The sequence below is a fragment of the Rugamonas rivuli genome, from assembly GCF_009380165.1.
Classification (GTDB): Bacteria; Pseudomonadota; Gammaproteobacteria; order Burkholderiales; family Burkholderiaceae_D; genus Rugamonas; species Rugamonas rivuli.
This window is the reverse complement of record NZ_WHUF01000005.1, coordinates 424,853-538,408: the sequence shown is the minus strand read 5'-3', so window position 1 is coordinate 538,408 and position 113,556 is coordinate 424,853. Positions and strand designations below refer to the sequence as shown.

The 113,556-nt window shown below is 63.4% G+C and carries 108 protein-coding genes and 2 tRNA genes (2 of these 110 only partly in view); 73 read left to right on the top strand and 37 right to left on the bottom strand.

Features of this window, described 5'->3' with window-relative positions:
• The 15 genes from GEV01_RS21170 to GEV01_RS21100 form a co-directional block, all read left to right on the top strand.
• Positions 1-191 carry the final stretch of an RNA methyltransferase gene (locus GEV01_RS21170; RefSeq protein ID WP_152807497.1) on the top strand. The gene continues 598 nt to the left of window position 1, outside the view, so only the last 191 of its 789 coding nucleotides appear in the window; the start codon falls outside the window, past its left edge; the stop codon is at positions 189-191.
• Between the two features lie 74 nt (positions 192-265).
• Positions 266-2,917 (top strand): M1 family metallopeptidase, encoded by a 2,652-nt coding sequence (locus GEV01_RS21165; RefSeq protein WP_152807496.1) that lies wholly within the window; start codon positions 266-268, stop codon positions 2,915-2,917.
• Positions 2,918-3,002: 85 nt separating this feature from the next.
• Positions 3,003-3,527, top strand: a complete 525-nt coding sequence (locus tag GEV01_RS21160; RefSeq protein ID WP_152807495.1) for a twin-arginine translocation signal domain-containing protein — start codon at positions 3,003-3,005, stop codon at positions 3,525-3,527.
• On the top strand, positions 3,524-5,185 hold the full coding sequence (locus GEV01_RS21155) for a GMC family oxidoreductase (RefSeq protein ID WP_152807494.1): 1,662 nt from the start codon (positions 3,524-3,526) through the stop codon (positions 5,183-5,185). The genes GEV01_RS21160 and GEV01_RS21155 overlap by 4 nt, the downstream gene beginning before the upstream one ends.
• Positions 5,186-5,212: 27 nt before the next feature.
• Positions 5,213-6,157 (top strand): lipase family alpha/beta hydrolase, encoded by a 945-nt coding sequence (locus GEV01_RS21150; protein ID WP_152807493.1) that lies wholly within the window; start codon positions 5,213-5,215, stop codon positions 6,155-6,157.
• Positions 6,158-6,227: 70 nt separating this feature from the next.
• Complete coding sequence (locus GEV01_RS21145; protein WP_152807492.1) at positions 6,228-7,712, top strand: PAS domain-containing sensor histidine kinase; 1,485 nt, start codon at positions 6,228-6,230, stop codon at positions 7,710-7,712.
• Between the two features lie 16 nt (positions 7,713-7,728).
• Positions 7,729-11,385 (top strand): EAL domain-containing protein, encoded by a 3,657-nt coding sequence (locus tag GEV01_RS21140; RefSeq protein WP_328595581.1) that lies wholly within the window; start codon positions 7,729-7,731, stop codon positions 11,383-11,385.
• A 2-nt stretch (positions 11,386-11,387) separates the two neighbouring features.
• Positions 11,388-12,611 (top strand): hypothetical protein, encoded by a 1,224-nt coding sequence (locus GEV01_RS21135; protein WP_152807491.1) that lies wholly within the window; start codon positions 11,388-11,390, stop codon positions 12,609-12,611.
• A gap of 81 nt (positions 12,612-12,692) precedes the next feature.
• Positions 12,693-14,573, top strand: a complete 1,881-nt coding sequence (locus GEV01_RS21130) for an alpha/beta hydrolase family protein (RefSeq protein ID WP_152807490.1) — start codon at positions 12,693-12,695, stop codon at positions 14,571-14,573.
• Positions 14,574-14,648: 75 nt separating this feature from the next.
• A complete protein-coding gene (locus tag GEV01_RS21125; protein WP_152807489.1) occupies positions 14,649-15,287 on the top strand; it encodes a DOPA 4,5-dioxygenase family protein in 639 nt (212 codons plus the stop codon).
• A gap of 69 nt (positions 15,288-15,356) precedes the next feature.
• A complete protein-coding gene (locus GEV01_RS21120) occupies positions 15,357-15,767 on the top strand; it encodes a phasin family protein (protein WP_152807488.1) in 411 nt (136 codons plus the stop codon).
• A 132-nt stretch (positions 15,768-15,899) separates the two neighbouring features.
• Positions 15,900-16,565, top strand: a complete 666-nt coding sequence (locus GEV01_RS21115) for a TetR/AcrR family transcriptional regulator (protein ID WP_008446927.1) — start codon at positions 15,900-15,902, stop codon at positions 16,563-16,565.
• Positions 16,566-16,581: 16 nt separating this feature from the next.
• Positions 16,582-17,364 (top strand): hypothetical protein, encoded by a 783-nt coding sequence (locus GEV01_RS21110; RefSeq protein WP_152807487.1) that lies wholly within the window; start codon positions 16,582-16,584, stop codon positions 17,362-17,364.
• A complete protein-coding gene (locus tag GEV01_RS21105) occupies positions 17,364-17,900 on the top strand; it encodes an LOG family protein (RefSeq protein WP_328595580.1) in 537 nt (178 codons plus the stop codon). The genes GEV01_RS21110 and GEV01_RS21105 overlap by 1 nt, the downstream gene beginning before the upstream one ends.
• 2 nt (positions 17,901-17,902) lie before the next feature.
• Positions 17,903-18,697, top strand: a complete 795-nt coding sequence (locus tag GEV01_RS21100) for a substrate-binding periplasmic protein (RefSeq protein ID WP_152807486.1) — start codon at positions 17,903-17,905, stop codon at positions 18,695-18,697.
• A gap of 1 nt (position 18,698) precedes the next feature.
• Here the strand turns inward: GEV01_RS21100 and GEV01_RS21095 are convergent, their stop codons facing one another.
• The gene (locus tag GEV01_RS21095; protein WP_152807485.1) at positions 18,699-19,208 is read right to left on the bottom strand and encodes a YgjP-like metallopeptidase domain-containing protein; all 510 of its coding nucleotides are present in this window, start codon (positions 19,206-19,208) and stop codon (positions 18,699-18,701) included.
• Between the two features lie 78 nt (positions 19,209-19,286).
• Here GEV01_RS21095 and GEV01_RS21090 point away from each other — a divergent pair, with 78 nt between their 5' ends.
• Positions 19,287-19,637, top strand: a complete 351-nt coding sequence (locus GEV01_RS21090) for a VOC family protein (protein ID WP_008446934.1) — start codon at positions 19,287-19,289, stop codon at positions 19,635-19,637.
• 20 nt (positions 19,638-19,657) lie between these two features.
• Here GEV01_RS21090 and GEV01_RS21085 read toward each other — a convergent pair whose 3' ends face one another.
• The 3 genes from GEV01_RS21085 to GEV01_RS21075 all read right to left on the bottom strand — a co-directional run bounded on the left by GEV01_RS21085 (position 19,658) and on the right by GEV01_RS21075 (position 21,256).
• Positions 19,658-19,957, bottom strand: a complete 300-nt coding sequence (locus tag GEV01_RS21085) for a hypothetical protein (protein ID WP_152807484.1) — start codon at positions 19,955-19,957, stop codon at positions 19,658-19,660.
• 30 nt (positions 19,958-19,987) lie between these two features.
• Positions 19,988-20,368 (bottom strand): cupin domain-containing protein, encoded by a 381-nt coding sequence (locus tag GEV01_RS21080; RefSeq protein WP_152807483.1) that lies wholly within the window; start codon positions 20,366-20,368, stop codon positions 19,988-19,990.
• Positions 20,369-20,446: 78 nt separating this feature from the next.
• Complete coding sequence (locus GEV01_RS21075) at positions 20,447-21,256, bottom strand: helix-turn-helix transcriptional regulator (RefSeq protein ID WP_152807482.1); 810 nt, start codon at positions 21,254-21,256, stop codon at positions 20,447-20,449.
• Positions 21,257-21,385: 129 nt separating this feature from the next.
• Here GEV01_RS21075 and modA point away from each other — a divergent pair, with 129 nt between their 5' ends.
• The 4 genes from modA to GEV01_RS21055 are packed head-to-tail and all read left to right on the top strand — an operon-like array spanning position 21,386 to position 24,331.
• Positions 21,386-22,135 (top strand): molybdate ABC transporter substrate-binding protein, encoded by a 750-nt coding sequence (gene modA / locus GEV01_RS21070; protein ID WP_152807481.1) that lies wholly within the window; start codon positions 21,386-21,388, stop codon positions 22,133-22,135.
• A gap of 3 nt (positions 22,136-22,138) precedes the next feature.
• Positions 22,139-22,825: a molybdate ABC transporter permease subunit gene (modB, locus tag GEV01_RS21065; protein WP_328595579.1), complete on the top strand. Its 687-nt coding sequence runs from the start codon at positions 22,139-22,141 to the stop codon at positions 22,823-22,825.
• 2 nt (positions 22,826-22,827) lie between these two features.
• Positions 22,828-23,529 carry an ATP-binding cassette domain-containing protein gene (locus GEV01_RS21060; RefSeq protein WP_152807480.1) on the top strand — a complete coding sequence of 234 codons (702 nt, stop codon included), beginning with the start codon at positions 22,828-22,830 and terminating at the stop codon, positions 23,527-23,529.
• Positions 23,519-24,331 carry a TOBE domain-containing protein gene (locus GEV01_RS21055; protein WP_152807479.1) on the top strand — a complete coding sequence of 271 codons (813 nt, stop codon included), beginning with the start codon at positions 23,519-23,521 and terminating at the stop codon, positions 24,329-24,331. Before GEV01_RS21060 ends, GEV01_RS21055 begins: the two co-directional genes overlap by 11 nt.
• On the opposite strand, the gene GEV01_RS21050 is transcribed toward GEV01_RS21055, so the two are convergent.
• Positions 24,332-25,129 carry a helix-turn-helix domain-containing protein gene (locus tag GEV01_RS21050; RefSeq protein WP_152807478.1) on the bottom strand — a complete coding sequence of 266 codons (798 nt, stop codon included), beginning with the start codon at positions 25,127-25,129 and terminating at the stop codon, positions 24,332-24,334.
• Positions 25,130-25,227: 98 nt separating this feature from the next.
• Here GEV01_RS21050 and GEV01_RS21045 point away from each other — a divergent pair, with 98 nt between their 5' ends.
• On the top strand, positions 25,228-26,052 hold the full coding sequence (locus tag GEV01_RS21045) for an inositol monophosphatase family protein (protein WP_152807477.1): 825 nt from the start codon (positions 25,228-25,230) through the stop codon (positions 26,050-26,052).
• Between the two features lie 32 nt (positions 26,053-26,084).
• Here the strand turns inward: GEV01_RS21045 and GEV01_RS21040 are convergent, their stop codons facing one another.
• From GEV01_RS21040 to GEV01_RS21030, 3 genes are all read right to left on the bottom strand, one after another.
• The gene (locus GEV01_RS21040; protein ID WP_152807476.1) at positions 26,085-26,441 is read right to left on the bottom strand and encodes a KGG domain-containing protein; all 357 of its coding nucleotides are present in this window, start codon (positions 26,439-26,441) and stop codon (positions 26,085-26,087) included.
• A 122-nt stretch (positions 26,442-26,563) separates the two neighbouring features.
• Positions 26,564-27,007, bottom strand: a complete 444-nt coding sequence (gene phaP, locus GEV01_RS21035; RefSeq protein WP_152807475.1) for a phasin family protein — start codon at positions 27,005-27,007, stop codon at positions 26,564-26,566.
• A 106-nt stretch (positions 27,008-27,113) separates the two neighbouring features.
• Entirely contained in the window at positions 27,114-28,142 is a 1,029-nt protein-coding gene (locus tag GEV01_RS21030; protein WP_152807474.1) for an NADP-dependent oxidoreductase, read from the bottom strand.
• Between the two features lie 124 nt (positions 28,143-28,266).
• Between GEV01_RS21030 and purU the strand changes: the two genes are divergently transcribed.
• Genes purU through GEV01_RS21010 form a run of 4 tightly spaced genes read left to right on the top strand, consistent with a single transcriptional unit; the run spans position 28,267 to position 30,659 of the window.
• The gene (purU, locus tag GEV01_RS21025; RefSeq protein ID WP_008446961.1) at positions 28,267-29,136 is read left to right on the top strand and encodes a formyltetrahydrofolate deformylase; all 870 of its coding nucleotides are present in this window, start codon (positions 28,267-28,269) and stop codon (positions 29,134-29,136) included.
• A 25-nt stretch (positions 29,137-29,161) separates the two neighbouring features.
• Positions 29,162-29,704 carry a YaeQ family protein gene (locus tag GEV01_RS21020; protein ID WP_008446962.1) on the top strand — a complete coding sequence of 181 codons (543 nt, stop codon included), beginning with the start codon at positions 29,162-29,164 and terminating at the stop codon, positions 29,702-29,704.
• Between the two features lie 23 nt (positions 29,705-29,727).
• Positions 29,728-30,168 (top strand): copper chaperone PCu(A)C, encoded by a 441-nt coding sequence (locus GEV01_RS21015; RefSeq protein ID WP_152807473.1) that lies wholly within the window; start codon positions 29,728-29,730, stop codon positions 30,166-30,168.
• Positions 30,168-30,659, top strand: coding sequence for a YcnI family copper-binding membrane protein (locus GEV01_RS21010; protein WP_152807472.1), 492 nt, complete (start codon positions 30,168-30,170; stop codon positions 30,657-30,659). The genes GEV01_RS21015 and GEV01_RS21010 overlap by 1 nt, the downstream gene beginning before the upstream one ends.
• Positions 30,660-30,674: 15 nt before the next feature.
• On the opposite strand, the gene GEV01_RS21005 is transcribed toward GEV01_RS21010, so the two are convergent.
• The gene (locus GEV01_RS21005) at positions 30,675-31,970 is read right to left on the bottom strand and encodes a Xaa-Pro dipeptidase (protein WP_152807471.1); all 1,296 of its coding nucleotides are present in this window, start codon (positions 31,968-31,970) and stop codon (positions 30,675-30,677) included.
• Between the two features lie 105 nt (positions 31,971-32,075).
• On the opposite strand from GEV01_RS21005, the gene GEV01_RS21000 reads away from it, so the two are divergent.
• The gene (locus GEV01_RS21000) at positions 32,076-33,074 is read left to right on the top strand and encodes an Rpn family recombination-promoting nuclease/putative transposase (RefSeq protein ID WP_152807470.1); all 999 of its coding nucleotides are present in this window, start codon (positions 32,076-32,078) and stop codon (positions 33,072-33,074) included.
• On the opposite strand, the gene GEV01_RS20995 is transcribed toward GEV01_RS21000, so the two are convergent.
• Positions 33,046-33,825 (bottom strand): head GIN domain-containing protein, encoded by a 780-nt coding sequence (locus GEV01_RS20995; RefSeq protein WP_235914468.1) that lies wholly within the window; start codon positions 33,823-33,825, stop codon positions 33,046-33,048. The two genes, GEV01_RS21000 and GEV01_RS20995, sit on opposite strands and share 29 nt — an antisense overlap.
• Positions 33,826-34,045: 220 nt before the next feature.
• Here GEV01_RS20995 and GEV01_RS20990 point away from each other — a divergent pair, with 220 nt between their 5' ends.
• The 3 genes from GEV01_RS20990 to GEV01_RS20980 all read left to right on the top strand — a co-directional run bounded on the left by GEV01_RS20990 (position 34,046) and on the right by GEV01_RS20980 (position 36,606).
• Positions 34,046-34,690: an SAM-dependent methyltransferase gene (locus GEV01_RS20990; RefSeq protein WP_152807468.1), complete on the top strand. Its 645-nt coding sequence runs from the start codon at positions 34,046-34,048 to the stop codon at positions 34,688-34,690.
• Positions 34,691-34,766: 76 nt separating this feature from the next.
• Complete coding sequence (locus GEV01_RS20985; RefSeq protein ID WP_152807467.1) at positions 34,767-35,888, top strand: type IV pilus twitching motility protein PilT; 1,122 nt, start codon at positions 34,767-34,769, stop codon at positions 35,886-35,888.
• 4 nt (positions 35,889-35,892) lie between these two features.
• Entirely contained in the window at positions 35,893-36,606 is a 714-nt protein-coding gene (locus tag GEV01_RS20980) for a YjjG family noncanonical pyrimidine nucleotidase (protein WP_152807466.1), read from the top strand.
• On the opposite strand, the gene arr is transcribed toward GEV01_RS20980, so the two are convergent.
• From arr to GEV01_RS20955, 5 genes are read right to left on the bottom strand one after another with little or no spacing between them, the layout of a single operon-like run.
• The gene (gene arr, locus GEV01_RS20975; protein WP_152807465.1) at positions 36,572-36,961 is read right to left on the bottom strand and encodes an NAD(+)--rifampin ADP-ribosyltransferase; all 390 of its coding nucleotides are present in this window, start codon (positions 36,959-36,961) and stop codon (positions 36,572-36,574) included. The genes GEV01_RS20980 and arr overlap by 35 nt on opposite strands.
• Positions 36,962-36,971: 10 nt before the next feature.
• Entirely contained in the window at positions 36,972-38,246 is a 1,275-nt protein-coding gene (locus tag GEV01_RS20970) for a c-type cytochrome (protein WP_152807464.1), read from the bottom strand.
• A 10-nt stretch (positions 38,247-38,256) separates the two neighbouring features.
• Positions 38,257-38,979 (bottom strand): c-type cytochrome, encoded by a 723-nt coding sequence (locus GEV01_RS20965; RefSeq protein ID WP_152807463.1) that lies wholly within the window; start codon positions 38,977-38,979, stop codon positions 38,257-38,259.
• Between the two features lie 49 nt (positions 38,980-39,028).
• Entirely contained in the window at positions 39,029-39,691 is a 663-nt protein-coding gene (locus tag GEV01_RS20960) for a 3'-5' exonuclease (RefSeq protein WP_152807462.1), read from the bottom strand.
• A 1-nt stretch (position 39,692) separates the two neighbouring features.
• Positions 39,693-40,172, bottom strand: coding sequence for a ProQ/FINO family protein (locus tag GEV01_RS20955; RefSeq protein ID WP_152807461.1), 480 nt, complete (start codon positions 40,170-40,172; stop codon positions 39,693-39,695).
• A gap of 472 nt (positions 40,173-40,644) precedes the next feature.
• On the opposite strand from GEV01_RS20955, the gene rpoD reads away from it, so the two are divergent.
• A complete protein-coding gene (rpoD, locus tag GEV01_RS20950; protein WP_152807460.1) occupies positions 40,645-43,137 on the top strand; it encodes an RNA polymerase sigma factor RpoD in 2,493 nt (830 codons plus the stop codon).
• 74 nt (positions 43,138-43,211) lie between these two features.
• On the opposite strand, the gene GEV01_RS20945 is transcribed toward rpoD, so the two are convergent.
• Positions 43,212-43,901 carry a hypothetical protein gene (locus tag GEV01_RS20945; protein WP_152807459.1) on the bottom strand — a complete coding sequence of 230 codons (690 nt, stop codon included), beginning with the start codon at positions 43,899-43,901 and terminating at the stop codon, positions 43,212-43,214.
• A gap of 178 nt (positions 43,902-44,079) precedes the next feature.
• On the opposite strand from GEV01_RS20945, the gene GEV01_RS20940 reads away from it, so the two are divergent.
• From GEV01_RS20940 to GEV01_RS20930, 3 genes are all read left to right on the top strand, one after another.
• Positions 44,080-44,562 (top strand): hypothetical protein, encoded by a 483-nt coding sequence (locus GEV01_RS20940; RefSeq protein ID WP_152807458.1) that lies wholly within the window; start codon positions 44,080-44,082, stop codon positions 44,560-44,562.
• A 68-nt stretch (positions 44,563-44,630) separates the two neighbouring features.
• The gene (locus GEV01_RS20935; RefSeq protein ID WP_152807457.1) at positions 44,631-45,047 is read left to right on the top strand and encodes a hypothetical protein; all 417 of its coding nucleotides are present in this window, start codon (positions 44,631-44,633) and stop codon (positions 45,045-45,047) included.
• Between the two features lie 108 nt (positions 45,048-45,155).
• Positions 45,156-45,389 (top strand): hypothetical protein, encoded by a 234-nt coding sequence (locus GEV01_RS20930; protein WP_152807456.1) that lies wholly within the window; start codon positions 45,156-45,158, stop codon positions 45,387-45,389.
• Here GEV01_RS20930 and GEV01_RS20925 read toward each other — a convergent pair.
• The 5 genes from GEV01_RS20925 to ppc form a co-directional block, all read right to left on the bottom strand.
• Positions 45,379-46,158, bottom strand: coding sequence for a 3-hydroxybutyrate dehydrogenase (locus GEV01_RS20925; protein ID WP_152807455.1), 780 nt, complete (start codon positions 46,156-46,158; stop codon positions 45,379-45,381). The genes GEV01_RS20930 and GEV01_RS20925 overlap by 11 nt on opposite strands.
• 63 nt (positions 46,159-46,221) lie before the next feature.
• Entirely contained in the window at positions 46,222-49,185 is a 2,964-nt protein-coding gene (locus GEV01_RS20920) for a sensor histidine kinase (RefSeq protein WP_235914467.1), read from the bottom strand.
• Between the two features lie 38 nt (positions 49,186-49,223).
• Complete coding sequence (locus tag GEV01_RS20915) at positions 49,224-50,345, bottom strand: PAS domain-containing sensor histidine kinase (RefSeq protein ID WP_152807453.1); 1,122 nt, start codon at positions 50,343-50,345, stop codon at positions 49,224-49,226.
• Between the two features lie 133 nt (positions 50,346-50,478).
• Positions 50,479-51,645 (bottom strand): hypothetical protein, encoded by a 1,167-nt coding sequence (locus tag GEV01_RS20910; protein WP_152807452.1) that lies wholly within the window; start codon positions 51,643-51,645, stop codon positions 50,479-50,481.
• A gap of 186 nt (positions 51,646-51,831) precedes the next feature.
• Entirely contained in the window at positions 51,832-54,648 is a 2,817-nt protein-coding gene (ppc, locus tag GEV01_RS20905) for a phosphoenolpyruvate carboxylase (RefSeq protein ID WP_152807451.1), read from the bottom strand.
• A gap of 149 nt (positions 54,649-54,797) precedes the next feature.
• Between ppc and hemC the strand changes: the two genes are divergently transcribed.
• Genes hemC through GEV01_RS20885 form a run of 4 tightly spaced genes read left to right on the top strand, consistent with a single transcriptional unit; the run spans position 54,798 to position 58,982 of the window.
• Positions 54,798-55,829 carry a hydroxymethylbilane synthase gene (gene hemC / locus GEV01_RS20900; RefSeq protein ID WP_268878366.1) on the top strand — a complete coding sequence of 344 codons (1,032 nt, stop codon included), beginning with the start codon at positions 54,798-54,800 and terminating at the stop codon, positions 55,827-55,829.
• A 7-nt stretch (positions 55,830-55,836) separates the two neighbouring features.
• The gene (locus tag GEV01_RS20895; protein WP_152807449.1) at positions 55,837-56,640 is read left to right on the top strand and encodes a uroporphyrinogen-III synthase; all 804 of its coding nucleotides are present in this window, start codon (positions 55,837-55,839) and stop codon (positions 56,638-56,640) included.
• Positions 56,637-57,782 carry a uroporphyrinogen-III C-methyltransferase gene (locus GEV01_RS20890; protein WP_152807448.1) on the top strand — a complete coding sequence of 382 codons (1,146 nt, stop codon included), beginning with the start codon at positions 56,637-56,639 and terminating at the stop codon, positions 57,780-57,782. The genes GEV01_RS20895 and GEV01_RS20890 overlap by 4 nt, the downstream gene beginning before the upstream one ends.
• 3 nt (positions 57,783-57,785) lie before the next feature.
• The gene (locus GEV01_RS20885) at positions 57,786-58,982 is read left to right on the top strand and encodes a heme biosynthesis protein HemY (protein WP_152807447.1); all 1,197 of its coding nucleotides are present in this window, start codon (positions 57,786-57,788) and stop codon (positions 58,980-58,982) included.
• Between the two features lie 56 nt (positions 58,983-59,038).
• On the opposite strand, the gene GEV01_RS20880 is transcribed toward GEV01_RS20885, so the two are convergent.
• Positions 59,039-59,308: a hypothetical protein gene (locus tag GEV01_RS20880; protein WP_152807446.1), complete on the bottom strand. Its 270-nt coding sequence runs from the start codon at positions 59,306-59,308 to the stop codon at positions 59,039-59,041.
• Positions 59,295-60,086, bottom strand: a complete 792-nt coding sequence (locus GEV01_RS20875) for a DUF899 domain-containing protein (RefSeq protein ID WP_152807445.1) — start codon at positions 60,084-60,086, stop codon at positions 59,295-59,297. Before GEV01_RS20875 ends, GEV01_RS20880 begins: the two co-directional genes overlap by 14 nt.
• A 195-nt stretch (positions 60,087-60,281) precedes the next feature.
• Between GEV01_RS20875 and ppa the strand changes: the two genes are divergently transcribed.
• Positions 60,282-60,824, top strand: coding sequence for an inorganic diphosphatase (gene ppa, locus GEV01_RS20870; RefSeq protein ID WP_008447002.1), 543 nt, complete (start codon positions 60,282-60,284; stop codon positions 60,822-60,824).
• Positions 60,825-60,874: 50 nt separating this feature from the next.
• Here the strand turns inward: ppa and GEV01_RS20865 are convergent, their stop codons facing one another.
• The gene (locus GEV01_RS20865) at positions 60,875-61,465 is read right to left on the bottom strand and encodes a Crp/Fnr family transcriptional regulator (RefSeq protein WP_152807444.1); all 591 of its coding nucleotides are present in this window, start codon (positions 61,463-61,465) and stop codon (positions 60,875-60,877) included.
• 307 nt (positions 61,466-61,772) lie between these two features.
• Between GEV01_RS20865 and GEV01_RS20860 the strand changes: the two genes are divergently transcribed.
• Positions 61,773-62,381 (top strand): FxDxF family PEP-CTERM protein, encoded by a 609-nt coding sequence (locus GEV01_RS20860; protein ID WP_235914466.1) that lies wholly within the window; start codon positions 61,773-61,775, stop codon positions 62,379-62,381.
• 9 nt (positions 62,382-62,390) lie between these two features.
• On the opposite strand, the gene GEV01_RS20855 is transcribed toward GEV01_RS20860, so the two are convergent.
• A complete protein-coding gene (locus GEV01_RS20855) occupies positions 62,391-63,524 on the bottom strand; it encodes a GNAT family N-acetyltransferase (protein WP_328595578.1) in 1,134 nt (377 codons plus the stop codon).
• Positions 63,525-63,651: 127 nt separating this feature from the next.
• On the opposite strand from GEV01_RS20855, the gene GEV01_RS20850 reads away from it, so the two are divergent.
• From GEV01_RS20850 to GEV01_RS20830, 5 genes are all read left to right on the top strand, one after another.
• Positions 63,652-65,715, top strand: coding sequence for an NAD(+) synthase (locus tag GEV01_RS20850; RefSeq protein ID WP_152807442.1), 2,064 nt, complete (start codon positions 63,652-63,654; stop codon positions 65,713-65,715).
• A 111-nt stretch (positions 65,716-65,826) separates the two neighbouring features.
• The gene (locus tag GEV01_RS20845; protein ID WP_008447011.1) at positions 65,827-66,165 is read left to right on the top strand and encodes a P-II family nitrogen regulator; all 339 of its coding nucleotides are present in this window, start codon (positions 65,827-65,829) and stop codon (positions 66,163-66,165) included.
• Positions 66,166-66,302: 137 nt separating this feature from the next.
• Positions 66,303-67,718 carry an aryl-sulfate sulfotransferase gene (locus GEV01_RS20840; RefSeq protein WP_152807441.1) on the top strand — a complete coding sequence of 472 codons (1,416 nt, stop codon included), beginning with the start codon at positions 66,303-66,305 and terminating at the stop codon, positions 67,716-67,718.
• Between the two features lie 125 nt (positions 67,719-67,843).
• Positions 67,844-70,219, top strand: a complete 2,376-nt coding sequence (locus GEV01_RS20835) for a TonB-dependent receptor (protein ID WP_152807440.1) — start codon at positions 67,844-67,846, stop codon at positions 70,217-70,219.
• A gap of 13 nt (positions 70,220-70,232) precedes the next feature.
• Positions 70,233-71,648: a sulfatase family protein gene (locus GEV01_RS20830; protein ID WP_235914464.1), complete on the top strand. Its 1,416-nt coding sequence runs from the start codon at positions 70,233-70,235 to the stop codon at positions 71,646-71,648.
• Here the strand turns inward: GEV01_RS20830 and GEV01_RS20825 are convergent.
• The 5 genes from GEV01_RS20825 to trxB all read right to left on the bottom strand — a co-directional run bounded on the left by GEV01_RS20825 (position 71,638) and on the right by trxB (position 76,649).
• Positions 71,638-72,087, bottom strand: a complete 450-nt coding sequence (locus tag GEV01_RS20825) for a GNAT family N-acetyltransferase (protein ID WP_152807439.1) — start codon at positions 72,085-72,087, stop codon at positions 71,638-71,640. The genes GEV01_RS20830 and GEV01_RS20825 overlap by 11 nt on opposite strands.
• 30 nt (positions 72,088-72,117) lie before the next feature.
• The gene (locus GEV01_RS20820; protein WP_152807438.1) at positions 72,118-74,304 is read right to left on the bottom strand and encodes a formylglycine-generating enzyme family protein; all 2,187 of its coding nucleotides are present in this window, start codon (positions 74,302-74,304) and stop codon (positions 72,118-72,120) included.
• The gene (locus tag GEV01_RS20815) at positions 74,304-74,942 is read right to left on the bottom strand and encodes a trimeric intracellular cation channel family protein (protein ID WP_152807437.1); all 639 of its coding nucleotides are present in this window, start codon (positions 74,940-74,942) and stop codon (positions 74,304-74,306) included. Before GEV01_RS20815 ends, GEV01_RS20820 begins: the two co-directional genes overlap by 1 nt.
• Before the next feature lie 81 nt (positions 74,943-75,023).
• Positions 75,024-75,692 (bottom strand): Smr/MutS family protein, encoded by a 669-nt coding sequence (locus tag GEV01_RS20810; protein WP_328595577.1) that lies wholly within the window; start codon positions 75,690-75,692, stop codon positions 75,024-75,026.
• Positions 75,693-75,695: 3 nt separating this feature from the next.
• A complete protein-coding gene (gene trxB, locus GEV01_RS20805) occupies positions 75,696-76,649 on the bottom strand; it encodes a thioredoxin-disulfide reductase (RefSeq protein ID WP_152807436.1) in 954 nt (317 codons plus the stop codon).
• A gap of 184 nt (positions 76,650-76,833) precedes the next feature.
• On the opposite strand from trxB, the gene GEV01_RS20800 reads away from it, so the two are divergent.
• The 5 genes from GEV01_RS20800 to GEV01_RS20780 all read left to right on the top strand — a co-directional run bounded on the left by GEV01_RS20800 (position 76,834) and on the right by GEV01_RS20780 (position 83,817).
• Complete coding sequence (locus GEV01_RS20800; protein WP_152807435.1) at positions 76,834-79,191, top strand: DNA translocase FtsK; 2,358 nt, start codon at positions 76,834-76,836, stop codon at positions 79,189-79,191.
• A 15-nt stretch (positions 79,192-79,206) separates the two neighbouring features.
• Complete coding sequence (gene lolA / locus GEV01_RS20795) at positions 79,207-79,839, top strand: outer membrane lipoprotein chaperone LolA (protein ID WP_152807434.1); 633 nt, start codon at positions 79,207-79,209, stop codon at positions 79,837-79,839.
• Positions 79,840-79,913: 74 nt separating this feature from the next.
• Positions 79,914-81,218, top strand: a complete 1,305-nt coding sequence (locus tag GEV01_RS20790) for a replication-associated recombination protein A (RefSeq protein WP_328595576.1) — start codon at positions 79,914-79,916, stop codon at positions 81,216-81,218.
• A gap of 156 nt (positions 81,219-81,374) precedes the next feature.
• Entirely contained in the window at positions 81,375-82,943 is a 1,569-nt protein-coding gene (locus tag GEV01_RS20785; protein WP_328595575.1) for a diguanylate cyclase domain-containing protein, read from the top strand.
• A gap of 40 nt (positions 82,944-82,983) precedes the next feature.
• On the top strand, positions 82,984-83,817 hold the full coding sequence (locus GEV01_RS20780) for an alpha/beta fold hydrolase (protein ID WP_152807432.1): 834 nt from the start codon (positions 82,984-82,986) through the stop codon (positions 83,815-83,817).
• A gap of 12 nt (positions 83,818-83,829) precedes the next feature.
• On the opposite strand, the gene GEV01_RS20775 is transcribed toward GEV01_RS20780, so the two are convergent.
• Positions 83,830-84,249, bottom strand: a complete 420-nt coding sequence (locus GEV01_RS20775; RefSeq protein WP_152807431.1) for a hypothetical protein — start codon at positions 84,247-84,249, stop codon at positions 83,830-83,832.
• Between the two features lie 86 nt (positions 84,250-84,335).
• The gene (locus GEV01_RS20770) at positions 84,336-84,659 is read right to left on the bottom strand and encodes a DUF2917 domain-containing protein (protein WP_152807430.1); all 324 of its coding nucleotides are present in this window, start codon (positions 84,657-84,659) and stop codon (positions 84,336-84,338) included.
• A 177-nt stretch (positions 84,660-84,836) separates the two neighbouring features.
• Between GEV01_RS20770 and GEV01_RS20765 the strand changes: the two genes are divergently transcribed.
• The 6 genes from GEV01_RS20765 (at position 84,837) to GEV01_RS20740 (ending at position 88,698) form a co-directional block, all read left to right on the top strand.
• Positions 84,837-86,288: an aminotransferase-like domain-containing protein gene (locus tag GEV01_RS20765; RefSeq protein WP_152807429.1), complete on the top strand. Its 1,452-nt coding sequence runs from the start codon at positions 84,837-84,839 to the stop codon at positions 86,286-86,288.
• Positions 86,289-86,453: 165 nt separating this feature from the next.
• Positions 86,454-86,651, top strand: a complete 198-nt coding sequence (locus tag GEV01_RS20760) for a hypothetical protein (protein ID WP_116989644.1) — start codon at positions 86,454-86,456, stop codon at positions 86,649-86,651.
• Between the two features lie 90 nt (positions 86,652-86,741).
• Complete coding sequence (gene serS / locus GEV01_RS20755) at positions 86,742-88,031, top strand: serine--tRNA ligase (protein WP_152807428.1); 1,290 nt, start codon at positions 86,742-86,744, stop codon at positions 88,029-88,031.
• Between the two features lie 66 nt (positions 88,032-88,097).
• Positions 88,098-88,187, top strand: a tRNA-Ser gene (locus GEV01_RS20750).
• 31 nt (positions 88,188-88,218) lie between these two features.
• Positions 88,219-88,308 (top strand) — tRNA-Ser (locus GEV01_RS20745).
• Between the two features lie 111 nt (positions 88,309-88,419).
• Positions 88,420-88,698 carry a PAAR domain-containing protein gene (locus GEV01_RS20740; protein WP_235914460.1) on the top strand — a complete coding sequence of 93 codons (279 nt, stop codon included), beginning with the start codon at positions 88,420-88,422 and terminating at the stop codon, positions 88,696-88,698.
• Here the strand turns inward: GEV01_RS20740 and GEV01_RS20735 are convergent.
• Complete coding sequence (locus GEV01_RS20735; RefSeq protein WP_152807427.1) at positions 88,695-89,204, bottom strand: UPF0149 family protein; 510 nt, start codon at positions 89,202-89,204, stop codon at positions 88,695-88,697. The genes GEV01_RS20740 and GEV01_RS20735 overlap by 4 nt on opposite strands.
• Positions 89,205-89,324: 120 nt before the next feature.
• Between GEV01_RS20735 and GEV01_RS20730 the strand changes: the two genes are divergently transcribed.
• Positions 89,325-89,837: a hypothetical protein gene (locus GEV01_RS20730; RefSeq protein WP_152807426.1), complete on the top strand. Its 513-nt coding sequence runs from the start codon at positions 89,325-89,327 to the stop codon at positions 89,835-89,837.
• 1 nt (position 89,838) lies between these two features.
• On the opposite strand, the gene GEV01_RS30825 is transcribed toward GEV01_RS20730, so the two are convergent.
• Positions 89,839-89,988, bottom strand: coding sequence for a hypothetical protein (locus GEV01_RS30825; protein WP_008447065.1), 150 nt, complete (start codon positions 89,986-89,988; stop codon positions 89,839-89,841).
• Positions 89,989-90,106: 118 nt separating this feature from the next.
• On the opposite strand from GEV01_RS30825, the gene GEV01_RS20725 reads away from it, so the two are divergent.
• The 9 genes from GEV01_RS20725 (at position 90,107) to GEV01_RS20695 (ending at position 100,045) form a co-directional block, all read left to right on the top strand.
• Positions 90,107-90,835: an SIMPL domain-containing protein gene (locus tag GEV01_RS20725; protein ID WP_152807425.1), complete on the top strand. Its 729-nt coding sequence runs from the start codon at positions 90,107-90,109 to the stop codon at positions 90,833-90,835.
• A 16-nt stretch (positions 90,836-90,851) separates the two neighbouring features.
• On the top strand, positions 90,852-91,352 hold the full coding sequence (locus GEV01_RS20720) for a hypothetical protein (RefSeq protein ID WP_152807424.1): 501 nt from the start codon (positions 90,852-90,854) through the stop codon (positions 91,350-91,352).
• Positions 91,353-91,710: 358 nt separating this feature from the next.
• Positions 91,711-92,652, top strand: a complete 942-nt coding sequence (locus tag GEV01_RS20715) for a hypothetical protein (RefSeq protein WP_152807423.1) — start codon at positions 91,711-91,713, stop codon at positions 92,650-92,652.
• A gap of 122 nt (positions 92,653-92,774) precedes the next feature.
• A complete protein-coding gene (locus tag GEV01_RS20710) occupies positions 92,775-93,653 on the top strand; it encodes a DUF6602 domain-containing protein (protein WP_152807422.1) in 879 nt (292 codons plus the stop codon).
• A 265-nt stretch (positions 93,654-93,918) separates the two neighbouring features.
• Positions 93,919-94,062 carry a hypothetical protein gene (locus tag GEV01_RS30820; RefSeq protein ID WP_175023162.1) on the top strand — a complete coding sequence of 48 codons (144 nt, stop codon included), beginning with the start codon at positions 93,919-93,921 and terminating at the stop codon, positions 94,060-94,062.
• Between the two features lie 139 nt (positions 94,063-94,201).
• Positions 94,202-94,339 carry a hypothetical protein gene (locus tag GEV01_RS30815; protein WP_008447073.1) on the top strand — a complete coding sequence of 46 codons (138 nt, stop codon included), beginning with the start codon at positions 94,202-94,204 and terminating at the stop codon, positions 94,337-94,339.
• A 141-nt stretch (positions 94,340-94,480) separates the two neighbouring features.
• On the top strand, positions 94,481-94,846 hold the full coding sequence (locus tag GEV01_RS20705; protein WP_008447075.1) for a hypothetical protein: 366 nt from the start codon (positions 94,481-94,483) through the stop codon (positions 94,844-94,846).
• Positions 94,847-94,929: 83 nt separating this feature from the next.
• Positions 94,930-98,379, top strand: a complete 3,450-nt coding sequence (locus GEV01_RS20700) for a response regulator (protein ID WP_152807421.1) — start codon at positions 94,930-94,932, stop codon at positions 98,377-98,379.
• 103 nt (positions 98,380-98,482) lie between these two features.
• Positions 98,483-100,045 (top strand): T6SS phospholipase effector Tle1-like catalytic domain-containing protein, encoded by a 1,563-nt coding sequence (locus tag GEV01_RS20695; protein ID WP_152807420.1) that lies wholly within the window; start codon positions 98,483-98,485, stop codon positions 100,043-100,045.
• Between the two features lie 316 nt (positions 100,046-100,361).
• On the opposite strand, the gene GEV01_RS20690 is transcribed toward GEV01_RS20695, so the two are convergent.
• Positions 100,362-101,762, bottom strand: coding sequence for a M16 family metallopeptidase (locus tag GEV01_RS20690; RefSeq protein ID WP_070269578.1), 1,401 nt, complete (start codon positions 101,760-101,762; stop codon positions 100,362-100,364).
• A 4-nt stretch (positions 101,763-101,766) separates the two neighbouring features.
• Positions 101,767-103,080, bottom strand: coding sequence for a M16 family metallopeptidase (locus tag GEV01_RS20685; RefSeq protein WP_152807419.1), 1,314 nt, complete (start codon positions 103,078-103,080; stop codon positions 101,767-101,769).
• Positions 103,081-103,196: 116 nt separating this feature from the next.
• Here GEV01_RS20685 and GEV01_RS20680 point away from each other — a divergent pair, with 116 nt between their 5' ends.
• From GEV01_RS20680 to GEV01_RS20650, 7 genes are all read left to right on the top strand, one after another.
• Positions 103,197-103,676, top strand: a complete 480-nt coding sequence (locus tag GEV01_RS20680; RefSeq protein WP_373994897.1) for an acyl-CoA thioesterase — start codon at positions 103,197-103,199, stop codon at positions 103,674-103,676.
• A gap of 9 nt (positions 103,677-103,685) precedes the next feature.
• On the top strand, positions 103,686-103,964 hold the full coding sequence (locus GEV01_RS20675) for a KTSC domain-containing protein (protein ID WP_008447084.1): 279 nt from the start codon (positions 103,686-103,688) through the stop codon (positions 103,962-103,964).
• 14 nt (positions 103,965-103,978) lie between these two features.
• Positions 103,979-104,479 carry an SET domain-containing protein gene (locus GEV01_RS20670; RefSeq protein WP_008447086.1) on the top strand — a complete coding sequence of 167 codons (501 nt, stop codon included), beginning with the start codon at positions 103,979-103,981 and terminating at the stop codon, positions 104,477-104,479.
• 11 nt (positions 104,480-104,490) lie between these two features.
• On the top strand, positions 104,491-104,979 hold the full coding sequence (locus GEV01_RS20665; RefSeq protein ID WP_152807418.1) for an MgtC/SapB family protein: 489 nt from the start codon (positions 104,491-104,493) through the stop codon (positions 104,977-104,979).
• Positions 104,980-105,068: 89 nt separating this feature from the next.
• The gene (locus GEV01_RS20660; protein WP_328595574.1) at positions 105,069-107,873 is read left to right on the top strand and encodes a type VI secretion system Vgr family protein; all 2,805 of its coding nucleotides are present in this window, start codon (positions 105,069-105,071) and stop codon (positions 107,871-107,873) included.
• 66 nt (positions 107,874-107,939) lie between these two features.
• Positions 107,940-108,857 (top strand): 3D domain-containing protein, encoded by a 918-nt coding sequence (locus GEV01_RS20655; RefSeq protein ID WP_175023159.1) that lies wholly within the window; start codon positions 107,940-107,942, stop codon positions 108,855-108,857.
• 2 nt (positions 108,858-108,859) lie between these two features.
• Positions 108,860-109,336: a hypothetical protein gene (locus tag GEV01_RS20650; RefSeq protein ID WP_152807416.1), complete on the top strand. Its 477-nt coding sequence runs from the start codon at positions 108,860-108,862 to the stop codon at positions 109,334-109,336.
• A gap of 5 nt (positions 109,337-109,341) precedes the next feature.
• On the opposite strand, the gene GEV01_RS20645 is transcribed toward GEV01_RS20650, so the two are convergent.
• Positions 109,342-112,191 (bottom strand): bifunctional diguanylate cyclase/phosphodiesterase, encoded by a 2,850-nt coding sequence (locus GEV01_RS20645; RefSeq protein ID WP_152807415.1) that lies wholly within the window; start codon positions 112,189-112,191, stop codon positions 109,342-109,344.
• Positions 112,192-112,377: 186 nt separating this feature from the next.
• Between GEV01_RS20645 and GEV01_RS20640 the strand changes: the two genes are divergently transcribed.
• Positions 112,378-113,556, top strand: the 5' portion of a protein-coding gene (locus GEV01_RS20640) for a flavin monoamine oxidase family protein (protein WP_175023157.1). Its footprint extends 408 nt past the window's final position; the window shows 1,179 of its 1,587 coding nt (coding positions 1-1,179); it begins with the start codon at positions 112,378-112,380; its stop codon lies beyond the right edge, outside the window.

The window sequence follows — 113,556 nt, the reverse complement described above, 5'->3', positions numbered from 1 at the left end:
CGGCGCAGATCGAGGGCATGTACCAGCACCTGGAACAGTCGCTGGTGGAGATCGGCTTCCTCGACGCCGGCAATCCGCGCAAGCTGATGCCGCGCCTCAAGCGCATGTTCGCCCGCGCCCAGCTGGAGCAGGAGGAAGTCAACATCCTGCGCGGCATCGCCCGCCACATGGTGGGCAAGCGCAAGGGTTGAAAGCCGCAGCGATGGTGTTATAGTTTTACGATTGTCGATTCGACATCGGAAACTCACTCTTACAGGAGCTCGATATGCACTCTCGCGGCGCGCTGTGCCTGGCTTTGGCCTTGGCTTTCCCCTTCACGACGGCCCTGGCGCAGAGCGCGCCGCCGCCGCGCTTCGAGTTCGCCAAGGCGCCGGGGCGGCTGCCGAAGAACGTGGTGCCGCTGGAGTACACCATCGCGCTCACGCCCAACGCCGCCGAGCGCACCGTGGCCGGCACCGCCAGCATCGCGCTGGTGTTCAAGACCGCCAGCGCCACCATCCAGTTCAATTCGCTGAACCAGAAACTGAGCAAAGTCCTGTTGGACGGCAAGCCGGTGAAGGCCGTGGTGTCCGACGACAAGGCGCAGCTGACCACGGTCACGCTGGCCAAGCCGGCCGCGGCGGGCCCGCACACGCTCAGTTTCAGCTACGTCGGCAAGATCGAAAAAGAACCGCGCGGCCTGTTCCTCCAGGAGTATGTGACGCCGGCCGGCGTCAAGGACGCGATGCTGACCACGCAGTTCGAAGCCACCGACGCGCGCCGCATGTTCCCCTGCTGGGACGAGCCGGCCTTCCGCGCCGTGTTCAAGCTCAGCGTGACGGTGCCGGTCAAGTGGGCCGTCTACTCCAACATGCCGGAGGCGAGCCGCAGCGTGCAGGGCGAGCTGGCCACCACCCGCTTCGCGCCGACGCCGAAGATGCCGTCCTACCTGGTCGAATTCACCGGCGGCAACCTGGCCCACATCAGCGCCGAAAGCGACGGCACCATCTTCCGCGTGGCCGCGGTCCAGGGCCAGGAGCAGGGCGGCAAGCAGGCGCTGGCCAACGCCCAGCAGATCCTGGCCGACTACAACGATTACTTCGGCGTGCGCTATCCGCTGCCCAAGCTCGATTCGATCGCCATCCCCGGCGGCTTCGGCGGCGCCATGGAAAACTGGGGCGCGATCACCTACAACGACCAGGCCTTGCTGATCACGCCGTCCAGCACCATGGTCAACCGCCAGCGCGTCTACAGCATCCAGGCGCACGAGATGGCGCACCAGTGGTTCGGCGACCTGGTGACGATGGGCTGGTGGGACGAACTGTGGCTCAACGAAAGCTTCGCCTCGTGGATGGCGGCCAAGCAGACCGACTTGCGCAACCCGAGCTGGCGCTGGTGGGAGTCCCAGGACGAGAGCAAGGAAGGCGCGATGAACGCCGACTCGCGCGCCACCTCGCACGCCATCGTCCAGCATGTCACCAACGAGCTGGAGGCGACCAACGCCTTCGACCCGGCCATCACGTACAGCAAGGGGCAGGCGGTGCTGCGCATGCTGGAGGCCTACATGGGCCCTGACACTTTCCGCAACGGCATCCGCGGCTACATGAAGGCGAACGCCTATTCCAACACCTTCGGCGGCGACCTGTGGAAGGCGCTGGACGCGGCCGGCGCCGGCAATGTCAGCGACATCGCCACCGCCTGGACGTCGCAGCCGGGCTTCCCGCTGGTGTCGGTGATCGCCAGCTGCGACATCTTCGGCAGCCGCACCATCAACCTGATGCAGCAGCGCTTCCTGCTGCAGGGACTGGGCAGCGGCACCGGCCGCTGGCCCGTGCCGCTGCAGGTGCGCAGCGGCACCGGCGCGGCGCGGCCGGTGCTGTTCGACGGCGACCAGCAAAGCATGGCGGCCGGCCGCTGCGACGAAGCGCTCAGCGTCAACGCCGGCGCGCTCGGCTACTTCCGCGTCGCCTACGACGGCTTCACGCTGACGCAGAACACCGCGTCCTTCGGCACGCTGCCGGAAGCCGACCGCATCGCGCTGCTGGACGACCAGTGGGCGCTGGTGCGCGCCGGCGCCCAGCCGCTGGGCACCTGGCTGGCGCTGGCCTCGGCGATGGGCGCCACGCCCAACCAGCGCGCGTGGGAGCAGATCACCGGCGCGCTGGACACGATAGAAACCGCCGAACGCGGCACGCCGGGCCACGCCGCCTTCGCCGCCTATGCGCGCGCGCTGGTCAAGCCGCTGTCGGCGCAGCTGGGCTGGGAGGCGCGGCCGGACGAAGCGCCCGGCATGCAGAAGCTGCGCCGCGCGCTGCTGGCCGACCTGGGCAAGTGGGGCGACCAGGAGGTGGTCGCCGGCGCCCGCCGGCGCTTCGCCGCGTTCGTCGCCGACCGCAAGGCCGTCGCCGCCGACGACCAGGCGATGGTGCTGCAGACCGTGGCCGCCAACGCCACGGCGGCCGATTTCGAGCAGCTGCACGCGGTCGCCAAATCGGCGCGGAATGAAACCGAGATGCGGCGCTTCTACACGGCGCTGATGCGGGTGCGCGATCCGGCGCTGGCCCAACAGGCGGCCGCGATCGCCCTGTCCGACGAGATCCCGAAGCAGGCCGACATGGTGCGCATGACCTTGGTGGGCGTGCTGGCCGACGAGCATCCGCAGCTGGCCTGGTCGGTCTTCGCGCAGAACACCGAGCGCCTGATGGCCCCGCACCAGCCTTTCGCGCCGATGATACTGGCGCAGTACAGCCCGGAGATGTTCTGGCGCGCGCTGCCGCTCGACGAGCTGGAGACCTGGATCAAGGGCCGGGTGCCGGCCGACCTGCTGCCCAACCTGGGGCGCGGCATGGAGGCGGCGCGCTTCAAGCTGGCCGAGAAGGCGATGCTGGTGCAGTCCACCGACGCCTACCTGGGCAGCAAGGTGGCGCGCGCCGACTAGACGGCGTCCTCTATTTTTTGCGATCGGGGTTTTCCGTCCGTTCACGTACACTAGTTGGATTAAAAAAATACAGACGGACGGAGACATGACTACCCGCAGATCTTTCCTGAAGATCGGCGCAGCCGCTGCGATCACGCTCGCAGCCGGCGGCGCCATCTATCGCCTGGCGCATCCGCCGGCGCTCCCAAATCCCTTCACGCTGGACGGCGAGGCCAAGGCCGTGCTGGCCGCCATCGTGCCGGCGATGCTGGGCCCGGTGCTGCCGGCCGAGCCGGCCGCGCGCGCGGCGGCCGTGGGCGACGCCATGGCGCGCACGCTGGCCGCCATCCACGGCCTGCCGCTGTCCACGCAAAAGGAAGTGCAGGATCTGTTCGGCCTGCTGGCGCTGGGACCGGCGCGGCGCCTGCTGGCCGGCGTCTCCGGCAGCTGGGCGCAGGCCGCGCCGGAGGAGATCGCCGCCTTCCTGCAAAGCTGGCGCCACCACCGCCTCGCCATGCTGCAGACCGCCTATCTGGCGCTGCATGACCTGATCCTCGGCCCGTGGTATGCGGAGCCGTCCTCGTGGGCCGCCATCGGCTATCCCGGCCCGCTGAAGGAGCTGCTGAAATGAACCAGCCGAACACCAACATTCCCATCCTTCCCTCCAAGGGCGTGATCCCCGACCCGGTGCGGGCCGGGCTGGCCGCCGGCTGGCGCGTCACCGACTGCGCGCGGCTGGAGGCCGACCTGACGCTGGAGGCCGACGTCATCATCGTCGGCAGCGGCGCCGGCGGCGGCGTCACGGCCGAGATCCTGGCGCTGTCCGGCCTGCGCGTGCTGATCGTCGAGGAGGGCGCGCTGCGCTCGTCGTCGGACTTCAACATGAAGGAGGCCGAGGCCTATCCGCAGCTGTACCAGGAATCGGCGGCGCGCAAGACGCGCGACAAGGGCATCAACATCCTGCAGGGCCGCACCGTCGGCGGCACCACCACCGTCAACTGGACCAGCAGCTTCCGCACGCCGGACATCACGCTGGACTATTGGACTAAACAATATGGTTTAAAGGATTACACGCCGGCCGCGCTGGCGCCGTGGTTCGAGCTGATGGAGCAGCGCCTCAATATCTCCGACTGGGCGGCGGCGCCCAACGAAAACAACGACGTGCTGCGCCGCGGCGCCGCCAAGCTGGGCATCCCGACCGCGCTGATACGGCGCAACGTCAACGGTTGCTGGAACCTGGGCTACTGCGGCATGGGTTGCCCGACCAACGCCAAGCAGTCGATGCTGGTGACGACCATCCCGGGCGCGCTGGGGCAGGGCGCGACGCTGCTGACGCGCGCCCGCGCAGAGCGCTTCGTCATCCACGGCGACAAGGTGGCGCAGCTGGACTGCGTGGCGCTGGACGCGGCCGGCATGCTGCCGACCGGCCGCCGCATCACGCTGAAGGCGCGGCACTACGTGGTGGCGGGCGGCGCCATCAATTCGCCGGCGCTGCTGATGCGCTCGGGAGCGCCCGATCCGCACGGCCTGCTGGGCAAGCGCACCTTTTTGCATCCGGTGGTGATTTCGGCCGGCACCTTCGCCCAGCGCGTGGACGGTTACGCCGGCGCACCGCAGACGGTGTATTCCGACCACTTCCTGCACGACCAGCCGATCGACGGCCCCATGGGCTACAAGCTGGAGGTGCCGCCGCTGCATCCGCTGCTGCTGGCCACCACCACCGGCGGCTTCGGCGCCCAGCACGCGGGCGACATGGCGCAGTTCCCGCACAAGCAGGCCATCCTGGCGCTGCTGCGCGACGGCTTCCACGCCGAGGCCGCCGGCGGCAGCGTGGCGCTGGACGCCCACGGCGCCCCGGTGCTGGACTACCCGCTGACCGATTTCATCTGGGACGGCGCGCGCCGCGCCATGCTGACGATGGCCGAGATCCAGTTCGCCGCCGGCGCCCAGGACGTGTCGCCGGTGCACGAGTCGGGGCCGCGCTACACCAGCTGGGCGCAGGCCAGGGCCGGCATCGCGGCGCTGCCGCTGAAGGTGCTGGCGACGCGCGTGGTGTCGGCCCACGTGATGGGCGGCTGCACCATGTCGGACGACCCGCGCCAGGGCGTGGCCGGCGCCGACGGCCGCTACCACGGCCTGGCCAACCTGTCGGTGTACGACGGCTCGCTGTTCCCGACCTCGATCGGCGCCAATCCCCAGCTGTCGATCTTCGGCATCGTGGCGCGGCTGGCCAGCGGCCTGGCGCAGCAGCTGACCGGCAAGCCGGCGGCGAGGCCGGTCCGCACCTGATTGTCGCGGCGAGGGTATGATGGCGGCATGATCAAACGCTGGATTATCCTCTTGCTGCTGGTGCAAGCCGGCGCCGTGCTGGCGCTGGCGGCCGGCTTGCATCATGCGTGGCGGCCCGACTGGGTGGCGCCGCTGAACCCGCCGTTGACGGCGCTGGCCTACGTGGCCGCCGGCCTGGCCGCCGTGCTGCTGCTGCGGGCGGCGATCTCCGCCAACAACTTTTTGCTCAGCTCGCGCGCGGGCAAGGGCGCGGCCACGCCGGCCGCGCATGCGCTCAACCCGGCGCGCGCCGCCAGCCTGTTCCTGCACGAATTCCGCGCCTCGCTGCTGGCCTCCTCCTACGACATGCTCAAGCCGCTCGGCCTGCAATTGCAGCCGCAGGCGCGCGGCCTGCCGGTGCTGCTGATCCACGGCTACGCCTGCAACAGCGGCTACTGGCGGCCGCTGAGCGCGCGGCTGGCGCGGGCCGGCATCAGCCACTACGGCATCGACCTGGAGCCGCCCGGCGCCTCGATCGACGCCTACGCGCCGCAGGTGCAGGCGGCGGTCGAACGCCTGTGCGCCGCCACCGGCAGCGCGCAAGTGATCATCGTCGGCCACAGCATGGGCGGGCTGGTGGCGCGCGCCTGGCTGCGCCGTTATGGCGCCGCCGCCGTGGCGCGCATCGTCACGCTGGGCACGCCGCACCACGGCACGGCGCTGGCGCTGTTCGGCCCCGGCGGCAACGCCGCGCAGATGCGCCACAACAGCGCGTGGCTGGCGGAGTTGGCCGCATCTGAGGCAAATTTGCAACGTGGCCTGATCAGCTCCATCTATTCCGTTCACGACAATATCGTCGCGCCGCAGGACTCGGGCGCGCTGCCCGGCGCCCGCAATCTCGTCTTCGGCGCCATAGGCCACGTGGCGCTCGGCCGCCACCCCGACATCCTGGGCTGCACCATGAATGAAATCGCTGCCGCCGCCGGGCTGTGATTTTCTGTGAGTATTGGCGTGGCCCATTGCTGTATGTTTATCATGTGTAACGGGAAGAAAAGGCGACGCGATGGTAACGGACTTCGGCACCCTCATCCTGAATGAAACACCCGACGCTGTCGTGCTGACATCGCTGGACGGGGAGGTCGTATGCTGGAGCAACGGCGCGCAGGCGGTGTTCGGCTACAGCAGCGAGGAGGCATTGGGCCGCCGGCTGGCCGAGCTGATCGTCCCGCCCGGCATGGCCGACCAGGAGCAGACCGTCTTGCGGCAGACGCTGCAGGACGGCACCGCCAATTATGAATCGATGCGCCACGCCAAGGACGGCGCGCTGGTGTACATCGACAGCTCGTCCAAGCTGGTGCACGACGACGACGGCCGGCCCGCTTATATTTTGTGGAGTAAAAAAGACGTCACCGCGCTCAAGGTGCTGCGCGACGCCAAGCTGGTCGAGGCGCGCTTCGACGGCTTGCTGGAGTCGCTGCCGGACGCCATCATCATGGCCAACGCCAGCGGCCGCATCGTGCTGGCCAACACCCAGGCCGAAGCCTTGTTCGGCTATCCGCGCGGCGCCCTGCGCGGCATTCCGCTGGAGCAGTTGATGCCGCCGCGCTTCCGCGCGCGCCACGTGCAGCACCGCAACGGCTTCCAGCACCAGCCGGTGGTGCGGCCCATGGGCGGCGGCCGCGAGCTGTACGGCCTGCGCAGCGACGGCATGGAATTCCCCGTCGAAATCAGCCTGAGCCCGATCGAAACGCTGGAAGGCACGCTGGTCATGAGTGCAATCCGCGACACCAGCGAACGCAGGCGGATCGAGCGTTCGCTGCAGGAGAAAAACGCCGAACTGGCGCGCGCCAGCGCCGCCAAGGACCGCTTCCTGACCGGCATGTCGCACGAATTGCGCACGCCGTTGAACGCGATCATCGGTTTTACGGGTACTATGTTGATGAAGTTGCCTGGGCCAATAAATGGTGAACAGGAAAAACAATTGCGGACCGTGCAAAGCAGCGCGCGCCATCTGCTGTCGATGATCAACGACATGCTGGATTTGACCCGGATCGAAACGGGCAAGCTGGAACTGGACCTGATGCCCTTGCAATGCCGTCAGCTTATCGACGAGGTATTGTTGCTGTTTAAACCACAGGCCCGCCACAAGGGGCTGGAACTGGAATTCGTCAGCGCGCCGCAAGACCTGACCGTGGTCGCCGACCGCCGCGCGCTGCAACAGATACTGATGAATTTGCTGCACAACGCGATCAAGTTCACCGACCATGGCAAGGTGATGGTCCAGCTGGACACCGGCACCGTCAGCGAGCGCTCGTGCGTGACGATCAGCATCAGCGATACCGGCAGCGGCATCGATGAGGAAGCGCAGGGCACGCTGTTCCAGGCTTTTGCGCAGCTGGAGGCCGGCAAGATGCGGCAGGACGAGGGGACCGGGCTGGGCTTGCACCTGAGCCAGCGGCTGGCGGAAATGCTGCGTGGTGAGATTTTGTTTGACAGCGAGTCGGGCGTCGGGAGCGTGTTCACCCTGGCGCTGCCGCTGGAACGCTGAAGAAGGGGAGCTCAACGTGTCGGCACGTATCCTGATCATAGAAGACAACGCCACCAACATGGAGTTGATGGTGTATTTATTGCGCGCCTTCGGTTATGTGCCACTGTCCGCCTGCGACGGCGAGGCCGGCGTCCAGGCGGCACGGCGGGAATTGCCGGACCTGATCATCTGCGACGTCCACCTGCCCAAGCTGGACGGCTACGGCGTGGTGGCCGCGCTCAAGGCCGACCCCGCGGTGCGCCACATCCCGACGCTGGCGGTGACGGCGCTGGCCATGATGGGCGACCGCGAAAAACTGCTGGAGGCCGGCTTCGACGGCTACATCGGCAAGCCGGTCGAGCCCGACACCTTCGTGGCGCAGATCGAGTCTTTTCTCAGCGGGGCGGTGTCGACCCCGCCTAAAAACGACATTGCGACGATACTGATCGTGGACGATCACGTATTGAACCGCGAATTCCTGATGACCTTGCTGGGCTACGGCGGCCACCGCCTGCTGGAGGCGGCCAACGGCGCCGAAGGCTTGACCATGGTGCAGGCCGAGAAGCCGGACCTGGTGATCTCCGACATCCTGATGCCGAACATGGACGGCTACGAATTCGTCACCCGCCTGCACGGCAACCCGGAGACGGCCGACGTGCCGGTGATCTTCTACACCGCCACCTACCGCGAGCGCGAGGCGATGGCGGTGGCGCAATCGTGCGGCGTGCGCTGGGTGCTGCCGAAGCCCTCCGATCCCGAAGTCATCCTGCGCACCGTGCACGAGGCGCTGGGCCTGGCCGGCGTGGCCGAGGACAGCACGCTGCCGTCGTTCGCGCCGGAGCCGCCGCAAGAAGGGCGCTTCCACAACATCGACGACAAGGTGGCCGAATACCTGGGCGAGCTGGAATCGAGCAGCCAGCTGCTGTCGCGCTTTGCCCAGGACACCGACGAGGCGGCGCCGGAAAACCTGACCCGCATGACGCAGCGGCTCACCAGTTCGCTGTCCAGCCTGCAGGCGGTGAGCCTGCGGCTGACCGCGCTGATCGAGCTGGGCATCGAGCTGGGCGCCGAGCGCGACCCCGGCGCGCTGATCGAGATCGGCTGCCGCGTGGCGCAGAACATCTGCGTTTCCAAGTATGCGTGCATCGGCGTGCTGGAGCCGGGCGCGGCCGAGCTGAATTACTTCGCCAGCTGCGGCGCCGGCGTGCCGGCGCGGCAGATCGCGCTGGCGCCGCGCGCCGGCGTGCTGCGGGGCCTGCTCGAACAGCGCCAGCCTTGCCGCATCAACGACTTGAACGGCGATCCGGCCGGCATCGGCCTGCCGGCCAGCCATCCGCCGGTGCATTCCTTCCTCGGCGTGCCGATCGCCTCGCGCGAGCGCATCCACGGCTGGCTCTACCTGGTCGACAAGCTGGGCGCCGACGGCTTTTCCGAAGTCGACGAGCGCGTCGCCGCCACGGTGGCGGCGCAGATCTCGGTGGCCTACGAAAACCTGCTGCTGTACGATGAAATCAAGCGCCACCACGCCCAGCTGACGCTGGACATGAACGCCCGCATCCGCCTCGACGAAGACTTGCGCCGCTTCCGCCTGGCGATGGACGCCACCGCCGACGCCATCTTCCTGGTCGACCGCGCCGGCATGTGCTTCGTCGACGTCAACGTCACCGCCTGCCGCATGCTGGGCTACGAGCGCGAGGACTTCCTCAAGGTCGGCCCCAACAAGTCCATCGAGGGCGACCTGAACCGGCTGGAAGAACTGTACGACAAGCTGCTGGCCGGCGACCAGAGCGGCGCCATGACCGAGCTGCTGCTGTACCGCAAGGATGGCTCGCCGCTGTCGGTGGAAGTGCAGCGGCGCACGCTGCGCTCCGGCCCCAGCTGGATCCTGGTGGCGGTGGCGCGCGACATCACCGAACGCAAGGAAGCCGAGCAGCGCCTGCTCAAGCTGGCCCACTTCGACACGCTGACCGGCCTGCCCAACCGCAGCCAGTTCTACGATTCGCTGAGCCACTCGCTGCGCCAGGCCAACGATCACAAGTGGTCGCTGGCGGTGCTGTTCCTCGACGTCGACCGCTTCAAGAACGTCAACGACACGCTGGGCCACACCATCGGCGACGAGCTGCTGCGGCAGTTCTCCAGCCGGCTGGTCGACTGCCTGCGGGTGCGCGACACCATCGGCCGCTTCGGCGGCGACGAGTTCGCCGCCATCCTGATGCTGCCCGAGGGCGCGCAGAACGCCATCGCCGTGGTCGACAAGATCCGCGAATCGATGCGCCGGCCGTTCGACCTCAAGGGCCACGAGGTGACGGTGACGGCCAGCATCGGCATCGCCGTCTACCCGGACGACGGCAACGACCCCGACACGCTGATCCAGTACGCCGACACCGCCATGTACCGCGCCAAGGAGGCGGGGCGCGACGCCTTCCGCTTCTTCACCTCGGAGATGAACGCGCAATCGCTGGCGCGGCTGGACCTGGAGAACGCGCTGCGCCGCGCCATCGACAACGGCGAGTTCGTGCTGCATTTCCAGCCCAAGGTGCACATCGGCAGCGGCCGCATCAGCGGCGCCGAGGCGCTGATACGCTGGAAGCGGCCGGGCCACGGCATGGTGTCGCCGGCGCTGTTCATTCCCATCCTGGAAGAGACCGGGCTGATCGTCCGGGTCGGCAACTGGGTGCTGCAAGAGGCTTGCCGCAAGATCGCCGAATGGGGCAAGTCGGGCGTGGGCGCGGTGCACCTGTCGGTCAACGTCTCGGGCATCCAGTTCTTCGTCGGCGGGCTGGAGGAAGAGGTGCTCAAGGCCATCAAGGAGCACGACATCGCGCCCGAGCTGCTGGAGCTGGAGCTGACCGAGAGTTCGCTGATGTCCAACGCCGAAGAGACCATCACCGTGCTGCAGCACCTGAAGGCGCTGGGCATCCAGATCTCGATCGACGATTTCGGCACCGGCTACTCGTCGCTGGCCTACCTGAAGCGCTTCCCGATCGACAAGCTGAAGATCGACATCGCCTTCGTGCGCGAAGTGACCAGCAACCCGGACGACGCCGCCATCGTGCTGGCCATCATCAACATGGCGCACAGCATGAAGCTGGAAGTGATCGCCGAGGGCGTGGAGAAGGATGCGCAACTGGCTTACCTGCGCCGCCACGGCTGCGACGAGATGCAGGGCTATTACTTCAGCCGTCCGCTGCCTGAAGAGGACTTCGAAGCCATGCTGCGCGAAGGCCGCTACTTGCAGGCGCCGGCCGACGAGAACGTGGTCGAACAGCAGACCTTGCTGATCGTCGACGACGACGCCTTCATGCTCGACGTGCTGACCGATTTCCTGTCGCAGGACGGCTACCGCATCCTGACCGCGCAGACGGCGGCCGAGGGTTTCGACGTGCTGGCGCAGAACCGGGTGCAGGTGATCCTGTGCGACCAGTGCATGCCGCTGATGAGCGGCACCGAGTTCATGGAGCGCGTCAAGAACCTGGCGCCGGACACCTTCCGCATCATGCTGTCGGCCTACGCCGACCTGACGCCCATCATGGCCGCCATCAACCACGGCGCCATCGACCGCTTCTACACCAAGCCGTGGAAGGGCGCGGTGCTGCGCGAGAATATCCGCGAAGGCTTCCGCCTGCACGCGCAGGTGCACGGCGGGCCGGTGCCGGCGCCGCTGGCGGTGGTCGAAAACGTCATCGAGGAGTGAGTTTGGGTATTTTCGACTTTTTTGCATCGACACCCACGCCCGAAAAATTCTCCCGGCTGGCCCTGCGGGCATTTGCCGACGGCGGCCATCCGGGGCCGCTCAGCTACGACGCCGACGAGTTCCGGCTGGTCGGCGGCAGCGGCGGCGCCGAGATCTACAACCTGCACAATGCCTACCGCGACTACTGCGCGGCATCGCGCAAGCAGCGGCCCGAAGTGCTGGCCCATTACATCCGCAGCATGCAGGCGCCGGCCTTGCCGGCCACCTTCGCCGAGGCGCGCAGCGGCCTGCGGCCGGTGCTGCGCGGGCGCGCGATCGTCGAATACATGCGGCTGACGCAGGCGGCCCAGGGCACGGGCAAGCCTTACCAGGACGGTTCGGTGCCGTTCAGCGCGGACAGCGTGCTGATGCTGGCCTACGACAGCCCGCACTCGATCCAGACGCTGTCGCAGTCGGCGCTGACGGACTGGGGCGTGTCCTTCGACGCCGCGCTGGCCGCCGCGCTCGACAACCTGCGCGACATCAGCGTCGCCAACTTCGTGCAGGTCGCGCCCGGCGTGCAGATGGCGGCCTGGGACGACTCGTATGAAGCCTCGCGCATCCTGCTGGCCGACCTGTTCTTCCGGCTCAATGTCGGCGGCGATCCGGTGGTCATGATGCCGACGCGTAACCGGCTGCTGGTGGCCTCGTCCCACAACAGCGCGGCGCAGCTGGCGATGCTGGCGCTGGCGCGCGGCTATGCCAGCGACGAGGGCCGCGTCATTTCCGCGCTGATGTACCGCTTCGAGCAGGGCAAGGCGGTGGCCTACCTGCCGCCGGATGCGGAGGTGCTGGCCCAGCTGGAGCAGCTGAAGAAAATCTACCTGGCCGACGACTACGCCTCGCAAAAGCAGTTGCTGGACAAGGCCTACGAGCGCGAGCAGGTCGACATCTTCGTCGCCACCTGCCAGCTGGTGCAGAAGACCGACACCGGGCGGCTGATCAGTTACGGCGTCTGGACCGAGGGCGTGGACACGCTGCTGCCGGAGGTGGACCTAGTGGCACTGGTGCGGCCGGACGACGACAGCGAAAGCGGCGTCGGCGCTCCCAAGCTGGTGGCCTGGGACGACCTGCGCGCCAGCATCGCCGAGCTGGCGCGCAGCGAGGAGGGCTATCCGGCCCGCTACCGCCTGCGCAGCTTCCCCAGCCGGCAGCAGGTCGACGCGCTGGCGGCGCGCGAGTTCTGACTGCTGCTCTCGAATAAAATTAATTGCCCTGAATACTTTTTCTGCCACAATGCTGGATTGATAACATTGTGCGAGGCGCGGATGAAGGAGTTGTGGGCGGTCATATTGGCATTGGTGCTCATCCCGGGCGATGCATCGGGCGAGCCGTTGACCATCGACCAGGCCGTCAATCCCCTGGGCACGCAGGCGCTGACCCTGTCGCCCGATGGCAAGCACATCGTCGGCATCGGCTACAACGGCACCAACACCAGCCTGATCCTCTACGACACCGAGACCTTGACGCCGCGCCTGCTGTCCGAAGGCAAGCGCGTCATGGAGGGCTATTGGATCTTCCACAAAGCGCCGCGCGCCGTGAGCTGGGTCGACAACGAGGTGCTCGCGGTGGACTACGGCATCGAAGCCGAGTCCATCCAGTTGGACGGCAAGAAGGTCGCCGACCTCGGCGAAGCCGTCATCGGCAATGCCGAGCGCGGCAACGCGCTGTCGCCGAACCTGCTGGTGTACACCGACCAGGAGGATGGCGACGTCGGACTGGTCAACGCCCGCACCGGCGCCATGAAGAAATTCAGCTACCCTCGCGGCAAGGCCATCAAGTGGGCCTTCGACAAGCGCGGCGAACTGCGGGCTGTCACGCTGGTGAACTCGGCCTTCTGGAAGGATGTCTCCAAGGTCTCCAACTGGTACAAGCGTTCGGCCGGCGCCGAGTGGGAAAAGCTGGCCGAGTTTGCCGTCACCGACGATTACTGGATGCCGATGTATGTGCCGGACGAAGCCGACACGCTGGTGGTGTCGTCGCGTTCCGGCCGCGACACCTATGCCATTTATGCCTACGACACGAAGAACCGCGCGCTCGGCGAGCTGATGGCGGGCCATCCGACACAGGACATCCTCGACGTCAACGGCATCGACCAGACGTCGTTCGAGCAGGTGACGACGCGCGGCATGATGCCGCAGCAAGTCTGGTTCAATCCGGCCTGGCATGCGGTGCAGTTGGCCATCGACAAGGCGCTGCCGCAGCGCTACAACCAGATCACCGGCAACCCCAAGGGCATGGTGCTGGTGCATTCGAGCAGCGATATCGATCCGGGTTCATGGTATCTGGTGGACATGGCGACCGGGATGATGCGCCTGGTCGCCGTCGCCAAGCCCAAGCTGGCCGGCGCCGACATGCGGCCGATGGAAACCCTGACCTACGCCGCTGCGGACGGCTTGAACATTCCGGCCTTCCTGACCCGGCCCGCAGGCAAGAAGGGCGCCGTGCCGCTGGTGGTGCTGATCCACGGCGGCCCCACGGCCCGCGACTACTGGGGATGGAACGCTGAGGTGCAAATCCTGGCGGCGCATGGCTATGCGGTGTTCCAGCCGCAGTTCCGCGGCTCCAGCGGTTTTGGCCGGCGCTTCCAGGAAGCGGGATTCGGACAATGGGGCCTGGCCATGCAGGACGATATCAGCGCCGGCGTCGAGTATCTGATCAAGCAGGGTATCGCCGACCCCAAGCGCATCTGCATCGCCGGCGCCAGCTATGGCGGCTACGCGGCGCTGTGGGGGCTGGTGAAGACGCCGGACCTGTATCAATGCGGCGTCAGCTTCGCCGGCGTCTCCGATATCGAGTTCATGTTTCATGACAGCTCGGACCGCACCGGCAGCAAGGTGATGCGGGAGATGATGCTGGCGCATATCGGCGATGCGCGATCGAACAAGGTGCGCTTCGACGACGTCTCGCCGCTCAAGCATGCCGACCGCATCAAGGCGCCGGTCTTGATCATGCATGGCGAGGACGATGTCAGGGTGCCGATTGCGCACGGCCAAAAGATGAAGAAGGCATTGGAGGCGCAGCAGAAAAAAGTGCAGTGGCTGGCTTTCGAGGAAGAGGGACACGGCCTCCACTATGTGCGCAACGAGGTCATCTACTACAACACCTTGCTGGAGTTCCTCGACAAATACATCGGGCCTTCAAACTAAAACGCATAAGCTAGCGCGAAACGATACCTTCCGCCGCCGCTTTCCCCTTACGCTGAGGCGCAAAGGAGAAACTGCATGAGCGAATTGCATCCACACGAAGACCAGCACTGGGCCGATTTGTTGTCGCCGCGCCGGCGCAGCGTGCTGCGCGGCGGCGGCCTGATGGCGGCGTTTGCCGCTTCCGGCGTGGCCGGCAGCGCGCTGGCGGCCGACGGCAAGAGCCCCTGGGGCTACGACACCTGGAAGGAAGCCACCACGCGTCCCGCCAGCGTGCGGCCGGGCGAGCAGGTGCTGCCGACCAAGCCGCGGCCCTACACCGACATCAAGAGCTACCACGCCCACATCTATTTTGACGAGGACAACTTCCACAAGGCGGCGCTGCTGCACAAGTGGGCGGCGGAGCGCTTCGTCATCGAACTGGGCAACTGGAACCTGGCGCCGCGCGGCCCGCATGTGACGCCGTCGTTCTACTTCGGTTTCAGCAACGAGCAGCTGCATGTGATCGTGCCGTGGCTGCAGTTGAACAGCCTGGGCCTGACCATCCTGATCCATCCGAACACCGATGACCCGCGCGCCGACCACCTGTACTACACGCTGTGGGTCAACCGCTCGCAGCCGGTCAATGCCTATGCCATGCAGAAGCCCGGCCCCGGCGAGCCGGCGGTCGAACAGATCTTCCCCAACACCAGGCCGACCGTGAAATTGGAGACCTAGCATTAGAAAACGTTCTCTAGTTTTGCCAACTACAATAAAATATTGGCAAAGCAATCTAGGGATAGTCACATGGCAAAGAAGTTGAAGCAGAACGGCGATCAGCAAACCGCCGAGGTGGTGCGCATGTCGTCGCAGGAGATCTGGCAGGCCGGCCTGAGCGCCTTCGCCAAGGCGCAGGAAGAGGAGGGCAAGTTCTTTTCGATGCAGTTGTTCGAGGAGCGCGTGCTGCGCGCGCTGAGCTCGATCGGCGTACCCACCGCCGAGGAAGTCGCGGCGCTGAACCGGCGCATCGACGAGCTGACCGGGCAGGTGGCTGCGCTGACCGGCAAGCCGGCGGCCGTCAAAAAACCGGCCGTGGCGAAGGCAGCGGCCAAGCCTGCGGCCAAAAAGCCGGCCGCCGCCAAGGCCAAGGCCAAGCCCGCAGCCAAGCCGGCCGCCAAGCCTGCAACCCGCGCGCGGGCCAAAACCGCCGCGAAATAGCCGCAGTTGGGCCCGCTTAGCCGCATCTTGCGGCATCTGGCCGGCATGTGCGCGTAAAAGCACGCACGGATGTTTCTAAGATCGACTCATCGGTGTTATGCTTGCAGGAGAATAAACAGAGGTTTCCTTGCTATGCTACAAAAAGCACCCCGCCGTACCCGCGAACGCATACTCGAACTGTCGCTGCGCTTGTTTAACGAATTCGGCGAACCCAATATCACCACCACGGTGATCGCCGAAGAGATGAATATCTCGCCGGGGAATCTGTACTACCATTTCCGTAACAAGGACGACATCGTCAACTCGATCTTCGTCCAGTTCGAAGCCGAGATCGAGCGCATCCTGACCGTGCCCAACGGCCGCCGCTCCAACATCGAGGACGTGTGGCTGTACCTGCACCTGATGTTCGAACTGATCTGGCGCTACCGCTTCTTCTACCGCGACCTGAACGACCTGCTGTCGCGCAACCGCAAGCTGGAGCTGCACTTCAAGCAAATCCTGGCGCACAAGATCAAGGTGGCCAAGCAGTTGTGCGAAGACTTGCGCAGCGAAAAATCGCTGGAAGCCTCCGACACCGCCATCGACGCCATGGCCACGAATATGGTGGTGGTGGCGACGTATTGGCTGTCCTACGAATACGTGCGCAATCCCCGCAAGTACAGCGAGCAGCAGTCCATGGCCGATGCGCTGGCGCGCGGCTGCTACCAGGTGCTGTCGCAGATCGGCCCGTATCTGCGCAACGAAACCAGTTTGCTGTTCCAGAAACTGTCCGAAGAATATCTGAAGAAGCTCAAGTAAGCTGACGGAGACTGCAATGGCGTGGAACCCCTTCCCGTATCCTGATCCCGCGTATCAGTACACGGCAGCCAGCCTGGAGGCCGCCTGGCCGCTGCTGCACAGCGGCGACCGGGAACCGTTCCCCACCAACCCGCTGCTGGTGCAGGCGTGGATCGCCTTCCATGCCGGCGAGTTCGAGCGGGCCGCGCGGCTGGGCCTGGATGTGGGCGTGAACGGCTACTCGGTGGCGCACAAGGCCATCTGCATCTACGCCCATTACCTGGAACGCAGTCCGCAGAAAAAGCTGGCCACCTTCGAATGCGTGGCCGAGCGCTGCGAGCGGCAGCAGCTGGAGCAGCCGAACAATCCATCCGGCTACTACTGGCACGCCTACGCGCTGGGCCAGTATTCGCAGGGCATTTCGGTGGTCAAGGCGCTGGCGCAGGGCCTGGGCGCCAAGGTGCGCAACAGCCTCGATACGGCGATCCGCCTGGCGCCGCAGCGCGCCGACGCGCATATCGCGCTGGGCGTCTACCACGCCGAGATCCTCGACAAGGTAGGCGCCATGATCGGCAACCTGACCTACGGCGTGAAAAAAGAAGAATGTTATAAACAGTTTGAAACCGCGCTGGCGCTGACGCCGGATTCGGCGATTGCCCGCGTCCGTTATGCGCGCGCGATGATGATGTTGGAAGGTAAGAAGAAGCAGGCCGTCGCCATCGGCCTGTGCGAAGCGGCCGCCCGCTGCACCATCCACGACGCGACCGAGCGCCTGGATACGGATGCGGCGAAACGAGAATTGGAAGAGGAAAAACAGTAGTGAAAGCGATTTGCGTATATTGCGGCGCCAATGCCGGCGTCAGCCCTGTGTATGCCGAGGCGGCCCGCGCCTTGGGCCGCGCCCTGGTGGAAAGTAATCTGTCGCTGGTCTACGGCGGCGGCAATGTGGGCCTGATGGGCACCATCGCCGATGAAGTGCTGCGCCTGGGCGGCGATGTGACGGGCGTGATCCCGACCGCGCTGGTCGAGCGCGAAGTGGGCCACACCGGCCTGACGCGCCAGTTCATCGTCAAGGACATGCATGAGCGCAAGGCCATGATGGCCAGCCTGGCCGACGGCTTTATCGCCATGCCGGGCGGCATGGGCACGCTGGAAGAATTGTTCGAGATGCTGACGTGGTCGCAGCTGGGCATCCACGCCAAGCCTATCGGCCTGCTGAACGTGGACGGCTTCTATGACGGCCTGAACGGCTTCATCCAGCACGCCAGCGCGCAGGGCTTCATCCGTCCGCAGCACGCGGCGCTGATGATGTCCGCATCCGAACCGCAGGCGCTGTTGCAACTATTGAAGGCCTAGGCATGACGGGCGGGACGTCATCCCGCCGCATGCTGCTCGCCGTGCTGGCGGCCGCCTTTGTGGCGCAGCCGGCAGCGGCGGCGGACGCCATCACCGTGGTGGCTCCGGACTTCTGGTGTCCGTTCAGCTGCAAGGCCGGTACGGCGCAGGAAGGATTCACCATCGACATCCTGCGGGCCATCTTCAAGCCGCTGGGCCGGCCGGTCCGCTACGAAAATCTCAACTATGCCCGCGCCCTGGTGGCCGTGCGCGCGGGCCGCTACAGCGCCACGTCGCCCACCTACAAGGACGAGGCCCCGGATTTCATTTTCCCGTCCACGCCCATCTCGCGCAACCGCTACTGCTTCTACACGGCGCCGGACAGCCGCTGGCAGTACAAGCACGCCGCCTCGCTGGCCGGGCAGCGCGTGGGCATCGTCCAGGGCTACACCTACGGCAAGGAGATCGACCAGGCCGTCGCGCAAGGGTTGGCGGCGTTCGAAGTCAATTACGGTGAGGATCTGGGCTACCGGCTGGCGCGCAAGCTGATGCTGGGCCGGCTGGACAGTTTTATTGAAGATGAAAACCTGGTCAGCTACATCATGGCCAAACATGCCGATGTGCGGCTGCGGCAGGCGGGCTGCGCGCCGGTGAGCTATTCGTATTTCGCCTTGTCGCCGGCGCTGGCGGAATCGAAAACGCTGGCCAGGGAATTCGACGAGGGCATCGCCCGGCTGCACGAGTCCGGGCAGCTGGAGCGCATCCTCAAGCCCTACGGCCTGCGTGACTGGGTGGGGCAGTACCGCAAGGGACCGTGAATCAGCTCCACAGCTTGGTGCCGCTGCTGTCCAGATGCGTCAGGTACAGGCGCAGGTCGAACTCGTACTGGTGGTAGTTCGGCTCCATGTAGGTGCACAGCTTGTAGAAGGCCTTGTCGTGCTGCTTTTCCTTCACGTGGGCCAGCTCGTGGACCGCGATCATGGTGAGGAATTCCTGCGGCACTTCCTTGAACATCGTGGCCACGCGGATCTCGTGCTTGGCCTTGAGCTTGCCGCCCTGCACGCGCGAGATCGAGGTGTGCAAGCCCAGCGCGTGGTTGATCACGTGGATCTTGCTGTCGTACTCGACCTTGTTGATCGGTTCGGCGTTGCGCAAATGTTCATTTTTCAAATCTTGCACGTACTGGTAAAGTGCCTTGTCGGTACGCACGTCGTGCGCCTTGCTGTAGCGCTTGAGCAGCACTTCACCCAGGCGGTTCTGGGACAGGAGTTGCGATACTTGCTGCTGGGTTTGCTCGGAATAGGCGCTGAGGTACTTCAGGGAGGACATGTTGGGCACGGCTGGAAAGAATCGAGGCGTGAATGTACCACACCCGGCCGTCCCGCTCATCGTTGAAAGGAGATGCACATGCAGGTAACACGTATCGTCACCAATATCGCCACGGCCGACACCGAGGCGGCCAAGGCCTTTTATAGCGGCGTGCTGGGGCTGTCGGTGGTCATGGACCACGGCTGGATCGTCACGCTGGCGGGGGCGGGGGAGATGGTGCCGCAGATCAGTTTTGCGTCCGAAGGCGGATCGGGTACGCCGGTGCCGGACCTGTCGATCGAGGTGGATGACCTCGATGAGGTGCATCGGCGCCTGGTCGCCGCGCGCGTGCCGCTGGAATACGGCCCGGCCAGCGAACCCTGGGGCGTGCGGCGGCTATTCGTGCGCGATCCGTTCGGCAGGCTGCTCAATATTCTGATGCACGACTAGCCTGGCCGGCGCTGCGGGATTCAGAGGTCGAAAAAACTCATGGTGGTCGACAGTGTCAGCAGCATGCCGGCCGCGAGCAGCAGCGCGCGCGGGGTGGTGGACATATGCTTCCACTGAAAGCCTAGCGCAGGCGTGCGCAGTGCGGTGGTGTTGCTGCCGATATGGGCAAATAGCGTCGCCATCGCCAGGATGCCAACGCGCTGATGCATGAAGGTCTGGCTGGCGCTGAATGCGGCGCAGAAAAACACGGCGGCGGTCATCAGCAACAAGATGCGGGAAAACTTCTGCCCCGTCTGCAGGGTGGCTTTTGATTGAATCATTGGTTGAAGCAGTGGTCATCTGTAATCTTGCTAGGATAGCATGCTGTCGCCAAGTTGCTCGGTGATCGAGCGGGTTTTCGCGGTCATCGTGGTACCGGTGTGCAGCGTGGCTTTTTTCTCGATCAGCATGATCAGGCATTCCTGCTCCGCGACCGGGTTGTGGCGCGCGCCCCTCGGCACGACGTAGGCCTGGCCTTCTTCCAGCTCCACCGCGCCGTCTTCCATTTCGATGCGCAGCCGGCCCTTCAGGATGAAGAACAGTTCGTCTTCGGCGTCATGGCTGTGCCAGGCCAGCGAGCCCAGTACTTTGGCGACTTTGATGTAGCTGTCATCCAGTTCGGCGATCACGCGTGGCGACCAGTGCTCGGACAGCGCGGCGGCGCTGGCGGCGGGAGATACGGGAAGATTCATGATGGCTCCGGTGTAGGGGGAGTCGTCATTCTGGACAATTCCGCGCGGGCAGTCTTGAACGTTTGTGCGTTGCGATTGTCACTGGCGCCGGTTCAGGCGCAGCCAGCGGCCAGGCGCGATGCCGTAGGCGGCGACAAAATGGCGGGTCAGGTGCGGCTGGTCGGCAAAGCCGGCGTGGACGGCGCTGTCGGCCAGCGGCAGGCCGTTCAGCATCAATTGGCGCGCCAGCTCCAGGCGGCGCAGCGTCACGTAGCGGTGCGGACTGGTGCCGAAGTAGCGGCGGAAGTCGCGTGACAGGCTCCAGCGGTCGCGGCCGCCGGCCTGCGCCAGCTGCTCCAGCGTCAGCGGCGACAGCAGCGCGTCGTGGATGTATTCGCGGGCGCGCTGGGCGGCGAGGAAGTCGCCGCCCGGCAGGTCCGGCTGGCCCGCCACCTGGCGCAGCGCGGTGGCGATGTCGACCAGCGCGTCGTCGCGCTCCAGCGAGCTGGGCGGGGCGTCGAAGTTCGACAGCAGCCCGCGCGCCGCCCTGACCAGCCTGCCGTCGGCCGACACGCCGCCATCGACAAACGGCAGCGGCGCACCGCCCAGCACCTGTTGCAGCAAGGCCGGCGCCAGATAGGCGATGCGGTAGTGGAAGCCGGCGTCGGTGCCGGCCTGGCCGTCGTGGACTTCGTCCGGATGCAGCACCAGGGCCTGCCCGGAAAGGCTGTGCCGCATCGACGAGCGGTAGCGGAACGATTGCACGCCCGCCATGGTCAGGCCGATGGCGTAGCTGTCGTGGCGGTGCGGCCCGTAGGCGGCACCCTGGAAGAAGGCTTCGACCAGGTCTACGCCCTCGGCCTGGAGGCCGCGCCGCAGCCAGTCCGTGGCGGGGCGGGAGTTGCCCATGTTGATTCCTTTCATATGCCCTGTGCTGAAGACAATGTATATCACGTATATCCGGATGCATAGCGCCGGAATCCGCCTTGCGCTATATAATCGGGTTTATTGCGTGTTCATTACTTAAAGGGAATAACGATGCGTGGATTGAAACTTGGCGTGGTGGCGGTACTGGCAGCGATGGGCGCGACGGCGTCGGCGGCGGAGATCACGGTGTCGGCCGCGGCCAGCCTGACCAATGCGTTCAAGGAAATCGGCGCCGCCTACGAAAAGGAGCACGCCGGCGACAAGGTGCAGTTCAACTTCGCCGCCTCCGATCCACTGGTGCAGCAGATCGCCAAGGGCGCTCCGGTCGATGTATTCGCCTCCGCCGACCAGGATGCGATGGACAAGGCCGACAGCCTGAAGCTGCTGGCCGCCGGCAGCCGCAAGAACTTCGCCAGCAACAGCCTGGTGCTGATTACGCCGGTCGCCGCCACCTTGCCGATCAAGGGCATCGCCGATTTGCAGCAGGCCGCCGTCACCCGCGTGACGATGGGTAATCCGGCCAGCGTGCCGGTGGGCCGCTACACCAAGCACGCGCTGGAGCAGGCCAAGCTGTGGGCCGCCGTCGAACCGAAAGCCATCTACGGCACCTCGGTGCGCCAGAGCCTGGACTACGTGGCGCGCGGCGAAGTCGATGCCGGTTTCGTCTACGCCACCGATGCCGCTGTGATGAAGGACAAGGTCAAGGTCATCGCCACCGTGCCGACCGAAACCCCGGTCAGCTACCCGATCGCCGTGATCGCGGCCGGCCCGCAAGCGGCCGCCGGCCGCCAGTTCGCCGACTACGTGTTGTCGAGCACCGGCCAGGCGATCCTGGCCAAGTACGGTTTCGGCCGCCCGTAAGCGGTGGACGGTTTTCTCGCCGAACCGGCATGGATCGCGCTGCGGCTGTCGCTGAAGGTGGCGTGCTGGGCGACCTTGCTGGATCTGGTGTTCGGCGTGGCGCTGGGCTATCTGCTGGCGCGCAAGCGCTTTCCGGGGCGCGAGCTGCTGGACGCGCTGCTGACCTTGCCGATGGTGATGCCGCCCACCGTGCTCGGCTACTACCTGCTGGTGGTGATCGGCCGTCATGGTCCGCTCGGCGCGTGGTTGCAGCAGATGTTCGGCATCAATTTGATTTTCACCTGGCAGGCGGCGGTGATCGCGGCGGCCGTGGTGGCGTTTCCGCTGGTGCTCAAGGGCGCGCGGGCGGCGTTTGAAACTGTCGACACGCAGCTGGAGCAGGCCGCCAAGGTGCTGGGCATTTCGCCGTTCGGCGTGTTCCTGCGCGTGACGCTGCCGCTGGCCTGGCGCGGCGTGCTGGGCGGCACCTTGCTGGCGTTCGCCCGTTCGATGGGCGAGTTCGGCGCGACGCTGATGGTGGCCGGCAGCATCCCCGGCAAGACGCAGACGCTGTCGATCGCCGTGTACGAAGCCGTGCAGGCGGGGCAGGACGATACCGCCAACCTGCTGGTGCTGATTACTTCCGTGGTCTGCATCGTCGTGCTGGTCGCGGCGAACAAGCTCACGCCCAACCGCAATCCGCAGGCCTGACCATGCAAATACAGATCGACATCACCAAGACCCTGCGCTCCGGCTCGCGGACCTTTGCATTGCGCGCGCGGCTGGCGTCGGCCAGCCAGCGCATCGTCGTCTACGGTTCGTCCGGCGCCGGCAAGAGCATGCTGCTGAAGGCGGTGGCCGGCCTGATGACGCCGGACCACGGCCGCATCGAAGTGGCGGGCCGCTGCCTGTACGACAGTGTCGACGGCATCGACCTGGCGCCGCAGCGGCGCAAGCTGGCCTATCTGTTCCAGGACTATGCGCTGTTTCCCCATTTGAATGTGCGGCAGAACATCGCCTTCGGCTTGCAGCGCGGCTGGCGCAATCCGCTGGCGCGGGTGGATGGCGAGGTGGTGCGCTACTGGCTGCAGGCGTTCGAGCTGGAGCATGTGGCGCAGCAGTTGCCGCATCAATTGTCCGGCGGCCAGCGGCAGCGGGTGGCGCTGGCGCGCGCGCTGGCGCCGGAACCGGCGGCGCTGCTGCTGGACGAACCCTTCGCCGCGCTGGACCCGGCCCTGCGCCAGCGCATGCGGGCCGAGCTGGACACGCTGCAGCGCCGGCTCGGCATCCCGATGATACTGATCACCCACGATCCCGACGACGTGAGCGCCTTCGGCGACCATGTGCTGCGCATGGAAAATGGTAGCATGGCCGACATCGAAAATCTGGAGCTTGTGGAACGCAATGAAGCCTGAAGAAAACGCCATGGAGTTGCAGGGCAATGTATGGCTGACCGTCGGCGGTCAGAAGCTGGGCGGGCAGGACCGCATGGCGCTGCTGGCGGCCATCGCCGAGCACGGTTCGATCACGGCGGCGGCCAAGGCCGTCGGCCTGAGCTACAAGGGCGCGTGGGACGCCATCGAGGCGATGAACAACCTGGCCGGCGAGCCGCTGCTGGAGCGCCTGGCAGGCGGCAAGGGCGGCGGCGGCACGCGCCTGACCGCGCGCGGCGCGCAGCTGGTGGAAAATTTCCGCAAGATCGATGAGGAGCACCGCAAGTTCGTGGCGCACCTGAGCAGCCAGTCGCACGCGCTGGCCGACGATTTTCTGTTGATACAAAGGATGAAGATGAAGACCAGCGCGCGCAACCAGTTCAGCGGCAAGGTCGTGGACTTGAAAGAGGGCGCGGTGAACGATGAGGTGACGCTGGAAATCGTCGGCGGCCAGCACATCGTCGCCACCATCACGCGCGACAGCTGCGACAGCCTGAGCCTGGTCGTCGGTGCCGAGGCGTTCGCGCTGGTCAAGGCGTCCTCGGTGATCGTGGTGACGGAGCTGGGCAATGCCCGGCTGTCGGCGCGCAATCAGCTGACCGGCAAGATCACGCGGGTGCAGGAGGGCGCCGTCAATACCGAGGTCAGCATCGAGCTGCCGGGCGGCGGCACGATCGCCGCCATCATCACCCGCGAAAGCGGCGTCAAGCTGGAGCTGGCGGTGGGCATGCAGGCCACCGCGATTTTCAAGGCGTCCAGCGTGATCCTCGGCACGCCGGCCTGATCAGGCGTCCTGCTGGGCGAAGCGCGCCGGCGTGGTGCCCAGGATGCGGCGGAACAGCGCGATGAAGCTGCTGACGCTGTCATAGCCCAGGCTCAGCGCCACCGTCGTCACCGAGGCGCCGCCGTTCAGCAATTCCATTCCCTTTTGCAGCCGCGCCACCTGGCGCCACTCCACCAGCGACATGCCGGTCTGGCTGCGGAAGTGGCGCGTCAGGCTGCGGCGCGACCAGCCCAGCTTGCCGGCCCAGTCGTCGAGGTCGGTTTCGTCGGCGGGGTTTTCCGCGATCTCCATCGCCATCGCCTGCAGCCTTGGATGGCTGGGCATGATCAGGTGCAGCGGCTCTTCCTCGGCCATGCGCATCTCGTCGAGAAACACCGTCATCAGGCGCCGCCCCGCGGCGTCGGCCGGCATGCCGCCGGGCCAGGACGCCATGCGCTCCAGCAGCGACACCGCCAGCGGCGACATAGCCATCACCCGCGACTGCGCCGGCAACTCCGCGCACAGCGACGGCACGAGGTGGACGGTGTAGCCGGCCAGCCCGGGCTTGATCGAGTTGCCGTGGGCGCTGGCGCCGTGCGGCATATTCGGCGGTATCCAGCCCAGCCGGCCGCGCGGCAGCACCTGGCGCACGTCGCCCGCCTCGATCACGATCAGGCCCTGCATCGGGATGTACATCTGGCCTTCCGGATGATGGTGGACGTTCTTGATGCTGCTGGCGTTGCCGTCGGCGTGCTGCGCCGATACCAGGATGGGCATCTCGTCCGTCAGCCGCCTGTCGCCGTAGTAGTTGTTGCCCATAGTTTTGGCCCGATTGCGATATCACTTGTCTGCCGCCAGTTAGTGAGCTTGTCAAATTACTGGCAATCTATGGCTTTAGTTTATAACAAGGAATCGGCATGACTGCAATCGATACGGAAGAAGTCCTGGCGCTGCTGCGCGAGGCCGGCGCCGATCTGTGCGAGACCTTTTGGCATGGCGAACCGGTGATCGAGGCGGACGAGATGGTGGATGCATTCCGCCGCATCGACGGCGCCGCCAACGCCGGCCTGAAGCGTGCGCTGGCGCGGCTGTACCCGGCCATAGGCTGGATGGAGGATGAACTGGGCGGCACCGAGGCGGAAGACGCCGAGACCGCTGCCATGGCCGAGCGCGGCGAGTACTGGATCTGCGACGCCATCGACGGCGCCGTGCAGTTCCTGCGCGCGATACCGAATTGGTCGATGTCGCTGACGCTGATGCGCGAAGGCGTGCCGGCCTTCACCGCCATTTTCGACGCCGTGCATGACGAGATGTTCCATGCCGCATGGGGTAAGGGCGCATTCCGCAATGGCGAACGCATCCGCGTCAACGGCCGAACCGCTCACTACCAGGGCATGTTCGCCACCAGCCAGCCGCCGTTTGCCGGCCGCGACCCGCGCGCCGTACGCCAGGCCGGCGTCGCCCTGAGCGCCATGCTGCCGGACGTGGTGGCTGTGCGCAACCTGAGCGCGACCTCGCTGCAACTGGCCTATGTGGCGTGCGGCCGCATCGACGGATTCTGGGAATTCGGCGACGACGGCTTCAATTGCATAGGCGGCGCGCTGCTGGTGCGCGAGGCGGGCGGACTGGCGACGCAGATCGACGGCAAGTCCTACCAGCTGGGCTCGCCCCACATCGCCGCCGCGTCGCCCGGCGCGCATGCCTCCATGCTGCTGCGCTTGCAGGAAGCGCTGGAGGCATAGGCGGCGGGCTACGGCCGATGGCCGCCGGGCGTTCAGCGTTCGACGGTTTTGCCGCCTTGCTGGCTGCCTCCCTTGGCCGTTTGTTCGGACACGGCGGCGCGCGCGGCGGCGTTCTTCTCGGCATGGGCGCGGGCCGCGGACTGCCGGCTTTCCCCGCCTTTGCGGCCGATCTGCGCCATGTGTTCGCGGTCGCGGCTGACCGCCTCGCCGCCTTTCTGGCCGGCGCGGCGCGCTTCTTCCGAATCGAATTCGTGGGCCGTGCCTTTTTGATGCGCGGCTTGTCCGCCCTTGCTGGCAATGGCGCGTTGGGTTGCCTCGTCCATGGCCGCGAAGCCGCGTTTGGCCGTGCCCTTGGGCTTGGCTTGATCGTTACCTGAATTACTGGACATAAAACCTCCTCATGAGTGTTATGAAATTCCGTCAGGGTTCCCAGGGCAGCCCGCCGTGAAGCCGGCTGCTCTGTGTGGTTAGAGGTGCAAGGTTGACGGAAGTTCCACGAACGTCGAGTCGGTCAATGGCGCATCTGGCTGGCCATCTGGTACTTGGACATGTGCTCGGCGGCGCGCGCAGTCTGTTCGGAGGCGGTATGCATGAATTCCTCCGCCATGTCGGTGGCGGCGCGGCGCACCGCCGGCATGTGGGTGGCGGCCGTTTGCGCCATGCTGGAGTTGGCGCGGCTGAACAGCTCGGCCAGGTGCTGCTGGTAGTTTTGTAGCGCGCCGGCGCCCGGCGTCAGCTGCGCGCTGAAGGCCGAGCCCAGTTGCGAGGCGTCCTTGCTGGCCATCAGCCGCTGGGTGTTGTTGCCGATCTCGGTGATGAGGTCGCGCCCCAGTTGCATGTTCAGCTCGCTCAAGCCTTGCAGGGTTTCGAGTGCGCGCTGGGTCAGGTCGGTGGTCAGCGTAATCAGGATGTCGATGTGCGATTGGATCGCGGGGGTGATGAGTGGGGGGAGCATGGGTCTTCCTCGTCGGGATTCTTCAATGAAAAACGCCGGGCTTGCGGCCCGGCGGTGTGTGCAGCAGAAGAATAGACGCGGCGTGTGCCGGAAAGTTCCCTTGAATTTATTCGGCGGCCACCTGCAGCACCAGCTTGCCGAAGTTCTTCCCTTCGAACAGCATGTTCAAGGCTTGCGGGAAATGCTCCAGGCCTTGCACGATGTCTTCCTTGCTCTTGACCTTGCCTTCCTTCATCCACTGGCCCAGCGCGGCGACGCCCAGGTGGTAGCGGTCGGCGTAGTCGAACACGACGATGCCTTCCATGCGCGCGCGGTTGACCAGCAGCGCCAGGTAGTTGGCCGGGCCCTTGACCGGCGTGGTGTTGTTGTACTGCGAGATGGCGCCGCAGATGACGATGCGCGCCTTCATGTTGATGCGGGTGAGCACGGTGTCGAGGATGTCGCCGCCGACGTTGTCGAAGTAGACGTCGACGCCGTTCGGGCAGTGTTCCTTCAGGCCGTCCTTGACCGAGCCGCCCTTGTAGTCGATGCAGGCGTCGAAGCCGAGCTGGTTGACCACGAAGTCGCACTTGTCCTTGCCGCCGGCGATGCCGACCACGCGGCAGCCCAGCTGCTTGGCCACCTGGCCGACGGTCTGGCCGACCGCGCCGGCCGCGCCGGACACCACCACGGTGTCGCCGGCTTTCGGCTGGCCCGATTCGATCAGGCCGAAGTAGGCCGTCATGCCGGGCATGCCCAGGGTGTTGAGGTAGGTGGTCAGCGGCGCCAGCTTGGCGTCGATCTTGCTGAAGCCGTAGCGCTTGTCGCCGGCCGGGCCGACCCAGTAGCGCTGCACGCCGGTGCTGCCGCGCACGAATTCGCCGACGCCGAAGTCGGCCGACTTCGACGCCACCACCACGCCGACGCCGAGGGCGCGCATCACCTCGCCGATGCCGACCGGCGGGATGTAGGATTTGCCTTCGTTCATCCAGCCGCGCATGGCCGGATCGAGCGACAGGTACAGCACTTTGACGACGATTTCGCCGTCGGCCGGCTCGCGCACCGGCTCGCTGACCTGCTGCCAATCGCTGTCCTTGACCATGCCCACCGGACGGGATGCCAGGCGGAATTGAAGATTTGTCTCGTTGATAGTCATTTTGTATCCTCAAAGAAGAGTGTGACGGCCAATATATCTTAAATTGAACGAGCGTGCTATTTTTACGGATGGTGGCCAGCCGTGCGACAATACCGGCCTTGTTAGACCTATAACGATGGTGGATATGAGCAATCCCGAATACATTTTGACACTCTCTTGCCTGGATCAGCGCGGAATCGTTCATCGCGTGTCGGGTTTCCTTGCCGAGCATGGCTGCAACATTATCGACTCGGCCCAGTTCGGCGACAGCGAATCGAAGCTGTTCTTCATGCGCGTGCATTTCGCGCTGGAAGACCGCAACATGAACGACGACCTGCTGCGCGCCGATTTCAGCCTGCTGGGCGCGGACATGAAGCTGGACTGGGAGCTGCGCGACGCGCACTACAAGCCGCGCGTGATGCTGATGGTGTCGAAGATCGGCCATTGCCTCAACGACCTGCTGTTCCGCTACAAGAGCGGTCTGCTGCCGGTGGAAATTCCGGCCATCGTGTCCAACCACATGGACTTTTACCAGCTGGCCGCCAGCTACAATATTCCGTTCCACCACCTGCCGCTGGCCACCGGCGCTTCGCAGGAAGCCAAGCTGGCGCAGGAAGCCAAGGTTATCGAGCTGATGAATTCGCACAACATCGACCTGGTCGTGCTGGCGCGTTACATGCAGATCCTGTCGCCTGGCTTGTGCACGGCGTTGAAAGGGAAGGCGATCAATATTCACCATTCCTTCCTGCCGAGCTTCAAGGGCGCCAAGCCGTATGCGCAGGCGCATCACCGCGGCGTCAAGCTGATCGGCGCCACCGCCCACTTCGTCACCGGCGATCTGGATGAAGGTCCGATCATCGAGCAGGACGTCGAGCGCGTCGACCATTCGATGGATGCCGACACGCTGTCGGCCATCGGCCGCGACGTCGAGTGCGTGGTGCTGGCGCGCGCCGTGAAATGGTTTGTCGAACACCGCATTTTGCAGAACGGCGACAAGACTGTCGTCTTCAAATAAATATAGAAATTAAAGAGATTCACCGATGGCCCTCAAAGCAACAATTTACAAAGCCGACTTGCAGATCGCGGACATGGACCGCAACTTCTACGAGACCCAGTCGCTGACCTTGGCGCGTCACCCGTCCGAAACCGACGAGCGCATGATGGTGCGCCTGATCGCCTTCGCGATCCACGCCAATGAAGCGCTGACGTTCACCAAGGGCCTGTTCGACGTCGAAGAACCGGACCTGTGGCAGAAGGACCTGACCGGCGCGATCCAGCTGTGGATCGAAGTGGGCCAGCCGGACGAGAAAGTGATCCTGAAGGCCAGCGGCCGTTCGGAGCACGTCTATGTCTACAGCTATGCGGCCACCAGCCACATCTGGTGGAAGGCCTTGGCCAACAAGGTCGAGCGCTGCAAGAACCTGACCGTGATTAATCTGGATGCCGACGCCACCGAGCAACTGTCCAAGATGGCCCAGCGCAGCATGCAGCTGCAATGCACGATCCAGGATGGCCAAATCTGGCTGACCGACGGCACGACCACGGTGGAAGTCGGCCGCGAAACCTTCAAGGGCGAGCGCTGAGATAAGGTTGCTATAATCGGTCGATGAAAAAAATCCTTTACGCATTGCTGCTGGCGGCGCCGCTGGCTTCGGCCCAGGTGGAAGTACGCGACGCCTGGATACGCGCCACCGTGCCGTCGGCCAAGTCTACCGGCGTGTTCATGCAGCTCAAGTCGAAGCAGGGCGGACAGCTGGTGGAGGTGCGCTCCAGCGTGGCGGGCGTGGCGGAAATCCATCACATGCAGATGGATGGCCAGATGATGAAGATGCACGCCGTGCCGTCGCTGGATTTGCCGGCCGGGCAGACGGTGGACCTGGCCTCCGGCGGCTATCACGTGATGCTGATGGATTTGAAGCGGCAGTTGAAGGACGGCGAGACCGTGCCGGTCACGTTGGTGATACGCAAGAAGGGCAAGCAGACTGAAACCATCGCCGTCGACGTGACGGTCAAACCGCTGACGTATACACCACCGAAAGGGCAGTGATGAAAACGACTTCCTCCATGCTGGCGCTGGTTTTCTCTGCTGCGATGCTGGCGCCTGCGGCGCAGGCGCATGTGACGCTGGAACAAAGCACCGGCCTGGCGGGCAGTTTTCAGAAGCTGAGCTTTCGCGTCGGCCACGGCTGCGACGGCACCGCCACCAAGGGCTTGACCGTGTCGCTGCCGGAAGGAGCGACCAACGCCAAGCCCATGCCCAAGGCGGGCTGGAAGATCAACGTCGGCACCAACGGCGGCGTGCAGGAAATCAGCTGGAAGGGCGGCCCGCTGCCGGACGCCTACTTCGACGAATTTGTCGTGCAGGTCAAGCTGACCTCACAGCCGGGCAAGCTTTACTTCCGCGTCGTGCAGCAGTGCGACAAGGTCAGCGTGGCCTGGGACGAGATCCCCGGCGACAGCGCCGTCAAACTGAAGGCGCCGGCACCGGTGCTGGAGGTGCTGCCGGCGCCGTCCGGTACGGACCTGCGCCAGCATTGATCCAGGCCGCGCGGCTTATTTGACGACCGCGCCGCCTTTCATCACCCACTGGACGCTCTCCAGCGTCTTCACATCTTTCAGCGGTTCGCCATCGACGGCGATCAGGTCGGCGAACTTGCCGGCTTCGATAGTGCCTACCCGGTCGGTCCAGCCCAGCAGTTCGCTGGCGTTGAGCGTGGCCGTACGGATCGCCTGGATAGGCGTCATGCCCAGCTTGACCAGCACGCCGAACTCGCGCGCGTTCAGGCCGTGCGGATAGACGGCGGCGTCGGTGCCGAAGGCGATCGGCACGCCGGCCTTGATGGCGCGGCCGATGTTCACGCGCGCCGTCGGCAGCACCACTTTGGCTTTTTCCAGCAGCGGCTTGGGCAGCTTGATCGCTTCGGCGTTCTCGATCAGCCAGTCGCCCAGGTAGAGCGTGGGTACCAGCCAGGTCTTGTGTTCCTTCATCAGCTTGATGCCTTCGTCGTCGATATAGGAGCCGTGTTCGATCGAATCGATGCCGGCCAGTACCGCCAGCTTGATGCCGTCGCCGCCGTGCGCGTGGGCGGCGGCTTTGCGGCCCAGGCGGTGGGCGTCGCTGATGATGGCTTTCAGTTCTTCCAGCGTGTATTGCGAGGTGCGCGGATCGTCGCCGAAGGACAGCACGCCGCCGGTGGCGCAGATCTTGATGACATCGGCCCCGTACTTGATGTTGCGGCGCGTGACCTTGAGCGCTTCGTCGACGCCGTCGGCCACGCCGAGGGCGGTGAGCTTGTATTCGGGGGCGTGCATGGTGTCGTCGCAGTGGCCGCCGGTGATGCTCAGCGGTGGGCCGGAGGCGGCCATGCGCGGGCCGGGCACGTCGCCGTCGTTGATGGCGTCGCGCAGGCCGATGTCGGTATAGGCGTCGGCGCCGACGTCGCGCACGGTGGTGAAGCCGGCCTGCAGCGTCAGGCGGGCGTTCTTGGCGCCGGTCAGCGTGGCGCGCGGCACCGATTTGGCGACCACGGAATAGCCGGAATCCTGCGGATCGTTGGTCAGGTGGGTGTGCATGTCGATCAGGCCGGGCAGCAGGGTCTTGTTGCCGAGGTCGATGACCTGGGCGCCGGCCGGGATCGCCAGCTTGCTGCCGGCGGCGGTGATGCGTTCGCCGCTGATGAGGACCACGGCGTTGTCGATCAGCGCGCCGCTGCGCACGTCGAGCATGTGTGCGGCTTTGACGGCGGTGACGGCGGGTGGGGCGGTGTCGGCGGCGGAGGCGCTGGAGCAGGCCAGCAGCAATAGCGGCAGCGCGAAGGCGCGGCGGATGGACATGGCGATGACGTTCAAGCGGATCTCCTTGTTGTGGGTGTTGTAGTCGCGCCGGATTGATGCGGGCCAAACCGCGCCCGCCTAGGCTACCCGCGTCTTCAGGCGAACGCTACAATTTTTTGGATGAACACCCGCAGCGACACGCTTTACCGCCAACTCTTCGCGCATCCCGAGATCGTGCGGGATCTGCTGGCCGGCTTTTTACCGGCCGGCTGGGCCAGGTCGCTTGAGGTTGGGGCCTTCGAGCGCGTCAACGCCAGCTACGCCAGCGACCGCGGCAAGCAACGCCACCAGGACATGGTATGGCGGGCCAAGGTGGGCGGGGAGTGGGTCTACGTCTACATCCTGCTGGAATTCCAGGCCCGCTCCGATCGCTGGATGGCCTTGCGCATGCAGGTTTATGTGGGTTTGTTGTTGCAGGATCTGGTCGCGCAGCATCGCTTGACGCGGCGCGGCAAATTGCCGCCAGTGGTGCCCATCGTGCTGTACCACGGCCGCAACCCCTGGCGTGCCGGCAGGGAGTTGGCCGATTTGATGTTGGCGCCGCCGGCTGGATTGGAAGCCTATCAGCCGCGCCAGCGGTACATGCTGATAAACCAGCATCGTCATATGAATCCGGACGACCCTGCCAATATTCTGGGCATCGTGTTCCGGCTGTTGCGGTCGAAGACCAACAAGGAAATGCTGTCAGCCTTGAGCGCTTTCGCCGAGCGCATGAAAGCGCCCGATGTCGCAAGGGCGCGCGACAGCCTGGCACGTTGGGTGTACACGACCTTGCAAGACGAATTTGGCGAAGCTAATATGAGTTTTAAGGAGGAGCCGACAATGCTCTTTAATAGACGGTTCAAGACCTACGAAGCACTGCTTGAATACGAGGCTGTTGAGCGTGGGCGAAAAGAGGGGCGAAAAGAGGGGCGAAAAGAGGGGCGGCAAGAAGCGCGTCAAATATTGCAGGAAGTCTTGGCAAAACTCCTTGCACGGAATAGTGTTGCACCACCCGCTGGAACTCCGGAAAAAATTGCCGCAGCCAATGCCAAGCAACTCAGCGCCTGGATACAGGCACTGGCTGCTGGCGATGATCCGGCCGAAGTCTTTACTGCGGCGAAGCGCCCAGCCGCTTGATCGTACCCGACCCCATCACGCTCTTGGTCAACTGCGGATCGCCGTAGTAGGCGATGTCGCCGGAACCGGCCACGCTCAGGTTCAGCGTTTGCCTGGCCCACACCGTCGCCTGGCCCGAGCCGCTGATGCTGGCCGTCGCATCGCGCGCCGCCAGCTGGCCTGCCTGCACCCGCCCCGACCCGGCGACCGATACCTGCAAGCGTTCGACATTGCCGCTGGCCTTCAGGTTGCCGCTGCCGCCCAGCGAGATCGCCACCGACTCGCTCTCCAGGTTGCGCGCATTGATCGAGCCCGAACCGCCCACGTCGAACGTCAGGCTCTCGGCGCGCAGCTTGTCGACATCGACCGAACCGGAACCGGCCACCGCGATCTTCTCGATCGAGCGCGCCTGCACCACGATCTTCATCGTGCGCGATTCCAGGTTGACGTCCTTGCGCGTCGGCCGGATGCGCAGCGTGCCGTTGTCGACCACCGTCTCGATCAGCGCCTGCAGGTTGTCGTCGGTCTCGATGCTGATGCTCTCGGTATTGCCGATGCGGATCTCGACGTTGCCGCTGACGCTGGTCGCCAGCGAGGTGAAGTGGCCCAGCTCGCGGTTCTGCTTGACGATCTTGCCGCTGCCTTGCACGCGCTCGCCATGGAACCAGCTCAGCGGGCCGGCCCAGGCCACGCTGGCGGGCGCGGCGACGGCCAGCAGGCCGGCGGACAGGAACAGGGTGCGCAGGGCGCTGCGGATGGATGGGTTTGCCATGATGGTCTCCTCGTAATGGTTGGCACAGCTCTTGAGGTTGGATACTACGGACTCCACCCCGCGCACGGAACCCGGCTGCGACAGATTGCAGCAGGGGCGGAACAGAATGCAGCAGGCGGGGAGTAGACGGCACCCCCGGGCGGCGGCCGGGCCGGCATGAGGTATCATTCGGGCTATCCCGCAACACCGCACGCTGCAACGCAGCACACATTGGACTTACATGCTGATCATCACCATCAAACAGGGCAAGGAAAAGAGCTTGCTGGCCGGCGACCCCTGGATTTACGCTTCCGCCGTCGAACGCGTCGAAGGCCGGCCGCAGGAAAAGAACAAGCCCGGCGCCACCGCCACCGTGCAGAGCTCGTCGCGCCAGTTCATCGGCCGCGCCGCCTACAACGCCAAGTCGCAGATCTGCGCCCGCATCTGGACCTACAAGGAAGACGAGCCGGTCGACCACGCGCTGATCAAGCGCCGCGTCAAGGCCGCCATCGCCAAGCGCGCGGCCGCCGTGCGCGCCGCCGGCCCGAACGATCTGGTGCCGGTGGTGCGCGGCGACGAGGACGGCCTGTCCGGCCTGCTGGTCGACAGCTGGGGCGGCGTCCAGGGCTATCTGATCTGCCAGTTCCAGTCGGCCGGCGTCGATGCCTGGAAAGTGCCCATCGTGCAGGCGCTGCTGGCGGAAACCGGTTGTCCGAATGTCTACGAACGCTGCGACGACCTGGTCCGCAAGGGCGAGGGCTTGCCGATCTTCTATCGCGCGCTGGCGGGCGAAGAACCGCCCGACCACGTGCTGGTCACGGAAGGCAAGCAACGCTACAGCATGGACCTGCGCACCGGCTTCAAATATCCCAAGGTCCGCAGCTGAAAAAATTTCGGTACTGCAAGTTTTCTCTTATAATCGTCCGAGGAGCTTCACCGACCCCACGGAGATCAGAGTAGAGATGGAAAATTACCAGTCGTCGCAAATTCGTACCCTGACTTACATCGAAAACGAGGACCATCCGGTCTTCGGCACCCTTGTCGAGCAGATCCTGCATCTGCTGAATTCCAAGCTGATCTTCAGCGACATCCTGATTCACCAGAACAGCCCGCTGTTGCTGCGCCAGCCGAAAGGGCTGGTGGCGGTGACGGATTCGCCGATCACGCGCGAGGAGCTGCAGGAATTTTTCGAAGTGGTCGAGCCGAACTGGGCCGAACGCATCCAGGACCGCGCCTTCGACCGCGCGGTCGATTTGCACACGGCGCGCATCCGCGCCAACTGCTTCAGCTTCCAGGGCAAGAAGCGGCTGGGTTGCGTGATCCGCCGCTTCCCCAAGGAACCGATGGCGCTTGCCCAGCTGGGCCTGCGCCCGGCCGAGCAGAACTTCGCCAAGCTCACCAGCGGACTGGTGCTGATCATCGGCGACACCTGCCAGGGCAAGTCGACCACCATCGCCGCCATGCTCGACGAGATCAACAAGCACCGCTCCGGCCACATCATCACGATTGAAGATCCTGTGGAAACGCTGATCCCGCAGCGCCAGTGCGTCATCACCCAGCGCGAAGTGGGCTTCGACGGCGACGTCGAGAGCTTCTACCTGGGCGCGCTGGACGCGCTGCGCGAACGGCCGGATGTGATCGTCATCGGCGAGATCCGCGACGCCCAGACGGCGCAGGAAGCGCTGGCGCTGGCCGAATCCGGCCCGCTGGTGCTGGCCTCGCTGCATGCGCGCTCGACCGAGCTGGGCTTGCAGAAGATGGTGCGTTTGCTGGGCAATGCCGAGCCGCAGTCGCAGGCCCTGGCGCATGCGCTGCGCGGCGTGCTGTGCCAGGCGCTGCTGCCGTCGGTGGACGGCGACCGCTACCACCTGGCCACCGAGTGCCTGACCTCGAATCCGGAGGTGGTCAATATGATCGCCACCGGCCAGGTGTCGGCGCTGCGCAACTGGATGGAAACCAAGCCGGGCGAGGGCTGCCACACGATGAACGCCTCGCTGCGCGCGCTGCTGGCCGCCGGCAAGGTCAGCGTGGATGACGCCCGTAACGCCACTACCGACCGCATCGGCTTTGCCGAGCACTACTAAGACAATGAAATATAAACTGTTTTTATTTGACCTGGACGATACCCTGCTGGACTTCAGGGCGTCCGAAAAACTTTCTTTCGTACGCACCATGCAGGAGCTGGGTCTGCGCGATGGCGTGGATGGGATTTTCCAGCAATATCAGGCGATCAATGTGGAGTTGTGGCGCCGCTTCGAGACGGGCGCTGTCACCAAGGACTTCTTGAAGGTGGAGCGCTTCCGCAAGACTTTCGAGGCGAACGGCATCGAGCTCGATCCGGAGGCTGCAAGCAGCCTGTATCTGGAGTCGCTGCCGGATACCGTGGTCCTCATCGATGGCGCCAGGCAGGTTTGCGAGACGCTGTCCGCCATGGGCGAGGTGGGCATCATCACCAATGGCGTCGAAGCCATCCAGAACCGCCGCATCGCCAGCTCGGGGCTGGCGCCGTACATTTCCTTCGTCGCCACGTCCGAAGCGTGCGGCTACGCCAAGCCCGATGTGCGCTTCTTCGAATATGCCGCAAAAATGGCCAAGCCGTTTGCCAAGGAAGAAGCGATCATCGTCGGCGACCGCCTGGACGCCGACATCCTGGGCGCCAACCGCTATGGCATCGAAAGCTGCTGGTTCAATCCGGATCGCCTGGCTAACGCATCGGAAGCGCTGCCCGACTACGAAGTGGCCAGCCTGAGCGACATCGCGCCGCTACTCAATCGTCGACTGCCTCAATGCCCTGCAATCTGAGTTTCTCGACGTGGTCCTTCATCGCCTGAAGCACTTCGGGCGCGTGTCCCTTCCAATCCTTGACCTCGCCGACAACCCGTAGCGCCTCGCGCGAGCGGTAGGACTTGGTTGGGTTGCCCGGGAATTTTTTATCCGTCAGATTCGGATCGTCGGCGATAGGGCCGGTCGGCTCGACGATGTAGATCCTGCCGGGCGCGTCGCCCTGTGCCAGCTCCGCGCCCCACGTGGCCGCCTCCAGCGTGGCGGACAGATAAACGTGGTTGGCCTTGCGCCGGCTGCCGTAGTTGGAGGTGTAGCCGGGCTCGATCAAATCGCCTTCCTTCAGGTCGGCGCGAGTGCCGTGGTAATACTCCATGCAACTCTCCTCAATCCAGTGGAATCGCGCGATAGCGGTTGACGTCGTTGCCGTTGACCGGCGGCGCGTTGTTGCCCCAGGCGCTGCGCAGGTAGGACACCACTTGCGCCACTTCCGTATCGTTCAACACATGGCCGAACGGCGGCATGCCGTATGGACGCGGATTGCCTTCCGTGCCGGGCGCGAAGCCGCCGTTGAGCACGATGCGGATAGGGTTGACCGCCTGCTCCATCGTCAGCGCGCGGTTGCCCGCCAGCGGCGGATAGCCTGGCGGCAGTCCGGTCCCGCCGGCGCCGTGGCAGTCCGCGCAATGCTTCCCGTACAGCTTGGCGCCTGCGGCCAGGTAGGCCACCGACTCCGCACTCTTGTCGCGCTCGAATTCGGACTTCTTGCCGTCGCCCGGCAAGGCTCTCAGGTAGACCGCCATCGCGTTGATATCGCTGTCGCTCAGGTGTTGCAGGCTTTGCTGCACCACTTCCGCCATCGGCCCGAACACGGTCGCGCGCGGCGACACGCCGGTCTTCAGCAGTTGCGCGATGTGCGGCTGCATCCATTCGCCCAGTCCCGCCTCGGCGCCGGAATTGAGCGACGGCGCATACCAGCCCAGCACCGGGATCAAGCCGCCGGACAAGCCTTCGCCATCGGTCGCGCCCAGCGTGTTGCGCGCGCTGTGGCAGGCGCTGCAATGGCCCAGGCCCTGCACCAGGTAGGCGCCACGGTTCCAGTCCACCGATTGCTTGCTGTCTTCGCGGAACACGGCGGGCTTGAAGTACAGCGCGCGCCATCCGGCCAGCATGAATTGCTGGTTGTAGGGGAAGCGCAAGGTATGCGGCTGGTTGGCCTGCGACACCGCCGGCACCGACTGGAAGTAGGCGTACAGCGCATCGGCGTCGTCGCGGGTGATGCGGGTGTAGTTGGTGTAGGGGAAGGCAGGGTACAGCAGGCGGCCATCCCTGGACTTGCCGTTGTGTAGCGCGCGCCAAAAGTCGTCGGAACTCCAGCTGCCGATGCCGGTGGCCTTGTCCGACGTGATGTTGGGCGAGATGACGTTGCCGAACGGCGTTTGCAGCGCGCGGCCGCCGGCGTATTGCGCGCCGCCGCGCACGGTGTGGCAGGCCATGCAGTCGCCGGCCTTGGCCAGGTAGGCGCCGCGCGCGACTTTCTCGGCCGGCGCCAGTTTGGAGGTAACGGTGGGCGCTGGGCCGGTATCGTCGGAGCCGCCGAACAGCACGAACAACAGGCCGGCCGCCAGCAGCGCGATAACGGTATAAATAATTTTCTTCATGTGCGGCCCCTTATGGTGCTGGCACGCTGCCGCAGTTCAGCGGCAGGGGCATGGCGATGCTGTCGGCGGCGCCGGGGCGGGCGGCGGGATCGGGCGTCTGCTTGCTGAGCCAGCCGGAGACGGCGGCGATGTCGGCCTCGTTCAGCCGGTTGGCGATCTCCGCCATGCAGTCCGGCGCGGCGGCGCGGCGCACCTTGTTCTTCCATGCGCCGAACTGGGCGTTGACGTAGTCGCTGGGCAGGCCGATCAGGCCGGGGATGGCGGGCGCCACGCCGGTCAGCGTGCTGCCGTGGCAGGCCACGCAGGCCGGGATCTTCTTGGCCGGATCGCCTTGCTGCACCAGCGCTTGGCCGCGCGCCAGCGAGGCCGTGCTGGCGCTGGCGCCGCTGCCGGCCTGGGCCGGCGGGTAGGGCGGATGCTGCTGCGAGAAGTAGTCGGCGATCTCGCGCAGATAGGCGTCCGGCAGGTGGTCGACCATATAGGTCATCATCGGATAGTGGCGCCGGCCTTCGCGGAAATTGACCAGCTGGTTGTACAGGTAGCCGGCCGGCTTGCCGGCGATGCGCGGGAAGAAGGCGTCGCTGCGTTCCTTGACGGCGTGGCAGGCGATGCAGGCGGCCACGCGCTGTTCCAGCGTGTCGGGCAGGGTGGCGGGTGCGGCGGCCTGCGACGGCAGGCTGCTGCCGGCAAAAGCCAGCACGGCGCACGCGCGCACGACGTAAGAGGTAGACATGCCATTCCTTGAAGTCGTAGCTATCTGGCAAGGATACCAGATCGCGCGGCTAAACTGGCTTGGGCGGGCGAGGAAGTTTAACGGCTTTCATCGGCGGCAGCTTGTTGCCGGCGGCGATGAAGTGGCGGTACACGCGCAGCGCGACCTGGGCATCGTCGGCGGCGTACAGGATCTGCTTTTCGTTCAGGCGCGGCAGCGCCCAGTTGGTGGTCGAGATCTTCTTGGATTTCTGCAGCTTCTGGCCGAAGAACTTGGCGACGGCGGTCTTGGCGCCGAGGTCGTTGCGCTGGCCCGGCGTGCGCAGCGCCACCGACAGGTCGACCACGCCGGCCGCGCGTATCGCCAGCTTGGCGTGCAGCCGCTTGACGTCGTCGGACAGGCCGAAGCCCACCTTCAGCAGGGCAGGCGCTTCCAGCACCGCTTGCAGCACTTCGCGCATGGGCGCGGAAATGCTGCTGCCGATCTGGAACAGATAAGCCTTGTGGTCGGTGGAAAACTGGATCAGGTGCGGACCGGTCGAGGTCTCGCCCTTGGTGAAGGTCGGCTTCGATTCGGTATCGAAGCCGATGGCGTCGGTGGCCAGCAAGATATCGCGCGCGGCGATGGCTTGCTCCAGCGTGGCGATCATCTGCACATCGCCGATGCGCAGACCCACGTAGGGCGGCAGCTCGGCTTCCGCCGGCGCCGCCTGCTGTTGCGTAGTCAACGCCAACTCAACCCTTGCGCGAGAACTTCGCGGTCAGCTGGTTCAGCTTGTCGGCGCGCACGCGGGCCGCTTCTTCGGCCGCAGCCGCGTCGCGTTCCGCCTTCTTGCGCTCGGCTTCTTTCTTGAAGCGTTCCTGCAATACCTGGGTGGCGTGGGCGCGGTGGGTGTCCGTCACTTCGGCGCCAGGGGTGCCGTCCAGATCGTGGCGCACCTTGGCTTTTTCCATGACTTTCAGATAGCGCAGCGAGCCGGTATGGATGCCGAGCGCGGTACGCATGGTCTTGCGGTCCAGTTCAGGCATGACGGCGAGGATCTGCTTGTCGATACCAATCGACAAAGGCAGGAAATCGCGGAAGGCCGGGAATTGGGTCTGCAATTGTTTCAGCAAGCTGCGCGGGGTAAGAGCTGCAGGAGCCGCGGTAGCGGCAGTGGCTGCGGGCTCGGTTGCCGGCGCCTGAGGGGTGAGACTAGTGTTCATCGACTTCATAGTTTAAGCAAGAGGCGTCAGCATATCATGGGCACTACGGTATTGCAGTGCCTTTTAGGTCATGATGTAAAAAAGACCACATCGACATCATACGCCAGTTGGACGGGGAAGGTGCGTTCGCACGCCAAAACGTGTATAATGCGAGACGCACTTTTGCAGGACGGTGCGTTTCAGTTTGGTACAGGATGCGATTTGGACGGTCTGACAAGAGTTTGTAGCCCTTGTTATATGGTTTTAAGATGTCGGATATAGGTACTATCAATTATCCTGATGTCGCGCTATACGGCATACTTTGCCCTCTCCCTATTCTTCACTGAAAAGAGAAACAAGCCCGTTGTTGGATGCGGGCTTTTTTTATTCCGCAGATAATCGTCAGCTAAATTACAACATTTCCATCTGTGCGCACCGGTAACGGTCGGCGCTGGCTATGGCATTTTGTATTTTCTGGCGAATACGCATTGAGAGATATTTAATGACAAAAACGCCGAAAACTTTAACGTTGTCCGTTAAGGCCGCCCGTACCAGCTCCGCTCCGCTGGTGGTGCCAAAGACGACTCTATCTTATGTGATCGATAATGCGCAAGAGGCAGCGAGCAAAGTAACGGTAGTCAAAAAGAAAACGCGCCTGAGCGCCGCGGCCGAAGCGGCCCAGGCGGAAGCGCAAGTGGCGGTGCAGCAGGCCGACAGCGCGGACGCGCCGGTCAAGACCGTCAAGGTGGCGCGCAAGGCCGCCGTCGCTCCGGCCGCCGAAGCCGGCGCCCCTGCGGTGGTGGTCAAGGCCGCACCGAAATCCAAACTGGTCAAGGCCGTCAAGGCCGAGCCTGCGCCGGTCGTCATCGTCACCGCCGGCCCTGCCGTCAGCCAGGTGACGGACGCCGCCACGCTGGCCTCGATCGACACCTCCGGCTACCTGCTGCCTAGCGTCAAAGTGCCAGGCCGCCGTGGCCGCAAGCCATCCGAATTCACGCCGGAAAACGACGAAGTCGCGGCACTGAACGCGGTCGAGCGCGCCGAACTGAAGGCCGTGTCCAAGGCCCGCGAGCGCAAAGCCAAGGGCGGCGCCGCCGACATGCTGGGCGTGGATTCGAAGAGCACGGCTGAAGAGCTGGAACGCCGCCGCACCCAGATCAAGAACCTGATCAACATGGGCAAGGAACGCGGCTTCCTGACCTACGCCGAGATCAATGACCAACTGCCGGAAAACATTGTCGACCCTGAAGCGATCGAAGGCATCATCGCGACCTTCAACGACATGGGCATCGCCATCTACGAGCGCGCGCCGGATGCCGAATCGCTGCTGCTGACCGACAGCGTCGCCACCGTCACCTCGGACGACGAAGTGGAAGCGGCCGCCGCGACCGCGCTGTCGACCGTCGACTCCGACTTCGGCCGCACCACCGACCCGGTCCGCATGTATATGCGTGAGATGGGCGCCGTGGCGCTGCTGACGCGCGAAGGCGAGATCGAAATCGCCAAGCGTATCGAAGGCGGCCTGAAGGACATGATCCAGGCCATCTCCGCTTGCCCGACCACGATCGCCGAGATCGTCGCGCTGGCCAAGAAGATCGAAGCCGACGAACTGAAAGTGGACGAAGTGGTGGACGGCTTCGTCGACCTGAACGAAGCGAACAACGCGCCTGCCGTATCGGCCGCGCCTGCCGCCGCGTCGGATGAAGACGAAGAAGAGGAAGAGGAAGTCGAGGAAGAAGACGGCGACGCCAACGGCGGCGCGGCAGGCTTCTCGACCGAGCAGCTGGCGCAGCTGAAGAAAGCCGCGCTGGAAAAGTTCGACGTCATCTCGACCCAGTACGACAAGATGCGCAAAGCCACCGGCGGCTACGGCTCCAAGGCTTACGTCGCGGCGCAGGAAGCCATTTCGGCCGAGCTGCTGGGCATCCGCTTCACCGCCAAAGTGGTCGAGAAGCTGTGCGACACGCTGCGCGGCCAGATGGAAGAAGTGCGCCACATCGAGCGCGCCGTGCTGGAACTGTGCGTGAACAAATGCGGCATGCCGCGCGCCCACTTCATCAAGGTCTTCCCGGGCAATGAATGCGATCTGGACTGGGTTGACGGCGAAGTCGACAGCGCCTATCCGTACAGCGCCATCCTGGGCCGCAACGTGCCTGCGGTGAAAGAGCTGCAAAAGAAAATGATCGACCTGCAAGCCCGCGTGGCGCTGCCGCTGGCCGACCTGCGCAAGATTAACAAGCAGATGGCCGCCGGCGAAAAACGCGCGCGCCAGGCCAAGCGTGAAATGACGGTCGCCAACTTGCGTCTGGTGATTTCGATCGCCAAGAAGTACATCAACCGCGGCCTGCAATTCCTGGACTTGATCCAGGAAGGTAACATCGGTCTGCTGAAGGCGGTGGACAAGTTCGAATACCGTCGCGGCTACAAGTTCTCGACCTACGCGACCTGGTGGATCCGTCAGGCCATCACCCGTTCGATCGCCGACATGGCCCGCACCATCCGCGTGCCGGTGCACATGATCGAAACGATCAACAAGATGAACCGCATCTCGCGTCAGATCATGCAGGAAACCGGCAGCGAGCCGGACCTGGCGACCCTGGCCGTCAAGATGGAAATGCCGGAAAACAAAGTCCGCGAAATCATGAAGATCGCCAAAGAGCCGATCTCGATGGAAACGCCGATGGGCGAGGACGGCGATTCGCAGCTGGGCGACTTCATCGAAGACAACACCACGCTGGCGCCATTGGATGCCGCGCTGCACGCCTCGATGCGCAACGTCATCAAGGAAGTGCTGGACTCGCTGACTCCGCGCGAAGCCAAGGTGCTGCGCATGCGCTACGGTGTGGAAATGTCGAACGACCACACGCTGGAAGAAGTGGGCAAGCAGTTCGACGTGACCCGCGAGCGTATCCGTCAGATCGAAGCCAAGGCCATGAGCAAGCTGCGTCAGCCGTCGCGCTCGGACAAGCTGAAGACTTTCCTGACGCAGAACTAATTGTTGCGCTTGAAAAAAGCCACGTGCGCTTAAGACGGCCAAGGCCGTCCTAAGCCACGTGGCTTTTTTTGGGCTTACAGCTTGACCGGCGGGGCTTTCTTGGCCGCGTCGATGGCGTCCTGTTTCGCCTTTTCCGCAGCGGCGGCGATCGGCTTCTGGTTCCTGAGCACGGCGTCGTAGTCGGTGATGGTCACGCTCATCGAGGTGGTCCAGGTGGAGTCGCCGACAAACGCCACCTGGACAGCCTTGTCGCAATTGACGATGCGGTCCATCATCGCGGCGTGGGCGAACGTCACGCCGATGCTGCGCGCGTAGCAGTCGTTGATCAGCTTGCCGGTCTTGGTGCGGACCCAGTGCATGTCGCCATACTGGCCTTCGTTGGGTGGCAGTTGGCCATATTTTTCCAGTAACTGCTTGCGCAGCTCCGTGTTCAGCACCTTTTGCTCGAACTTCTCGGTGCTGCGTTCGATCTGCACCACGCGGCCATCCATCGGGCCGAACGTGACGGTGACGCGCGACCGGTTGGGCGCGTTCGGGACCCTGTATTCGATGTTGTCGGGGCGCGCCGCGTAGACCGTGTCGGCCGGACGCACGTGCGTGCGGTTAGCCGTGTAGCCGTCGGCGAACAGCACTTTTTCAACCTGTTGCTGGGTATCGCCGATCTTGATGCCCATGGTTTCCAGCGATTTCGGTATATCCGCAGCGTGCGCGGCGCCGGCCAGGGTGACGGTGGTGAACAGTGCGGCCAGTAATTGTCGGTTCATGACAGTTCCATAGATGTTTAATTTTCGGTAAAAATATATTTATTGCAATTTTAGTGTAGCAAGCTCTGGAATCGGTTGTCAAACGGATGAAGGGGGCGTGACAAACCACGCATTTTTCTGGGCCTGATTGCAATACACTAGCTACATTGAAAAATCGGCTAAGCGCCTGGACGAGCACATGATCAAACCCATTCTTTTGGCGCTGGCGTTGGCCTCGGCGGGCATGCCGACTGCGGCTGGCGCCCAGGTCATCGATGTCGCGGCCGGCATCCAGCTGGCGCAGATCGACTTCGACACCTATCACGCGCTGCTGCTTGAGCGCTGCAAGGTGGTGGCGCCCGATTCGGTCGATGGCTTGAGCGATGTGATGGCGCAATGGAAGGAGCGCAACGCGGATGCGCTGATCATCTTGCGCCAGCTCTACAAGGTGCAGTTGATACAGCAGATGCGCGCACGGGAACCCAATGCCACGGACGCCGCCATCGATGCGCATGTCGCGGCGGTGCAGGGTGTGTTCAACTCCGGCCTGAAGAGCAGGGTGGCAGGCGTATCTGCCGATGAGGCGAAGATGTCCTGCGAGAGCGGCTACGCCCGAACCCTGCTGACCCAGCGCGACATGGACTTCAACGTGCTGCTGAAGCGGATGCTGCTGGGGCGCTGATCGCCACCGGGGTATTCCATCTTCGCCGGAAATGCCATAATTGCAATTTTCTCAGCGATAGGCGAATCATGGAACTTACCGAAGAAATGGACCAGCTGCTTGAGCAGGCGGAATCGACGGTTCAGCGCTATCTGAAAACCGAGCCGGGCTTTCCCGTGTTTGCGTTGGTCATGCATAACCGTGAGGAAGTCGTGGCGCTGGTGGCGGATGGTTTCGACGACTTGCGCACGGCCATCGGTGGCCTGCTGAAGCAAGTGCTGCCGATGGTGGCGCAGGGCGATGTGATGGCGACACTGATCTGCTCGTCGATGCCGGCCAATCCGGATGCCGACGACGGCTGGCAGGCCGCGATGTTCGACATCGAAGACAGCCGCCGCAATCGCGCCTATGTGGTGATGCCGTACCGCAAACGGGACTACGGCGGCTGCCAGTACCGGCCGATGGAATTCTCGCAGGGACAATCCCAGATATTTTCCGGAAATTGATGAAAACTGTTTATATTAATACCTTGCTGTGGATCTGGTCGCTGGTGGCATTGTGGAGCGGGGCGGCGTTCTTGTCGCTGCCAAAAAAATCTGAAGGAATGAATCCCCGTGTTTGATGTAATTGTTTCCGTGTTGGCTGTCCTGGGCTGCGTCTTCATGCGTGCATGGCTTATCGTGCTGGGCTTGCTTTGCATGCATGCCTTGAGGCTGGTGGACTACCTGTACCCCGCAACCGTGCCGCTGTGGCTGACGTTGTCGCTCGCCGGCGTCCTGCTTGTGATGCTCATTCATCACGTCTTCAAGCAAAGCCGCCGGCGTGACGCCGATCCTCCTATTGCATGAACCAGCCGTGGCTGACCACCAGCGATTGCCCGGTCAGCGCGTTCGACGGGAAGCTGGCGAACAGCAGCGCCACCTCGGCCACATCCTCCACCGTGGTGAACTTGCCGTCCACGGTATCGGCCAGCATCACTTTCTTGATCACGTCCTCTTCCGAGATGCCCAGCGTCTTGGCCTGCTCGGGGATTTGCTTGTCGACCAGCGGCGTGCGCACGAAGCCCGGGCAGATCACGTTGGCGCGCACGCCATGTTCCGCGCCTTCCTTCGACACCGCCTTGGCCAGACCGATCAGGCCGTGCTTGGCCGTCACGTAGGCGGACTTGAGCTTGGACGCTTCCTTCGAGTGCACCGAGCCCATGTAGATCACGCTGCCGCTGCCGGCCTTGTACATATGCGGCAGGCAAGCCTTGGTGGTCAGGAAGGCGCCGTCCAGGTGGATGGACAGCAGTTTCTTCCAGTCCTCGTAAGGGAAGTCTTCGACCGGGTGGATGATCTGGATGCCGGCGTTGCTGACCAACACGTCGATCTGGCCCCAGGCCTCGACCACGTTGGCGATGCCGGCGTTGACCTGCGCTTCATCGACCACGTTCATGGCGATGGCCATGGCCTGGTGGCCGGCGCCCTTCAGCTCCTCGGCGGTGGCTTGCGCCGCTGCCAGGTTCAGGTCGGCGATGACGATCTTGCCGCCTTCGCGCGCGTAGACCAGGGCGATTTCCTTGCCGATGCCGCTGGCGGCGCCGGTGACGATACAGACTTTGTCTTTCAGCTTCATGTGTGCGCTCCTCGTGGGGTGGGAATATAACTGCGTGATTACAGCAAGACCGCGCCGCGCCGTCTATGCGCTGGCGTACATAGCCGGCAAAGTCAGGCGCACGAATGCGCCGCCTTCGCCGTGATTGCCCACCTCGACCGTGGCGCCGACCCGCGCCGCGCGCTCGCGCATGCCGACCAGGCCCCAATGGCCGCTGCGGCCGCCTTGCGCCAGCGTGTCCGCCGCGATGCCCTGGCCGTTGTCGCGCACCAGCAAGGTCAGCTGCTCCGCGCCGTACTCCAGCTCGACGACGATCTCGCTCGCCCTGGCGTGGCGGAAGGCGTTGCAGATGGCTTCGCGGCCGATGGAAAACACTTCATCGCCGGTGATGACGGGCAGTGCGTATGGTGCACCTTTTTGTTCGAGCCGGAAACTGGCCGAAAGTCCAGCCGCCAGCCGCTGGCCGAAGCGGTCCAGCGATTGCGCCAGCGTTTCATCGTCGCGCAGCGGCGAGCGCAGGCCGCGCACTTCGTCGCGCCCCTCGACCAGCGCCTGCTCGATGTAGCCGATGCCGCGCTCCATGGCGGCGCGCGCGGGCAGGGTGGCCGGCACCTGTTCCATCGCCAGCTGCATCATCAGGATGGTGCCTTGCGCCTCCTGCAGGAAGGTGTCGTGCAGCGCGCGGGCGATGCGCTCGCGTTCGCTCAGGCGCTCGACGTGGCGCGCTTCGATCAGGCGGGCCATCTGCGCCAGCCGCCAGCGCCAGGCCAGCACGGCCAGCGCCGCCAGCACCAGCAGGCAGATCACCTTGAACCACAGGCTTTGCGTGAAGGTCGGCGCTATCGTCACCGCCAGCGTCGCGCCTCCGGTGTTCCAGACGCCGTCCTTGTTGGCGGCGATGACCTGGAAGCGATAACTGCCCGGCCCCAGGTTGGTGTAGAAGGCTTCGCGGCGGCCGCCGGCCTGCTGCCACTCGCTGTCGACGCCTTCGAGGCGGTAGCGGAAGGCCAGCTTGTCCGGCATAGACAGGCCCAGCGCGCTGAAGCCGATCTGCAGGTTGTTGGCGCCGGGCGGCAGCGCCAGCGGCCCCGCCACCGGATAGGCTTTGCCGTTGCTGGAGACGGCGCGGATTTCCACCAGCGGCGGCGTGGTGTCGCGGGCGGTGGGGCCGGGCGCTATCGTCGCCGCGCCGCCCAGGCCGGACAGCCACAGCGTGCCGTCGCCGGCTTCGACCATGGACGGAAACGGCCCGGTCGGCTGGATGCCGCCGCTGACGCCGTCGTCCTTGTCCAGCAGCTCGTAGCCGACTGCGGCGCCGGTGCGCAGGAACTGGCCCAGCTGTTCGGCGGCGATGCGGAATGCGCCGTCGTGGCCGTGCAGCCACAGTTCGCCGCCGGCCGTTTCCACCAGGCCGCTGATGCCGCGCAGTTCATGGCCGTCGGCCAGTTGCAGCGGAATGAAACGGCGGCCGTCGTACAGGGCGGCGCCCAGTTCGCCGGCGATCCACAGGTGGCCGTTGCGTTCGACCATGGTCAGCACATTGCCGATGCGCAGGCCCTGGGCCGCGCCGACCATGCTCGCGGCGCCGCGTTCGATGACGGCGATGCGGTTGTCCGGATAGCCTATCCAGATGCGGTCGCGGCGGTCGGCCAGCATGGACAGCACGCGCGCGGCCGGCAGGCCGGGATAGTCGACCCGGCTCCAGCCGCCGTCGTGGTGGCGGTAGATGCCGAGGTTGACGTAGCTGGCCCACCAGTCGCCGCCGCCGTCCTGGGCCAGCGCGCGCGGCGCCATCTGGTCCTTCAATGCCGCGGGCGGCGACGGGATCATGGCGCCGCTGCCGCCCGCCTCGGGCAGCCAGATGCCCTCGGCCGTGCCCAGCGCCGGTCGGCCGTCGCGGCCGGTGGCGGCCGAGCGGAAGGCGTGGGGCGAGCTGTCGTAACGCCGGCCGCCGGCATCCATCAGCCACGAGCCCGTGCTGCCGTTGCTCAGGCGGACCTTGCCGTCCCGGCCCGGATACAGGGCCGGCGTGGCGATCTCCAGATGGCTGGGCAGCGGCCGCACGCGGTTGGGGCGGAACAGGTCCAGCCCGCTGACCGTGCCGATCCAGACATTGCCTTCGCGGTCTTCGAAAAAGGTTTGCGGGTTCATGCCGCTCAGGCCCTGTTCCTGGGTGATGCGCTGGCGTGGATCGGGAAATACATCCGGCAGCATGCGTTCGACCCGGTTCTCGCTGAGCAGCCACATGGTGCCGGCGCGGTCGAACCACATGCCGCTGCCGGGCAGCGCCGGCCTGGCGGGCCGGCCTGCGGCGGGCGCCTGCTGCGACATGCGGTAGTTGGCGTCGCTGCCGTTCGAGGCCCACACGGTGCCGTCCGGCGCGGCGGCCAGCGACGACAGCCGGATGTCGGCCGGGCTGGCGATGCGGTAGCGGCTGTCGCCCTGGCGGCGGTAGTAGACGGCACGGTCGCTCGACACCCATTGCGTGCCGTCGCGGTCGAACAGCACTTGCCAGATCGATTTGGCGCCGGGGTCGAAGCCGCTGTCGGCGCCGATGCGCTGCCAGCGGCCGCCGTTGAGCCAGGCCAGGCCGCCGGCGGTCGTCACCCACATGGCGCCGTCCGGCGCGCGGCTGAAGCTGTAGGTGGCGCCGGGCGGGAAGCCGTCGGCGGCGCCGTAGTGGCGCACCTGGCCGTCCTTGAACACGCTGGCGCCGCCGAAACGGTAACCCACCCACAGGGCGCCGTCGGGCGCGGTGTACAGCGGCAGCACGATGGTCGAGCGCAGCGCCTGGCCGCCGACGCGGTCGCGCCGCTCGAAGTTGAGGCCGTCAAAACGATATAAACCGGTCGGCGTGGACAGCCACAGCCAGCCATCGCGGGTCTGGGTGATGGCCTGGATCTGCGCCGGGGCGCCCTGGGCGGCAGTCCAGGCGCGGTGGCTGTAGTCGCTCAGCAGGCGCGCGTGTTCGGCCGCGCCGGCGGGGGACAGGGCCGCCAGCATCAGGCCGGCGGCCAGCCGCAAAGTGCGGCACATCAGGATTCTCATGCCGACAGCATAACGGCAAAGAGGGGGAGGGGCATCCTCTATTTGGCGGAGACCAGTCCTGGCAGGTTCATGCGCAGCACGGTGCCGGCGCCGGCCAGCTGCGCCACCGCCAGCTCGCCGCCGAAATCGGCCAGGCGTTCGCGGATGCCGCCCAGGTCCAGCACGCCTTGCGCGGTCTGCTGGTCGGGGTGGCCGTCGCCGCTGATGACGATGGACAGCAAGTCGGGCCGCAGATTGAGCGTGGCCTGCACGGTGCGCGCGCCGGCGTGGCCGCACACGTAGCTGAGCGCCGCCAGCACCACGTGGTAGATGCCGGAGATCTGGCGCTGGTCCAGCGTGACGCTGTCTTCGATCAGCTCCAGGCGGCAGCGCAGGCCGTGGCGGCGTTCCAGCCGTTGCATCTGCCATTCGATCGCGGCCGACAGGCCCAGCTCCAGCGTGCTTGGATGCAGTTCGTTGATCAGCTCGCGCACCGCGGTGATGCTGGCGTCCAGCGTGTGCAGCGCCTGGGCGGCGCGCTGGTGCAGCAGCGGTTGGCGCTCGCGGGTGCGGTCGTGCAGGGTGGCGACGTCCAGCTTCAAGGCCAGCAGGTTTTGCGCCAGGTCGTCGTGGATGTCCTGAGCGATGCGGCGGCGTTCGGTTTCCTTGGCCGTGTGCTGGTGTTCGGACAGCGCCCGCAGTTCCTGCACCGACGATTGCAGCAGATGCTCGGCGCGCTTGCGGTCGGTGATGTCGACGCACATGGCGATCAGCAGGTGCGGCTGGCCCTGCTTGTCGTAGGTGGGCAGCTTGTGGGTTTGCAGCCAGCGGTTCTCGCCCAGGCCGGGGTGCCACAGCTCTTCTTCGTAGACGATGTGCTTGCCGCTGGCGAAGGCGGCGCGGTCGTGTTCCAGGAAGTAGGCGGTCTGGTCGGCGGGGAAGAAGGCGGCGCCGTCGTTGCCCTGCATGGCGGCGAAGGGAATGCCCCACAGCGCCTCGCAGGCCGGATTCATCAGCACGACGCGCGATTGCGCATCCTTGATGAACAAGGCCAGCGGCATGATGGCGATGATGTTGTGCAGTTCGCCGTCGGCCTGTTCCATGCCGCCGATGGCGGCTTGCAGCCGCGCTACGACCTCTTCAATGTTCGATTTACCCAGCGATTCGATCAGGCTTTTCATATTGGGGGGACTAAAGTGGTCTTGTTTATATTGTAATGCTAATTTAATCAGTTTGATCAATCTTTAAGGAAATAAAAAAGCCCCGGCGTGAGCCACCCGCATCCCCAAACCGCAGGCTCTTCATGCGATACGTTTATAGGGCCGGCACGTTTCGAACGATGGTCCGAAGCTGGCCCGTCATATCCGTGGCTTCCATGACACCCTGTTGCGAACCGTCGTGCATCAGGATTTGCCCGATAATCAGCGTCTCATGGCCCTTGCCGGCAAGGCGATCGAGATAAATTTCCGAGGTGAAGATGATGTTGGCGCGGCAGTCTTCAGCCACGGTAAAGGTGGCGTTGGCTTCGAAGCGTGGAGCGATGAACATGTTATTGCCCGCAAAATTCAGGTTTGCCGCAAAAGACAATTTTTCAAAGCCGACGTTGTAAAATTTATTTCCATTAAACGGGTCGATCTGGTACGCGCCCTTGGTGGTGACAATGCCGGTTTCCCCGTATATCGCGCCACCGGTAATGGTGTTTTCATTGACCCAGGGACGGTCGCCATCGATGATGTTTGGAGCGTCGCTGACTTTGCCTGTCGTGAGGAAGATACCTACTTTGTTCTGCACCAGCCGGTTGAACGTGATCCGGTTGTACTGCGTGCCCAACTTTAAGTTTGGAGTCTGCGTCCCTGTGGCGGTGAGCCGGATGCCGTTGAGGAATCCATTGGCGGAATTGACGCTCACCTCCGAATAAGCGGCGTCTTCAAGCGTGATGCCCGAGTAGTTCATCGTTGAGTAATCCGGCGTATCGGCCCAAGGCTGTCCTTCGATGGACGCAATGTCCACTATCTGCCGGCCGCGGATGATGAAACCGTCCGAGTTCCGGAACACCAGTCTCCCTTTTGACTTAATTGTCAGGACTTTATTCTCCCCCAGAAGGATAGGCTTGGAGAATTGGTAGACCCCTTGAGGAATAATGATCTCCGATCCGGATGGCGCGAAAGCCAGCACCTTTTGCATGGCGTCCCAGTTGTCTGACGCGCCGTCTTTGAGCCACCAGCCGGCGTTGATCGGTCCTGTTATGTAGCGCTTGTACTGTTTGCCGGCTTTATCTTGAATAATCGTGGCCTGGTCCGCCGTCTGGCCGGTAGCCGAGGATAAGATGAACAAGCCTTCCTTGCCGGGATCTGTCACATAAATGGAATTTTGTACGCTGGTTAAATTCGACACTGCACTGAGCGTGGAAATTGTCTGTCCGTATGCGGTGGTCATCACGGGCAGTAACGCTGCCATGAAAAAGAACTTTTTAATTTCCATTTGCTAAACTCCAAGGTTGACGGAATTGCATTCTATATCTTTTTTTGCAACACAATTCTATCCAATTGCCGTTATTGCGCCGGATCGTCATCCAGTCTTCTGAATGAACAACGGCCCGGTCGTCAATTCGACCGGGCCGTCAAGGAGAGGGCTGGAAAATAAGGCGTCCGCGCCTGGCGGGCTGGTTTAGCCGGTGTTGCGCAAGCCGGCGGCGACGCCGTTGATCGACAAGTGGATGCCGCGATGCACGCGCTCATCGGCCTTGCCCGGTTCGCTGGACAGGGCGCGGTGGCGCTTGATCAGCTCCACCTGCAAGTGGTTCAGCGGATCGAGGTAGGCGAAGCGGTTCTGGATCGAACGCGCCAGCAGCGGGTTGCCGGCCAGCCGTTCGGTGGCGCCGGTGATGCTTTGCAGGATGGACAGCGTGTTCGCATGCTCTTCGGTGATGCGCTTGAAGATGCGTTCGCGCAGCTCCTTGTCCTGCACCAGCTCGGCGTAGCGCGAGGCGATCGCCAGGTCGGTCTTGGCCAGCACCATGTCCATGTTCGACAGCAGCGTGGCGAAGAACGGCCACTGCTTGAACATCGCTTGCAGCTGCGCCAGGCGCTCGTCGCGCTTGCCGTCCGCGACCCAGGCGCCGAGCGCGCTGCCGAAGCCGTACCAACCCGGCAGCAGCAAGCGGCACTGGCCCCACGAGAAGCCCCATGGAATCGCCCGCAAGTCTTCGATGCGCTTGGTCGACTTGCGCGAGGCCGGGCGCGAACCGAGGTTCAGCTCGGCGATCTCGGCGATCGGCGTGGCGGCGAAGAAGTAGTCGGTGAAGCCCGGGGTTTCATAGACCAGGTTGCGGTAGGCCTTGTAGGCGCGGTCCGAGATCTCGGCCATGATGGCTTCGAACTGGCGCAGCTGGGCCTGGTGGTCGGCGTCTTCCGACTGCGGCATCAGGCTCGCCTCCAGCGTGGCGGCGACCAGCAGCTCCAGGTTGCGGCGGCCGATGTCCTTGTTGGAGAACTTGGAGGCGATGATCTCGCCCTGTTCGGTCAGCCGGATCTGGCCGTTGACGGTGCCGTGCGGCTGGGCCAGGATGGCCTCGTACGACGGACCGCCGCCGCGGCCCACCGTGCCGCCACGGCCGTGGAACAGGCGCAGCTTGACGCCGGCTTTTTCAAACACGGTGACGAGGTGGGTCTCGGCCTTGTACAGTTCCCAGTTGGAGGTCAGGAAACCGCCGTCCTTGTTGGAGTCCGAATAGCCCAGCATGACTTCCTGGATCTGGCCCTGCTTGGCGATCAGCGCCTTGACCAGCGGGATCGCCATCACGGCTTCCATGATGCCGGCCGCGCGTTGCAGGTCGGGGATGGTTTCGAACAGCGGGATCACCATCAGGTCCAGCTCCTGCTCGGCGATGCGCAGCAAGCCCATCTCCTTTTGCAGCAGCAGCACTTCCAGCAGGTCGGACACGGTTTCGGTGTGCGAGATGATGTAGTTGCGGATGGCGCGGGCGCCGTACAGCGCGCGGATCTGGCGCGCGGCGCGCAGCACGCCCAGCTCGGAATCGGTCTCGGCCGAGTAGGCGATGTACGGCGAGTACAGCAGGCGCGGTTGCGACAGCTCGCTCAGCAGCAGCGCCACTTTGGCGTCCTCGTCCAGCGACGAATAATCGGCCTGGCCGCCGGCCTTGGCGAACAGCTCGGCCAGCACGCGCTCGTGGATGTCCGACGATTGGCGCATGTCCAGCGAGGCCAGGTGGAAGCCGAAGATGTCGGCTGCGCGCTTCAAGGTCGACAGGCGCGGCTGCACCAGCACGGCGCCGTGGTTGGCGTTGAGCGAATCGACCAGCACTTGCAGGTCGGCCGCGAACTCGGCCGCCGCCGCGTAAGGCTCGGCGTGGCCCACTTCCTTGCGCAGGATGTTGGTCGCGCCCAGCGCGCGGGCGGTGCTGGCCAGGCGGGCGTAGATGCCGATCAGGGCGCGGCGGTACGGTTCGTCTGCGCGGTGGTCGGACAGGTCGGGCGACTGGTCGGCCAGCGCTTGCAGCTCGGGGCTGCAGGCGATCATCAGCGTCGACACCGACAGTTCGGCGCCCAGCGTGTGCGCTTCTTCCAGGTAGAAGTCGAGGATGGTGGTGGCCTGGCGCGTCAGCGCGTGCTCCATGGTGCCGCCGTTGACGTTGGGGTTGCCGTCGCGGTCGCCGCCGATCCAGCTGCCCATCTGCACGTAGGGCGCGGTGGTCGCTTGCGCCCGGCCGTAGTGGGCGGCGATGTCGGTTTCGATGTCGTCGTACAGGCCCGGCAGCTCGCGCAGGAAGGTGATGCGGTAGTAGGACAGGGCGTTTTCGATCTCGTCGGCCACGGTCAGCTTGGAGTAGCGCAGCATGCGGGTCTGCCACAGCGTGGCGACGCGGGCGCGCAACAGGTGCATGTTGGCGGCCTGTTCCTTGGGTGTCAGCGGCAGGTCGCGCTCGGCCAGCAGGCGGGCGATGTCGTGTTCCGCATCAAGAATGGACTTGCGCTGCACTTCGGTCGGGTGGGCCGTCAGCACGGGCGAAATCAGCGCGTCCTGGAAGAAGGTGGCCACGGTTTCCTGGCTGACGCCGGCTTCCTTCAGCTTGCACAGCGCGAAGTTGACGCTGCCTTGCTGCGGATTGGAGCCGGCCAGCAGGTGGGCGCGGCGGCGGCGGATGTGGTGCTGGTCTTCCGCGATATTGGCCAGGTGCGAGAAGTAGGAAAACGCCCGCACCACGGAAATGGTTTGCTCGCGGGTGAGGATTTTCAGCATGCCGTCCAGTTCCTTGGCGGCGCCAGCGTCGGCCTCGCGCCGGAAGCGCACGGCCGTCTGCCGGATGGTTTCGACCACGGCGTAGACTTCCTCGCCTTCCTGGTCCCGCAGCACGTCACCCAGCAGGCGGCCTAGCAGGCGGATGTCTTCTTTAAGAGGGGCGTCTTTGTCCACGCCAGGTTGTTCAGCCGTTTGATCGTTCGTTGCACTAGATTGGTTTGCCATGAGATAAGCCGCAAAGATGTGAAAAGTCGGTGCAAAGGCTTGTGGCCCGGTTCTGCAAGAAGGTGAGCGTGATAAAATTTGTGATCTTAAACACGCGCGTTTTAACTGGCCTGCGCCGGTTAGCGTTAGCTACAGCGAAAGAACTGGTTTTGAAAATATCGGAATTACTACAAAATCCTCCGTCCACCTTGGTGATCGCTTCGCGTGAAAGTCGGCTTGCCATGTGGCAGGCCGAGCATGTACGGGCGCGATTGACTTTATTATATCCGCAGTGCGATATTAAAATTGTAGGAATGTCGACAAAAGGCGATCAAATTCTTGATCGAACCTTATCAAAAGTGGGCGGCAAGGGTCTGTTCGTTAAGGAACTTGAAGTCGCGATGGCCGAAGGCCGCGCCGATCTGGCCGTGCACTCGCTCAAGGATGTGCCGATGGAGCTGCCGGAAGGCTTCGCCCTGGCCGCCGTGCTGGAGCGCGAAGACCCGCGCGACGCCTTCGTCTCCAACGACTACGCCTCGCTCGGCGAGCTGCCAGCCGGCGCCGTGGTCGGCACCAGCAGCCTGCGCCGCCAGTCGCTGATCGCGGCGCGCTACCCGCACCTGGTGATCAAACCGTTGCGTGGCAACCTCGACACCCGCCTGGGCAAGCTGGACCGTGGCGATTATGCGGCCATCATCCTGGCCGCCGCCGGCCTCAAGCGCCTGGGCCTGCCCGAGCGCATCCGCGCGCTGCTGGACCCGGCTGACAGCCTGCCGGCCGCCGGCCAGGGCGCGATGGCGATCGAGATCCCCGTGCGCAAGGAAGCGGGCGGCGTCGACCTGATGGCCTTGCTGGCGCCGCTGAACGATGAAGCCACCTTCCAGGCCGTCACGGCCGAGCGCAAGGTGTCCAAGGTGTTCGGCGGCAGTTGCCAGGTGCCGCTGGCGGCCTTCGCCACGGTGGAAAATGGCCAGATGCATCTGCGCGCCATGGTCGCCACGCCGGACGGCGCCCGTATGGCCAGCGCCGAGGTACGCGGCGCGGCCGCCGACCCGGAAGCGCTGGGCGAGCAGGTCGCCGAGCTGCTGCGCGCGCAGGACGCGGTCGATATCCTGGCGTCCTGCTTGAGCGAAGCCGCGCAAGCCGACGCCGACGCCCGTTCGGCTACGCTGGCCGGCGACGCGCCATCCTCCGCCACCTGACCAGCGGATGACCGGCGCCGTCGTCATCACCCGTCCCCTGGCGCAAGCCCTGCCGTTGGCGGCCCGTGTTAGCGCACTGGGCCGCCAGGTGGAACTGTTGCCGCTGCTGGAAATCGAAGCCTTGCCCGAGCCGGCCGCCTTGCTGGCCGCGCTGGCGCGCCTGTGCGCGCCGCAGCCGGGCTACAAGATGGTGGCCTTCGTCTCGCCCAACGCCATCGACGCCGCCTTCGCGCATATCCAGCAGTGGCCGGCCGGCGTCAAGCTGGCGGTGCTGGGCGAGGGCAGCCGCGCCGCGCTGGCCGCCCACGGCGTGACGCCGGAGACGGTCGACATCGTCAGCCCGGCCGACAGCGCCCACAGCGATTCCGAACACTTGCTGCAAACGCTGGACCTGGCGGCGCTGAACGGTCAGCCGGTGCTGATCGTGCGCGGCGAAAGCGGCCGCGAGCTGATGGCCGACGGCCTGCGCGCGGCCGGCGCCGTGGTCGACGTGGTGCCGGCCTACCGCCGCTCCGTGCCGCGCCTGACGCCGCAACTGGCCGCCACCTTGCGCCGTTTGCTGTTGCAGCAAAACGACTGGATCATCACCAGTTCCGAGGCCCTGCGCGGCCTGTGCGCGCTGCTGGCGCAGCTCGACGCCGACTATCCTGATGCGGCGCAACAGAATCCCGTTGTATTGATGCAACAACAGCATTTGATCATCCCGCACGCCCGAATTGCCGAAACGGCAAACAATTTGGGCTTTTCCCGACTGACGCTCACCGGATCAGGCGACGAACGCCTGCTGGCCGCGTTACAATCACGCCTATGAACGATTTGCCTACCTTACCCGATCCTGTCGTCTCCGCCGGCGCCGCCGCCGAGACCCCGCCTGCGTCCAAGCCGCAGCCTGAGCCCAGCCTGCTCGAAACCGTGCAACAGCCGCAAATGCTGCTGGTCGGTATCGTCGTGCTGGCCATCCTGCTGGCCGGACAAACCTGGTCCTCGCACAACCAGGTGCGCAACCTGCGCGAGGAAATGGCGCGCCGCCTGCAAAAGGGCGACGCCAGCAATGCCGAAACCGGCACGCTGGCCCGCGCCGTGCAGGAAACCAGCAAGGAGCTGCAAGCCAAGGTCGGCCTGCTGGAAAGCAAGCAGCAGGAAGCCCAGAGCCAGCAACTGGCGCTGGAGCAGCTGTACCAGGACTTGTCCAAGAACCGCGACGAATGGGCGCTGACCGAGATCGAGCAAGTGCTGTCGACCGCCAGCCAGCAGCTGCAACTGGCCGGCAACGTGCCGGGCGCGCTGATCGCGCTGCAGAACGCCGACCGCAGCCTGTCGCGTTCGGACAAGCCGCAATTCATCACCATCCGCCGCGCCATCGCCAAGGACACCGAGAAGCTGAAGGCCTTGCCGAGCGTCGATTCGGTGGGCATGGCGCTGCGCCTGGACAACGTGATCGCCCAGGTCGATACGCTGCCGATGCTGTCGGACGAAAAGCCGACGCTGCCGGCGCCGCCGGAGAAAAAATCCAAGGCCAAGGCGGCCGGCGGCAAGGGCGGCAAGCCTGAGCCGGTCGAGCCGACCAGCCCGTGGCTGCAAGCGGTGCAGGACACCTGGAGCAGCTGGAGCAGCGAGATGTGGACCGACGTGCGCCAGCTGATCCGCGTGCGCAGCGTCGACACGCCGGACGCGCTGATGCTGTCGCCGACGCAGGCTTACTTCCTGCGCGAAAACCTCAAGCTGCGCCTGCTGAACGCGCGCATGGCGCTGTTGTCGCGCAACGAGACGGCCTTCCGCGCCGACCTGATCGCGGCGCAGGAAGCGCTGGTCAAGTACTTCGACGTGCGCGCCAAGTCGACGCAGACGGTGCAGACGCTGCTGCGCCAGGTCCAGACCAGCAACCTGGCGATCGAGATGCCGACCCTGTCGGACAGCCTGAACGCCGTGCGCAACTACAAAGCGAAGCCATAAGTCATGCGTTTATTTCTCTGGATAGTCGCTTTGATGGCCGCCGCCATCGGTATCGCCGTGACGGCGCGTTTCAACCCGGGCAATGTGGTGCTGTTCTACCCGCCGCACCGGATCGACCTGTCGCTGAACTTCTTCGTGGTGCTGGAAGTGGCGCTGTTCGCCTTCCTGTACTTCGTGATCCGCGCCTTCCGCGCCACCGTCAGCATGCCGGGCAAGGTTGCCGCCTACCGCCAGCGCAAGCGCGAGCGCGATGGCAACAAGGGTCTGCGCGAAGCGTTGAAGGCATTGTTTGAAGGCCGCTTCGGCCATGCCGAGAAGGCCGCAATGCGCGCCTCCGAGCTGCCGGAAAACGCCGGCGTCGCATCGCTGATCGGCGCCCGCGCCGCGCACCGCATGCGTCAAAGCGCCCGTCGCGACAACTGGCTGGCCAAGCTGGCCGACGACCAGGCGATGAAGACCGCGCGCCTGATGACGATGACCGAACTGCTGGTCGACGACCACCAGCCGGAGCAGGCGCTGGAAGCGGTGCGCGAGCTCAACGCCAGCGGCACCCGTCACATCCATGCGCTGCAATGGTCGCTGAAGGCGCAGCAGCAGGCCAAGAACTGGCCGGAAGTGCTGCGCCTGGTGCGCTCGCTGGACAAGCACCGCGCGCTGCATCCGGCGCTGTCGTCGCGCCTGCGCGAGCTGGCGTATGACGATATGCTGTCCGACAGCGCGCATGATGCGGAATCGCTGATGCGCGTGTGGGCCACGGTGCCGAGCGCCGACCGCATCAAGCCCTACGTGGCTTGCCGCGCCGCCACCGCGCTGAACGCGCGCGGGCTGCACGACGAAGCGCGACTGGTGGCGGAAGAATCGCTGGCCGCCGACTGGGACGACCGCGTGGTGCGCGCCTACCGCGAAGCGGCGGCGCCGGCCGGCTCGGCCGCCTTGCTGGTGCAGATCGAGCATTGTGAAAACTGGATACACGCGCGTCCGACCGACGCCGAGCTGGCGCTGACGCTGGGTTCCCTGTGTCTGAAGCAGAAGCTGTGGGGCAAAGCCCAGCGCTATCTGGAGCAGGCCCTGTCGGACGCCGCCGACCCGCGTATGGTGCGCGAATCCCACCTGAAGCTGGCGCAGTTGCACGAAGCGCTGGCCCAGCCGGAAGAAGCCGCCAACCACTACCGCCAGTGCGCGCTGGCCACCATCCTCTAAAAAAAAACCACCGGCCTGAACGCGCTCAAGATCGCGTTCAGTGCAGGTGGGTTTTTTTATATCGCGTAGTACCGTTTCAGCAGCGCGTTGACGGCGGCGGTCATGCCCAGCATCGCCGCCGCGTGCATGGCGCACGCAGCCAGCATCAGCGTCTGTGAGCCCGCCACGGCCACCTCGCGCACGGCGCCGTCGCTGCTGCACAGCGGAACCAGCACCGGCGCCAGCATCAGGCCGGCGCCGTGCAGGGCCGTCATCAAGGCGGCCGAGGCGGCGTGGCCGGCCGCGATGGGCGTCATCGCCCGCAGCGCCTGTTCATGCCTGCGCATGGCAGCACGCGGACACCGCCGGCGCGGCCTCGTAGCGGTCGTGGTGGCGCACCCATGCCATAGTATAGGGCAGGCCTTCTTCGTGGCGGCCCAGCGGGGTCAGGTCGAGGAAGTTATAGGTGTGCATCATCACCTCCACGCCGCGGCCGTAGGTCGAGTAGCTGTGGTAGACCACGCCGTCGTCATCCTTGCAGAACACGCTGACGCCGGGCATGTCGGGATTTTTCATGGATTGGCGCTGGTAGTTGTAGTCGACAGCGCCGCTGGCCAGCTCTTCGGGCCGGAAGCTGACGCGGAAGTCATAGTTGAAATCGCCATCCCCCGACGACACCCAGTTGAAGCGCCAGCCCATGCGGTGGCGGAAGCGTTCGATGTCGTCCAGCGCCGCGCGCGAGATGGCGACGAAAGTCACGTCGCGCTGCGCCAGGTGGGCGAGGGCGCCGTCGGTATGGTCGGCCATGTAGGAACAGTGGGCACATCCCTGTTCGGCGCCGGGCGTGAACATGAAGTGCTGCACCACCAGTTGGCTGCGGCCTTCGAACAGATCGGCCAGCGTGCGCCGGCCTTGAGGCGTGTCGAACACGTAGTTTTTCTCAACGCGCACCCACGGCAGCGCCCGGCGTTCGCGGGCGACCTGGTCGTGCAGGCGCATCAATTCCTTCTCACGCGCCAGCAAGGCCTGGCGTTGCTGCAGCCATAGCGCGGGGGATACGACGGCGTGGTTCAATGTTCCGGCGGTCTGCGCCTTGCTGCTGATTTTGCTGATATTGCTGGTCATCGCTGTCTCCTTTGGAGGCGCCAGGGATAGGCGCCGCAGGACGACTTTAGGCCGTCGGCAGCGCAGCGGGGAGTAACAAGATTGTCGTGAAACCGGCTTTCGGCCGCGCCGCCGCGCTGCTGCGCTGCACAAGCGGGCTGTAGTTCGCTATAATTACGCGGTTAAACATTTGCCAGCACTTACGAGGAAACCCCCATGAGCTTGAATAAAGTATCTTCCGGCCGCGATCTGCCGAACGATTTCAACGTCATCATCGAAATCCCGATGAACGCCGATCCGATCAAGTATGAAGTTGACAAGGAATCGGGCGCGATCTTCGTCGATCGTTTCATGGGCACCGCCATGCACTACCCATGCAACTACGGCTACGTGCCGAACACCCTGTCCGCAGACGGCGATCCGGTCGATGTGCTGGTCATCACTCCGTTCCCGCTGATCCCGGGCGTGGTCGTGCGCTGCCGTCCTGTCGGCGTGCTGAAGATGACCGACGAAGCCGGTGAAGACGCCAAAGTGCTGGCCGTGCCGGTCGACAAAGTACTGTCGATCTACAGCCACTGGCAGAAGCCGGAAGACCTGAACGAACTGCGCCTGCGCCAGATCCAGCACTTCTTCGAGCACTACAAAGACCTGGAAAAAGGCAAATGGGTCAAGATCGACGGCTGGTACGGTCCGGACGAAGCCAAGGAAGAGATCCTGAGCGGCGTTGCTGCTTACAAAAAAGAAAACGGCATCGCGTAATTCACGCTGCTAACAAAGAAGCCCCGGGCGTTAGCGCCTGGGGCTTTTTTTTATCCGCGCGGTGCGCCGCTGGCCGCTTCCGCCTCGCGCCGCAGGCGCGACATGTATTGCGGCGTGATGCCCAGGTAGGAGGCGATCGCCCGCTGCGAGATGCGGGCCTCCAGCCCCGGATACTCTTCGCGGAAGGCCGCCAGCCGCTCGTGGGCCGAGGTCTCGCCGTTGGTGTAGGCGCGCTGCGCCAGCGTCTGCAGGCCGTGCATGGCGATGTTCAGATGGTAGTGCTGCATCACCTCGTGCTGCGCGCGCAGTTCGCAGGAACGTTTCCAGTCCAGGGTAAAACCATGGATGGGCGTTTCGGCCACCAGGAATTGCACCGCCGCCTGCCCGTGCTCGCCGGCGGTCAGGTCGGTCAGCGTGGTGGCCGACTCGCCCTCGCGGTAGAAACGCAGCGTCACTTCGAGGCCGTCGCGGTTGAAGAAACCGCTGCGCACCACGCCGCTGCTGATCCAGTGCACCTGGGTCGCCGGCACGCCGGCACGTTGCAGGTATTCCCCCTTGCGCACGTGGAAAGGCTTGGCGATGGGCGCCAAAAGCTCGGTCACGTTGCTGTAGGATTCATCGCTGACGTCGATCCGCTTCATCGTGGCGGTCTTGAACCGTTCACGCTGTCTTATAAAATCTGCATTCATGCTTTGCTTGCCACGTTCCTGATAAAACCCTCCAAGGGGCACAGAGTATAGGCCCGATTGAAATTGCTGTGAAGCAAACTGGTTTCATCCCCGGGAAGATAATAGTTAACGCTACCATTCTAACCGTTTGAGAGTTTCCGTGCCGCCAGCCGGGACTGTTGCTGTTCCATGCCATTTCGTCGCATATTTGTTGATATAAAAGAATTATACAAGTACCATTCAAATTGTTTTTTTATAACTAATTTGAATGGGGGATTTTATGACGACTTTGATGACGCGTTTGCTGGCCTCCGCCGGACTGTGTCTTGGTTTGTGCTGGAGCGCTGGCGCCGCCGCCACCAACTACGATTTCAGCACCTTCATGACCGATGGCCAGGGCTACGAGAATGCGACGTTCGGCGATCTGAACATGACTTCCGAGGCAGGCAACCTGCATTACACGAGCTTGTATGGCGGCGGCCTGTTTGCCGGCACCGGTGGCGACAGCGATATCACGTTCACCTTCGCGCATGCGGTCAGCAACATCTCGATCCGTGCCGGCGACGGCGCCGGTGACGCCGATGCTTTCGGCATCACCGCTTACGCATTCGGCAGCAACGCGCTGCTGGGCACGTGGTACTCGCCGACCTTCGGCGACAATGCCAACAACCAGTGGTACACCCTGTCGATTCCCGCCGCAAACGTGGGCCGCATCGTGTTCGATCCCTGCAATTCGGCACATTGCCCTGGCCAGCTCGGCTCTTTGGGCGGCGTGGTCTTGACCGACCTGAACGTGACCGCCGTGCCTGAGCCTGAAACCTATGGCATGCTGCTCGCTGGCCTGGGCGTGATGGGCGCCGCAGCGCGCCGCCGTCGCAACGCAGCTTAAGCTGGACCGCTACGGCAGCTGTGCCTTGAACGGGGTGCGCTCACCGAGCTCATCGATGTACTCGTCCATGGCTGCCGTTTCCTGTTGCAGGAAGTCGGCGATGGCGTCGGCAAAGCGCGGGTCGGCCACCCAGTGCGCCGACCAGGTCGGCGTCGGCACCAGCCCGCGCGACATCTTGTGCACGCCCTGGGCGCCGCCTTCAAAGCGCGCCAGGCCGTGCCGAATGCAGTAATCGATAGCTTGCACATAGCAGGTTTCGAAGTGCAGGCCGGAGACGAATTCCTGCGTACCCCAGTAGCGCCCGTACATGATGCCGCCGCCCACCAGGTTCAGCGCGGCCGCCACCGGCGCGTCGCCGCGCTTGGCCAGCACCATCATCATGCTGTCCGGCGTCTCGCGCAGCAGGCGTTCGAAAAACTCCAACGACAGGTACGGCTTGGAATAATGCGCGTGGTAGGTCGACACGTAGCAGCTGTAGAAAAACTTCAGCACCCCGGCGCTGATCTGCGCGCCAGCCAGGTGCTCGAAGGCGATGCCCGCATCGAGCACGCGCCGCTGGTCCTGGCGGATCTTCTTGCGCTTCTCCATCTTCATGCTGGACAGGAAGGCTTCGAAATCCGCATAGCCGGCATTCTCCCAATGGAATTGCACGCCTTCGCGCAGCATGAAGCCGGCCTTGGCCAGCGCCTGCTTGTCCTGCTCGTCGGGGAAGAGGATGTGCAGCGAGGACGTGCCCAGCTGCCGCGCCACCTGCAACGCGGCGCGCGCCAGCAGTTGTCGGTCTTCCTGCGTGCGCGCCAGCAGGCGGCTGCCCGTCACCGGCGTGAACGGCACCGCCGACAGCAGCTTGGGGTAGTACTCGATGCCGTTGCGGTGGAAGGCGTCCGCCCACGCGTGGTCGAACACGTACTCGCCCCGGCTGTGATCCTTCAGGTACAGCGGCATGGCGCCGTCCAGCACGCCGTCGCGGTGCAGCACCAGGTAGCGCGGCGTCCAGCCGGTGTCCTCGGCGGCGCAGCCGCTTTCGTGCAGCGCGTGCAGGAAGGTGTGGCTGAGCGTCGGGTTGTCGCCGGCCAGCGCCTGCCATTGCGCGGGGTCGACGCCGTCGAGCGAATTGATGATCGTAAACTCTGCTTCTGCCACGCCTGCCTCCGGCCCTTGATGTTGGCGCAAGTCTAGCCTATCTGGGCCGTATCTGTTGGCGGCGGCGCGGCTGTCCCCGTGCGATAATTCGATTTTGTCTATCCGATGTGCCCGTGAAAGACTACACATGACCTCGAATTTCCTGAATCTGTACACGCACGATTTCGCCCGCGTCGCCATTGCGGCGCCGGTCTGCCGGATCGCCGACCCCGCCTACAACGCCGCCCAGACCATCGCCCTGGCCGAACAGGCCGCCGCACAAGGCGCGGCGCTGGTGGCTTTCCCCGAGCTGGGCCTGTCGGCCTACACCTGCGACGACCTGTTCCACCAGCGCGCCTTGCTCGACGGCTGCCTCGACGCGCTCGACAGCATCGTCGCCGCTTCGGTGCAATGGAAGCTGGCGCTGGTGGTCGGCGTGCCGCTGCGGGTCGAGCATCAGCTGTACAACTGCGCGGTGGTGATCGCCAACGGCCAGATCCAGGGCGTGGTGCCGAAGAGCTACCTGCCCAACTATGGCGAGTTCTACGACGCCCGCCAGTTCAGCAGCGGCGACTACGCCGTCGCCACCGAGATCGACCTGCTGGGCGAGCGCGTACAGTTCGGCTCCGGCCTGCTGTTCGAAGTGGCCGACATGCCGCTGTTCAAATTCCACGTCGAGATCTGCGAAGACGTGTGGGTGCCGATCCCGCCGTCGTCGTTCGCGGCGCTGGCCGGCGCCACCGTGCTGGTCAACCTGTCGGCGTCGAACGCGCTGGTGGGCAAGGCCGGCTACCGCAATCAGCTGGTGTCGCAGCAATCGGCGCGCTGCATCTCGGCCTATCTGTACACCTCGGCCGGCAGCGGCGAATCGACCACCGACCTGGCCTGGGACGGGCAGGGCGTGATCTGCGAGAACGGCGAGCTGCTGGCCGAATCGAAGCGCTTCGCCGACGAAGCCACGCTGACCTTCGCCGACATCGACCTGGAGCGCCTGTCGCGCGAACGCATGCGCATGAACACCTTCGCGCAATCGGTGCAGCGCCACGCGGCCGAGGTCAACAAATTCCGCACCGTGTTCTTCGAGCTGGAGATCGGCCGCGAAGAGCCGCTGGCGCTGAAGCGCTGCATCGAACGCTTCCCGTATGTGCCGTCCGACGCGCGCCGGCGCGACGAGCGCTGCAACGAGGTCTACAACATCCAGGTGCAGGCGCTGGCGCAGCGTCTGACCTCCAGCAATATCAAGAAGATCGTCATCGGCATTTCCGGCGGCCTCGATTCGACGCACGCGCTGCTGGTCTGCGCGCGCGTGATGGACAAGCTGAAACTGCCGCGCACCAACATCCTGGCCTACACCATGCCCGGCTTCGCCACCAGCGAACGCACGCTGACGCAGGCGCATGCGCTGATGAAGCTGGTCGGCTGCTCGGCGCAGGAAATCGACATCCGCCCAAGCTGCATCCAGATGCTGAAGGACTTGAACCATCCATATTCGGAAGGGCAGGCGCAGTACGACATCACGTTTGAAAACGTGCAGGCCGGCGAGCGCACCAACCACCTGTTCCGTTTGGCGAACCACCACAATGCCATCGTCTGCGGCACCGGCGACCTGAGCGAGCTGGCGCTGGGCTGGTGCACCTACGGCGTGGGCGACCACATGTCGCACTACAACGTCAACGCCAGCGTGCCGAAGACGCTGATCTCGCACCTGGTGCGCTGGGTCGCCGAGTCCGGCGTGATCGGCCGCAACGACGCGCAGGTACTGCTCGACATCCTGGGCACCGAGATCAGCCCCGAGCTGGTGCCTGGCACGGCGGACGGCCAGCCGGAGCAGCGTACCGAAAGCACCATCGGCCCATACGAGCTGCAGGATTTCAATCTGTACTACGTGCTGCGCTTCGGCTTCCGCCCATCCAAGGTGGCGTTCCTGTCGCTGACCGCATGGCACGACAAGGAGCAGGGCCGCTGGCCGGATGGCGACCACGTCGCGCGCAACCAGTACAGCCTGGGCGCGATCAAGCACAACCTGGGCATCTTCCTGGACCGCTTCTTCCGCACCAGCCAGTTCAAACGCAGCTGCGTGCCGAACGCACCAAAGGTGGGCAGCGGCGGTTCGCTGTCGCCGCGCGGCGACTGGCGCGCGCCGAGCGATGCGCAAAGCGTTGTATGGCTGGAGGAATTGCGCTCCATTCCGGTGCAGGATGAAAGGAATTGACCGGTATTCGCATACGTTGATGGACAGCGTGTGCGTGTCGATTACAATAGAACCAAGGCTCGCGGCTCGCCCGGCTACAGATTTTCGATTTAAACAAAATAAGGAGAAGTCATGAAACAGATTACCGCTGTGATCAAGCCGTTCAAACTGGACGAGGTGCGCGAAGCACTGGCCGAAGTGAATGTCACCGGCCTGACCGTTACCGAAGTCAAAGGCTTCGGCCGCCAGAAGGGCCACACCGAACTGTATCGTGGCGCCGAGTACGTGGTCGACTTCCTGCCGAAAGTAAAAGTCGAAGTCGTGGTCGACGACGGCGTGGCCGAGCAGGTGGTGGACGCCATCATCAAGGCCGCCCGCACCGGCAAGATCGGCGACGGCAAGATCTTCGTGCAGAACGTCGAGCAGGTGATCCGCATCCGCACCGGTGAAACCGGCGCCGACGCTGTGTAATTTCGCCTTTGCTGTCATATCAAGGAATGCCGGTTAATCCGGCATTTTTTGTATAACGATGTTTGGTTATATTAGTTCGAGTTTTCTACGTGGATTAGTAATATAGACACACTGTCCACTCACTGGGAACTCGTGTCATGACCACTCGCACTCGTACACTTGCTGCACTGTCGCTGCTGTCCGTCGCAGCCAACCTGGGCGCCGCGCCTAGCGTCTATCCTACCGGCGTCACCCGCTACGACACCGCCACCGCGTACAACAGCTACGTGATCTTCAGCGGCCAGGACAAGAACACCCATCTGATCGACATGAACGGCAACGAGGTGCATCGCTGGAATGCCGAGGGCTTCCCGCCGGTGCTGCTGGACCCGGCCCTGACCGGCGGCAAGCGCGGCCACGTGCTGGTGCAGCTGGCCAGCACCACCGGCACCTCGAACGAGGGCAACGGCCTGCGCAACCAGGCCATCGGTGAGCTGGACTGGAACAGCCAAGTGATCTGGCAATGGGGCGCGGCAGGTGGCGCGCAGGATGCGTATGCGGCGCCGGTAGAAGGCAAGGCGTCCTCGCAAGTGCCGGGCGGCAGCGCCAAGCAGCACCACGACTGGCGCCGTCTGCCGAACGGCAATACGCTGGTGCTGGCCAACCTCGTGCATCCGGTAGCGGGCTTCGCCGCGCCGCAGGTGCTCGATGACGTGATCTACGAGGTCACGCCGGGCGGCGACATCGTCTGGAAGTGGGTGGCGTCCGATCATTTGAACGAGTTCGGCTTCAAGCCGGAATCGCTGAAGCTGGTGAAGAACGGCTACTCGCCACGCGGCAAGGCTGCGCCGTTCGATTACCTGCACGTCAATAACATGTCGGTGCTCGGCCCGAACCGCTGGTTCGACGCGGGCGACCAGCGCTTCAATCCCGAGAACATCCTGATCGATTCACGCGAGGCCAACTTCATCGTCATCCTCGACAAGCAGACCGGCAAGGTGGTGTGGTCGCTGGGGCCGGACTATCCGGCGCAGGTGCGCGGCCCGCGTGTGCTGCCGCGCCCGGTGGATCAGATCGTCGGCCAGCATGACGCGCATCTGATCGAGCCGGGCTTGCCGGGGGCAGGTCACATCCTGGTGTTCGACAACCAGGGCGAGGCGGGCTATCCGCGCGTCAGCGTCGGCGTGCAGCCGCGTTCGCGTGTGCTGGAGATCGACCCGATCACCAAGCAGATCGTGTGGGAATACACGGGCGGCGATTCGAACGCGCCGGAGTGGAGTTTCTACAGCTCCTTCATCAGCAGCGCGCGCCGCCTGCCGAACGGGAACACGCTGATCGATGAAGGCATGAACGGCCGCATCTTCCAGGTGACGAGCAAGGGCGATATCGCCTGGGAATATGTCAGCCCGTACTTCGCGCCGACGCCGGTAGCCGGCGCGGGCAAGCCGGTGTTGAGTAATTGGTTGTACCGCGCCCAACCGGTGCCATACAACTGGGTGCCGGAAGGCACTCCGCGTTCCGAAAAAGCGGTCACGCCGCCGGAGCCAGGCAAGTTCCGCGTAGCCACGAACTAAGCGCGAACACGCCCCCGCGCTGCCGATCGCGGCAGCGCCATCACATACCTACAACAACAGAACGCGCCGGCCTTCATGCCGGCGTGCGGGGCGGTTCACGCCCGCTTATTTGAATGGAAGATGCTATGCAACAGAATAAACTGGCCGCCGCCGTCGCCGCGGCATACGGACTCCTGCTGGTCGCCGCCGCGCCGGTGCAGGCGCAGAACGCCGCCGCCTTGGGCGTGTCGGCAATCTCCGGCGCCGCTGCTGAAGCGGTGGCCGAAACAGCCGCCGAGGGCGCAGCCGACCCGGCCGCGACGACCGCCGCCGCTGCCGATGCCTCGCTGGAAGTGGTGGCCCGCGTCACCGTCTCCACGCGCCGCCGCAACGAGACTTCGCAAAGCGTGCCGACCTCGATGAGCGTGCTCGACAGCAGCGCGCTGGAAGGCAACCGCGTCTACCGCGTGCAGGACTTGCAGCAGCTGCTGCCCAGCACCACCGTCAACTACGTCCACGCCCGCCAGATGAGCTTTGCCGTGCGTGGCCTCGGCAACAACCCGGCCAGCGACGGGCTGGAAGGCAGCGTCGGCGTCTATCTGGACAACGTCTACCTGGCCCGTCCCGGCATGGCCGCCTTCGATGCGCTGGACATTCAGCAGCTCGAACTGCTGCGCGGCCCGCAAGGCACGCTGTTCGGCAAGAACACCACCGCCGGCGTGCTCAACATCACCACCAAGCAGCCGACCTTCCGCAGCGAGAACAGCGCCCAGCTGTCGCTCGGCCAGCAAGATTATGTGCAGGCCAAGGCCGTGATCTCGGGCGCGTTCTCGGACACGGCGGCCGGCCGCATCTCCGCCTACAAGACGCATGAAGGCGGCTACATCACCAACGTCTACAACAACAGCAAGGTGCAGGGCGGCGACCGCGAAGGCGTGCGCGCCCAGCTGCTGCTGGAGCCGAACAACAAAGTCAGCGCGCGCGTGATCGCCGACTACAACGTCGAAGACTCCAACAACGGCACGCTGATCTTCTACAGCGCCGGCCCGAGCGGCAAGTTCCTGACGCAAGCCGCCGCTGTCGGCGGCCACCCGATCACCGACCCGGCCAAGCGCGCGGTGAACCTGGACAGCGGTTCGCACGTGGACGTGCATCAGGGCGGCGTCTCCGGCGAGGTCAACTGGAAGCTGGACAACGACTACAAATTCACCTCCATCAGCGCCTACCGCTTCTGGAACTTCACGCCGCACAACGACGACGGCCTCGACGTGCCGATCACGCTGAACGTGGGCGCCTCGGCGCGGCACCGCCAGTTCACGCAGGAAGTGCGCCTGGCAACGCCGCTGGGCCGGCCGGTGGAATCGGTGCTGGGCGCGTACTACTATTATCAAAACCTGGACAACGTCAACTTCACCTACAACGGACCGCTGGCCGACAAGTTCAACGCCACGCCGGCCGGCGCTTGGAGCAATGTCACCAGCATCGGCAACGGCCATTTGCGCGTCAACAGCTACGCCTTGTTCGGCCAGTCGATCTGGCACATCGATCCGAAGTGGGACTTGACCGGCGGCCTGCGCGCCACCTACGAAGACAAGATCGCCCAGGTCACGCGTGACGCGCCGATAGGCCCCGCCGTCAGCGGTCCCGCGCAGGCATCGCGCAACGCCCGCTACGGCGCTTACAACTCGGGCGATGTCCACCTGAACAACCTCAGCCCGTCGGCGCTGGTGACGCTGGCCTACAAGGTCGATACCGACGTGCTGGCCTTCGGCAGCATCTCGCACGGCGAGAAATCGGGCGGCATCAATCTGTCGGTGCCGGGCGCGGCGGGCATCGCCTCGCTCAAGGTCAACAACGAGAAGGCCAACAACCTGGAGCTGGGCATCAAGAGCAATCTGCTGGAGCGCCGCGCACAGGTCAACGCCAGCCTGTTCTGGAACGAGGTCAAGGGCTATCAGAGCAATGCCTACGACCCGGTCAGCGCCACGTCCTACCTGACCAACGCAGGCAACGTGCGCAGCCGCGGCCTGGAGCTGGACACCAGCTTCGTCGTGGTGCGCGGCTTCACGCTGGGCGCCAACGGTTCGTTCAACGACGTCAAGTACAAGGAATACAAGAACGCGCCGTGCCCGAGCGAGCGTCCCGGCGCTTCCTGCGACCTGTCGGGCCGTGCCGCGCTGGTCAATGCGCCGCGCTGGATCGGCAACCTCAGCGCGCAGTATGCGCGCACGCTGGAGGCCAACGTCGAAGGCTATGCCAACGTGAATTATGCCTATCGCAGCAGCACTTACGGTACGCTAGACGCTTCCGAGTACTCGCGCATCCCGGCCTACAGCCTGACCAATCTGTCGGCCGGCGTGAAAGTGAAGAACGGCCAGGCCCGTTGGGATATTTCGGTCTGGGCCAAGAATGTGTTCGACAAGACTTACTACACCAGCACCTGGAACACCAGCCCGAGTGCCTATAACGCCGTGATCGGAACGCCTCGCCAGGTTGGCGTGACCGCCCGCGCAGACTTTTGATTGGAGACCATGAATGACGAATAACAACCGCCGCCGCGTCCTGAAATCCCTGCCTGCGCTGGCGCTGGCCGGCTACCTGCCGAACGGCCTGGCCGCCGGCAAGGAACAGCCCAACATCATCTTCATCCTGGCCGACGACCTGGGCCACGCCGACCTGGGCGTCTACGGCCAGACCGATATCCGCACGCCCAACCTGGACAAGTTGGCGGGGCAGGGCATACGCTTCACGCAGGCTTATGCCAACTCGGCCGTGTGCTCGGCCACGCGCTTCGCGCTGATCACCGGCCGCTACCAGTACCGCCTGCGCGGCGGGCTGGAGGAGCCGATCGCCGGCGCTTCCGACACGCTGGGCCTGCCGCGCACGCATCCCACGCTGCCGTCGCTGCTGAAGAAGCAGGGCTACGGCACGGCGCTGATCGGCAAGTGGCACTTGGGCTACCTGCCGACCTTCGGCCCGCTGAAGAGCGGCTACGACAGCTTCTTCGGCAACTACGGCGGCGCCATCGACTACTTCACGCACAAGCCGGGCGTCGGCCCGCAGGTGAAGGAGGATTTGTACGAGGGTGAAGTGCCGGTGCATCAGATCGGCTACTACACCGACTTGCTGGGCGCGCGCGCGGTGGACTTCGTGCAGAAGCAGCAGGCCGGCAAGCCTTTCCTGCTGTCGCTGCATTACACGGCGCCGCACTGGCCGTGGGAAGGTCCGGGCGACGAGGCCGTCTCGCGCGATATCGACAACATCTTCCACTACGACGGCGGCGACCTGGCCACGTATGGCCGCATGGTCGAATCGCTGGATGCGTCGATAGGCCGCGTGCTGAAGGCGCTGGAGGACAAGGGTCTGGCGGAGAACACCATCGTCATCTTCACCAGCGACAACGGCGGCGAGCGCTTCTCGAAGACCTGGCCGTTGACGGGGCAGAAGACCGAGCTGCTGGAGGGCGGCATCCGCGTGCCGGCCATCGTGCGCTGGCCGGGCAAGATCGCGGCGGGACAGGTGTCGGAGCAGGTGGCGATCAGCATGGACTGGCTGCCGACCCTGCTGGCGGCGGCCGGCGGTGCGCCCGATCCCGCGTATCCGACCGATGGCCGCAACCTGCTGCCGCAGCTGCTGGGTCAGGCCGCGCCGCAGGAGCGCACGCTGCTATGGCGCTACAAGTCGAATGCGCAGCGCGCCATCCGCTCGGGCAATTGGAAGTATCTGAAAATCGGCGGCAACGAGTTCCTGTTCGACGTGGTCAAGGACCAGCGCGAGCGCGCCAACCTGGCCAAGCGCCATCCCGAGGTGTTCGCGAAGCTGAAGTCGCAATGGGAGCAGTGGAACCAGGACATGCTGCCCATCACCGCCGACGTGCGCACGCACGGCGTCAGCGGCAAGGTGCAGGCGGACCGCTACGGCGTGCCGCCAGCGGGCAGCGTTAGCGAATAGGGTAGATGTAGAAGAAGTCGTCGTCACGCTCCCAGCCTTTGGATTCGTACAGCGCTTGCGCCGTGGCGTTGTCGTTGGCGGTGGAGAGCGCCAGGCGGATGGCGCCGACTTCTTTTGCAAAATCGACCGCTGCCGACAGCAGTCCGGCGCCGACGCCTTTGCGGCGCCCCAATTCGTTGACGAACAAGTCGTTCAGGATGTAAATCCGGCCGAGCGAGACGCTGGAAAAGCTCGGATACAGTTGCGTAAAGCCGACCGGCTCAGCGCCGTCGTGGGCAATGAACAATACCGATTCGCCGTGGTTGAATCGGTCCACGAGAAACTTCCTCGCCGCTGCCACATCGCTGTCGCGGCCGTAGAACTGGCGATAGCCGTCAAATAAAACCGATAAGGCCTCGATGTCGGAAAGTGCGGCCTGGCGAATGCTGATGGTGCTCATGCGATGTTTGTCCTGTTAAATTAATTTGATTTAAAGCGCGTCTCTTACGCCTCGGAACCCCAGGCCGCCGGAGCGGTCCTTGGAAGGCGCCATCAGCAGGTACTTGCCGTGCTCATTGAGCTTGTAGGCTTGCGGGAAGTACCAGTACGAGTCTTGCGGCTGGTAATAGCTGCCGCCGCGCAGGATCGCTGTGCGGGTGTGTTCGTCGGAGAACTCGTTGGTCCACTGCCAGATATGGCCGACCATGTCCTCGACGCCGAAGGGGCTGGCCCCCTTCGGATGCTGGCCTACGCGCTCGGGTGGCGGCAGGTCGCGGCTTTTGGCGGGAGTCGGGACCATGGAGTCATCCCATTCGTTGCCCCAGGGGTAGAGCCGGCCGTCGTTGCCTTGTGCCGCGTACTGCCACTCCCATTCATGCGGCAAACGCTTGCCGGCCCATTTCAGGTAGGCGCGCGCATCTTCCAGCGACACCCAGGTCACTGGCCGGTCTTCGTCGCCGGCTTTGGGGCTGCCATGCTCCCAGTGCTTCAGGAAATTGTGGTCGTCCTTCGGGCGGTAGGCGCTGGCGACGATGAACTGTTTGAACTGCGCATTGGTGACGGGATGTTTGTCGATGTAGAAGGACTTGATCGCCAGCCGGTGCACATGGCCGCGCCTGGCGGAGGATTCCCATGGATATTGCACATCCAGCCCCGGCTTGTTCTCGCCCTCGATCTCAATGCCGCGCACCTGGAAGTCGAACGTGGCGGCGGGTATCTTGATCATGCCGGCGGGCGCACTGCGGGCAGGCGCGGTCGACGCGATCGGTGTCATCTTCTGCGGCAGCGGCGTCCATTCGTTCGAATAGGCGCGCAGCGGTTTGGCCGCCTGTTGCGCCAGCCGCTTCATTATGCTGTCAAGGCCGGCAGCCGATGTATCGCGGTCGAGGCGCAGCACGGCGCCATAGCCGTGGGCTTCCAACGGCATGCTCAGCTCGGCGTAGCCGTCGCGCACCAGCGCAGTGATTTCCTTGCCGTTCCAGACATCGAAGTAGCGCTGCCCCGGCTGGTGCGGCACCCGCATGATGCTTTCACTCACGCTCCAGTCGGTGCGATTGATGATGGTCCACAGCGTCTTGCCGGCCAGCGGAAACTCGCTGGCGTAGACGCCGTAATGCAGCGTCGGCACATGCGGCCGCCAGTCGGCGCTGACCAGGTGCTCGGGGAAGGCGCGGTAGATGGTGGAGATGCGGCGCATCGCCTCGCCATCGCGCGGAGTGAACTGGTTCCACCAGCCCCAGACGTTTTCCCAGCTCTCGATGCCGACGCCGTTGAAGAACGCGTCCTGCAGGATGTTGGTGCGGTCGGTGGCCCAGCGGTCGCACACGTGCACCATGTGGCGCGGTTCCAGCCATTTCCATTTGCTGACCAGCGGCACCAGCGACGTCGGCCAGTAACCCCAGCTCTGCTGGTTGTAGGCGAGCATGCCATCGTCCTTGAACGAAAGCTCCGGCTCCAGCGCGACCGGGTGGCCGGTGGTATCGGAGGCGGTGCGGTATTCGATGGGCAGGCCATCCATGGTGTCGCCGTTGATGCCGTCGGCTCCGATCTCGGCCATCAGCGACGCCGTCGCCTCGTGCGGAGGCTGGCCGGGATCGCGCGAGCCCGTGTCCCACGGCATGGTGGGGAAGAAGACCTTCACGCCACGCGCATGGAAATCCTTGATCAGCTGGCGCACGCCGGGTATGCCGCCGGGCAGGTCGCGCACCATGTCCCATTGGTTGCGGTTGTCGATGCCGATGTTGGGATAGACCGGCCACAGCAGCACGCTGTCGATGCCGCCGTAGCGCCGTTCGAGATCGTTCAGATAGCGTTCGACGGTGTAGCGGCCGGCAACCGGGTCGTACAGATAGCGGTCCTCGACCATGGCCTGCGGCTGCACGAAGTTGCGCTGGGTCCAGCGCAGTTCCGGGCGGCGGTATTGCACATCGTCGTATGCGATCCTGGCCAACTGGCTGCTGCGCCAGCTGCGCATCGCGTCCAGCCATGCGGCGTGCTGGCCGTTGGGATCGCGCTTCCAGTTGTTCAGGCGAGCGAGCCAGTCGGCTTCGCCCACGTCCTGCTGGTCGGGGCCAAGCAGCTGGCTGCCCCGCACTTCGATCGCGGTGGGGGCGGCGGTCGCGACTGCCGCGCTTAGAAAATAGCCTGCCAAAGCCAGGCGCTTCGGACAGGTCGCCATCAGTTCTTGTGGTAGTGGAGGTGCAGTTCGAATTTCCATGTCACCAGCCGCAGCACGGTGATGGTGGCGGCGCTGGCCCACAGCGCGAAGTCGTCGGAGACGTCGGTGTACTGCAGGCCGATGTACATCCAGCAGCCGAAGAAGGCGCAGATGGCGTAAGGTTTGCCGTCGCGGAAGACCATCGGCACTTCGTTGCAGACGATGTCGCGCAGCACGCCGCCGAAGATGCCGGTGATGACGCCCATCATCGAGGCGATGAACAGCGGCATGTGCGCCGCCTGCGCCTGCGATACGCCGGCCACGGCGAACAGGCCGAGCCCGATGGCGTCGGCCACCACGATCAAGCGTTCGGAAAGGATCTGGCGCAGGGTGCGCATCAGCGGGGCGGCGACCAGCGCCAGGATGAAGATCAGGATCGCGTATTCCTGGTGCAGCACCCAGAACAGCGGCCGTCGGTCGAGCAGGATGTCGCGCAGCGTACCGCCGCCGAACGCGGTGATGAAGGCCACCGTGAACACGCCGACCACGTCCATGCGTTTGCGGCGCGCCTCAACGAAGCCGGAAAACGCGCCCACCAGAATCGCGACAATCTCGATGACAGTGATCAGGGAAACGTGCGGAACAGGGACGTGCTTCATGTAGGCTACGAACAAGGTTGCAATGTTCGTAGGTTAACATGACAAACAGACTACGTGTAATATTGTTTCTTAATTGGAACGTTAGCGGACAGGCTTGAGCGCGGCGCGCAGCAACACGATCAATGCGCCTTCGCCGCCTTCGGACGAGCGCGCCTGGCAGAAGGCCACCACTTCTTCCTTCTGCACCAGCCAGCTGTGCACCATCGAGCGGAGCACCGGCTCCTGGCCCTTGGAGCCGAAGCCGCGGCCGTGGATCACGCACACGCAGCGATGGTTGCGCATGGCCGACTTGCGCAGGAAATCGCCGATGGCGTCGCGCGCATCGTCGCGGCGCAGGCCGTGCAGGTCCAGCTCATCCTGCACCGGCCAGTGGCCCTTGCGCATCTTTTTCACCACATCCGGGCCGACGCCGGGGGCGGCGTAGTTCAGCGACGGATCGTCTTCCAGGTAGTGATCGACTTCGAACAGGTCGGACAGCGATTCGCGCAGCACGGCCGCGTCGTCCTCGGCCTGGGTCAGCTTGCGGGCCGGCGCCGCAGTCGTGGCGGCCGACTTCGGCAGCGACGGCACGTAGCGGTCCGACACCGGCATGCGCTTCACGCCGCCCAGGCTGGACTGGAAGATATTCGCTTCCACGGCCCGGGTCTTTTCCTGTTTGACGCGCTCGGCCTCGGCGGCCGCGCGCGTGTCAGCCTGTTCCTTGAGCTGCTTGCTCAGGGATTTCAGGTCGGCGAAGTCTTTCAAGCCCACGATTTACTCCTGGCCTTCCAGATAGCGCTGGGCGTCCAGCGCGGCCATGCAACCGGTGCCGGCGCTGGTGATGGCCTGGCGGTAGATGTGGTCCTGCACGTCGCCGGCGGCAAACACGCCCGGTACGCTGGTCGCGGTGGCCATGCCTTCGGTGCCGGTCTTGGTCTTGATGTAACCGTTGTGCATTTCCAACTGGCCTTCGAAGATGCCGGTGTTCGGCTTGTGGCCGATGGCGATGAACAGGCCGTGCACGGTCAGGTCGGTGACGGCGCCGCCGTCGGTCGATGCGATCTTGATGCCGGTGACGCCGCTGTCGTCGCCCAGCACTTCCTGCAGCGTGTGGTTGTACTTGATGACGATCTTGCCTTCGGCGACCTTGGCGTTCAGGCGGTCGATCAGGATGGCTTCGGCGCGGAACTTGTCGCGGCGGTGGATCAGCGTCACTTTGGTGGCGATGTTGGACAGGTACAGTGCCTCTTCGACGGCGGTGTTGCCGCCGCCGACCACGGCCACTTCCTGGCCACGGTAGAAGAAGCCGTCGCAGGTGGCGCAGGCGGACACGCCTTTGCCCATGAAGGCTTGTTCCGACGGCAGGCCCAGGTACTGTGCCGAAGCGCCGGTCGAGATGATCAGGGTGTCGCAGGTGTATTCATGGCTGTCGCCGATCAGGCGGATCGGCTTTTCCTGCAGCTTGACGGTGTGGATATGGTCGAACACGATGTCGGTATTGAAACGTTCCGCGTGTTGCAGGAAGCGCTGCATCAGGTCCGGGCCTTGTACGCCCATCGGGTCCGCAGGCCAGTTTTCCACGTCGGTGGTGGTCATCAGTTGGCCGCCTTGTTCGACGCCGGTGACCAGCATCGGCTTCAGATTGGCGCGGGCGGCATAGATGGCGGCGCTGTAACCGGCGGGGCCGGAACCAAGGATCAAGACGCGGGCGTGTTTAGGAGTGGTCATGGGATGGCTTCTGTGTATGTTGAATTAGCAGGCAATGCAAGATTATAGTTCAAGCGGCGCATCAGGATGAATCGTCGGGCCAGTTGCAGCCCAGATGCCTTAGAATAGCCATATATGGATATTTCCTGACCGATAACATTGCAACACCTTTATACCTATGAGCAGTAAAAAAGTTCAGGAACGCATGCCGAAAGCTACTTCCGCCGGTTCTTCCGCCTATACCCGCACCCCGACCGAACGCCAGCCCTTGCCCAACCGGCTGGTGCGGCTGCTGTCGGAGGCGCGCTGGCTGGCGCTGGCCGTGCTTGGCCTGTATTTCGTGCTGATCCTGGTCAGCTACGACAAGATGGACCCTGGCTGGTCCCATGAAACGCTGGTGCCTAAAGTGCACAATCTGGGCGGGCGGGCTGGCGCCTGGCTGTCCGACCTGCTGCTGTACATCTTCGGCATTTCGGCCTGGTGGTGGGCGTTCTACGTGCTGCGCATTGTCTGGCTCGGCTATCGCAGCCTGACGCAGAAATACGTGCTGTCGCGCGAGCCAGAGCCGGAACACGCGCAGGAACCCATCATCCGCACCATCGGCTTCCTGCTGCTGTTTGTCGGCAGTGTGGGGCTGGAATACCTGCGCATGTACACGCTGCATGTGCAGCTGCCGCGCGCGCCGGGCGGCGTGCTGGGGCAGTTGATCGGCCATTCGGCCCACGTCGCGTTCGGCTTCACCGGCGCCACGCTGCTGCTGTTGCTGATGTTCGGCCTGGGCCTGAGCCTGTTCTTCCACGTCTCGTGGCTGACGCTGGCCGAGCGCATCGGCGCCGGCATCGAGACGGTGATCGACTGGTTCATCCAGCGCTACCAGTACCGCGAAGACCGCCGCCAGGGCGAGGTCGCGGCCGTCAAGCGCGAGGAAGTGGTGGTTATCGAGCGCGCCAAGCATGTCGAGAAGCATCCGGTGGCGGCGCCGCCGGTCAAGATCGAGCCGCAGGTCGTCACCGTGGTCAAGTCCGAGCGCGTGGAGAAGGAGCGCCAGGCCAATCTGTTCCAGGACCTGAATGGCGACAGCCGCCTGCCGGCGCTGTCCCTGCTGGACGAGGCGGCCGAGGTGCAGGAAACCGTGTCGATCGAGACGCTGGAATTCACCAGCCGCCTGATCGAGAAGAAGCTGTCCGACTTCGGCGTCGAAGCCAAGGTGGTGGCGGCTTATCCGGGCCCGGTCGTTACGCGTTACGAAATCGAACCGGCCACCGGCGTCAAGGGCAGCCAGATCGTCGGCCTGGCGCGCGACCTGGCGCGTTCGCTGTCGCTGACTTCGATCCGCGTGGTCGAGACCATCCCTGGCAAGAACTACATGGCGCTGGAACTGCCGAATCCCAAGCGCCAGATCGTGCGTTTGAGCGAGATCGTCGGTTCCAAGGTCTACAACGACAATCCATCGCCGCTGACCGTGGCGCTGGGCAAGGACATCGCCGGCAAGGCCGTGGTGGCCGACCTGGCCAAGATGCCGCACTTGCTGGTCGCGGGTACCACCGGCTCGGGTAAATCGGTGGGCATCAACGCCACCATCCTGTCGCTGCTGTACAAGTCCGATCCGGCCGATGTCCGCATGATCCTGATCGATCCGAAGATGCTGGAGATGTCGGTGTACGAAGGCATTCCGCACCTGCTGGCGCCGGTCGTGACCGACATGCGCCAGGCCGGCCACGCGCTGAACTGGGCGGTCAACGAGATGGAGCGCCGCTACAAGCTGATGTCCAAGCTGGGTGTGCGTAACCTGGCCGGCTACAACGCCAAGATCGCCGAGGCGAAGAAGAAGGAAGAGCACATCCCGAATCCGTTCAGCCTGACGCCGGATTCGCCGGAGCCGCTGGAAAAACTGCCGACCATCGTCATCATCATCGACGAGCTGGCCGACCTGATGATGGTCGTCGGCAAAAAGGTGGAAGAGCTGATCGCCCGTATCGCGCAGAAGGCCCGTGCGGCCGGCCTGCACTTGATTCTGGCGACGCAGCGCCCATCTGTGGACGTGATTACCGGCCTGATCAAGGCCAACATTCCGACCCGTATCGCCTTCCAGGTATCGTCGAAGATCGACTCGCGCACGATTCTGGACCAGATGGGGGCGGAAGCGCTGCTCGGCATGGGCGATATGCTGTACATGCCGCCGGGCACGGGCTTGCCAGTGCGGGTGCACGGCGCGTTCGTGTCGGATGACGAGGTGCACCGCGTGGTCAAGCATTTGAAGACCACCGGCGAACCGGACTACATCGACGGCATCCTCGAAGGCGGCACGCTGGAGGGCGAGGGCGGCGGTGCTTCCGGCGAGGCGGGCGAGGCGGGCGGCGAGGCCGATCCGATGTACGACCAGGCGGTGCAGGTGGTGTTGAAGAACCGCCGCGCATCGATCTCGCTGGTGCAGCGCCATCTGCGCATCGGCTACAACCGCGCGGCGCGCTTGCTGGAACAAATGGAAAATAGCGGAGTGGTCTCCGCCATGCAGTCGAACGGCAACCGCGACATCCTGGTGCCGGCTGCCAGTGCAGAATAAAAGAGGATAAACCGTATGATGCGTTTCAAGAATATCGTGGTGCTGGGCGCCGGCCTGCTGGCAGTGGCGTTCGCGCAGGCGAGCGCGCTGGAGCAGTTCAAGTCCTTCGTGGCTTCGACCAAGTCGGCCAAGGGCGAGTTCACCCAGAAACAGATCAAGAACACCAACGGCGAAGCGCCCAAGGCATCCAACACCGCCACCGGCACCTTCGTGTTCGCCCGTCCGGGCAAGTTCATCTGGACTTACGTGAAGCCCTACGACCAGGTGCTGCAAGCCGACGGCGACCAGCTGTTCATCTTCGACAAGGACTTGAACCAGGTCACGGTGAAGAAGCTGGGCGATGCGCTGGGCTCGTCGCCGGCCGCCATCCTGTTCGGCAGCAACGACCTGGAAAAGAACTTCACGCTGACGGAAGCGGGCACCAAAGACGGCCTGGAATGGATGAAGGCCGTGCCGAAAGCCAAGGACACCAGCTTCGAGCAAATCACCATCGGCCTGCGCAACGGCTTGCCGGAAGCGATGGAGCTGAAGGACTCGTTCGGCCAGACCTCGGTGCTGTCGTTCCGCAAGATCGAAAAAAATCCTGCGCTGACTGCGACGAGTTTTAAATTCGTCATGCCGAAGGGCGCCGACGTATTCAATAATTAAAGTCCGCCGAGCCGGGCGCCAACGCCGCAGCTGCGACGCTGCGGCGTTTTTCCATTTTTACGGGTTGACCTATCGTGGCTGATTTATTTTCCACCGAACCGCGCCAGCCGCTGGCCGAAGCCTTGCGGCCCAAGACGCTGGACGACGTCATCGGCCAGCGCCATCTGCTGGGGCCGGGCAAGCCGCTGCGCCTGGCGTTTGAATCCGGCCAGCCGCATTCGATGATCCTGTGGGGCCCGCCGGGCGTGGGCAAGACCACGCTGGCGCGGCTGACCGCCAACGCCTACGAGTGCGAGTTCATCGCGCTGTCTGCCGTGTTCTCGGGCGTGAAGGATATCCGCGCCGCGATGGAGCAGGCCCAGCACAACCTGGACATGGGCAAGCACACCATCCTGTTCGTCGACGAGATCCACCGCTTCAACAAATCGCAGCAGGACGCCTTGCTGCCGTACGCCGAGTCCGGCCTGGTGACGCTGATCGGCGCGACCACCGAGAATCCTTCGTTCGAAGTCAACTCGGCCTTGCTGTCGCGTTCGCAGGTCTATGTGCTGAAGTCCTTCGACGAGGCCGAGCTGCGCCAGCTGGTCGACAAGGCCCGCGCCAAGGTGTTGACGCACCTGGTGTTCGACGATGCCGCCATCGACACGCTGATCGGCTACGCCGACGGCGACGGCCGCCGCCTGCTCAATCTGCTGGAGCAGACCAGCACGGCCGCCAACGCCGCCAAGACCAACCAGATCACGCCCGAGTTCATCCAGAACGCGCTGACCTTGAACGCGCGCCGCTTCGACAAGGGGGGCGACAATTTCTACGACCAGATCTCGGCCCTGCACAAATCCGTGCGCGGCTCGAATCCGGACGCGGCCCTGTACTGGCTGTGCCGCATGCTGGACGGCGGCGCCGACGCCAAATACCTGTCGCGCCGCATCGTGCGGATGGCGTGGGAAGACATCGGCCTGGCCGATCCGCGCGCGATCCAGCTGGCCAACGACGCGGCCGCCACGTTCGAGCGCCTCGGTTCGCCGGAGGGCGACCTGGCCTTGGGGCAGGCGGTGATCTACCTGGCCATCGCCGCCAAGAGCAATGCGGGCTACAACGCCTTCAACGAAGCGATGGCTTTCGTCAAGAAGGACAAGTCGCGCGAAGTGCCGGTCCACCTGCGCAACGCGCCGACCAGGCTGATGAAGGAGCTGGGCTACGGCCACGAATACCGCTACGCCCACGACGAGCCGCACGCCTACGCGGCCGGCGAAACCTACTTCCCCGACGATATGCGCGAACCCGGCTGGTACCAGCCCGTGCCGCGCGGCCTGGAAAGCAAGGTCATCGACAAGCTGGCCTTCCTGCGCAAGCTGGACGAAGACGCCGGCAAGAGCTGAAACTTTCGATACTGTTGTTTCAAGGCAACGGGGTGGCGTCCTCGCAAATCGGCGTAAGATAGGGTCAACACATCGGACGGGATAGCTACTCCGGGAGTTCGTATGCGGCCTTTTTTCGGGATGCTTTTAAGCTTCAAGTTTAAAATCACTTCCCTCGTGATCGCGCTGGTACTGGTGGCGGGCATCGGCGCCGGCGGCATCGCGCTGTTGATCGCCGAGTCCGAGCTGCGCCAGGTGATCGCCCGCCAGGAGCTGTCGCTGCTGACCAGCGCGGCCGCTTTCATCGATAGCGACATCCAGGATAAACGTCAGCTGCTGCGCTTGCTCACGGAGCAGATGCGCGGGCGCGAGGTGACGCTCGCCGAGGTTCAGGAGCTGGTCGAGGCGCACCAGACGCTGCGCGAAGAATTCTTCAACGTCTCCGCCTTCGACGCCTCGGGCACGCTGGTGGCGAGCCTACGCGACCGGAATGCCAAGCGCATTAACATCGCCGACCGCAAGTATTTCCAGGACACGCTGAGGCTGAAGGAGGGCGTGATCTCCGCTCCGTTCCGCAGCGTGCTGTCGGGCCGGCCGGTAGTGGTGCTGACGCAGCCGCTGCAAGATGGCGACGGCAAGATCATCGGCGTGCTGTTGGGCGCCATCGATCTGCAGCGGCCATCGTTTTCGGCGCAGCTCGATGCGCTGCGCTCCAACTCCGCCGGCTACCTGTTCATCGTCACCGACAACGGCACCACGATTCACCACCCCAACCGCAGCCTGATCCTGGAGAAGGGCGATGACGGCCCCGGCACCATCGTTGAAGCCGCGCTGCGCAGTCCCGAGGGCTGGGAGGACGGCATCCTCGACGACGGCGAGCCGGTGCTGCTGGTGCATAAACACCTGCGCGAGGTGGACTGGACCATCGCGCTGTCCTATCCGGTGCTGAGCGCGTTCGCGCCCATGCACAGCGTGCGCTTGCGGGCGTTTGTCGGCTCGGCCATCCTGACCGGACTGGCCGGACTGTTCGGCTGGGCGATCACCAAGAAACTGCTGCAGCCGCTGGGCCGGCTGCACCGCCATGTGGAGGACATCAGCGCCGGCCGCGCCGATATCACCGTGTTCGACATCGACCGGGCCGACGAGTTCGGCCACCTGAGCCGGGCCTTCTACGCGCTGTCCCAGCGGCGGGAGCAGGCCGAGCAGGAGCTGCACCGCCTGGCCACCACCGACGTGCTGACCGGCCTGCACAACCGCCGCATGTTCGACGACTTCCTGCCGAAGGCGCTGGCGCGCGCCGCCCGCTCGGGCCAGCAGGTGGGGCTGGCCATCCTCGACATCGACCACTTCAAGGACATCAACGACACGCTGGGCCACGCGGCCGGCGACCAGGTGCTGGTCGAGTTTGCGCGCCGCCTGGTGGGCGCGGTGCGCACCACGGACACGGTGGCGCGGCTGGCGGGCGACGAGTTCGTGATCGTGTTCGAGCAGCTGGCGACCAACACGGAGATCGATGTGCTGGGGCGGAAAATCGTCGACGCCATGCATGAACCCTTCCTGGGCGGCGGCGCGCAGCGCGCGGTGACGGCCAGCATAGGCATCGCGCTGACGACCAGCCCGGCCGTGACGGTCGACGAGATCATGCGCGCCGCCGACCAGGCGCTGTACGGCGTCAAGGCCGCCGGCCGCAACGGCTTTGCCGTCAACCACGTCGGCGCCGAACGCGTGCTGCGGGCGCGGGGATGAGGTAAGATAAAGGTTTGGCGAGGCGGCTTAGAGGAAGAAAATGCAGCAGGTAACAAAGGTCGACGGCATCGAAGTCTATAGCGAAGGCGAAGGCACGGAGACCATCGTCATGATCCACGGCTGGCCCGACACCTATCGCGTGTGGGATGCCCAGGTGGAGGAACTCAAGCATCGTTACCGTTGCGTACGCTTCACGCTGCCGGGCTTCGACATCACCAAGCCACGCCGCGCCTACTCGCTGGACGCCACCATCCGCATCATCTCCTACATCGTCAACAGCGTGAACCAGAAGCAGAAGGTGATCCTGATGCTGCACGACTGGGGCTGCATGTTCGGCTACGAGTATTACATGCGCAACAAGCAGGCGGTGTCGGCCATCATCGGCGTCGACATCGGCGATGCGCAATCGAAGGCGGTGCGGAACTCGCGCAGCCTGTCGCAGAAAATGATGGTCAGCGGCTACCAGGGCACGCTGGCGCTGGCCTGGGCGATCGGCGGACCGATCGGCAATATGATGACGCGCTCGATGGCGCGCATGTTGAAAGTGCCTTCGCCGCCGGAGTTCATCAGCGTCAAGATGAACTTCCCTTACTACATCATGGCGGCTGGCGAGGCCGGTTCGTACCGCACGATGACGCCGTTCGCACCCAAGGTGCCGGTGCTGTTCATCTACGGCGTGCGCAAGCCCTTCATGTTCCACTCCGACAGCTGGGTCGACAAGCTGGCGGCGAAGGAGGGTTGCAAGGTGGTGGCCTTCGACACCGACCACTGGCCGATGCTGCGCCAGCCCGAGCGCTTCAATGAGGTGGTGCTGGACTGGCTGGTGAAGCCTGCCGACAACGACGAGGCCGCCGAGCAGAACGCGGCGGCCTGATCCCGCACCCGGTCAGCGCAGCTTGATCGGCTTCAGGTAGGGCGCGAACGGCGGCGCCGGCAGCTGCACCGAGGCGTAGGCCTGGCGGAAGCACGCGGCCTTGCTGTTCTCCACGTCGGTGGTGGTGCGGATGACCTTGCCGCTGGCGTCCAGCGTCAACACGATCACCACCGGATACTTGGACTTGTCGTGGCAGTTGCCGCGCTCGTCCAGCTTGTTGGTGTTGTTGAAGTTGATCGACACATCCTCGTACTTGCTGGCCTTGTCGTTCGGGAATTGGGCGTTGAACTTCGCCATCTCGGTGGCGAAGGCCGGGTTGGCCGGCGGCGGCGTTTCATCCTTGGCCGCGCCGCCGATGCCCATGGTCGAGCAGCCGGCTGCCATCAGCATGAGGGCGCCGACGGCGCCGATTTTCAGGAATGCGGTTTTCAAATGTCTCTCCTCGTTGTCTGTACTGTTGACGCATCGTACATAGTCCGGGGATAGCGTGGCGCACGATTAGTTGCGTAGGAGAAATCCTACAACCGCCATCCTTGCAGCGCCGAGGCGAATTTGCGCTGGAAGGCGGCCCAGCCGTGCGGCACTTCAGTATCGGCCGGCAGGCGTACGTGCACCGTGCCGGCGCCGGCCGCGTCGATCAGCATCAGGCCGTCGTTCGGCACTTCGAAGCGCTGCCCCTGGCGCAGCATGAAATCGGTGTATTCCCCATAGGCGGTGATCCAGGCGGTGCCGGACAGACATTCGATCTGGCGGCCCGCCGCGCCGGCGATGCGCAGTGGATGGTTGGCCGTCAGGCGGTATTCCGCCTGGTCCTGTGTCAACGCCAGTAATTCCGGTTTCATTGCTGCCTCCTGCTGTGATGAGTCATGCAGCCAGAATACGCAGCGGCGTCCGACCATAACAGATGCAACAAATCGAAATTGTCACCGTGACAGTGCGGTATTGGCTAAACTGTTATGGTCGAAATTTTCACTCGCTGTACCTGTCGCGGCGCAGCGGGAGCGGGGCACAATCGCAGCATGTCCAATCAACTGAACCTGTACGAGCACCTGGCCAACGAACTGGGCGGGCTGATCGCCAGCCGCGTGTTCGCGCCCGGCGACCGCCTGCCATCGATCCGCCACCTGGCGCAGCAGAAGCGGCTGTCGGTCAGCACGGTGATGCAGGCGCTGCGCTTGATGGAGGACCGCGGCCTGGTCGATGCCAAGCCGCAGGCAGGCTACTACGTGCGCCACCGCGCGCGCATGTCGGCGGTGATGACGCACACCGAGCATCTGCAGGAGCCGGCCTATGTCGGCATCAACAACCTGCTGATGCGGGTGCTGAAGGCCAACGAGGATCCGGGCCTGGTGCAGATGGGCTCGGCCTGGCCGCTGCAGGAGCTGCTGCCGATGAAGCGCATGCAGAAAACCGTGGCCGCCGTGGCCCGGCGCGATCCGGGCCTGCTGAGCACGGTTAGCTGCTACGACACCAATTATCCGGAGTTCGCCCGCCAGATCGCCCGCCGCGCGCTGGACTGGGGCCATCTGGAGTTGAACGAGATCGTCGTCACCGGCTCGTGCACCGAGGCCCTGAGCCTGTGCCTGCGCGCCGTGGCCAAGGCCGGCGACACCATCGCCATCGAATCGGCGACTTATTTCGTGCTGCTGCAACTGATCGAGTCGCTGGGCATGAAGGCGCTGGAGATACCCACCCATCCGAAGACCGGGCCGTCGATCGACGCGCTGGAGCTGGCCATGAACGCCGGCCTGGTGCAGGCCGTGCTGCTGATCCCGAACGCCAACAATCCGCTGGGCTGCATCATGCCGGAGGCGAACAAGCAGCGGCTGGCCAAGCTGCTGTCGCAGCACGATATCCCGCTGATCGAGGACGATGTCTACGGCGACCTGTGCTTTACGCCGCAGCGGCCGTGGCCGGTCAAGGCTTACGACACCAGCGGCCATGTGATGCTGTGCTCGTCGTTTTCCAAGGCCATCAGCCCTGGTTCGCGGGTCGGCTACGTGGTGGCGGGGCGCTATGCGCAGGATATCGTGGTGCAGAAGATGATCTCCAGCGGCGCCACCAGCCATTTCTTCCAGGCCGTGCTGGCCGATTTCCTGACCGGCAGCGCCTACGAGAACCAGCTGCGCAAGATGCGGCGCGCGCTGTCGCAGCGCATCGCCCGCATGTCGGACGCGATTTGCGAGGCTTTTCCCCACCAGTGCACGGTGTCGGAGCCGCAGGGCGGCTTCGTGGTCTGGGTCGGCATGCCGGAGCAGGTCGATGCGCTGGCCCTGCATGGCGACGCCGTGGCCGCCGGCGTCGCCTTGATGCCGGGGCAGCTGTTCTCCGCCACGGGCAAGTTCCGCAACTATCTGCGCCTCAATTGCGGCAACCCCTGGGGGCCGCGCACCCAGGCCGCCATCGCCACGCTGGGCGAGCTGGTGCACCGGCATGCCGACCAGCCGGTGGTGCTGCGCAGCGCCGCCTGATTTCATCGCTTCCCCCCCGTTTTTTGCATTTCAGCCGCCGTTTCGGACGCTTCGTCGCATCCCGATGGCGACGCGTAGGGCCTTTAGGTACAGTACAACCATACCAAGCAGCGTTAGTAAGCAACAAGCGAGCAACGCCAAACCAACCACCTGAAGGAGTACATCATGAACATCGCTAAAAACATGGAAATCATCTTCGTCGCCGCTACCGTACTGGCCGCCGCCACGACCTTCGCCACCGCAGCCGACACCAGCGTCGCACCGGTCGCCCCAGCCGCCAAAGTCGCCGTGTCGACCGCCAAGATGCAAGTCGTCACCGTGACCGCCAAGCGCCTGACCGCCGCCGAAAAAGCTGCACTGTAATCGCCGCAGCCGGCGGGCTGCTCAAAACTCGCAGGGAAGTGGCATCCTCTTGGTACAATTGACGTTTTCGATACAACGGCACTTGTTCCCATGATTGATATCCAACTTCTCCGTAAAGACATAGCCAACGTCGCAGCGCGCCTGGCGACCCGCAAGTTCCAGCTCGACGTGGAGGCGTTCAACGCCCTCGAAGTGGAACGCAAAGCGATCCAGATGCGCACCGAAGAGCTGCAGGGCAAGCGTAACTCGCAGTCCAAGCTGATCGGCATGATGAAGGGCAAGGGCGAAGACACCACCGCCCTGATGGCGGAAGTGGCCGGTCTGGGCGACGAGCTCAAGGCCAACGAAACGGCACTGGCCGCCTTGCAAGCCAAGCTGGGCGATTTCGTACAGGCGATCCCGAATCTGCCGCACGAATCGGTCCCGGTGGGCACGGACGAAAGCGGCAACGTGGAAGTGCGCAAAGTCGGCACCCCGCGCAGCTTCGACTTCGAAGTCAAGGATCACGTCGATGTCGGCTCCCCGCTGGGCCTGGATTTCGATGTGGCGACCAAGCTGACCGGCTCGCGCTTCTCGGTCATGAAAGGCGGCATCGCCCGTCTGCACCGCGCACTGGCGCAGTTCATGCTGAACACCCACACCGACGAGCACGGCTACACCGAGTGCTACACCCCCTACATGGTCAACGCCGATTCGCTGCGCGGCACCGGCCAGCTGCCGAAGTTTGAAGCCGACCTGTTCTCGGTGAAAAAAGGCGGCGCGGAAGGCGAGGGCGAGAACTTCTACCTGATCCCGACTTCGGAAGTCACGCTGACCAACATCGTGCGCGACGAGATCGTGGCGGCCGACGCGCTGCCGTTGAAGATGACCGCGCACACCCCATGCTTCCGCTCGGAAGCGGGCAGCTACGGCCGCGACACCCGCGGCATGATCCGCCAGCACCAGTTCGACAAGGTCGAGATGGTGCAGGTCGTGCATCCGGACACCTCGTACGCCGTGCTGGACGAAATGGTCGGCCATGCGGAAACCATCTTGCAGCGCCTGGGCCTGCCGTACCGCGTGATGTCGCTGTGCACCGGCGACATGGGCTTCGGCGCCACCAAGACCTACGACCTGGAAGTCTGGCTGCCGGCGCAGAACACCTATCGTGAAATCTCGTCGCTGTCGAACTGCGAAGCCTTCCAGGCCCGCCGCATGCAGGCGCGCTTCCGCAATGCCCAGGGCAAGCCGGAACTGCTGCACACGCTGAACGGCTCGGGCCTGGCGGTGGGTCGCACGCTGGTCGCCGTGCTGGAAAATTACCAGCAGGCGGACGGCTCGGTGGAGATCCCTCCGGTGCTGCGTCCGTACATGGGTGGATTAACTCACCTGAAGGCGTAAATACTCCTTCCCTTTTCGCGGAGGCCTGCTATAATCTTGCCTTCTCGCAGCAGCAGGTGGGAAAACGGAGAGGTGGCAGAGTGGTCGAATGTACTTGACTCGAAATCAAGCGTAGGGGCGACCCTACCGTGGGTTCGAATCCCACCCTCTCCGCCACAAAACGCTGCTGTAAGAAAATGTACCACCAGGAGAGGTGGCAGAGTGGTCGAATGTACTTGACTCGAAATCAAGCGTAGGGGCGACCCTACCGTGGGTTCGAATCCCACCCTCTCCGCCACGAATAGCAGTAGAAAAAAAAGCTTCCGGGAGGAGGCTTTTTTTTCGTCCATGTTTTCCGTAGCGTGCGACGTGGCGAAAAAGGCAATGCTATGATTGCGCCACTGAATTCATGCGAGGCGATATGGGCGGCAAGGCGATCATCAGGCTGGGGGACAAGACCTCACACAACGGCACGGTGCTGGAAGGCCATCAGGACGTGATCGTCATGGGCAAGCCGGCCGCCGGCGTCGGGCACAAGGTGTCGTGCCCGAAATGCCGCGGCACGCACACCATCGTCGAAGGCGCGGTCACGCACACCATCATGGGCGTCAGCACCGCCGTGGAGGGTATGAAGACCTCCTGCGGCGCCACGCTGGTCGCTTCCCAGCAGACCGATACGATAGGCTAGGCGTCGGCGCAGCACTTCTTGTACTTCTTGCCGCTGCCGCAAGGGCAGGGATCGTTGCGGCCGACTTTCGGGCCTTTCGGCGGATGCCAGTAGGCGTTGATCTGAATGACCGACGGCGTGACGGCGGCCTCCCAATCTTCCCCTTGATGCTGGAACGGCGCCAGCCATTCCGGATGGCTGGCCTGCAACGGCGCCCAGGCGGCCGCATGGGCCTGCATGCCGGCCATGAAGCCGTCGCACCACTGCTCCGCGCCCCAGCTGCCGCCGCACTCGTAGATCGGCTCGAAGCTGCCCGGATCCTTGCTCATCCAGGTCTGCATATAGTGGTAGTGGCGCAGCGCCAGCGGCTCGGCGGCCGGGTTCTTCAGCGCCGCAGGCAGCCAGCCTTCCGGCGCCGGCGCGCCCGGGCCGATGACGACGGCCGTCAGGAAGCCTTCCAGCCAGGACACGTCCTGCAGCGCATCGAGCGCATCGTATTCGTCGTCGTTCAGTGGTGTGTGCTGCATGGTCTGGCCCTCGTTGCTGTGTGAGCCGACATTTTACGCATCAATCATGTGGGCAGGTTTGCGACTTTAGCAATATGATGCGCTTCAGCACCATCCAATACCCACATACAAGGAGCAGAAATGAGACTGATGAAAACGCTGGCCGCAGCCGGCTTGATGATGACCGCACTGTGGACCCATGCAGCCCCGACCGCCGTGCCCGACACCGCCCAGGTCAAGGCCGCGCACGATCTGCTGGTGGCGATGCAGGCCGAGAAAATGGTGCGCACCACCGCCGGCATGAGCAAATACCCCAGCCCGGCCCAGCGCGATCTGATGATGGCCAAGCTCGACAAGCTGCCCAATGAAACCGTCTACACCCGGCTGGCGCTGCCGGTTGCGCGTCTGCTCAGCACCGCCACGGCGGTCGAGATGACCCGCTACTACCAGTCCAGCTACGGCCAGAAAGTGCTGACCCAGACCTACAACGGCCCGCCGCGCCTGTATCCTGCCGACCCGGTCCCGACCGCCAAGGAAAAGGCGGAGTTGAAGCAGCCGGCCTTCGTCAAGGCCAACCAGGAGTTCAAGGCTGCCGAACAGGCCATCCACCACGAAGCCTTCGTGCTGATCGGCGAGATCAATAAGGGTAAATAGTTTATTTCGTTTTCGGCGGCTCGGGCGTGAGCTTGGGCGTCTCGACGATCAGCACATGCTTGTCGACGGCGCCCGATTTTTCCTGCTTGACCACCTGAACGGCGACAGGCCGATTGTCGTGCACCGACCTCGGACGCATTGGAGCCAGCATGTTTATCCCCCAGTGATTATTGTTGGAGTGGCAAATGGGTATGGAGCTGCTTTTTGCAAGTTGTTAAATAGTAAAAAGTGTTGGATACTCCAGTCTTTCGCCCATTTGAGGATGTCCGATGTTGAAGAAGCTCGCTTTTGCCCTGGCCTTGCTGCCGTTTGCCGTCCACGCGTCCGACCTGCCTGAATATCCCTTCATCCACGTCGCCGGCGAAGGCTTTCTGCGGCTGATGCCCGACATGGGCGAGATCGATTTCGACATCGCCGCCTACGACGCCGACACCAACGCTGCCGTGGCCGTGGTGCAGGCGAGGGTGGCGGAAATCCAGGCGCTGCTGGCCGAGCAGGGCGGCGACCCTGGCAAGGACACCGAGGCCGAGGTTTCTTTCGCCGACATGCGCAAGGAAATGCGCAAGCCGGCCAATCCCGATCCGAACGCCGCGCCCGACTACGAGATCCGCAGCGCGGTACACATCGTGGTGCGCGACCTGACCAAGTGGCGCGCAGTCATGCTGGGCCTGCTGGGCAAGCCGAATATCGACCACATGAGCACCAGCTTCGGCAAGAGCGACCGCATCAAGGTCGAGGCCGAGCTGACGGCCACCGCGATCAAGGATGCGCAGCGCCGCGCCGAGAACCTGGCGACCGGCCTGGGCAAGAAAGTGGGGGCCGTCACCGCCATCACCAACGGCCAGCTGCGCAACCTGACCAACGCCGTCGGCCTGCTGCCGACCGATATGCACAACAACCGTCGCGGCAGCAACGCCAAGGCGGGCGAGAAGGATTTCCTGACGATCCAGTCGCTGCAATGGTCGCAGACCGTGGACGTGATCTACCGTATCAAATAAGCCGAAAGGGTAGCGCATGTCGATCGTCAAACTCGTGATGGCGGCCCTGTTGGGACTGTGCTCGCTGGCGTCGGCCCAGGATGTGCTGCTGGTCGGCCACGTGCAGCGGGTCATCCTGCAGCCGTCGGGGACTGAGAATTGTCCGCCGCCTTGTCCTGTCGTGGCGCCGGTTCAGGCGAACGGCTTGCGCACCATCTGCGTCTATAACGGCGGAGGGTGTCAGACCATGGAGGTCAAGCCCGATCACGTCTATCGCGGCGAAACGGGCGGTGAGACACGGCAATTCAAGTCCCGCATCGGCGAATGGGGGCCGAGTTTTCCTGTGACCGAACAGGCGATCGTCGTCAGCCAGGAGGGCGGCTCCGTTTCCTGGTCGTTTGCGACAGAGCGGGATGGCAAGCTGCTCATCGACCCCAAGCGCCTGCGCAGCATAGGCGGGGTACCGACCTCGATAGTGGGCACAGAAGAATTGGTGGCGTTGGACGATGTATTGGCCCGCCTCGGCCGTGGCCGCTGACGGTGGCAGCGCTTCAATTGCTGGTAGGTGGCTTGCTTACACTTCGGTGACGGAAGGTGGCCAGGAGCGCAACGCATCGTTAGCGACTTGCCTCCGCACTCCGATGTGAAGATTTTTATACCGGCTGTGCTTTAGTGAACCAGCTAACGTCCTATTGCTGCCGCTCGTCTTGAATGTTCATCATAGCCCTCTTGCATGGAATTTTACTATGCGCCTGACCAGCAACTACGGCATGGAGAGGGTGGAAATTTGTGAGATTTTCATTTCGGCAAGATGGTATCCTTACTTATAGGGCCGGGTGGTCAATAGTAGAGTGGTAGGTAGCAAACAGCACCATATAAGCACAGGGAGGGGCAGGATGGACAGTTGGAAGTCTTTTGAAAAAGATGTAGCAAAATCTATTCGAGCTAACAGTATTATTTTCCTTCGTCGCGCTGCCAACGAGATTGCTGGGCATGACGATGACACTGATCAGGCATTTGATCACGAGACAGGTACTGTGGTAACCGTCTTAACTCAAATGGCTCTAGAGTTGGCGATGGTCGCCTACCTCGTCGAACATGACAAGGATGGGATTCGGTCAGTTATCGATAATGGTGACAAGTTAACTAACGAGCAGATTCGCCAAAAATGGCTGAACAATTCATTGCGCACCAAAAAATTTGAGGACAACAAAAAACTATTTAGTGAAAAACACAAAGGAGTCTGGGCGTCGTTCGATGGCATGATTGAGTCATTCCAGAGATCCCGAAACAAGATTGTGCACCTCCATTTTCATTTTTTGGAAGGCGATTTATACGACCTGAAATTTGAATCTATTTTCGTACTTATGCAAGTGGTTGCTTATTTTATTTATGGCAGCAAATACGATCACGCAGAAAACATAGCGAAGCTACTCTCCAAAGACACTCTGAGAAAATTAGTTAAGTTCCAACCTTATCAAAACTATGTGCGGGATCTGGCTAACGATTACGCATCGCCTGCATTACGCTGCATTATATGTCGCCAAAGAGCGTTTGCAGCTGGTTTTGAGCACAAATGCTTTTCATGTGGGTATGAAAGTATTGATACTAATTTAATCGATTGTCCAATTTGCGAAGAGCGTAGTATGATTTACGACAATCTTAACTTGCATCTTAATGAACGGATTAATGCATTGTGTTTAAATTGTGATAATAAAGGAGATGTATCACAGTGCAAATTTTGTGAAGAGGCATTTTTACACCCAGCTTTAGGGCCTTACTGTTCGCAAGATTGCATTGATGATGAAAGATCGAAGGCTCTTGATAACAAAATTTAGTTTTTTTATAATTTCATTCGGGATGGAATTGGTATCTACCCTGTCTAAGGATTGTTTCGCCCGGCTGCGCGCGTTGGCGCAGAATTTGAGTTAGCCAGTTTGTTAGGCACAAGGTGTTAAAAATGGATGGAAAGAGAATTCAAGACTATTGGTCGAGTGAGGTAGATGCACTCGTGAGAACGTATCAACAATTTGAAACGCTAATTCCTGCGCCGAAAGGGGATGGCGCACAGCATCGTGGGGAGGATGGCCGGTTCGTCGAAGACCTTATCAGAGAATATCTTAGTCGCTTCCTTCCAAGCGGGCTGGAGGTTCTTACCGGATTTGTTCTGCGTCCTGCGGTAAAGACTGGTGAAACCGGAAAGGAACGGAGCGGTGAAGTGGATTGCCACTCTACTCAGCTTGATATTATCGTCTTTGATACAAACAATTATCCCGTATTTCAGCGGTTTGGTAATAGCGTTATCGTCCCTCCTGAAGGTGTGGTTGCGATAATTTCCGTAAAAAAACATTTAAATGATGGTGATGTTAAAAGAGAATGCGATGCCTTATTTGAGGCCGCCACCCTCTGCGAGACTCTTAAATCAAATGATCGATCGGATAAAGTTCGCGGGCCCTATCTCGCTCTCATTTCAGCCAAGTCGAATATTGAAAAAACTAAAACTGATACTTTAGACTGGATATTCAATCAGGTGAATCTTGCTTATTCTGGAAAGAAAGAAATTTCCTTTGATAAGTTAATTGGGTTTATAGGTGCACTGGATGAGTGGAGCATATTTAAAAGGCGCCCGGATAAGAAAATTTCAAAAGCTGAGTATATCGGCTTTAAGCACCAAAACGGAGAATCTCATCTAGGGCTGCAATTTTTACTAACAGGAATACTTAGTGTGTTTTACGATGAAACGCGCCGAAATTTAAGGCGTCCAGGCTATACGGCGTTTCCTTCCAGTCGCCCTCATGACAGGAAGCTAGGAGAAATTCCGTGTACTTGCCTACGTTGACAACGTTATCCCCAATTCTATATCCAGATCGATTTTCCTAAGATCCCACATAGACACATGTACCTCAAAAACATTGATCAAGTGTCCGTTATGGGGCGGAAGCCGCCGTTAGCCGCCGGCAAAGCAGGTCAAACCTGATCTACGTCCCATAAACCATGCGACGGCCAGCGTGCGGTGACGCACGCTGGCCGCGCATCGCTTCCTTGTTTATCCGCCGTTTCCCCTAATCTGCTTCTTGAACCGCCCACTTCAGGAGGACAGCCCCATGAATATCCACGCCCACATCACCCCCGAGCCCGACATGCCGCCGCCCGAGCCGGAAAAAGATCCGCCGCCGGACAATATGCCGCTGCCCGACCAGGCGCCGATCGAAGAGCCTCAGCCCAAGCAGCCGCCGATCAAGACCTGAGTTTCCAACAGTGACAAAGTGTGATTGTTGTTGCTCGATGGATACATATTTTAAACTTTGTGTTGTCCGTCACACCGGCGTAATGAAAGAGTTTCTATAATTTAGTCAGGTCATCGTTTTTCCTCTCACGGAGAGCATCATGGGCAATTCCTTACACAACAAAATCTACCTCGGCCGTCGTAGCGTCGCCTTTAGTGCGAAGCGTGTCCAAGCCCTGATTTGTGTAGCGGCGTTTGCCACCATCGGCCTGATCTGGCTGGCGATTCGAGCGTTGTGAATCACACTTTATTCTCGTTTTGAAGCGGCCATGCCGCCTCCGGTCGCGTGCCGGAGGCGTGGGAGAGGCGCATTTTCTTGCCGTCGCTCCGCCGGGCGCGTACCATGAGGGCCGCAGCAGTCTCTTATGGAAAAAATGGCAATGAAGAACGAGAAATTAACGCAAGACGAATACAACGCACTCGATGAAGTGAAGCGCGGCATCAAGGGCGAACGCGTCAGCGCCTGCGTCGGCCGCAACACCAAGCGCCTGGCCGGCCTGAAGCTGTTCAGCATCGCCAAGAACGGCCGCATTTCCCTCACCGACAAGGGCGAGGAGCTGTTGTTCCTGCGCCGCTGCGTGCTGGGCTTGCGCGCCATCGAAGCCGATCCGGCCAGCCCGATCGATGCCGACGTCGCCCTGTTCCTGGGCAAGAAGTCGCACATCGTGCCGCGCGCCGAAGGCGGGTTCGCCATCAGCGACAAAGGCAAGGAGTCCTTGGCGGATATTGCCAGCCAGGGCTTGTAAAACAGAAAAACGCTCCGCCGGAGCGTTTTTTTTGCGTTATCGTAGAGCTATAAAACAAAACAAGAAGAGACCGCCCAGCCGCCATGAGATTGCGCACCCTGCAGAAGTTCCGGAAACTGTTCGGCATTCTCGTCGCAGCGGTCGCTGCGGTGCTGCTGTTGGTGTCGCTGTTCGTGGCCCACGTGCTGCAGGTCAGCCAGGAGCGCTACTACGCCAACGCCGCCGAAACGGCGCACAACCTGGCGGTCTCGCTGGAAAACTTCCTGCACTCGCATTTCGAAGAAGTCGACCTGGCCATGCGCCGCGCCGGTATTGAGTTCCGCACCATGCACGAGGCCGGCCGTTTCGACGACGAGAAGTTCAGCGCCTACCTGCGCACGCTGCGCGAGCGCATCCCCAACGCCCAGGCGGTGCGCGGCTCGGACGCCGCCGGCCGCGTGATCTATGGCGAACAGATCGACACTGCCCATCCGCAAGACCTGACCGTGCGCGAGTTCTTCCCGCGCGCCCAGGTCGAGCACGACCTGATCGTCGGCCTGCCGGTCAAGTCGCGCATCAGCGGCGAGTGGGTGCTGCCGCTGGTCTATCCGCTGGCCATGCCGGACGGCAGCTTCGGCGGCACCGCCTACGCGCTGATGAACAGCTCGCGCCTGACCACGCTGTTTTCGTCGCTGAACATCGGCCCCCACGGCTCCATCGTGCTGCTGGACGACCGCCGCCGCGTGCTGCACCGCTATCCCTTTGTCGAAGACATGGCGATCGGCACCACCATCAAGGTGTCGCCGCAGACCCAGACCATCCTGGAAGAGCACCAGAAGGGCGACACCTTCACCGTGTACAGCGCGCGCGACAACCTCGAACGCACGCTGAGCCTGGAGCGCATCGGCAGCTATCCGATCTATGTGGTGGTCGGGCTGGCCAGCGACGATTTCCTGGCGCCGTGGTACAGGGAGGTGCGCAACGCCCTGATCTTCCTCGGCCTGCTGCTGGCGTTTGCCGTGGCGCTGCTGGCCGGCGTGTGGTACGCGATGCGCAAGCAGTACCAGTCGGTGGTGCAGCTGCTGGAGACCGACCGCGCGCTGCAGGCGTCGATGGCGCAGCTGACGGCGTCGGAATCGCGCTGGCGCTCGCTGACCGAGGGCTTGCCGCAAATGGTATGGACCGTCACGCCCGAACTGCGGCTCGATTTCATGAGCCACCATTGGGAGCGCTTCAGCGGCGTGCCGGCGGAGCGGCTGATCGCGGCCGGCGACTGGTCGCCGGTGCTGCATGCGGAGGACCGGCCGGCGCTGCTGGCCGAGTGGCAGCGCGCGCAAGCCACCGGCGGCGCCTTCCGCTGCGATTGCCGGCTGCTGCGCTACGACGGCGTATGGCGCATCTTCGACAACCACGCGCTGCCGCAGAAGGATGCCGAGGGCAGGGTGCTGGGCTGGGTGGGCAGCAGCACCGACCACACCGAGGCGCGCGAGGCGCACGAGGCGCTGCTGCTGGCGAAGGAGGCGGCCGATCTGGCGGGCCGCGCCAAGTCTGAGTTCGTCGCCAACATGAGCCATGAAATCCGTTCGCCGATGAACGCGGTGCTGGGCATGCTGCAACTGCTGCAGCAGACCGAGATGAGCGAGCGCCAGCAGGATTACGCGGCCAAGGCCCATGCGGCCGCCAGCGCCTTGCTGGGCCTGCTCAACGACATTCTCGATTTCTCCAAGGTGGAGGCGGGCAAGCTGGCGCTCGATCCGCATCCGTTCCGGCTCGACAAGCTGTGGCGCGACCTGGCGGTGATTTTGTCGGCCAATGTCGGCGCCAAGAATATCGAGGTGCTGTTCCACATCGACCCGCAACTGCCGGCGCTGGTGGTGGGCGACGCGCTGCGCTTGCAGCAGATCCTGCTCAACCTGGCGGGCAACGCCATCAAATTCACCGAGCGGGGCGAGGTGGTGCTGTCGGCGCGGCTGATGGAGCGCAGCGGCAGTGCGTTGTCGGTCGCCTTTGCCATCCGCGACTCCGGCATCGGCATCTCGGAAGAACAGTGCTTGCGCATCTTCGACGGTTTCTCGCAGGCCGAGGCATCGACCGCGCGCCGCTACGGCGGCACCGGCCTGGGCCTGGCGATCAGCCAGCGCCTGGTGCGGCTGATGGGCGGCACGCTGAGCGTCACCAGCGAACTGGCGAAGGGCAGCGTGTTTGAATTCATCGTCGACCTGGGTGTGGCGGAGGCGCAGCCGGAAGCGCAGTCCGTGCCGCCAACCGATCAGACTTCATTGAGCGGCCTGAGTTGCCTGGTGGTGGACGACAACCCGACCGCGCGCATGGTGCTGCGCGAGATGGCGCTGTCGTTCGGCTGGAAGGTCGACGTGGCGGAGGGCGGCCATGAAGCGCTGGCGGCCGTCGGCGAACGGGTGGCGCGCAACGAGACTTACGACGTGGTCTTCATCGACTGGCGCATGCCGGCGCTGGACGGTTGGGAAACCAGCTGCCATATCCGTCGGCTGGCGCCGCCAGGCAAGCTGCCGCTGATCGTGATGGTGACGGCGCACGACCGCGAACTGCTGGCGCAGCGACATCTGGAAATGGAGCCGGTGCTGGATGGCTTTGTCGTCAAGCCGGTGACGGCATCGATGCTGTTCGACGCGGTGGCCGATGCGCGCATGGAGCAGCGTGCGCCGCTGGCCGCCGTCGCGCTGCCGTCGATGCGTCGGCTGGAGGGCTTGCACTTGCTGCTGGTGGATGACAATCCGGCCAACCAGCAGGTCGCCAGCGAGCTGTTGAGCAATGATGGCGCGGAGGTCGAGGTTGCCAGTTCGGGAGCGATGGCGATTGCCGCCGTGTCACGCCCCGGGCCGCTGCCGGATTTGATTTTGATGGATATCCAGATGCCGGAGATGGATGGCTACGAAGCCACATCGGCGATCCGGCGCAAGCTGGGCGCGAAGGTGCCGCCCATCGTGGCGATGACGGCCAACGCCATGCCCGCCGACCGCATCGCCGCGCTGGATGCGGGCATGGTCGATCACATCGGCAAGCCTTTCGATCTGGCGCAGTTGATTGCGGTGATACTGAAGCATGCGCGGCGACACAGCGCAGCGCCGGTGGCGGCAGGTGGCGCCGGTGCTGCTGCAACCGCGGCGACTGCCGCCATCAACGCCAGTGCCGCTGCGGCCGGTGCTGTGCCGCTGCCGGAAGCAGGCATCAACAGCGCGGCCGCGCTGAAGCGCCTGGGCGGCCTGCACTCGGTCTACCTGATGGCCTTGAGAAGTTTTGTGGGGGAGGCGGGCCAACTGTCGGGGCAACTGCAAGCTGCCCATGCCGGTGGCAACGCCGGTGCGGCCCTGCCACTACTGCATACGCTCAAAGGCTTGGCTGGCACGGTGGGCGCCGACCGCCTGGCAGGATTATCGCAACTAGCTGAGCTGGCGCTGAAGGCCGGAACCGGCGATGCAGCCTGGGATCAACTGACCCTGGTACTGGACGCCGTCCCCGGTGTGCAGAACGACGTCGAACACTTGGTGCGCCAGTTGGATCCAGCCGGCGCCTGACGTCCACTGGACTCGGCCTAGTGGCACTCAAAACTTGGGTGAACAGTGATAATTTGGCGTTTCAACTGCTACTCAGCAGCGATCTTGAACGAATACTGTGACTATGAACGTACTCGAAGCAGACTACATGTCAGACCATCCGTATTTTGTTTGGCCGTTGGAGTTACCGCCACTCGCCGGAGGCATGGATACCTTTGGCCAACTAGAAGTGTGGGCTTTGGCCAAGTTAAGGTACAAGGTTTATAGAGAACTCGATAAAAACGAAAAGTGCATGCTCGATTTGGAATGGCAGGAGCGGGCTGCCCGTTTTGGTATTTACAGCCAGAGACCCAGCTTAGCGAAGACTCTATTTCAAGAGTATATGAAGGAACTCGACAAACGCGGATACGTCAGATGGCTACGTGCCAGAGAACTCCCTTCGGCACCGCCCCTTCCTGTGCAGGTTCCACCACACAAAGTGATTGTTTTTTTTGCAGATGGAACGCAAAACGGATTCGATCGCAAGAAGACATGGCCCAGTACAGATGTTTTCGCATCAAATGTCTTGAAGATGTATAGGTGGCTTGATGGTGCCGAAATCACAAATACTCAACATCAAAACGTGGAGAGCGAGCGCATTCTTCTTGACACAAAAGGGGCGCAAGCTCAAGTTGCAAAATACCTGCATGGCGTAGGTAATCACCAGAATTTTATCTCCAGCAGCATCTGTTCCATGGGGGGCTCCGGCCTCATTGCCCGTCTGATTCGTGGCTATACCTTCATATCACGTCACTATTGTCCCGGAGATAAAATCGTGTTGATCGGTTTTAGCAGGGGCGCATACACCGTGCGGGCTCTTGCAGAATGGATCATCGCAAATGGCTTGCTCGAACGCGACGAAAAATTCCCCATGACGCGAGAGGCCGCGTATAAGAAGGCCGCTGCCTCCTGGACTGAGTGGCAAAGAGGTAGATCGAAAGCTGACGCGCAAAAGGAAATTGAGGCAATGGGTTTTTGGAAGGAGCTCAAGAGAGAGCTGAGACGTTTGCCGCCATTCTTTCGTGGTCCTGTGCCGGTGTTAACTGGGCCTGTCCCAGTCGACACTGTGGCTGTTTGGGACACTGTTGGATCGCTTGGTTTCAATCGGAAGTTGGACCGATCACCAGACGGACAATTTCTGCGAACGGATCTCGCTAAGCTTACTGACGAAGTCTTGCCCCAAATGATAGGACGAGGAATTCAGGCGCTCGCTCTCGACGAACAGCGGGTCGACTTCACCCCAAGCTTGTGGGCCAAGGGGCAGAAAAGGATTACACAATGTCTTTTCCCTGGCGCGCATTCGGACGTTGGTGGTGGTTACAAGGAGTCAGAAAGCGGATTGTCGGACGGTGCACTCATCTGGATGCAGCAACAGTTGGAACAGTATAAGGTTCTGAAATTTGGGAGCCGGCCGGCAAACATTCGCCCTGACGCCTTTGCCGCGGCTCACCGCCCTTGGGTCGAGACGCCATTTCGGTTCTTCAGGAAGTCACAACGAAGCTACCTCGGTAGGAGTGACATCGAGCTTCACGCATCGATCAGCGATCGCTACCATTGCTTCGCGGTGCAGGCCTGCTCAAAGTCAATGTTCACGCAATACCGTCCACCCAATATACCCTATCAAATCCCAGGCGGCCCCCGCCCTTAACTGGTGAAAGTTCCGACGTTCGTCGCTCGCCCATCAATTACCAGACATCAAGCAACAGCCATATAAAATCATCCTGAGGCTAGCCTGGTTCCTTGGTGAAGGTAATTGCATCTTTCGAAATAGGCGGTGTTTGACAAGCAGTGAAGAACGACATAAACATCATGAGAAATAAGATGTGCTGCATAAGACCCTTCATAAATTGTGCGTGCAAAAAAATTCGTCGGAGCTATTGAGGGCTGGCACAAGGCCAACCCTTTGATTTCAACGCTGCATAAACTGCCGGGTCTTTCGTGAGTCGACCACGGCGTCCAACGGATTATTGCGGCTGGAAACCATCTGCGCTGATTTGCAACTCGGTCACTTCGCCATAAGTCTTAGCGATATCCCGAATAGCATCAGCTTTCCCCACCAGCACGGTTTGCAGCTTGGTGCGCGGGAAGTGTTTGTCCACCAGCGCCTTGGCGCGTTCCGGCGTCAGGCTATCCACATCCTTCATGAAGTTGTCGATCTGTTCGCGGCCCACTTTGGACGCGTACATATCGCCCAGCAAACCAGCCAACTGCTCGCTGGTCTCGTAGCGCGGCGGGAACTGGCCCTTGACGTAGGCCTTGGCCGATTCCAGCGTCGCCTTGTCGATGCCCTTGTCCCACAGACGCTGGTAGGTCTTGTGCGCCAGCGCCAGCGCAGCCTCAGTCTTCGGCAGCGCGGTGAAGCTGGAGATGGCGAAGGTGCCGGTCTGCGACAGCGTTGCGAACTCGCTGCGGGCGCCGTAGGTCAGGCCCGAGTTGACGCGCAACTCATCATTCAGCCACGACGTGAAGCGGCCGCCGACGATGGTGTTGAGCACTTGCAGCGGCACGTAGTCCGGATCATTACGCGCGATACCCACGCCGCCGATCAGGAAGGTGGTTTCGATCGCATCAGGCTTGTTGACCAGCCACACGCGCGCCTTGTCGGCCTGCACCTTGCCGTTGTCCTGCTGCGGCAGCGCCGGACCGCTGGCTTTCCACGCACCGAACAGCGATTCGATCTGCTTGCGCATCTCGGCCGCCTGGAAGTCGCCGACCACGATGATGGCCGCATTGTCCGGACGGTAGTAGTGCTGGTAGTAACCCTGCACGTCGCTCTGCTTGAGCGCGCTGACGCTGCTGACCGTGCCGCTGGCCGGGATCGCATACGGCGACGTGCCGAACAGCATGGCCTTGTAGTAGTTGCCGACCACATTGCGCGGCGCTTCCTTGGCCTGCTTCAGGCCGTTGACCTTGCGGTCGCGCAGCTTGACCAGCTCGGCTTCGTCGAAGCTCGGCTGCTGGATGATCTCGGCGAACAGCGGCAGCAGGGTAGCGCTGTCGGCGCGGGCGAAGTTGGCTTGCACGGTGCTGGCTTCGGTACCGGCGCCGCCGGCCAGACGCGCGCCGCGGAAGTCGAAGGCCTGGTCGATGGCGGTCTTGTTGTGGGCTTTGCTGCCCAGCAGCAGGGCGTCGCCGGTCAGGTTGGACAGGCCGGGCTGCTTGGCGTCGTTGACGGCGCCGGCCTTGACCACGGCGCGCACCGAGATCAGCGGCACTTCGTGGCGCTCCATCAGGTAGACGGTCAGGCCGTTGGGCAGGGTGACGGTGTCGAAGGCCGGCAGGCGGAAATCGGCGGCGCCGGCCAGCGGCGCGGCGGCCATGGTCGCCAGCACGGCGGCGGCCATCACAGTTACTTTGGTGCTCATGTAATCAATCCTCCTTCGCAGCCAGCACGCCGACGGTGCGCTGCGATTTTTTCAGGTATTTGGCGGCGACGGCCTGGATATCGGCCGGCGTCAGTTTTTCGTAGGCGGCCGGGGCGTCGAACATTTTCTTGTAGTCGCCGAAGAACACCTCGTAATTGCCCAGCTGCTGTGCCTTGCCGTTGATGGTTTCCTGTTCGCGGTACAGGTTCAGCAGCTTCTGGTTCTTGACCTTTTGCAGCTCGTCGGCCGATACGCCTTCCTTGATCAGGCGGTCGACTTCGGCCAGCAGCGCTTGTTCCAGCTGGGCCGGCGCGGTCTTGGCGGTGGCCACGGCCGACAGGTACAGCAGGCCCGGATCGAAGCCGTCCATGCTGCTGGCGCTGACCTGGGTGGCCAGCTGCTGCTCGACCAGGGCCTTGTACAGGCGCGAAGTCTTGCCGTCGCCCAGTATGCTTTGCAGCACTTCCAGCGCGTAGTAGTCGGCGCTGTTGGCGGCCGGAACCTTGTAGGCGATCACCAGGTTGGCCGAGGTGGCCGATTCCTTGGCGACGAACAGGCGGCGTTCACCCTTCTGTTCAGGCTCGACGGTGCGCACGGCCGGCGGCAGCGCGCGCTTCGGAATGCTGCCGAAGTATTTGGTGGCCAGCTTTTTCACCTCGTCGGTCTTGACATCGCCGACGATCACCGACACCGCATTGTTCGGCGCGTAGTAGGTGGTGAAATAGCGCTGCAGGTCGTCCTGTGTCCAGGCCTTGATGTCGGACTCGTGGCCGATCACCGGCCAGGAATACGGATGGGCCTGGAAGGCGACGCCGTTGATTTCCTCGTGCAGCGCGCGGATGTTGGAGTTCTCCAGGCCGGTGCTGCGTTCGGACAGCACCACGCCGCGCTCGCTGGCGACCATTTTCGGGTCGATCGACAGGTGGGCGATGCGGTCGCTTTCCAGCGTGAAGATGGTTTCCAGCGACGAGGCCGGGAACCAGTCCTGGTACACGGTCAGGTCGTTGCTGGTGTAGGCGTTGTTGGAGCCACCCTTGGCTTCCATGGTGCGGTCGAACATTTTCGGGCCGAAGTTTTTCGAGCCGTTGAACATCATGTGTTCGAAGAAGTGCGACAGGCCGGTGATGCCGGGCGCCTCATTGCGCGAGCCGACCTTCCAGAACGTGTACATATTGGCGTTGGGGATGGTGTGCGACTCCAGCACGATGAACTTCATGCCGTTGGCCAGCGTGAAGGTGTGGACCTCGTCAGCCGTGACGGCTTGGGCGGTGGCGGCCATGCCGAGCATGACGCTGGCGGCCAGGACTTTCCATTTCATGAGTGCTCCTTTTTGCGTGAAGCGCAAAGCATACGATAAAGTTAGTTGTTTTTGATAACTATTTGCGAATGACGACATGAGCGGATAGCATGTAGAAAACAACTAGGGAGTATGCAATGGAAAAACCGATGAGCTGGACCGCCCATGAACTGAGCATGACCGTGCTGATGACGCCGGACATGGCCAATTTCTCGGGCAACGTCCACGGCGGCACCATCTTGAAGTACCTGGACAGCGTGGCCTACGCTTGCGCCAGCCGTTATTCGGGCAGTTATGTGGTGACGCTGTCGGTGGACCAGGTGATGTTCCTGCAGCCTATCCACGTGGGAGAACTGGTGACGTTCCTGGCCTCGATCAACTACACCGGCCGCACGTCGATGGAGGTGGGCATCCGCGTGGTGACGGAAAATATCCAGCAGCGTCTGGTGCGGCACGCCAATAGCTGCTACTTTACGATGGTGGCGGTGGACGAGAGCCGCAAGCCGGTCGAGGTGCCGGCGCTGGTGCCGGAAACCACCGAACAGAAGGAGCGCTGGGACCAGGCCCTGCTGCGCAAGCAGGCCCGTCAAATGGTGCATGGAGCTCGCAAAGCCTGAGGAGGCTGTATGGAAATGAAGCGCATCAATGCCGGCAAGCTGCGCGCCATCGGGTACGATGCGCGCGACCGCATGCTGCGGGTGGAGTTCGACGACGGCAGCGCCATCGATTACTCCGGCGTGGGCAACGAGGTGTGGCGCAAGCTGTCCACATCGGGCGCCGCGTGGAGCTACTACCGCGATAATATCGAGGATGAATTCACCGGACGGCGCGACGTGGTGCGCAAGCCCACCAGCCGCGCCGACCTGGAAGACCTGTTCAAGCCGCCCGGCGGCGATGCCACTTAACCTAATCTGTATTTATGCTCACTGAAAACGTCCTGGAAAGTTCCGCAGTATTGTCCGACCAACTGGCTTACGTCGTCAGGACGTCGCCGGTGCATGGCCGCGGCGTGTTCGCCAACCGCGACATCGCGGTCAGCGAATGCGTGATCGAGTACACGGGGCGCGAGATCCCGTGGTCGGAGGCGCTGGAGCGCGCGGCCGCGCAGAACATGCCGCACAATCACACCTTCTTCTTCAGCCTGGCCAACGGCAACGTCGTCGACGGCGGCGATGGCGGCAACGAGGCGCGCTACATCAACCACTCCTGCGAGCCGAACTGCCAGGCCATCGAGGACGAGGGCCGCATCTACATCTACGCGCTGCACGATATCCGCTGCGGCGAAGAGCTCAGCTATTCCTATCCGCTGATCTACGAAGGCCGCCACACGCCGGCCATCAAGCGCTCCTTCGCCTGCCACTGCGGCGCGCCGGGCTGCACCGGCACCATGCTGGAGCCCAAGAAACGGCGCCGTTCCTGAGGCCTTCACAGATGCTGGACTATTGGGATATCACGGCCCGTCTCGCCATTGCCTTGCTGTTCGGCTGCATCGTCGGCCTGGAGCGTAACTTGCGCGGCAAGCCGACCGGCATGAAGACGCTGGGCCTGGTCGCGCTCGGCGCCGCGCTGGTGACGATGGCCAGCATGCAGTTTGCTCCGCTGGATAGCGAATACGGCCGCGACGCCTTGAGCCGCGCGGTGCAGGGCGTCATCACCGGTATCGGCTTCCTTGGAGCCGGGGTGATTGTTTTCCACGCGGAGACGTCCAAGATCAAGGGCCTGACCACGGCCGCCTCGATCTGGGTGACGGCGGGCATCGGCATCGTGTGCGGCATGGGCGCATGGCGGGTCGCCGGCATCGGCTTGATCCTGGTGATGCTGCTGTTCCTGCTCGGCCACCCGCTGGAGCGCATGCTGCACAAGCGCTGGCTGGGTAAAAGCGAGAACGAGCGGGCGGACATCGACTTGCACGACGAATAGCGAAACTTGATTGTTGAATGTCAAAAAGGAGAGGCCACGGCAGTGACATGATCGCCAACTTGTACGGCTAACTTGCCGAGGGAGCGATTGTGGAAGGCGATAGCGACTTTTTCAGCTTCATGGGCCTGGCCAAGGAACTGGTCACCAGCAACCGGCCGTTGCGTCTGCGGCTGGATTTGCCGGGCGGAGTTAATGACGACATGCTGCTGCCGCAGCGGGTGTTCGGGACGGAGGCTTTGTGCGGCGGGATCGAGTATCGCGTGCTGTGCGTGTCGTCCAACGCCAGCCTGTCGTTGAAGGAATTGATCGCCGTGCCAGCGGCGCTGGAGTTCGTCACCGACATGGGAGACTTGCGCAGCGTCTGCGGCATCGTCACCGAGGCCAGCTCCGGCGATAGTGACGGCGGCCTGGCCAGCTATCAGTTGGTGCTGTGCGATGCGCTGTCGATACTGGAAAAGCGCATCAACACCCGCGTGTTCCGCAACATGGACGAGGTGGAGATTGTCCAGCGCATTTTGAATGAGTGGAGACAGAAAAGTTCTATCCTGGGTGTGTGCTTCAAGCACGAGGTGGACGAGGCTTTCAGCCAGCGCGAGTATCCGAAGCGCGAATTCACCATGCAGCACAACGAATCGGATGCGGCGCTCATCCGGCGCTTGTTGAAGCGGAGGGGGATAGGCTGGTACGTGCGCGCGGAAGGCGGGGAGTATCCGACGCACACGCTGGTGCTGTTCAACAACGCCGACAGCCTACGCCAGAACGCCGCCGGCACCATCCGCTATCACCGCGACGCAGCGACCGAGGAGCGCGACACGATCACATCCTGGAGCGCGGTACGCAGCCTGCATCCGGGAGTGGTGACAAGGCACAGCTGGGACTATCGCAATTCGCAAGGCCGAGATTTTATGATGGCGGATGCCAGCAGCGGCGTGGACCAGGGCGTGAGTGGCAACGATCTGGCAGCGAGCCTGGACGATTATCAGATCCTGGCACCGCATGCGGGCGATGACAATGAGGACCTGTGTCGCCTGGGCAAACTGCGCATGCAGCGGCACGACTACGAAACGAAATGCTTCCACGGCGAAGGCAGCGTGCGTGATCTGTGCGCGGGGGAGTACTTCACACTGGCCGAGCATCCGGAGGTGGACGGGCATCCGGCCGAGGAGCGGGACTTTGTCGTGACGGCCCTGCAGGTGAACGCGCAGAACAACCTGCCCAAGGCATTGGCCGCACGCGTGGAACGGCTGTTCGCCCGCAGCCGCTGGATGCAGGGTGCGCAGGAGTTGCAGATGCAGAGAGATGTGGCGGACAAGGTGTCATCGGGACCGCTGCGCATGCACATCCAGTTCACTGCCGTGCGACGTGGTGTGGCCATCGTGCCGGCTTACGATCCGCGTACGGACCTGCCGCAAGCGCTGATGCAAAGCGCGATAGTCGTCGGCCCGAAAGGTGAAGAAGTCCATTGCGACCAGATGGGCCGCGTAAAGATCCGCTTCCCCGGCACACGCGCAGTCGATCACGAAGATGCTGCCAATGCCGGTGCATCGGATACAGAAACCGACTCCGCCTGGGTACGCGTAGCCTCAAACTGGGCCGGCAACGGCCCCGGCAGCCTACAACAATGCGGCACCATCGGCCTGCCGCGCATCGGCACTGAAGTGCTGGTCAATTTCCTAGGTGGTGATCCAGACAAACCGGTGATCGTCGGCCAACTCTACAACCAGCAAGCGCAGCCGCCAGCCCTTAGCAACGTCGGCGACCTTCCAGGCAACCGCTACCTCTCCGGTATCAAAAGTCGTGAGATCAAAGGCGGCCGCTCCAACCAGCTGCGTTTGGATGACACGGAAGGGCAGATTAGCGCGCAACTGGCGAGTGACCATAGCGATTCACAACTCAACCTGGGATTTATCACCCAGGCGAGATCCCATGGCGCTGGCATGGCTCGTGGCGAAGGCTGGGAGCTGGCAACCAATGCCTGGGGCGTTGCCCGTGCCAACAAAGGGATGCTCATCACCACCGAAACGCGTCGAATTGGGACATCCCCCGTCAAGGATATGGGCGAGACGTTACAAAGGCTAGTTGCCGCACAGAGGCAACACGAGGCGCTTGCGAAGCTGTCTCAGCAAGGCGGAGCGCAGGACGGAGGCCAGACAAAGGTCGCAGTTGCAATTTTTGCTCAGAACGAAAGTGTTAAAGGAGGATCTTGTGGTGACGCCGGCTTTCCTCAGCTAGCTACGCCACATCTAGTGCTGGCGAGCCCAGCAGGAATTGAGACTACCACACGAGGAAGTACTCATTTGTCTAGTGAGCAGCACGTCGCGCTAACAAGCGGACAGGATCTATCCATAGCCAGTGGTGGCGGCTTTTTCGCCAGTGTTCGCCAAGCTATTCGTTTATTCGTCCACAAAGCTGGCCTGAGACTGGTTGCGGCGGCCGGCGACATTGATCTGAGAGCACTCTCGGAGAGTATCAATCTTCTGGCAAAGCTTAATGTCACGCAGACTGCTAACCGCATCTCGATCAGTGCTAAGGAAGAGGTTGTGATAAATGGAGGCGGCAGCTACGTCAAATTCAATGCTGGCGGTATTGAGCAAGGCAGCAATGGTGGCTTCGTTGGCCATGCGGCTAAGCATGAGTTCCTTGGAGGGAAGAGCCTCATGGTCCCTTCCGTCGATTTTCCAGTGGCAGACGGCGCTGCTCTTGAGTCTTTCGATGAACAGTTTCGACTGGTTTCCAGCGACGGAAAGACTCCTATTCGCAATAAACGCTATCGCATTACAGCGCAAGACGGGACCAATTGGGAAGGAGTCAGCGATGCAGATGGGTTTACTGAGCGCGTCTACACAGCGTCGCAGAGCGAGATTTCTCTGACATTGCTTCCTGATGAGGGGTAACGCTAACCCGGCTCTACCCATATGCAATCGATAAAAACACCGATACTCAAATTTACAGGTGCCCATATGGCCGACGCAATTATTGCAACCGCAAATACCAACTCGACGCCAGGCTCGATAGTCGACGTGAGTGTTGAAGGAATAGTTTGCAGGCTATCTATCGAAAAGAATAAATATTTCGACACTTTGCCAATAATCCCGACAGCAGCTAGGGTTGAAAATGAGAAAATCCTTTATAGGGTAAAAGTGAAAGCTGAACTTGTTCAGCATTCTAATGGAAAGATGGCTTGTGGTCAGGCTCTCAATATAAAATCTAATAGGTCGGCGGATAAAATCATTTCCAATGGAAGAACGGATAGCGAAGGAATCATGTTTTTGACTTTGGAAACATATGAGGCTGGTAGTCTTGAGCTAAGCTCTTCCACTCCCGGGGTGACATCAGCTAGTTTAAAAATCGTTCTCAAAGATGCTTGGTACGAATCCCTTTTTTTGATTACTGGATACAATGTCTGCAATGAAATAGATTTCTCCGGGCCTCTGGTTGAAGGTACTGGCTTACAGGAGAAGCACAAAGAGGATTTTTTGTTTGGAGCACGAGGTATTCCTATGCAGGGGACTGGAATGGATACAAATGGGAAGTATATTTCACTTCTACATATGAGGGGGCACTGGATTGCAAATTCGAGAGGAGCCCCAGATCATGTTCTCTCTCAAGATACAGCATTTCAGTATGTTTCCGCAGTAAAAGGAAAATTCGGTTTAGTGAAGGAAAATCATTCGATCGCAGTTGATCCACACGTTATTCCACCTAGGGCGCAAGTCGATATAGACGGGGTAGGATTACGTTTTGCCGACGACAAGGGAAGCAAAATTGTGAGCTATCACATAGATAATTTTCTCGGGTCAGGTAAAGCCGTTGTCCAAGTATGGTTGAGTGAAGGTGTTAATGGAACACATCGCCGGGTAAAGTTTTTAGGAGATTAAAGATGAAGTCTCTTATTTTTTCTTTGCTGTTTTTATTTGTGACAAACGTTTGGTCGCAAGAAGTAATTTTACAACGTGTTTACATAGACAAAGCTAAGAACGTTCATGCGATAGCTATGAATGGAAAGGAAAAATTGCTAACTAAGGGGGGGAGGGCAACTCAGGCTGAATTGTCGAAAGATAAGCGAACCGCAGCTTGGCTGATAGAAAATACTTGGACTGCGGAGGGAGATGTGGGGCCGGGGGCCAGTAATCTCACCCTCTATCGTGATGGTAAATTCGTGCATATTGAATGCCAGCCATTCATACGTGACTTTTGGTTTTGGGAGGATGGCAAGAAAGTAGGAATAGATTGCGGCGGGCGGCACTTTGCCGGGACATTGACTCTATATGACGTCGGCACGGGAAAAGTAATTGAATCTTTGTTCCAGCCGGATGTCCCCTATGAAAAACTTCCTGCGTGGGCTGCGCCCCACTAGCGGGCTTATGCCGCGATTGACGCCGTCTGCAAATTCCTGCCCTCGGCCAGCATTTGCTCGAACACCTCCCCCGGCACCGGCTGGCTGAAGTAATAGCCCTGGATTTCATCGCAGCCGTGCAGCCGCAGGTACTCCAGCTGGACCGCGGTCTCCACGCCCTCGGCGATCACGCGCAGCTTGAGGTTGTGCGCCAGCGCGATGATCGACACCACGATGGCCGCCTCGTCATCCGCGCCGATGTCGCTGACGAAGGAGCGGTCTATCTTCAGCACGTCAATCGGGAACTTGCGCAGATACGAGAAGCTCGAATAGCCGGTGCCGAAATCGTCGATCGACAGCGCCAGCCCCAGCGCCTTGAGCTTGTGCAGCAACTCCACCGCCAGCGCCACATCGTTCATGAACAGGCCTTCGGTCAGTTCGATATCCAGGCAGGACGGCGGCAGGCCGGTCTGCTCCAGCACCTCGGCAATGGAGGCCAGCAGGTTAGGCTCGCCGAACTGGCGCGGCGACAGGTTGACCGCGATCCGCAGCGGCCCATGGCCCGCATCCTGCCAAGCCTTGGCCTGCGCGCAGGCGGTGCGCAGCACCCAGGCGCCGATCGGCACGATCAGTCCCGTCTCCTCGGCCAGGCCGATGAAGCGGTAGGGCGCCACCATGCCCAGCTCGGGATGCTGCCAGCGTATCAGCGCCTCCATGCCGACGATGCGGCCGCTGCGCAGGTCCACCTGCGGCTGGTAATGCAGGATGAACTCGTCGCGCTCCAGCGCGCTGCGCAGCGCCGTTTCGATGCGCACCCGCTCCAGCGCCTCCTCGTTCATGGCCGGCTGGTAGAACTGGGTGTTGTTGCGGCCCAGCTTCTTGGCGCGATACATGGCGATGTCGGCATGCTCGATCAAGCGCTGCGCCGGCGTGCCGTCCGGGTCGTAGACGGCCACGCCGATCGAGCAGGTGACGAAGAACTCTTTCCCCTCCAGCAGCACCGGCTGCGCCACCGCCCGCATGATGCGCTGCGTGACATCCAGCGACAGCGCCTCGTCCGGATACTCGGTCAGGATGGCGACGAATTCATCGCCCGACAGCCGCGCCACGGTGTCGCTCTCGCGCACGCTGTCCTGCAGCCGCTGGGCCACGGTCTTGAGCAGCAGGTCGCCGGCCTTGTGCCCCAGGCTGTCGTTGACGAACTTGAAGCGGTCGAGGTCGATCAGCATGACCCACAGCGGAATGCCGCTGCGGTTGGCGAAGGCGGCCGCCTGGGTCAGCCGGTCCTGCAGCAGCACGCGGTTGGGCAGGCCGGTCAGCACGTCGTGGTGGGCGATGTGGTGGATGCGCTGCTCGGACAGCTTGCGCTCGGTGATGTCGGTGCCGGTGCCGCGATAGCCCTTGAAGCCGCCGTCCTGGTCGAACAGCGGCTCGCCGCTGATGCTGAACCAGTGCAGCTGGTTGTCGGTGCCGGGCAGCGCGTATTCGAAGTTGAGGAAGGGCAGGTGGGCCTCCAGCAGCGCGATGTGGTCCTGGCCCCAGCGCGCCTGCGCCATTTCCGGATGCTGTTCCCAGCGCGTCTTGCCGATGAAGCCGGCCGGGTCCTGCTTGCCCTTGTCGAAGAAGCCGCCGGTGATGCTGGTGAAGCGGAATTCGTGGTCCTGCTCCCAGTACCAGTCGGACGACAGCGCCAGCAGGCGGCGGAAGCGCAGCTCGCTTTCCTGCAGCGCTTCCTCGGTGCGCTGGCGGACGGCCACGTCTTCGTTCAGGCGCTGGTTGCTCAGTTGCAGATCGCGGGTGCGCTCGTCGACCAGGCGCTGCACCCGCACCGAGCGCCGCGCCAGCGAGTTGACGAAGGCCGCCGTCAGCAGCGAGAACAGCAGGCCGCCGGTCAGCGTCGACAGCGAACCCAGGTGGCTGGACAGGAAGGGCCGGGGCAGCGGCGTCACCTGCACGTGCCAGGCCTTGCCGGCCGCATTGAAGGTGCTGGTGTAGACATCGTGGTAGTCGAAGGCCAGCCAGCGTTGCAGCGGCTTGGCGGCCGCTTCCTGCTCGGTCGGCTGGCCGTGGCGGTAGATCAGGTTGTCCGGTCGCACGTCGTCGCCGACATACACTTGCACCACCAGCGAGGTATCGTCCAGCAGCTCGGCGGCGTACAGGATTTTGTGGATCAGATCGGTCGAGCGGATGACGGCGCCGGTGTTGCCGATCCAGGCCGCGCGCCGCTGCTCCGCCGTGGCCGTCTGCGCGCCGGGGCGGTAGACCGGCATCAGCAGCACGAAGCCTTTCTGGTTGCCGCGCTCCTGCGCCAGCCGCAACAGCGGCGTGGCCATGGTCTGGCCGGCCGCCACCGCCTGCCGGACGGTGTTGGACATCGGCCCCAGCGACATCACATCCAGCCCGAACGCCGCCTCGTTGCCCTGCATCGGTTCCAAATAGTCGACCACCGCGTGCAGCGGCCGCGCCGTCAGCGGCTGGTTGCCGCCGTCGTGGGTGCGGTAGGCGGGGTAGCGCTTGCGCAGCTCGGCCTCGTGGCGCCGCGACGCTTCGTCGTCCAGCACCCGGTGGTAATTGAAGGCTTGGACAAAGGGATAGCGCGCCAGCAGCGGCCTGGTGAAGTCGCCGAACTGCTCGCGGCTGACCGGCCCGACCGACTTGAACAGGTCGTTGATGATGGTGACCAGTTCCAGCGTGTCGTCCAGGCCGCGGCGGATGGCGGCCGAGCGCATCTGGGCGCGCTGCTGGAAGCTCAGCTCCATCTTGCCGTACTCCAGCGCGCTGACGGCGACAAACAGCATGCCGGTCACGGCCAGGCCGGTGATCAAGGTCAGCGTCGCGGCCAGCGAGATCGAGGGTGACTTGAAGGACAGCGGCATGCGGCGCTTTCTAGTGGGACGGCGGGCTGGCGGACGATACTAGTGTGTCATAACTCATGCTTTTGCAACAGCAATTTGGGGCCGGGCGGCGACGGGGATTGTCTTATGCTAGCCACGCTGGGGCGATGTTTGCCGCCGGGTTTGATGTTATATTGCTATCTCCTTGGCGCCGCAGGAGCATACGTCATGAAGCAGGCTCATGGCTTTACCCGTCGCAGCTTCCTGGCGCGCATAGCGCGTACCGGTGGCGCCGCCGCCGCGTTTGCCGCGCTCGACGCGCTGGGCGGCGCCAGCCTGGCCTGGGGCGAGGACCGCGTCTACCGGGGCCCGCCGGCCTTGCCCGGCGGGCTGGGCAAGGGCAAGCGCGTCACCATCCTCGGCGCCGGCGTGGCCGGCCTGACGGCGGCCTTTGAGCTGGGCAAGGCGGGCTTCGCCTGCACCGTGCTGGAAGCGCGCCACCGCCCCGGCGGCCGCAGCTGGACCATACGCGGCGGCGACCGCTTCGAGCAGGCCGACGGCGTGCAGCAGGCGCGCTGGCCCAAGGCGGCGCATCTCTACCTCAATCCGGGGCCGGCGCGCATCTCGCACCACCACCGCGCGGTGCTGGGCTATTGCCGCGAGTTCGGCGTGCCGCTGGAAATCATGATGAACGATAACCGCGCCGCCTGGCTGCAGGACGACCAGGCCTTCGGCGGCAAGCCGGTGCAAGCCAGGCAGGTGCTGGGCGACAGCCACGGTTACTTCGGCGAGCTGCTGGGCAAGGCCGTCGCCACCGGCCGGCTGGACCAGGAGCTGAGCGGCGAAGACCGCGAACGGCTGCTGGCCGCCATCGCCACCTTCGGCGATTTGCAGCGCGACGGCCGCTATACTGGCACGCCGCGCAGCGGCTACAGCGCGACGCCCGCGCCCGGCCTGCCGCATGGCACGGTGCGCGCGCCGCTGCCGCTGTCCGAGCTGCTGCGGGCCGACTTCTGGCAATTCAAGGCAGCCTTCGGCGAGGACTTCGACCAGGCCGGCACCATGTTGCAGCCGGTGGGCGGCATGGACCGTTTCCCGGCGGCCTTCGCCCGGCGGCTGGGCCACGCGATCCGTTACGACACGCTGGTCGACGAGATCCGCAAGACGGCCAACGGCGCGCGCGTGGTCTGCCATCACGGCGGCGCCCGCAGCGTGATCGACAGCGATTATGTGATCTGCACCTTGCCGCTGTCGGTGCTGCGCGACATCCCCAACGATTTCGCGCCGGCCTACCGCGAGGCCATCGCCGAGGTGGAATATGCGCGCTCGGCCAAGACCGCGTTCTATGCGCCGCGCCGCTTCTGGGAGCAGGACGAGGGCATCTACGGCGGCCTGTCGTGGACCAGC

Coding starts and splice junctions, on each gene's coding strand:
- rpoD (WP_152807460.1), top strand. CDS start 40,645: ATGACAAAAACGCCGAAAACTTTAACGTTGTCCGTTAAGGCCGCCCGT.
- GEV01_RS21010 (WP_152807472.1), top strand. CDS start 30,168: ATGAAAACGACTTCCTCCATGCTGGCGCTGGTTTTCTCTGCTGCGATG.
- GEV01_RS20780 (WP_152807432.1), top strand. CDS start 82,984: ATGCAGCAGGTAACAAAGGTCGACGGCATCGAAGTCTATAGCGAAGGC.
- GEV01_RS21120 (WP_152807488.1), top strand. CDS start 15,357: ATGGCAAAGAAGTTGAAGCAGAACGGCGATCAGCAAACCGCCGAGGTG.
- GEV01_RS20825 (WP_152807439.1), bottom strand. CDS start 72,087: ATGAGCACCATCAGCATTCGCCAGGCCGCACTTTCCGACATCGAGGCC.
- GEV01_RS20925 (WP_152807455.1), bottom strand. CDS start 46,158: ATGAAGCTGAAAGACAAAGTCTGTATCGTCACCGGCGCCGCCAGCGGC.
- GEV01_RS21155 (WP_152807494.1), top strand. CDS start 3,524: ATGAACCAGCCGAACACCAACATTCCCATCCTTCCCTCCAAGGGCGTG.
- GEV01_RS21145 (WP_152807492.1), top strand. CDS start 6,228: ATGGTAACGGACTTCGGCACCCTCATCCTGAATGAAACACCCGACGCT.
- phaP (WP_152807475.1), bottom strand. CDS start 27,007: ATGCTCCCCCCACTCATCACCCCCGCGATCCAATCGCACATCGACATC.
- GEV01_RS20720 (WP_152807424.1), top strand. CDS start 90,852: ATGTCGATCGTCAAACTCGTGATGGCGGCCCTGTTGGGACTGTGCTCG.
- GEV01_RS21115 (WP_008446927.1), top strand. CDS start 15,900: ATGCTACAAAAAGCACCCCGCCGTACCCGCGAACGCATACTCGAACTG.
- GEV01_RS21060 (WP_152807480.1), top strand. CDS start 22,828: ATGCAAATACAGATCGACATCACCAAGACCCTGCGCTCCGGCTCGCGG.
- ppc (WP_152807451.1), bottom strand. CDS start 54,648: ATGGCAAACCAATCTAGTGCAACGAACGATCAAACGGCTGAACAACCT.
- GEV01_RS30820 (WP_175023162.1), top strand. CDS start 93,919: ATGAATATCCACGCCCACATCACCCCCGAGCCCGACATGCCGCCGCCC.
- GEV01_RS20760 (WP_116989644.1), top strand. CDS start 86,454: ATGAACATCGCTAAAAACATGGAAATCATCTTCGTCGCCGCTACCGTA.
- GEV01_RS20690 (WP_070269578.1), bottom strand. CDS start 101,762: ATGAGCACCAAAGTAACTGTGATGGCCGCCGCCGTGCTGGCGACCATG.
- purU (WP_008446961.1), top strand. CDS start 28,267: ATGAGCAATCCCGAATACATTTTGACACTCTCTTGCCTGGATCAGCGC.
- GEV01_RS20670 (WP_008447086.1), top strand. CDS start 103,979: ATGCTCACTGAAAACGTCCTGGAAAGTTCCGCAGTATTGTCCGACCAA.
- GEV01_RS30815 (WP_008447073.1), top strand. CDS start 94,202: ATGGGCAATTCCTTACACAACAAAATCTACCTCGGCCGTCGTAGCGTC.
- GEV01_RS20880 (WP_152807446.1), bottom strand. CDS start 59,308: ATGCGCAGGCATGAACAGGCGCTGCGGGCGATGACGCCCATCGCGGCC.
- trxB (WP_152807436.1), bottom strand. CDS start 76,649: ATGACCACTCCTAAACACGCCCGCGTCTTGATCCTTGGTTCCGGCCCC.
- GEV01_RS21130 (WP_152807490.1), top strand. CDS start 12,693: ATGAAGGAGTTGTGGGCGGTCATATTGGCATTGGTGCTCATCCCGGGC.
- GEV01_RS20940 (WP_152807458.1), top strand. CDS start 44,080: ATGATCAAACCCATTCTTTTGGCGCTGGCGTTGGCCTCGGCGGGCATG.
- GEV01_RS21040 (WP_152807476.1), bottom strand. CDS start 26,441: ATGTCCAGTAATTCAGGTAACGATCAAGCCAAGCCCAAGGGCACGGCC.
- GEV01_RS30825 (WP_008447065.1), bottom strand. CDS start 89,988: ATGCTGGCTCCAATGCGTCCGAGGTCGGTGCACGACAATCGGCCTGTC.
- lolA (WP_152807434.1), top strand. CDS start 79,207: ATGATGCGTTTCAAGAATATCGTGGTGCTGGGCGCCGGCCTGCTGGCA.
- GEV01_RS21085 (WP_152807484.1), bottom strand. CDS start 19,957: ATGATTCAATCAAAAGCCACCCTGCAGACGGGGCAGAAGTTTTCCCGC.
- arr (WP_152807465.1), bottom strand. CDS start 36,961: ATGGAGTATTACCACGGCACTCGCGCCGACCTGAAGGAAGGCGATTTG.
- GEV01_RS21075 (WP_152807482.1), bottom strand. CDS start 21,256: ATGGGCAACTCCCGCCCCGCCACGGACTGGCTGCGGCGCGGCCTCCAG.
- GEV01_RS21150 (WP_152807493.1), top strand. CDS start 5,213: ATGATCAAACGCTGGATTATCCTCTTGCTGCTGGTGCAAGCCGGCGCC.
- GEV01_RS21020 (WP_008446962.1), top strand. CDS start 29,162: ATGGCCCTCAAAGCAACAATTTACAAAGCCGACTTGCAGATCGCGGAC.
- GEV01_RS21160 (WP_152807495.1), top strand. CDS start 3,003: ATGACTACCCGCAGATCTTTCCTGAAGATCGGCGCAGCCGCTGCGATC.
- GEV01_RS20935 (WP_152807457.1), top strand. CDS start 44,631: ATGGAACTTACCGAAGAAATGGACCAGCTGCTTGAGCAGGCGGAATCG.
- GEV01_RS20865 (WP_152807444.1), bottom strand. CDS start 61,465: ATGAAGCGGATCGACGTCAGCGATGAATCCTACAGCAACGTGACCGAG.
- GEV01_RS20845 (WP_008447011.1), top strand. CDS start 65,827: ATGAAACAGATTACCGCTGTGATCAAGCCGTTCAAACTGGACGAGGTG.
- GEV01_RS20910 (WP_152807452.1), bottom strand. CDS start 51,645: ATGGAAATTAAAAAGTTCTTTTTCATGGCAGCGTTACTGCCCGTGATG.
- GEV01_RS21080 (WP_152807483.1), bottom strand. CDS start 20,368: ATGAATCTTCCCGTATCTCCCGCCGCCAGCGCCGCCGCGCTGTCCGAG.
- GEV01_RS21030 (WP_152807474.1), bottom strand. CDS start 28,142: ATGACTATCAACGAGACAAATCTTCAATTCCGCCTGGCATCCCGTCCG.
- GEV01_RS20725 (WP_152807425.1), top strand. CDS start 90,107: ATGTTGAAGAAGCTCGCTTTTGCCCTGGCCTTGCTGCCGTTTGCCGTC.
- GEV01_RS20885 (WP_152807447.1), top strand. CDS start 57,786: ATGCGTTTATTTCTCTGGATAGTCGCTTTGATGGCCGCCGCCATCGGT.
- GEV01_RS20840 (WP_152807441.1), top strand. CDS start 66,303: ATGACCACTCGCACTCGTACACTTGCTGCACTGTCGCTGCTGTCCGTC.
- GEV01_RS20740 (WP_235914460.1), top strand. CDS start 88,420: ATGCGAGGCGATATGGGCGGCAAGGCGATCATCAGGCTGGGGGACAAG.
- GEV01_RS20820 (WP_152807438.1), bottom strand. CDS start 74,304: ATGGCGACCTGTCCGAAGCGCCTGGCTTTGGCAGGCTATTTTCTAAGC.
- GEV01_RS21100 (WP_152807486.1), top strand. CDS start 17,903: ATGACGGGCGGGACGTCATCCCGCCGCATGCTGCTCGCCGTGCTGGCG.
- GEV01_RS20985 (WP_152807467.1), top strand. CDS start 34,767: ATGGAAAATTACCAGTCGTCGCAAATTCGTACCCTGACTTACATCGAA.
- GEV01_RS20955 (WP_152807461.1), bottom strand. CDS start 40,172: ATGAAGTCGATGAACACTAGTCTCACCCCTCAGGCGCCGGCAACCGAG.
- GEV01_RS20835 (WP_152807440.1), top strand. CDS start 67,844: ATGCAACAGAATAAACTGGCCGCCGCCGTCGCCGCGGCATACGGACTC.
- GEV01_RS20970 (WP_152807464.1), bottom strand. CDS start 38,246: ATGAAGAAAATTATTTATACCGTTATCGCGCTGCTGGCGGCCGGCCTG.
- GEV01_RS20645 (WP_152807415.1), bottom strand. CDS start 112,191: ATGCCGCTGTCCTTCAAGTCACCCTCGATCTCGCTGGCCGCGACGCTG.
- ppa (WP_008447002.1), top strand. CDS start 60,282: ATGAGCTTGAATAAAGTATCTTCCGGCCGCGATCTGCCGAACGATTTC.
- GEV01_RS20675 (WP_008447084.1), top strand. CDS start 103,686: ATGGAAATGAAGCGCATCAATGCCGGCAAGCTGCGCGCCATCGGGTAC.
- GEV01_RS20800 (WP_152807435.1), top strand. CDS start 76,834: ATGCCGAAAGCTACTTCCGCCGGTTCTTCCGCCTATACCCGCACCCCG.
- GEV01_RS20995 (WP_235914468.1), bottom strand. CDS start 33,825: ATGGCAAACCCATCCATCCGCAGCGCCCTGCGCACCCTGTTCCTGTCC.
- GEV01_RS20650 (WP_152807416.1), top strand. CDS start 108,860: ATGAAGTCTCTTATTTTTTCTTTGCTGTTTTTATTTGTGACAAACGTT.
- GEV01_RS20655 (WP_175023159.1), top strand. CDS start 107,940: ATGGCCGACGCAATTATTGCAACCGCAAATACCAACTCGACGCCAGGC.
- GEV01_RS21045 (WP_152807477.1), top strand. CDS start 25,228: ATGACTGCAATCGATACGGAAGAAGTCCTGGCGCTGCTGCGCGAGGCC.
- GEV01_RS20815 (WP_152807437.1), bottom strand. CDS start 74,942: ATGAAGCACGTCCCTGTTCCGCACGTTTCCCTGATCACTGTCATCGAG.
- GEV01_RS20710 (WP_152807422.1), top strand. CDS start 92,775: ATGGATGGAAAGAGAATTCAAGACTATTGGTCGAGTGAGGTAGATGCA.
- GEV01_RS20705 (WP_008447075.1), top strand. CDS start 94,481: ATGAAGAACGAGAAATTAACGCAAGACGAATACAACGCACTCGATGAA.
- GEV01_RS20990 (WP_152807468.1), top strand. CDS start 34,046: ATGCTGATCATCACCATCAAACAGGGCAAGGAAAAGAGCTTGCTGGCC.
- GEV01_RS21055 (WP_152807479.1), top strand. CDS start 23,519: ATGAAGCCTGAAGAAAACGCCATGGAGTTGCAGGGCAATGTATGGCTG.
- GEV01_RS20700 (WP_152807421.1), top strand. CDS start 94,930: ATGAGATTGCGCACCCTGCAGAAGTTCCGGAAACTGTTCGGCATTCTC.
- GEV01_RS20850 (WP_152807442.1), top strand. CDS start 63,652: ATGACCTCGAATTTCCTGAATCTGTACACGCACGATTTCGCCCGCGTC.
- GEV01_RS20965 (WP_152807463.1), bottom strand. CDS start 38,979: ATGTCTACCTCTTACGTCGTGCGCGCGTGCGCCGTGCTGGCTTTTGCC.
- GEV01_RS20920 (WP_235914467.1), bottom strand. CDS start 49,185: ATGAGAATCCTGATGTGCCGCACTTTGCGGCTGGCCGCCGGCCTGATG.
- GEV01_RS21110 (WP_152807487.1), top strand. CDS start 16,582: ATGGCGTGGAACCCCTTCCCGTATCCTGATCCCGCGTATCAGTACACG.
- GEV01_RS21050 (WP_152807478.1), bottom strand. CDS start 25,129: ATGGGCAACAACTACTACGGCGACAGGCGGCTGACGGACGAGATGCCC.
- serS (WP_152807428.1), top strand. CDS start 86,742: ATGATTGATATCCAACTTCTCCGTAAAGACATAGCCAACGTCGCAGCG.
- GEV01_RS20980 (WP_152807466.1), top strand. CDS start 35,893: ATGAAATATAAACTGTTTTTATTTGACCTGGACGATACCCTGCTGGAC.
- GEV01_RS21095 (WP_152807485.1), bottom strand. CDS start 19,208: ATGTCCTCCCTGAAGTACCTCAGCGCCTATTCCGAGCAAACCCAGCAG.
- modA (WP_152807481.1), top strand. CDS start 21,386: ATGCGTGGATTGAAACTTGGCGTGGTGGCGGTACTGGCAGCGATGGGC.
- GEV01_RS20875 (WP_152807445.1), bottom strand. CDS start 60,086: ATGACCAGCAATATCAGCAAAATCAGCAGCAAGGCGCAGACCGCCGGA.
- GEV01_RS20945 (WP_152807459.1), bottom strand. CDS start 43,901: ATGAACCGACAATTACTGGCCGCACTGTTCACCACCGTCACCCTGGCC.
- GEV01_RS20665 (WP_152807418.1), top strand. CDS start 104,491: ATGCTGGACTATTGGGATATCACGGCCCGTCTCGCCATTGCCTTGCTG.
- GEV01_RS20895 (WP_152807449.1), top strand. CDS start 55,837: ATGACCGGCGCCGTCGTCATCACCCGTCCCCTGGCGCAAGCCCTGCCG.
- GEV01_RS21090 (WP_008446934.1), top strand. CDS start 19,287: ATGCAGGTAACACGTATCGTCACCAATATCGCCACGGCCGACACCGAG.
- GEV01_RS20695 (WP_152807420.1), top strand. CDS start 98,483: ATGAACGTACTCGAAGCAGACTACATGTCAGACCATCCGTATTTTGTT.
- GEV01_RS20685 (WP_152807419.1), bottom strand. CDS start 103,080: ATGAAATGGAAAGTCCTGGCCGCCAGCGTCATGCTCGGCATGGCCGCC.
- GEV01_RS20770 (WP_152807430.1), bottom strand. CDS start 84,659: ATGAAACCGGAATTACTGGCGTTGACACAGGACCAGGCGGAATACCGC.
- GEV01_RS20735 (WP_152807427.1), bottom strand. CDS start 89,204: ATGCAGCACACACCACTGAACGACGACGAATACGATGCGCTCGATGCG.
- GEV01_RS20765 (WP_152807429.1), top strand. CDS start 84,837: ATGTCCAATCAACTGAACCTGTACGAGCACCTGGCCAACGAACTGGGC.
- GEV01_RS20830 (WP_235914464.1), top strand. CDS start 70,233: ATGACGAATAACAACCGCCGCCGCGTCCTGAAATCCCTGCCTGCGCTG.
- GEV01_RS20730 (WP_152807426.1), top strand. CDS start 89,325: ATGAGACTGATGAAAACGCTGGCCGCAGCCGGCTTGATGATGACCGCA.
- GEV01_RS20915 (WP_152807453.1), bottom strand. CDS start 50,345: ATGAAAAGCCTGATCGAATCGCTGGGTAAATCGAACATTGAAGAGGTC.
- GEV01_RS20860 (WP_235914466.1), top strand. CDS start 61,773: ATGACGACTTTGATGACGCGTTTGCTGGCCTCCGCCGGACTGTGTCTT.
- GEV01_RS20890 (WP_152807448.1), top strand. CDS start 56,637: ATGAACGATTTGCCTACCTTACCCGATCCTGTCGTCTCCGCCGGCGCC.
- GEV01_RS21165 (WP_152807496.1), top strand. CDS start 266: ATGCACTCTCGCGGCGCGCTGTGCCTGGCTTTGGCCTTGGCTTTCCCC.
- GEV01_RS20715 (WP_152807423.1), top strand. CDS start 91,711: ATGGACAGTTGGAAGTCTTTTGAAAAAGATGTAGCAAAATCTATTCGA.
- GEV01_RS21015 (WP_152807473.1), top strand. CDS start 29,728: ATGAAAAAAATCCTTTACGCATTGCTGCTGGCGGCGCCGCTGGCTTCG.
- GEV01_RS20680 (WP_373994897.1), top strand. CDS start 103,197: ATGGAAAAACCGATGAGCTGGACCGCCCATGAACTGAGCATGACCGTG.
- GEV01_RS21125 (WP_152807489.1), top strand. CDS start 14,649: ATGAGCGAATTGCATCCACACGAAGACCAGCACTGGGCCGATTTGTTG.
- GEV01_RS21000 (WP_152807470.1), top strand. CDS start 32,076: ATGAACACCCGCAGCGACACGCTTTACCGCCAACTCTTCGCGCATCCC.